This window comes from Serratia sp. Ae19-1, from assembly GCF_059801225.1.
On record NZ_JBCHWD010000002.1, the window covers coordinates 114,110 to 229,452 of the forward strand.

Here is a 115,343-nt window from a genome sequence, read left to right on the forward strand (position 1 = left end):
GCGACGAAATGCCCCACGTCAGCGCTGACGCCTCGTTGCGCGACGCGCTGCTGGAAATCACCCGCAAAAATCTGGGCCTGACGGTGATATGCGACGATCTGATGAAAATCGCCGGCATCTTTACCGACGGCGACCTGCGACGGGTGTTCGACATGGGCATCAACCTGCACGAGGCGAAGATCGCTGATGTCATGACGCCGGGCGGCGTGCGGGTGCGCCCCAATATCCTGGCGGTCGATGCGCTGAATCTGATGCAGCAACGCCACATCACCGCGCTGTTGGTTGCCGATGGCGACCAATTGCTGGGTGTGGTACATATGCATGACATGCTGCGCGCCGGCGTCGTTTAATTAAGGAATAGAACGGAATGGGTATGGTAGAAACCTGCTACGGGCCGGTAGAACAAGAGGTTATGGCGCGTGCCGGGAACATCCGCCTGTTGATTTGCGACGTTGACGGCGTGCTGTCGGACGGCCTGATCTTCATGGGCAACAACGGTGAAGAATTGAAGGCGTTCAACGTGCGCGACGGCTACGGCATCCGCTGCTTGAAAACCTCGGACATCGAGGTGGCGATCATCACCGGTCGTTCCGCCAAGCTGCTGGAAGACCGCGCGCAGACGCTCGGTATCACCCATCTGTATCAGGGGCAATCCGATAAGCTTTTGGCCTTCCGCGAACTGTTGGATACACTGTCGTTAACGGCGGATCAGGTCGCCTATATCGGCGATGACCTGATCGACTGGCCGGTGATGGCGCAGGTCGGGCTGGCGGTCGCGGTGGCGGACGCCCACCCGCTGCTGACGCCGCGCGCTCACTATGTCACCCGCATTGCCGGCGGCCGCGGCGCGGTGCGCGAACTGTGCGACATCATTCTTTTGGCTCAAAATAAGCTGGAGGACGCCAAAGGGCTGTCGATATGAGTAAAACCAAACTGTGGATCACCATCCTGTTGACGGTGATCGTTCTGGCGCTGATCGGCTGGAACATGACGGACTTCAGCGACGACACCGCGCCTGGCCCGGCCAACGATCAGGATCCGACCTACCAGAGCCAGCACACGGTCACCGTGGTGTACAACCCGGCCGGCAAGCTGAATTACAAGCTGGTGGCGGAAGACGTGAAGTATTACACCGCCGGCGAGCTGAGCTGGTTCACCCAGCCGGTGATGACGCTGTTCGATGAGAATGCGGTGGCCACCTGGTCAGTTCGCTCCGATCGCGCCAAACTGACAAAAGACCGGATGCTGTATCTGTATGGTCACGTCGAGGTAAACAGCCTGACTACCACCTCGCAGCTGGAAAAAATTAAGACGGACAACGCTCAGGTAAACCTGGTCACCCAAGACGTCACCTCCGATGACGAAGTCACGCTTTACGGGACCAATTTTACCTCTAACGGCATGAAAATGCGTGGGAACCTGCGGACCAAAACCGCTGAGCTGATTGATAAGGTTAAGACCAACTATGAAATCCAGAACCAAAAACCAACTCCGTAATCTGTTGATCGGCAGCTTAGTTTTGGCCGCCAGCGCCCCTGCTCTGGCGCTGAAATCCGACTCCAGCCAGCCGGTCAGCATCGACTCGCTCAAGCAGTCGTTGGACATGCAAAGCAACGTCAGCACCTTCACTGACAACGTGGTGATCAAACAGGGCACCATCGATATCCGCGCCGACAAGGTGGTGGTCACCCGTCCGGGCGGAGATCAGAATAAGACCTATATTGAAGCGTTCGGCAACCCGGTAACCTTCTACCAGATGCAGGACAGCGGCAAACCGGTCAAAGGCCACGCGCAGAAAGTGCGTTACGACGTGGCGACCCAGCTGGTGACCCTGACGGGCAACGCCTATCTGGAGCAGCTCGACAGCAACGTGAAAGGCGATCGCATCACCTATCTGGTGCAACAGCAGCAAATGCAGGCGTTTAGCGACAAAGGCAAACGCGTGACAACGGTTCTGGTACCGTCGCAGTTGCAAGACAAAAACGGGCAAAAAAAGAGTAACTAATCACTTATGGCAACACTCATCGCAGAAAACCTGGCGAAAGCCTACAAGGGCCGTAAAGTTGTCGAAGACGTCAGCCTGAAAGTGAAATCCGGCGAGATCGTCGGCCTGCTCGGGCCGAACGGCGCCGGTAAAACCACCACCTTCTACATGGTGGTCGGCATCGTGCCGCGCGACGCCGGGCGCATCGTGATCGACGAAGAAGACATCAGCCTGCTGCCGCTGCACGCCCGCGCGCGCCGCGGCATCGGTTACCTGCCGCAGGAAGCGTCGATCTTCCGCCGTCTGAGCGTGTACGACAACCTGATGGCGGTGCTGGAGATCCGTCCCGATCTCACCAGCGAGCAGCGCGAGGACCGCGCCAAGGAGCTGATGGAAGAGTTCCATATCTCCCATCTGCGCGACAGCCTCGGCCAGGCGCTGTCCGGCGGTGAACGCCGCCGCGTCGAAATCGCCCGCGCGCTGGCGGCCAACCCGAAATTCATTCTGCTGGACGAACCCTTCGCCGGGGTGGATCCGATTTCCGTTATCGATATCAAGAAAATCATCGAGCACCTGCGTGACAGCGGCCTGGGCGTGCTGATCACCGACCACAACGTGCGCGAAACGCTGGACGTGTGTGAACGCGCCTATATCGTCAGCCAGGGCAAACTGATTGCCCACGGCACGCCGGATGCTATTCTGGCCGACGAGCAGGTAAAACGCGTTTATCTGGGCGAAGAATTCCGCCTCTGAGCGCCGGCGCGCCCTGTGGGGCGACACCGTTAACGGAAGTAGACAGAAGACTATGAAGCAAGGTTTGCAACTCAGGCTCAGCCAACAGCTGGCCATGACTCCTCAGCTCCAGCAGGCGATCCGCCTGCTGCAGTTGTCCACGCTTGAGCTTCAGCAAGAGATCCAGCTGGCGCTAGAGAGCAATCCGTTGCTTGAACAGACCGATCTGCACGACGAAATCGACGCCAAAGAAACCCAGGATACCGAGGGGCTCGATACCCGCGAGGCGTTGGAACAGAAAGACATGCCGGAAGAGCTGCCGCTGGACGCCACCTGGGATGAAATCTACACCGCCGGCACCCCGTCCGGAACCGGCACCGACTACAGCGACGATGAGCTGCCGGTCTATCAGGGCGAGACCACCCAAACGCTGCAGGATTACCTGATGTGGCAGGTGGATCTGACGCCGTTTTCCGATACCGACGCCGCCATCGCCACCTCCATCGTCGACGCGGTGGACGACACCGGCTACCTCACCGTCCCGCTGGAAGACATTCTGGAAAGCCTGGGCGACGAGAACGTGACCCTCGAGGAAGTCGAGGCGGTGTTGAAGCGCGTGCAGCGTTTCGATCCGATCGGCGTCGCCGCGCGCGATCTGCGCGATTGCCTGCTGGTGCAGCTCTCCCAATACGCCAAAGACACCCCTTATCTGACCGAAGCCCGGCTGATCATCAGCGAGCATCTGGATCTGTTGGCCAACCACGACTTTCGCAGCCTGATGCGATCAACCCGGCTAAAAGAAGATACACTGAAAGAAGCGATGCTGCTGATTCAGTCGCTCGATCCGCGCCCGGGGCAGTCTATCAATACCGGCGAATCGGAATACGTGATTCCGGACGTGCTGGTGCGCAAGACGCAGAACAAGTGGACAGTGGAGCTCAACGGCGACAGCGTGCCGCGTTTGAAGATCAACCAGCAGTACGCCGCGCTGGGCAACAGCGCCCGCAGCGAAGCCGACGGCCAGTTTATCCGCAGCAACCTGCAGGAAGCCAAGTGGCTGATTAAAAGCCTGGAGAGCCGCAACGAAACCTTGCTGAAGGTCACCCGCTGCATCGTCAGCCAGCAGCAGGCGTTCTTCGAGCAGGGCGAAGAGTTTATGAAACCCATGGTGCTGGCGGATATCGCCCAGGCCGTGGAGATGCATGAATCGACGATCTCGCGCGTCACCACGCAGAAGTTTCTGCACAGCCCGCGCGGCATTTTCGAATTGAAATATTTCTTCTCCAGCCACGTGAATACCGACAGCGGCGGCGAAGCCTCCTCGACGGCGATCCGCGCGTTGGTGAAGAAATTGATTGCGGCGGAAAACCCCGCCAAACCACTCAGCGACAGCAAGCTGGCCACCCTGCTCTCCGATCAGGGGATTATCGTGGCGCGGCGCACCGTCGCCAAGTACCGAGAGTCTTTGTCCATCCCGCCGTCGAACCAACGCAAACAGTTGGTTTGACCTCTATTGAGAAGGAAGACACTATGCAGCTCAACATTACCGGACACCACATCGAAATCACCGATCCGTTGCGCGAGTTCGTGAACAACAAGTTCGCCAAACTCGAACAGTATTTTGATCGCATCAATCAGGTGTATGTTGTATTAAGTGTGGAAAAAGTGCAGCAAATTGCGGAAGCAACGGTGCACGTGAATGGAGGCGAGTTGCACGCCACCTCGGAAGACGAGAATATGTATGCCGCAATTGATACGCTGATCGACAAATTGGCACGTCAATTGAACAAACATAAAGACAAATTGAAGCAACACTGACACCCTAACCCATTCCATGAGGTTGCATACGTCGCAGCCTCGCCGTTCGGCGCGTGACCCGCATGGGTGACGCGCCGAACGGTAATCAGGGTTAAAACCGACGAAAAACCGCCTTGCCGGGTCCGCCCGGTGGCGCGGTTTTAAGTGAAGATGAGATGAACAACGAATATATGCAATTAAGCTCGGTGTTAAACATCGAGTGCACCAAAAGCTCGGTACACTGCACCAGCAAGAAGCGGGCTTTGGAAATTATCAGCGAACTGGCCGCCAAACAGCTCAATCTGCCTTCGCAGGTGGTGTTTGATGCGGTTCTCACCCGGGAGCGCATGGGCAGCACCGGTATCGGCAACGGTATCGCCATTCCCCACGGCAAACTGGAAGAGGACACACTGCGGGCCGTTGGCGTGTTTATCCGTCTCGACCAACCCATCGCTTTCGACGCCATCGACAATCAGCCGGTCGATCTGCTGTTCGCGCTGCTGGTGCCTGCCGATCAGTGCAAAACCCATTTGCATACCCTGTCGCTGGTCGCCAAACGCCTGGCCGACAAAACCGTATGCCGCCGCCTGCGCGCCGCGCAGAGCGACGAAGAACTTTACCAAATCATCACCGAGTGATGCCCGGCCGGCGTGACTTCCAGCCCGGATAACGATACTGTTTCACGATGATGGATCCGGCTGCGGCCGGAATAACAAAGTTTAACGGTGGCGATGAACGCCGCCGCGATGCCAGGGGAGTTGCCACATGGTGCTGATGATTGTCAGCGGCCGTTCCGGTTCCGGAAAATCCGTCGCCTTGCGGGCGCTGGAAGACATGGGTTTTTACTGCGTTGACAACCTGCCGGTGGTCCTGCTGCCGCAGCTCGCCAATACGCTGGCGGAACGCAATATTTCCGCGGCGGTCAGCATCGACGTGCGCAACATGCCGGAATCGCCGGAAGTGTTCGAATACGCGATGACTCAGCTCCCGGACAGCTTCTCGCCGCAGCTGCTGTTCCTCGACGCCGATCGCAACACGCTGATCCGCCGTTACAGCGACACCCGCCGCCTGCACCCGCTCTCCAGCAAAAACCTGTCGCTGGAAAGCGCGATCGACGAAGAGAGCGATCTGCTCGAACCGCTGCGCTCGCGGGCTGACCTGATTATCGACACCTCGGAAATGTCGGTGCACGAACTGGCCGAAATGCTGCGCACCCGCCTGCTCGGCAAGCGCGAGCGCGAACTGACCATGGTGTTCGAATCCTTCGGCTTCAAGCACGGCATTCCGATCGACGCCGACTACGTGTTTGACGTGCGCTTCCTGCCTAACCCGCACTGGGATCCGAAGCTGCGGCCGATGACCGGTCTGGACAAGCCGGTGGCGTCATTCCTCGATCGCCATACCGAAGTGCATAACTTCATCTACCAGACCCGCAGCTATCTGGAACAGTGGCTGCCGATGCTGGAAACCAACAACCGCAGCTACCTGACGGTCGCCATCGGCTGTACCGGCGGCAAACACCGTTCGGTGTACGTGGCGGAGCAGCTGGCCGATTACTTCCGCTCGCGCGGCAAGAACGTGCAATCGCGCCACCGCACGCTGGAAAAGCGCAAACAATGACGGTCAAACAGACGGTTGAAATCAAAAACAAGCTGGGCATGCACGCGCGCCCGGCGATGAAACTGTTCGAACTGGTGCAAAGCTTCGACGCCGAAGTGATGCTGCGCAACGAAAGCGGCACCGAGGCCGAAGCCAGCAGCGTCATCGCGCTGCTGATGCTGGATTCCGCCCAGGGCCGGCACATCGAAGTCGAGGCGACCGGCCCCGACGAAGTCAACGCGCTGGCGGCGGTGGTCGAGCTGTTCAACTCCGGGTTTGATGAAGATTAGCCGCTGAAGCCCTCCCGCGAATGCGCCGCACTGGCGCGTTCGTTCCCTTTGCTTTTTCTTCCTGACACCACCTCCCGTTTTTAACTTTGCGTATCCGCTTCCAAAATCAGCAGTAACGGCCTGTAAATGCCAGGCATTGATTTACCCGCACGGCGCTAACCGCAATAGTGTGCAACGACAAAAGCGGGCCGCAACCGGGCATTTCCCTCTCACTGCGAGCGGGGATGATAAGTTTACAATTTGTGAACATCTGAGGCAATCGCTATAATGTTCACCAGGCAGGAATCGAGGGAACGATGCATATCATTTCCAGGGAACCGTTCAATAACGCAACGAAGCAATACCCTAATGAAGCCGCTGCTCTCGAGGCCATTTATAAAACGTTGCGACGCGGCGAGTTCCGCACGCCGGACGAGTTAAAAACGCTTTTTCCTTCGCTCGATCGTATGAAATACAAAGAGAAATGGTGGGTCATTGACGTCGGCGGCAACCACCTGCGGATTTTGTTCTTTGCCAGCTTTGAGACACAGAAAGTATTCGTAAAACACATTGTTAGCCACGCCGAGTACGACAAGCTGATGCAGCATTACCGAAGGAGTTCATCATGATTACAGATGCCATTAAGGCCGCCGATGCGCTACTGCGCGCCGTGCCCTTATTGCAGGGCAGCAGCTCTCAGCAAGACTACCGGGAAGCGCTCGAACTGGTGGAATACCTGCTGGAAAACGACGAACACCATCCGCTGATTGACATGCTGGCAAACAAGATCGCCGACTATGAAGACAACAGCGCCGAATTTACCGCATTCAACCAGCGTATCGCCCAATTGCCACAGGGGGTAGCCGCGCTTCGCGTCCTCATGGAACAGCACCAGCTCAGCCAAAGTGATTTTGAACAGGAGATCGGTAAAAAGTCGTTGGTCAGCCAAATCCTGAGCGGCAAAAGATCGCTGACCATCCCGCACATTATGGCGCTGGCCAAGCGCTTCAATCTGCCCCCGGCCCTCTTTCTGCCGGAAGCGGATTAATTCCCTTCAGCTTCGGCTCAGGCAGTCCAGCGCCACCGCTTTGAAGCTGTCGAAGCTGTCGCTGCCCAGCAAGCGGCTCATTGAGCGCTCACGCACGAAGGTGACGAACAGCTCGTAGATCGCCATCGCCTCTTCATAGTCGCTCTTGCTGATCGCCAGCAGGAAAATCACGTGCGCGACCTCGCCTTCCCCCCAGGCGACGCCCTGCGGCGCCAGCAGCGTCACTACCACGGTCTTCTTCGCCAGCAGCCCCAGCGAATGCGGCAGCGCGATGCCCTCGCCCAGCAGCGTGGAGACGATCGCCTCGCGTTCGACCACCGACGGATAAAAGTCCGCGCCGACGTACCCTTCTCGCTCCAGCTGGCCGCACACCCGGCTGAACAGCTCCGCCTGCGTCAGCGGCTCGTTGAGCACCATGAAATGCTCGGCGTCGAAGAACTTCTCCAGCATGTACGGCCGGGTGCGATCCACCAGCACCAGCTTGCCCAGTTGCTCCAGCTGATAATCGGTCGGGAACGGCGACATCACCACCACCGGCTTGTTCTTCTCGCCGATGCGGGCGTTGGAAATCACGAAGTCTTCGTCGATATGCGCCAGCATCTCGTAATCGCGCAGCGAAACGATGCGCGTCATCACCAACTGCGGATACTTGCGCGCAATCTGCGCCTGGATCATGCGCACCGTCGAGTTGCCGGTATCGCACACCAGCATCACCTGCGGGTGGCGTTCATAACCGATGTTGTAATGTCGCTCCAGCCCCACGCCGATATGCAGCACCAGATAGCCGATCTCGTTCTCGCTCAGGGTATAGGGGGTGTATTTGCCCCAGCTGGAGACCGCCGCCAGCGTCACGTCGTAAGCCATCGGATAGTGCTGCTTGATGTTGGCCAGCAGCGGATTGGGGATATTGATCTGGTACTTCACCCGCGTAATCATGGTTTTGATATGGGTGAGCAGATCGGCCCGCAGCTGCTCGTCGCCCTGCAGGTTGTAGTTATAGTGCGCGTTGATGTAGGACAGGATGTAGTCCACCAGCGCTTCTTCATCGTCGGCGTTGATCTCGGTCGGCTGCACGTCCTGCACGCGCCGCGCGGCGATGTTGACCCGCAGATAGGCCTCTTCGGCCATCGAGATCTCTTTGCCGGAGGCCGAACGCAGCTCTGCCGCCAGGCGGGTCGACACCTGGCGCACCGCCTCGTCGCCGTCCTCCACTTCGAAGTCCGGCAGCGGATAGCCGTCGCTGATGCGCCGCAGCGCCACCGCGCAGTAGAAGATCAGATACTGCTCGCCCTCGTCGGTCAGGCGAATGGCATATTGCGACAGCAGCGGGTGCAACAATCCGGCGAACGCCGCCACCTGCGGCTGCAGCAGGATCTCGTTGTTGAGCAACGGGTTCTCGGCGTCGGCCAGCTGTAGCTGGAACAGCAGATCGGTCAGGCAGGCGCGGATCGCCATTTCCGCGCCGAACAGCTTCATGCCGTAGCGCGGCTTGGTTTCGATCGTCAATTGATAATGCGCCAGACGCTCTCTCACCTCAGCCATGTCGTTTTGCAGCGTGCCGCGGCTGACGAACCACTCGTCGGCCAGATCTTCCAGTTTGAGAGAGAAGGCTGAGGTCAAAAAACGCACCAACAGATAATGCACCCGTTCCTGCGCGCTGCGCGGGGTAGCCTGCTTGCGGCGCTCCTGCTGCTGCAGGGCGCTGAACAGCGCAGCGTTATCGACCTGCAGACGATAGCCGGCCCCGCGATTATGCACGAAGCGCGCGCCGTATTTGTCCAGGATCTCGTTCAGCGCGGTGATATCCGCCCGCACCGTGCGGGTGGACACGGCGAAACGCTTCGCCAGCTCATCCTGCGGCAAAGTCTCGGTTTGCAAAGCATCGAACAAGTAAGCCAAACGCGGGTAAGGAAATCGCACCATTCTGTGTCCGTCAATCAGACGGCCCGCCCGGCGAACCGGGCGGGCCACGGGTTACTTCGGCGGCGGCAGGAACGCCATTTGCGAAGGGCTGCCGATCGGCAGATAGCCGCCCGCAAAGCTGAGTTTGCCGTCCGTCGGGTTGACGCTGAAGCGGGTGACGTTATCGCTGCGCTGGTTAAGCGCATACAGATAGCGGCCATCCGGGCTCAGCGCCAGCGAACGCGGGTAATCACCGCGGGTCCAGGTTTCCGCCACCGGTTTCAACTCGCCGCCGGCGCCCACGCTGAACTGGACAATGCTGTTATGCAGCCGGTTGGCGACGTACAGCGTGCCGCCATTCTTGCTGAGCGCCAACCCCGAAGCGAAGCTGGTACCCTGATAGTCGGCGGGCAGCGCGGAAACCGCATGCAGTTGTTTCAGAGTACCTTTTTGGCGATCAAAACGGTAGCTGGTCAATGTCGAAGCCTCTTCGTTCACCAGCAGCACGGTGCCGCCGTCCGGATTGAACACAAAGTGGCGCGGACCGGCACCGGCGGACGAGGCGGCGATCCACGGCGGATCGTTCGGCGTCAGCCGGCCGCTCGCGGCGTCAAAGCGCCATTGGTAGATGCGATCCAAGCCCAGATCGGTGGAGAACACGAACTTGCCGCTCGGATCGCTGGCGATCATATGGGCATGCGGGCCGTTGTGATCGCTGATGGCGAAGCTGCCGTTCACTGCCGCCGCCGGTTTGGCCGCCCCCGCCGGGCCCTGCTGTTGCTGCACCGAGCTGGCGGCACCCAGGCTGCCGTCCGCTTCGATCGGGAAAGCCGCCACGCTGCCGCTGACGTAGTTGGCCACCAGCAGATGGCGCCCGTCTGGCGTCGATGAGAGATACACCGGCCCCGCTCCCTGCGAATCCACCTGGTTGAGCTGGGTCAGGCCGCCGTCGGCCGGATTGACCCGGTAAGCGGTGATACCGCCGTGTTTGCCGCCGTTGAAGTCGGCCACTTCACTGGCGACATACAGCGTCTTGCCGTCAACGCTCAGCGTCAGCTGCGCCGGATTCGGCACTTTGCTGACCAGCGTGGCGTGGCTCAGCGCGCCGCTGGCCGGATCGACCTGCACCCGGTAAACGCCTTCGCCGTTGGGATTGTAGGTGCCGATATAGGCGAAATGAGATGACGTGGAGTTCATTGCATCCTCAGCATGCAGCGCCGGGCCGGTCACGGCCAGCAGCGCCAGGAACAACGCGGTGCGTCGGGTTGGAACCTGCCAGTTTCGCATAGTAATCCTCAGTATAGGTAACGGCGCGGCATGCCGCGCCACGGGAAAACCTTCGCCTCCCAGCGTTATCCCCGTCATACTTGAAGTTGCTTCTGTGTTGGCTGCGCAGTTACTCGGCCCATCCATGGGCCTCACCCCTTCGGGGCCGCTGCAAGCAGCGTTTAAATCTGCTCCCGGCAGATTTTTCCCCCCAGTCACTTACCTAAGTAAGCTCCTGGGGACTGATGGGCCTCGTCCTGAGGCCCCCCCTGCGGGCCAGCGAAAACGCTGTTCAAATCGGTTCCCGACCGATTTGTCATGCTCTTGCCGTCGGGAAGCAACTCCAATTATTTAGGGCATACCTCATCCCATTACGCGTTCAACCCACCAGCTTTTTGGTCATCGCCAGCAGGGTTTTCACGTCCTGCGGACGCGTGTCGCCGCTGGCGGCGTCGATGATCGAGCTGTAGATATGCGGGATCACGCGTTTCACACCGGCCGCCAGCGCGATCTCGACGATCGGCTCGTAGTTTTCCAGATCGATGCCGCCGGTCGGCTCCAGCATAAAGTCATGCTCGGCACAGGCCTTGGCTACGTACTGGTATTCGTCCTTGCACTTCAGGCCGCCCATCGGGAAATACTTGATGGAGCTGCCGCCCATGTCCTTCAGCAAGGCGATGGCGGTTTCCACCGGCACGATGCCGTCCGGCGCTGTGGCGCTCAATGGGCCGGTAGAGATCTTCACCCAACCGACACGGCCGGTCGGCGACACCAGGCCGTTCACCACGCTGTCGTTCTGGCCCAGCAGCGCGCGGCTGGCGCCGACGCCGGTAAACACCTGGTTAACGTGCTGCGGCTGCACCTGCTGAGCGATCAGGCTGACCATCGCCGACTGCTTCGGATCGCCGGCGCCCAGGCCGACCGAGAGCGCGTTTTCAATCAGGCGCGCATAGCGCAGCATGTCGGTCACCGCGCTGTCGACGTCCGGGTAGTTCTTGGAGAGCACGCCCACCAGCACATGGCCTTCCGCCGCGGCATAGATGTCCTGCGCGTTGGCTTTGGAACCGGCCAGCACGTTCAGGCAGACGCGGTCGCGATAGTAGTTAGGCTGCAGCTTCATGCTTGTTTCTCCGTAAACAGGTTCTTGATACAGCTAAAGACGGTCATCAGCTGTTGCTCGTCGACGCTGCGCACGTCAACCTCAATCTTGCCCTCGTTGGCCTTGTAGCCGCGGAAGTAGATGGCAATATCGCCGGTTTTCAGCGCCTGGACGATGTCATAGGTCGACCGCCCCAGCACCGCTTCGTCGAAAGTGATCTCGGCGCGGGCGATATCGCGGCCGGCGCTGTCCCAGACGGTTTTGGCGCTGACGCCGGTCAGGGTGTTGAGGCTATCGAGGAACGGCGTCATCCGCTCCACCATCTGTTGCCCGGTGGTTTTCTCAAGCGTCAGATAGCTTTCAATTGCCTGCGTCAGGCCGAGGATGCCCTCTTTGCCGACCTTCATCGCCCGGCCGATACCGCCGGACTGCAGCTTCACCCACTCGACGTACTGTTTCTTGCCGATAACCAGGCCGCTGGTCGGCCCCTCGATGGCTTTGGCGCCGCTGTAGATCACCAGATCGGCCCCCATCTGGTAGTAACACATCAGATCTTCTTCCGCCGCGGCGTCGACGATCAGCGGCAGGTTATGTTTGCGCGCCACCACCGCCGCCTGTTCGACGGACAGAATGCTTTTCTGCACGCAGTGGTGCGATTTGACGTACAGGATCGCCGCCGTCTGCGGCGTGATGCAGGCTTCAATCTGCTCCGGCGAACATTCGTTGGCGTAGCCCGCCTCCACCACCTTGCCGCCGCCCAGCGCCACCATGGTGTCCACCGGCGCGCCGAAGTTGACGTTGTGGCCGCGCGGCAACACGATCTCGCGCGGCACGGTGATCGGCGCCGAGTGCAGGTTCACCAGCAGATTGGCGTTATCTTTAACGATCGCTGCCGCCACCGACTGAGCGATGCCCGCCGAGGCGCAGGAAACGATCACCGCGTCCTCCACGTTGAGCAGGTCAGCGATGTAGGCGCCGGTCTTGTTGACCAGATCCTTGATTTCGAAGTAGTGATTCAGGCCGTAATCAACGGCGTCGATCACGTCCTGGCGCGGCGTGGAAACGCCGAGAATGGTCATGCGGCCGGAGGTGTTGATCACCTGCTTCAAACCGTATTTTTCATAAATCGAAGACATGGCTTGCCTCCCCTTGTTCGGTTAATAGGATTTCCCCGGCCACCACCGCGGCCAGCGGCACCAGCAGCTGTTCGCCCTCGGCGGTTTGCCCTTCGGCGTCGGCGAAGACCTGCGGTTCCCGGCGCAGTTCAAACAGCGTGAAATCGGCGTCATAGCCCGGCTCCAGCCGGCCCTTGCCGCTCAGCTGCAGCGCCGATGCGGCGTTCTCCGTGACGCAGGCGATCACCTGCGGCAGCGTCAGGCCGACGCTGAAGAATTTGGACATCACCGTCGCCAGGCTATGCACCGGCCCGTTCATGCGGTTGCGGCAGTAAATATCGGAGCTGATGGTGTGCGGCAAAATGCCCAATTTGATCGCCTGGCGCGCCACCTCGAAGCTGAAGCTGGCGGTGCCGTGCCCCACGTCGAGCAACACGCCGCGCCGCAGCGCGCGCTGGATAGACTCGCGCAATGTGCCCGCCGGCGTCAGAATGCGGTTCGGTTTACCGTTGTAGCAGTGAGTGATGATGTCGCCGCGGGTCAGCAGATCGGCGATCTCGTCCAGATCCGGCGGGTTGTTGCCGATATGCACCATCAGCGGCAGCTGGCGGTTTTCCTGCTGGATCTCTTTGGCCAACACCAGCGGCCGGGTACCGTTTTTCCCCACCACGCTGCTGCTCATGCGCGCCTTGATGCCGATGATGAAACCGGGATGGTTGGCGATGGCCTTGCCGGCCTCGCGCTTGTCGATGTCCGCCATATCCGCCAGCTCGTTCTGCCGCAGCAGGCCGATGCGCGAGATGTTGAGGAAGGCGAAAACGTTGGTTTTGGCGCTGCGCGTCAGCTGATAAAAAGCGTCGATATCGTCGGCGCCGGTGCTGCCGGCGTCGACTACGCTGGTGACGCCGCTGGCGACGCCGACCCGATCCGGCTCATCATGGTAAATCGGCGATTCGGGATAGCAGTGCACGTGCGCATCGATCCAACCGGCGCTCAGGCGGCAGTTACCCGCCAGATCCAGTTGGCGAACGGCGCTGACGTCCGCCGCCAGCCGCCCCACCGAGGCTATTTTGCCGTCCTTTACCGCCAGATCGATCAGCGTATCGTCCGCCAGTCTGGCGCCTCTGATTACTAAGTCATACATACCGCATTGCTCCTGTTAGCCCGGGCGCCGCCGCAGCCTCGGACGGCGCCTGGCGCAGGCCTCTTAAGAAATGGCTACCGGGAAGATCGCTCCCAGGATCATCGCGCCGAGGATCGCTCCGCCGGTGATCGGTTTGCCCCAGATATAGAACAGCAGCGCGCCAAGCAGCGAACCGATGCCGATCGGGATCGAAGCGGTCATCGCCGACAGGATGATCAACGGCCCGAGGAAACGGCCCGACGAGTTGCCCGCGCCCATCATCACGTCCGCGCCGTAGGTGGAGTTGCTCTGATTGATGGTGAATTTGCGCGCCAGGATGATCACGTAACCGATCGCCAGGCCGATGATCAGACCGGTGGCCAGCGACGCGGCGAAGTTGGCGACCGGGAACACGATGCCGGCCCCCAGCAGCAGCGCCGGTACGCCCAGCCCGACGCCGGTCTGGATCGCGCCGCCGATGTCCAGGATGCCCACCAGCGAGCCTTCGATGATGCGCGCGAACAGGAAGCTGGCGCCGAACGCCGCCACCGCGCCGTACACGCCGGTATCCATCCCTGCCCGCAGCATGGAGACGAACGCCACTTCGTTAAAGGCACCGATGCCGTACAGGTAGTACATGTGCGTCCCGGCGAACACGCCGGAGGACAGCAGGCCAACAAAAATCGGGAATGACCAGTCGGCGTACCAGAAGCCTTTTTGGGTTTGCTCTTCCATCATCCCGCTCCTTATTTACCGCTCAGGGTGTTGTGAATGGCGTCCAGCCAGCCCGGCACGCCGAGGCTGAAGGACTCGAGAACTTTCATGTCGAAGCCGCGGAAGAAGCCGCTCAGCACGAACAGCAGCACGATCACCGCCATCATGATCTTGGTGATCTTGTTCCAGCCGCTCTCTTCCACGCCTTTGCCGATCAGAATGCCCAGCACCAGGCCCGGTACGGCGTTGCCCATGATCAGCTGCGCCAGGCCGCCGAAGATGGTGCCCCAGAAGCCGGAACGGCGCCCGGCGTCGATCGCCGCCAGCCAGAAGATCACCGGCATCACGGTATTCACCAGCAGGTTGGCCGCCGGCACCAGCACCTTGATCGCGGTGACCTGCAGCGCGGCGGGCACGGCGGAAGCGGTGGTGTTGAGGAAGGCCACCACCAGCATGCCGATGATGCCGCAGGCGATAGCCATTTTTTTCGGATCGTGCAGCGTTTGCGCCAGGTTGCGGTTCTTGACCATCAAGGCCGCCGCGCCCCAGTGCGGAATGATGCGGTGGTCGACGTCCTGCGTGAAGGAACCCGCCGCCACGGAAGACGCCCAGGCGTTGAAGAAGAAGCCCAGACCGAATGAGAAATGGGAAGCCGGATCGCCCTCGCAGGAGTTCAGCTCGCCCAGGGTGCGAAACGCCCCCATGCCCTGTGTGGTCGGTGCGTGGAACATGCGCGCGGCGCCGGCCCCTACGCCGACCCCCACCAGTCCACCGATAATAATCGATTTAAATAAGATGATTAAAAACATCAGTATACCCTTTCATTTATGCTAACGTTTTTATTTCGTGACGAAGACAACCTTCTCGGTGTTGATAATGGTTACGTTCACGGTTATTTCCAGAGAAACGGCATAGCTTTTTCTTTCGCGCGGCAAAAAGAAGAAAAGAAATTTCTCTTTAGTTATTTTCTCTTCCGCTTTCAAGACGCTGACGTCCTGCGGCTCGATGCGCAGCAGAATATTATTGGTGGACTTTAATACCGCGCCCTGCACATTAGCCAAGGCGGAAGCAAAAGCTTTCGCTTTGCTGTCGCCTTTACCCTCCACCTTTACCGATGTGGTATATTGCTCTTTCATTATGGATTGCCATGTTTTTTGACGTAGGCTTCCACCAGTTTCTGGCCCAGCTCTTCTTTATCCATAAAGCCGAAGCCCAGCACGTTGTAGCCTTCGTTAATTGCCGTCACGCCCTCTTCCACCGAGCGCATGCCGTATTTTGCCTTGTAGCCGTGTTTGGTTTGCGCGGTAATCGCGCCGGCGCCGCCGCTGCCGCAAAAAGAGATGCCCAGCTGCGCGTTTTCCGCTTTCATCACGTCGCCCAGCTTCATATCCGCCGCCACGCCGGGGATGACCACCGCTTTTCCGCCTGCGCTTTCAACGCCTTGTCCGACTTTTTGCCCTTTACCCAAACGATCGCCGATCACTACGGTAATTTGACCCATGGTATATTCTCCTGATTGAAATCGATGCGTTAACCGCTATGCGTTATTATCTTTCGCCACTTCGAAGTGCACGGACAGCAAATAGGCTTCTTCGATAGGCAATGTGCCAAACTGATTCACCACGCGCTCCGCCATTTGCATGGATTCGGCAGAGATTTCGTCGAATAACGATTTATCCACCTCCGGCAATGGCTCACCGGTTATTGAACGCAGCACCATGGCGCGAATATGCGACTCCAGCATCTGTTGCTGCACAGCATTGGTATAAATATTGTCAGCATTCAGCATCGCGGTAATATCCGCCAATACCCGAGCGGTGATCGCCCCGGCTTCGCTGACATCGGATTGTTCAATTTCTTTTATCGAAGCAGATCCATCATTCACTTTTCAGTACCCCTAGATCCCACATTAATCAGTAAGCCGTAAAGCGCATCACCTGAATAACCCGCTTTCTGTGATGTCTTTACCCTACCCCCGCCAGGATTTTCTGTGTAGACCGGTTTTTTCCAGTTCGAAGTGGAAATCGAATGACGCGCGGAGATCCATTTCGCAAAACGGCGCGGCGGCGAAAAAGTAAATGAGATAACAAATACATAACCCGGCTAACCGTTTCTTTTGCCACGATTGACGATAAAAGCCTTCGTGATCGGGATCTCTTTCTTTTCTCGCCTCAACCGCCTACTATCAATGGGACAAACCGACATTACCCACACCCCCGCTCCTCTGGCGCGGGGGTGTTGCTTTGTGTTGTTTTTCCGAATTTATGGGTGCACAGACTGGCACCCTTTGATTTGACTGGAGAGTGGAATGACCAAACCCATCATTACTATTAATGAGCTGGATGCGGAACGCCTGGATGCGCTATTGGAACAACCGGCCTTTGCCAACACCGACGTCGCCGCTGCGCTGAACGACGAATTGGATCGCGCGGAGATCCTGCCGCCTGAGAAGATGCCGGCCAACGTGGTGACCATGAACAGCCGCGTGCGTTTTCGCGATCTGCACACCGATGAAGAGCACGTGCGCACGCTGGTCTATCCGGCATCGCTGAAAGACAGCCACGATCAGCTGTCGGTGATGGCGCCACTGGGCGCAGCGCTGCTCGGCATGCACGTCGGCAAGCAGATCTCCTGGCAATTGCCGAACGGTGAAGAAGCGCGGATTGAAGTGCTGGAATTGCTGTACCAGCCGGAAGCGGCGGGCGAATACCACCGTTAAGCGGTTCTCAGGGCGGCATCCGGCCGCCCTTTCTGTCTCAGAGGCAGATGGCGATCAGCACGGCGATCAGCAGTAGTACGTAGATTTTGGCATGTAGCGCATCGCTCACCTTCGGCAAACAGCGCCTGGCAAACACGATCCCCGCAATCCCCGCCGCCACCAGCAGCCCCAGAATGTTCAGATTGACGTAGCCCAGATACTGCGGCCCGCTCATCTCGCGCCACCCCAACACGACATACATCAGCGCGCCGATCACCGCCACCGGGATCGACAACGGGTTGGCGGCGCTGACGCAATACTTCATGTCATAACCATGGCGGCGCAGCAGCGGCACGGTCATCACGCTGCCGCCCACCCCCAGCAGAGTGGCGATGCCACCGATCAGCGGCCCGCCGCCCCACAGCGTGGCGGTGGACAGTTCGGCGCGCGCCGGTTTGATCAGGAAGCCCCGGCGGAACAGACAGTCGGCGATGGTCACCGCCATATAGACCACGAACAGCCCGCGTATCACGCCGTCCGCCAACAGCGAGGAGGCGAACGCGCCCAGCGCCGCCCCGATGCCGATGAAAAAGATCAGCGGCACGATGGTTTCGCGCAGCAGGTTGCCGCTGCGCCAGTTGGTCAGGGTGGCGTAACTGGCGTTGAGGATCATCACCGCCGTCGAGGTCGCCACCGCAATATGCATCGCCTGACCGGGCTGCTCGCCCGACGCGGAGATCAAGTGATAGACAAAGGGCACCACCACAAAACCGCCGCCGAAGCCGAACAGAATGGTGGTGATGCCGGTCAGAAAACCGGCACCCAGCACGATGAGCGTTTCAATCATGGCCGTGCGCCCGAACGAAGTCGTCGAACCCGGCGCAGAACTGCCCCGCCAGCGGGTGGAAACGATCGCCGACGAACAGCCCCAGGTACTGTTCGCGCACGGCGTCATGGTCCACCAGCTCAATGCCCGCCTGTTCCGCCAGCGCCAGCGTCTGCGCGTCCGGGAAGCCCCAATAGCGCGAATCGCCCTGCTTCTCCGCCGCTATCGCTTCGCTGTGCTCCGCCCGCATCAGCTGGCGCGCCAGGAAGCCGCCGCTCTGCACGCCCAGCAGCATCATATTTTCCAGGAACGACAGGTCGTGACGCAGCTCGGCAGGCAAGCGGGCGAGCACCGGCCCCGCGTCCCAGTGCTCATCCATTTCATGCAGCGTCACCGCACAATCCTTGTCACCGTTCATCATCGCTCGGAACAGCGTCATCACCCCGCGATAGCGCGGCAAATCCCCCGGATGCAGGTTCCACAGCAGCTTGCCGCGTCGGCTGAAGGCGCGCACATAGTCAGCGGAAAATTTCTGATAACAACGCAGGGAGATCACCCCGTCCATATGCCCGAGGCTGCTGATAAACGTGGCGTCGTTGATGTCGAGAACGCGATGCGCTTTTACCCCGGCGGCGGCCAGGAACAGGGCCGGCGGCTGATAGGCGCCCTCGCAGGCGCCGGCGTTGCGGCCAACGAACGGGAACACGAAATCGTTCAGCACTTCGCGCTCATACAACCCCAGTCGGCGAACCGCCGGCTCCTGTGTGCGTCCGGCGCTTTTCGCCAGGGGGAAATACACCGTAAAAGCACAGTCGTCCTTCAGGGCGGCGATCAGATCCTGGCACACCAGCCAGGAGAAAATGTCGTTGCCGACAAAGAGCGCTACGTTTTTCATACTTCAGCCTTCTTTGCATTGAAAATAGGGTTATTGAACACGATCTTGCTGATATCCCGCGTGATGGATTCCATCGCCGAGGTGTAGAAAAGGTCGCCCTTGGCGGGCGCGCCGAGCGAGTAAAGATGCTGCTCGCGACCGCGGCGGTCGGCGATTTTCAGCGTATGCGGGTCGCACTTCACGCCGCCGAACAGGTTCTCCTGCACCAGCCCATCCTCCAGCAGCTGATGGCTCAGGCGATTGGGCGGCAGTTGATAAGAGGGCGTGGTGCAGTTGAACAGGTATTGCGTATGCACCCGAGCATCATGGCAACGCAGGATAAACCCGTCCGCTCCCTTGCTGATATCCGCCAGGCCGCCACAGACGCGCAGACGCTGGCTCTCCAGGGCCGCCGCGATCTTGTTGGCGTTTTTGATCGGCATGGCGTGCCGATTGCGCATCCAGGAGGAGTTGTAAAAACGCATGAAGACCTGCCGGTTATGAGCATCCATCTTGACCCAGGCGGCGCAGACTGTCGGATGGATCGCCGCCAGATAGCTGCAGATATGTTCCCGGGCAAAGCGCGCCCGATCGAGGCTGTCCGTCAGATCGCGATAACAGTCGCGCCTTTCCCCCAGCGCCGAAAGCACCACCAACCGCTCCGGCCCCGGATAGTGACGCGCCAGCGCGGCGTTGATCGCATGCACCAGCTGATGCGCATCAATAAAATCATTGCCGGCGACAAAGCGCCGCAGCTCCGTCACAAACGCTTCCGGCGGCGGACGCATCAGCGCCGGCTGCACGCTGGGGAACAGACCGGAACGCGACAGGGCACAGATATCGGTCGCCCCCAAACGCTCCATAAGTTCAACGATGGCGTCGATCGCCGTCAGGCTGCAGCCGATGACACCGATGGCCGAGTAAGGGTTGATCGGCGGCAGCTCCTGATGCGCCTGATAAGCGATCACCCCGTCCACCGGATAGAGACATTCCGGCGGATTGTGCCCCGAACACAGCACCAGCGCGTTCATCTGTTCGACGGCGCCGCAGGCGGTGGTCAGCCGATAGCCCGCCTCGTGCGGCGCGATGGCGTTCACTTCGGCGGTCACGAAATTCAATGTCACGTTACTGCCCGCCGCCATATACATTGTCATGTCGCGAATAAAATCGAGATATTCCCGATATAGCCAGCGCGGCGGATAACGATCCTGACAAAATTGCGGAAAATGCATGGCGATCCAATCGACGAAATGCGCTTCGTCGAAAATATCTGCCGACATATTTTCCGGCGTCATATTTAATATATGGCTGTCAAAATCGCTGCTGTATGCCATCCCGCCCTTGAAGCCCTGCTTGTCGAAAACCGTCAGGGAAAGCGGTCTTTTGCAATGATTAACCGACTTATTTTTTATAAAGTTATAGGCAAAAGAGATCCCGGCGGCTCCGCCGCCAATCACACCGAACTTATACATGAAATATCACCTTATAGTCATTGAACTGCGCTAAGAACTATTGCTTCAGGTGTTGGAATAAAAAGACGCTTTATTCCTTATTAACTTCTTGTATTGCGAGAACGAGAACGCTCGTCCCACCCCGGTGTGAAAACTTGCACGGGCTTCCTGGCCGATAAAATAACGGCGCCCCGGACAAGCATTATTTTTCTGCCCCGATAGTAGAACCCGGGGAGCTGGCTTGCTTTATATGAAGGGCCAACTATCATTGCGTTTCGGCCAATCTGCTCGCCAAAGGGGATACATGCGCAATGTTCGCATTGATGACTTCGACCATGTAGCGCGCGCGGTGATCGCCATCGGTACCGACTATCCGCCGGGGCATCTGCTGCCGATGCACAGCCACCGGCGCGCGCAGTTGCTGTACGGCGCCACCGGCGTGATGCACGTTTTCACGCAGCAAGGCAATTGGGTGGTCCCGCCACAGCACGCGGTGTGGCTGCCGCCGCAGATGCCGCACGCGGTGAGGATGGTCGGCGTCACCACTCGCAGCCTGTACCTCGAACCCGGCGCCTTGTCCGCCGCACAGCCTCAGGTATGCCAGGTGGTCAGCGTCACCCCGCTGATGCGCCAGCTGTTGATGGCGGCGGTGGATATGCCGCTGGAGTATGAGCAAGCGGGACGCGACGGGGCGCTGGCGACCCTGCTGCTGCACGAGCTGGCCCGGCTGCAGCCCTTGCCGCTGCATATCCCGCTGCCCGCCGATCCGCGGCTCGGCGAGCTGTGCCACGCCTTTTTGCAGCATCCCGACGCCCACGACTCCGCGCAGCAGTGGGCCCCGCGTCTGTACATGAGCATTCGCACCTTCAGCCGCTTCTTTCGCGCGCAGACCGGTATGCCGTTTTCGCAATGGCGCCAGCGCGCCTGCGTGGTGCTGGCGCTGGCACTGCTGGCGGAAGGGTGTAGCGTGACGCAGGTGGCGATGGAAATGGGGTATGACAGCAGCGCGGCGTTTTCAACCATGTTTCGCCGCGTGCTGGGGCAGGCGCCCTCCTCCTATCTGACGGAGGATGGGCGCGAGGGTTGACGGATTAGCGGAATTTCTTGTGGTTGGCGTCGCGGGTCTGCTTGAAGCCCTGCGCCAATTGCTTCGCTTCGGCGACTTTGCCTTGACTGGCCAGCGCCAATGCCTGATCGATCTGGCCGATCAGGGTATCCAATCCGCGATGAAAATCTTGCATTTCCGGGCTGTCGGCGGCTTTGTCCTCCAGCTTCGGCGGGGTGCCTAGTTTGGCGTCCTGCGCCGCCGCGCGCATGTTCTGCAGGCTTTGTTTGAGGGTGGCGGCGGAGTCGGTATTCAGCACCGTTTTGTAGTTTTCCGCCAGGGTGTCCATATCGTCGCCGAGATCGGCGGCGACCGCCAGCGAACTGGCCGCCAGCAGCGCCAACGCCGCCAGCGCTTTCAGGGTATTCTGCATGTTTGCTCACCTTCCAGTTATTGTTTTAATTAACCCACCGTTACCATAGGCAAGGCCGGGCGAAATCGAAACCGGAGATTTGTAAGCAAGGTTGAGACAGGATAATGCGCAGCCGGCGGGCGCCGGCTGCGCTGGGGATCACTGGCCGGCGATCTTCATTTCCGGCAACAGCACCGAACCGCACTGGATATTGCTGCGGGTTTCGATATCGCTGCCGACGCTGACGATGTTGCGCAGCATGTCTTTCAGGTTGCCGGCGATGGTGATCTCGCTGACCGGATATTGGATTTCGCCGTTTTCCACCCAGAAACCGGCGGCGCCGCGCGAGTAATCGCCGGTGACGCCGCTGACGCCCTGCCCCATCAACTCGGTGACTACCAGGCCGGTGCCAAGCTGTTTCAGCATGCCGGCAAAGTCGGCGCCCTGCCCGGCAATGCGCCAGTTATGGATGCCGCCGGCATGGCCGGTGCTGTGCAGGCCCAGCTTGCGCGCCGAATAGCTGGTCATCAGCCAGGTCTGCAGCACGCCGTCCTTGACGATATCACGCCGTTGGGTGCGCACGCCTTCGCTGTCGAACGGCGTCGACGCCAGCCCTTTCAACAGATGCGGATGCTCCTCGACGGTCAGCCACGCCGGCAGGATCTGCTTGCCGAGCGAGTCCAGCAGGAAGGTGGATTTGCGATAAACGCTGCTGCCGCTGATGGCGCCCACCAGATGGCCGAACAGCCCAGTGGCCACCTCGGAAGCAAACAGCACCGGCGCCTTCATGGTCGACAGTTTGCGCGGCGCGAGACGCGCCAGCGTGCGGCGGGCGCACTCCTGACCCACCCACTCAGGGCTTTGCAGATCGCCCATCGCCCGGCCGATGGTGTAAGCGTAATCCCGCTCCATGTCGCCGTCCTGCTCCGCGATGACGCAGCTGGACAGCGAGTGGCGGCTGGAACAGTAGCTTTGCAGCATGCCGTGGCTGTTGCCGAACACCTTGATGCCGTAGTGGCTGTTGAAGCTGCCGCCTTCGGTGTTGGTGATGCGCTTGTCCGCCGCCAGCGAAGCCTGCTCGGCGCGCGCCGCCAGCTCGATGCCGCGCTCGGCGTCCAGTTCGATCGGGTGGAACAGATCGAGATCCGGCGCCTCAAACGCCAGTAACTCTTTCTCCGCCGGGCCGGCGCAAGGATCTTCCGAGGTGTAGCGCGCGATGTCCAACGCCGCCTGCACGGTGCGGGCGATGGCGTCCGGGCTGAGATCGGTGGATGAGGCGCTGCCTTTGCGTTGGCGGTGATACACGGTAATGCCCAGCGCGCCATCGCTGTTGAACTCGACGTTTTCCACTTCGCCGAAGCGGGTGCTGACGCTGATGCCGGTCGATTTGGTGACCGCGACTTCCGCCGCGTCGGAACCGGCGCGGGCCAGCTCCAGCGCCTGAGAAACGGCCTGTTCCAGCGCCTTGCGCTGTTCTGCAACTTGAGTGACTACTTTCATCAATCTGCCATAATTAATCAGAAAATCGTTGAGAAAAGTGCCGGAGCGGCGTAGTTGTGCACGCGAGGCGGCGCGCAAAAATCCTGAGATCTCTGCCGTTGAGTCTAACAGGAACCGCGTTGAATTTCGCATAAAGCCGAAAGGCAAAACCGGGATAACATGCAAAACTCCCCCGTCACTCGACGATCAGTTTTATCGACTTGCCGATATTCGCCATCATGTTGACCAACGCATCCAGCGTGAACTTCTCGGTTTTCTGATTCACTACGTCGGACACACGCGGCCGGGAAGTGTGCAGATAACGTGCCGCCTCCTCCTGACGATAACCTTCTTCCTCAATCCACGCGCTGATCTCTCCCATCAGCTGCTTTTTCAGTGCGATAAGCTGCGCAATTTCCGCATTGGACTGCGCTTGTAATTGCCGAGCCTCGTCGGCGGAAAACCCCAAGTCCGCAAACACATTGCCGCCTGTTGGCGTAACGTGGCGCGAACCGGTATCAATCGGCTTGGTCATGACCTTTACTCCGCTCATTAATGACCGCGTCATAACGCGCTTTGATTATCTGAATATCGTGGCGGCTGGTTTTCTCCGCCTTCTTTTGAAAGCTGTGCAGAACGTAGATCGCTTCGCTGAACTTTGCCACATAGACCACCCTGAACGCACCGCCGATGGCATATAAACGGATTTCGATAACGCCGCTTCCGCAGCTGACCATCGGTTTCCAATTACCGGGTTCCAGACCTCTTTGCACTTTACTCAGTTCAAATCCTGCCGCTTTTCGCGCATCGATTGGAAAGGCCAGCAAATCCGCTAACGATGAACCGCGCCAATCAATGGCTTTCTCGATGCCGTCATCCATGAATACCACCTCCTTTTGTATAAAATTTTATACAGACATGATGATAAAAACAACAGCATGAATTCAGAGGACAGGCGGCAAGGCATGATAATGCCCCAGTGTGGCAGCTATACTCAGTTTGCTCAGGGCACGCAATTGGCGGGTTGCCGGACAACCTGTTAGGATTAGCCTCTTTTTAACGGAGCCTACCATGAACAAACAGCCTGAAGACTGGCTCGACGATGTCCCGGAGAATGAAAACGAGGACGATGACGAGATTATCTGGGTCAGTAAAAGTGAAATTAAACGTGATGCCGAAGCGCTGAAAGACCTGGGGGCCGAAATGGTCGATCTGGGCAAAAACGCGCTGGACCGCATTCCGTTGGACGAAGATTTGCGTGCCGCCATCGAGCTGGCGCAAAAGATCAAGAAAGAAGGCCGTCGCCGTCAGCTGCAGCTGATCGGCAAGATGCTGCGCGCCCGCGATATCGAGCCGATCCAGACCGCACTCGACAAGCTGAAAAACCGCCACAACCAGCAGGTTTCGCTGTTCCATAAGCTGGAAGCGCTGCGCGACCGCCTGGTGGAAGAAGGCGATGACGCTATCCCGTCGATCCTGGATCTGTACCCGGCCGCCGATCGCCAACAGCTGCGTTCACTGGTGCGCAACGCGCAGAAAGAGAAGGCCGCCAACAAGCCGCCTAAGGCTTACCGCCAGATCTTCCAATACCTGCGCGAACTGGCCGAAGCGACCGACTAAGCGCTGCCGCCATCCCGGGATGAACCCGTTTCATCCCCGGTGATGCGCCGGTTCGCCGCTGCTTTCGCGGATATTGAAACGCAGGCTGCCTTCCAGCTCTTCTTCCGCCTCTTCAAACAGCAGAATGATCGCGCCGAAACGACGCTTGCTGCGGGCATTCAGGTGGGTGAACTCGATTTCCACCGGCAAACCGATATCGCCGGTCACCACGTCCCACAGCGCGTCGAGGTTGGCGCCAAACTCCTCGTTCAGCGCAAACTTGTGCGCAAAATCGCGGTAGAAGGCCGGCACATCCTGGATCTGCTCAAAATCAAACTCTACTTTTGCCATCAAACTCACTCCACACGAATGAAGTTTTTGTAATGGTCGCGCGTGACGAAGATCAGACCGTCGCTCGAATACAGCAGGCGATCGGCGCCGCGCCGGCCACACTGGTAATTGATGTCCGCTTCGCGCCAAACCCGGCCGCCGGCGGTCGGCAACTGCCCCTCACGGTTAGAGAATCGATCGCCGCCAATCGCCTTGCCCGGCAATACCGAACAGAGGTTGCCTGAACGCGGATCCCAACCCTGCTCGCGCGCCTGCTTCTTGGTGACGTAATAGTCCGGCAGGCGCTGATGCTGCTGCAGGTAGCTCACCACCGTTTGCTGCTGCGTGAGCCGATCGATGCTCTGCGGCTGCCCCGCCGATGCCGGTGCCTGCGTTACCGCCGGGTTGCCGCCGATCGCTCGGTGCTCGTTGCCGCGCAAGGCGCTGAAAACGGCGATGACGACAGCGATGACGATCGCCAACAGAATCCGCTTGTTCATGACATTCCCTGAAATTATGCCGCAGGAGGCGCCGCAGCTCCCCCAGGCTAGTTAGGTATATAGCCGTTCTGGATGAAACTAAGATGACCGCCGCGTAACTTTTTCGCGGCGGCGAAGGTTTCATCCATTCATGACAATGATGCCACTTTCCAGCCGTTCTGGCACTCGGAGTCTCTCTGAAAACGGGCCGTCTCACATGAGACGACCCGCCGTGCCAGGCATTGCTTTCAGTATAGTCAGGGAAGGCGCCGCATCGCGCGGCGCAACAGGTGGGAACGCATCAATCGATCAATGCGTGACGATAGCGATGCAGCATGTCGGCCAGGCGTTTCACCGGCCCGGTGACGCTGAGCGGCGCCTGATTGTCTACCAGCTTTTGCTGGTACTCGTTCATTTCACCCAGCAAGCGATCGTAGTAATAGGCGCGCTTGACGTCGTTCTTGGCGGAGACCACCCGATCGGCGGTGCTGCGGATCTGGCGGTGGAAGGCCGACAGCTCTTCGCTGATCGGGATTTCCGCCCGCTGCATGCGCTGATGGGCGATGATCAGGTTCAGCGCCAGACGATACTTGGCGATATCGTTCGGGAACATCATCAGCAGCTGGTTAAGCTGCTGATACAGCGCCGGCAGGTGGTTCTGCCGGCGGCGCGCTGCCTTGGTGGTCAGCGCCGACACCGCGCTGCTGACGAATTGGTTGAGCAACGTGCGGCCGGTGCGTTCGCGCGAATTGTCGCGGATCAGCAGCAGCACCATCAGCCCGACGCAGCTGCCGAGGAACTGGCCGAGCGCCCCGTCGAGAAACTGGGTCACGTTAAACTCCATCGGGTTGCTCAGCACCAGAATGTTGATGGTCCCCGCTAACAGCCCCAGCGAACCGAGCCGCCGCTTTTGCACCTCGATACCGATGAAAAACGCCAGCAGACCGAGGCTGAGACACAACAGCAGAATGCTCTGCTGCGTCGCCGGCAGGATCACCATGAAGAACAGGGAACCGACCGGGATCGCCGCCAGCATCCCCAGCACGAAATCCATCGCCACCATGCGTGGCGCCGGGGTGCGCATCGCCAGCGAAGTGATCACCGCGATGATCACCATAAAACCGCTGCCGGATGTCCAACCGGTCCACAGCCACAGCAGGCTGCCGAAGGCCGTCGCCACGAAGGTGCGCAGGCCGTTGATCATCGCGTGGTGCCCTTCCGCCGAGGTCGGTTTGACCACGGTTTCTTTGCTCAACACGTCCTCTTCCACCGCGCTGATGCTGCCGTTGGTATGCACGCCCTTCGACAGCAGCAGGTAGCGCGTCGCCGCGCCGACCCAGCCGGTGATGGTCGGCAGCGTTTCATCGGAGCGATGGGTGGTCAGCACCTGGCGCAGCAGCTTCATGCGTTTGTGGATCTCCGGCGGGTTTTCCGCCGGCACCATCAGCTGCTCCCGCAGGCTCGCTTGCAACGCGTCCGGGTGATTCAGCAGGATCAGATAGGTTTCGCAGGCCTGAGTGATCAGCGTCAGCGACAGGGTATGCAACGCTTTTACCCGGCGATTGACCTTCTGCCAGCGCGAGGACTCCATCATCAGGTTGTTGCGCATGCCGTCCAGCGCCGTGGTGCTCTTCACCAGGTTGCTCCAGGCGCGGTCGATGTCCTCTTTATCGGCGTTGCTGATGCACATCTGCAGCAGGCGGTATTGATCCACCAGCAGTTGATCGACCGCCCGATCGATGTCCTGCTTGATCGAGCGCGGCGAAAACAGCAGATCCGCCAGCACGGCACTGACGATCCCCAGCACGATCTCGCTGCAACGCTCAATAGCGAACTGCGGCGCTTCCAACAGATGGGCTTCGCTGGTCGCGACGGTGACGATGATGATCAGCGCGGTATAACCGGCCAACCCCCAGGCGTAAGAATTTTCCACCTTGATCAGCGAAGAAATCCAGGTGCAGAACCCGGCCCAGATGCAGCACAGCAGCAGCATTACCACCGGCGCGCGGGCGGTGGTGATGATAATGATCAGGCCGACGAAGCAGCCGATAAAGGTGCCGATGATGCGCAGCCAGCCACGATGGCGGATGGCGCCGGAGAAGGGTTCACCGCCGGCGGCAAAGGCCGGGCCGGCGGCGACGATGGCGGCGGTCATCGCCGACCACCGCGGGGTTTCCAGATTGAGGTGGAAGCCGACGAACAGCGCAAACACAATCGCGAAGCTGAGTTTGAAGGCAAATCTCAGCCGGATGAAGGTTGGGCTGTTCATCAGCCGAACTCACGCAGCCGGTGCATCAGGCGCACAAAAGGCGAGCCGCTGTCGGCATTGCGGTCGTTCTTGCCGACGATCACCACGGTCGCGGTAGTGCCGGCCGGGTACGGATGTTGCTGATCCTTGGCGTCCAGCAGGATCTTCACCGGCACGCGCTGCGCCAGGCGCACCCACTCCAGGTTGCTGTCGATCGACGCCAACCCTTTGCTGTTGACCGTGCTGCTGCTGTTGTTTACCGCCGCCGCCACACTGTCGACGGTGCCGTGCATGATGCGGTTGCTGCCCAGCGGGGTGATCTCCGCGCGGTCGCCCTTATTCAGGCCGCTCAGCTTGGTTTCTTCCAGGTAAGCCAGGATGTAGAAGGAGTCTTTCTTCACTAACGCCACCGCCACCGAGCCGCGAGTGATGTATTCACCGGCGTGTACGTTGAGGTTGGTGATCCAGCCATCGGCCGGGGCGCGCACCGTGGTGCGTTCCAGATCCAGCTGCGCCAGCTCGCGCGCCGCTACGGCCTTCGCCAGCTGGTGCTGCACGGTCTGCAGCGAGTTGTTCGACTGGTCGATCTCTTCCTGCGACATCGCCTGCACGCCCAGCTTCACGCGGCGGCCGGCCTCACGCCGTTTTTCCGCCGCCAGCGTCTGATAGTAGGCGACGTCGGCGCCGGCTTCTGCCAGGGCCTGCTCATAGCGCGGCCGATCGACCACGAACAGCACCTGCCCTTTTTTCACCAGTTGGTTGTCCACCACCGGCACGTCGGTCAGCAGGCCGCTGACGTCCGGGGCGATCGCCACCACGTCGGCGGTGAACTTGGCGTCGCGCGTCCACGGCGACTCGGTGTAAAACACCCAGGCCTTGAACACCGCAACGATCCCCAGCAGCACAAGAATCAAAGTGATCGCGATCCGGGTTATTTTTATCGAAAAATTTTTCACAGCGACCTCAAACAAAAAGACATGAAATCAAATAAAACAGGCAGCAATACAGCGCGGTGTTAAACAGCGCCGGATGCCAGACAAAATCGTAAATCCCCGTCGGCTGCAGCAGGCGGCGCAGGAGAAAAAACAGCGCCAGCGACACCAACAGCTCGAAAAACACCGGCGGAAACGACAGTCCGAAGATGACCATAACCGGAAGCAAACTCATCACTTTTTCCTTATTGTTCACTGCGCCGGGGGACGACGGGCCTTGCCATTCACATTCTCTTTACATTTTAGCGTGCGCGCGCCACAAATCTTGACCGGACAGCTTGTCCAGGTCACGAACCCGAAAAAAGGTTAAACTTTGGGGCAGACATCCACGACAGGGATTGCGAGGGTGCCGGAGGAGCGGCAGGATTGCAGGGCCGCTCGCTCTCGCACGTTGGTAAGGTCTATTCACCCGACCACGTTATATTAGCCTGCTTACTATCAAGGCATCAACAATCTGTGATCTAAATCACTTTTAAGCCAGAGTGAATAATGGAAAGATTAAAACGGATGTCGGTATTCGCCAAAGTGGTTGAGTTCGGGTCGTTTACCGCGGCCGCGCGCCAACTCGACATGAGCGTTTCATCGATCAGCCAAACCGTCTCGAAACTGGAAAATGAGCTGCAGGTCAAGCTGCTGAACCGCAGCACGCGCAGCATCGGCCTGACCGAAGCCGGCAAAATCTACTATCAGGGCTGCCGGCGCATGCTGCAGGAAGTCAGTGAAGTGCATGAGCAGCTGTATGCGTTTAACAATACGCCCGCCGGCACGCTGCGCATCGGCAGCTCCTCCACCATGGCGCAAAACGTGCTGGCGAACATGACCGCCGAAATGATGAAAGAGTACCCGGGCCTGACGGTCAACCTGGTGACCGGCATACCGGCGCCGGATCTGATCGCCGACGGGCTGGATCTGGTGATCCGCACCGGGGCGCTGCAGGATTCCAGCCTGTTCTCTCGCCGCCTGGGGCAGATGCCGATGGTGGTGTGCGCCGCCAAAAGCTACCTGAGCCAGCACGGCACGCCGCAGAAACCGAGCGACATGGTTAACTTCTCCTGGCTGGAATACAGCGTGCGGCCTGACAGCGAATTTGAACTGATGTCGCCGGAAGGCATCACCACGCGCATTTCGCCGCAGGGGCGTTTCGTGACCAACGACTCCTCCACCATGATTCGCTGGTTGAAAAACGGCGCCGGCATCGCCTACGCCCCGCTGATGTGGGTGATCGAAGAGATCAAACGCGGCGAGATCGAGATCCTGTTCAAAAGCTACCATTCGGATCCGCGGCCGATCTACGCGCTCTATACCGAAAAGGACAAACTGCCGCTGAAGGTGCAGGTGTGCATCAACTATTTAACCGACTATTTCGAGCGCGTAGCGGCGGTCTATCAGGGCTATCGCTGAGCGGCGCTCAAATAGCGGCGCGCCAGCGCGCCCAGCAGCATCAGCGCCAACATGCCGAGGCCCCACAGCAGCCAAACGGCGTAACCCGCCCAGGTCAGCAACAGAGGAAAATAGCTCGCCAGCCCGCTGCCCAGCTGTTTCAGCCACGGCAGCCAGGCGTCCAGCATCGTCTGCGGCACCAGGCTCAGCGCGCCGTTTACCGGCAGGGATGCGTCGCCGGCCGCCTCCGCCAACGCCGGGAGCCAGGCCAGCATACCGGCAACGCCCCAGGCCAGCAGCGTCCACAGCACCATCGCGCCGAGCAACAGCGCGAGCGTCCAGCCGCCCCGGTTCACGGTACGCCGCCGCCGCACTGCGGGCAAAAGCGGCTGCCCGGCGGCAGCGGCGCGGCGCACTGCCCGCAGGTGGCGCTCACCGCGGCAAACGGCTGGCCGCAACGGTGACAGTAACGCGCGCCCGATTTATTCACCGCCTGGCATTCCGGACACTGTGGCCCCTGATCGCCATACTGGCTATAGCGGTTGCCATGATGCCCGCCGCGGTGACCCGCGCGCTGATGACCGCCGTTAACACCGCCTTGCCCCAACAACCTTTTCAGTAAGCTCATCACGCCTCTCCTCTGTGCATTAACGCTGAACCTCACTGTAAACCCTGGAGTAAACTCCAGGGTAAAGCCCGGCGAGCAGGATTTACGTTTCATTACATCGAATTATCGGCAAGGCTTTGATGTGGTTAACAAAATCCGCATCGGCATTCCCCCACCTCGCCGCACTGCGTTATGCTGCGGGAACCTCTCCCTGTATCAGGAATAACCATGAAAAAAATCATACTGGACTGTGACCCGGGGCATGACGACGCTATCGCCCTGCTGCTGGCCTGGGGCAATCCGCAGATCGACCTGCTGGCGGTCACCACCGTGGTGGGCAACCAAACGCTGGATAAAGTAACGCGCAACGCCCTGGCGGTGGCGCGCATCGCCAATATCACCGGCGTGCCTTTCGCCGCCGGCTGCCCGCGCCCGCTGGTGCGCAATATCGAAGTGGCGCCTGACATTCACGGCGATTCCGGCCTCGATGGCCCGGTATTGCCGGAGCCCCACCTGCAGTTGGATGCGCGCCATGCGGTAGATCTGATCATCGATACGGTGATGGCTCATCCGCCCGGTAGCGTGACGCTGGTGCCGACCGGCGGCCTGACCAATATCGCCATGGCGGTGCGCAAAGAGCCGCGCATCGCCGAACGGGTCAAGGAAGTGGTGTTGATGGGAGGCGGCTATCATGTGGGCAACTGGAGCGCGGTGGCGGAATTCAATATCAAAATCGACCCCGAAGCGGCGCACATCGTGTTTAACGAAAAATGGCCGCTGACCATGGTCGGGCTGGATCTCACCCACCAGGCGCTGGCCACGCCGGCAGTCTGCGAACGCATCGCCGCCCTCGGCACCCGGCCGGCCACGTTCGTCGGCGAATTGCTGGCATTCTTTGGCCGTATGTACCAACAGGCGCAGGGCTTTAGCGCCCCGCCGGTACACGACCCCTGTGCAGTCGCCTACGTGATCGATCCCAGCGTGATGACGGTGCGCAAGGCACCGGTGGATATCGAACTGACCGGCACCCTGACGCTAGGCATGACGGTGGCGGACTTCCGCGCGCCGCCGCCGCCGGATTGCCACACCCAGGTGGCGGTCAAACTGGATCAGGATAAATTCTGGGATCTGGTGGTGGATGCGCTGGAGCGGATCGGTGAGGTGGAGTAAGCGAATGAGAGACGAGATTAACGCGCTTTTACGGGCGCGTTAATCTGCATCATATCGCGTCAAGCGTGAGGCTCAGGCCATGGTCTCTTTTATTTTCAAGACAGCAGAATATTCCTAACAATAGAGCATTAAATAAAAACCATGAAAAACACCCAAAGACGGGAAAAATCTTAATAAAAATAAAATCACAACGCTCAAATCAAATATGAAAAAAAAGCGACAGGTGAAGATAAAATAAATTGCGCCCGCCACGCCAGCATTGGCAACATAAAATTAACAAAGGATTGACGTCTTTATTCTCCGCCTTATCTGTCGATGCAGCTCATCGTCGTTCTCACCACTGCGCCAACTCACACCAAAGATGGTATCAATTGGTTGATTTTAATTGAAAATTTAAATCACTTAATGAAGAATTGACTGAATCTCAATAGATTTGAGAAAATGACACCTCTATTTTTTACACACCGAAAATGCCTTTTACAGGTGAACCAATGCGGCTTAACCTTTCTTTATGCAAGCAGCACCCCGCATTCTCAGCGTGAAAATAAATTATCATTTAGACATGAATGATTTTAAATTTTCATAATATTTTTAGGAATTGAAGCATCAGCAAATTTAAACACCGTAATAAAAGACAGGGAATAATAAAAACATGCATTCAATAGACGATATCGAGACATGGCGGGTTTACCATGACCGATAAATCCCCCGTTAACATACCGACTGCCGCCGTGCTGCCCCTGCTGCTGATCTGGATGGCGGTGATTTTGCCGGTTTATCACCCCAACATGGGCGGCGGTGGCCTGGCGCTGCCGCAAAATATTCTGGCCTGGAGCGCCATGGAGCTCACTACGCTGATAGTGGCCTTCACCGTTTGCCTTGGCCGTACCCGTCTTTCGCTTACCCCTACCGCCCGGCTGTTGCTGCTCGGCATCGCCGTGCTGGCGCTGCCGCTGCTGTATACCCGCCCCGAGTGGCGCGAAGATGCCCTGTGGCGCTGCGCCGGTTTGCTCGGCGGTTGGCTGTTCTATGTCGCCTGCCTGCAGCTGCGCCCAACTCCCCGGCAGCGCAGCCTGCTGCTGTACGGCCTGCTGTTCGCCGTCGGCGTTCAGGCATTGCTGGCGGCTCTGCAGCTGTTCGCCCCTGCGCTGGCCTGGGTAGCCCCTAACGGCAGCCGGGTCTACGGCGTCTTTCAGCAGCCGAACGTGCTGGGCAGCTTTATCGCCACCGGGCTGGCTTTGGCACTCTGGCTGCTGCTTGTCCCTCTCTCTGCGCCGGCACGGCGGCGACAACTTCCGCTGCTCGCGCTGCTGATCGTTTTCTCCGCCCTGCTGGTGCTGATTCAATCGCGCGCCGCCTGGCTGGGCGGGGCATTGGCGGCGGCGTTGCTGCTGTGGCGTTTTGCCCGCCAGCATCCGGCCACAAGCCGCTGGGCCGGCGGCGCGCTGCTGTTGGGCGTGGCGATCGGTACCACGGTGTTGTTTACCGGTTTCGGTCTGGAGACAAGTACCGTTTTGCATGACTACAAATTCTCCAACAGTGCGCGCCTGACCATGCTGCATGACGTCGGCGCCATGATCCTGGCCAAACCATTGCTGGGCTGGGGCTACGGCGGCTTTGAATACAGCTTCGCGCATTTCCGTCTGCAGGAAATGCCCTGGCGAGAAGTGTTGGAAGTCGCCGGGCATCCACACAATGAAATCCTGCTGTGGTGGGTTGAGGGCGGCCTGCCGGCGCTGGCGGGTATCGTTATCCTCCTCGCCGCCGGCGCGCTGCTGCTGAAACGCGCCTGGCAACGGGATCGCGAGCAGCCGGCCGGCGCGCGCGTCGGGCTGTTTCTGGTGCTGCTGCCAATGCTGGTGCACACTCAGCTGGAATACCCTTTCTATCTGTCTGCGCCGCACTGGCTGGCGTTTCTATTGCTGCTGGCGTTGCTGGACGGCCAAACCGGCGAACCCCGCCCGCTGCCGTTCGCCAAAGCCCTGAGCCTGCCGGTGGCGATGGCGGCGATCGGCGTGCTGGTGATGGCGGTCTTCGCCTGGCAAGGGCGCATGGCGCTCACCCAGTCGGAACGCACCATGCTGACCACCATCGACAGCATCGAGCAGATGCCGCCGCCGGCCGCCTGGATCTACCGGGAGCGCAAAACCTTCGACGAGCAATCTCATTCGCTGCTGGTCTATAACCAGACGCGTGATGACGCCCTGTTGACCGGCTATCGACAGTGGGCCGATGCCTATCTGCTGCGCCGTATCGACGCCAACGTCTACGCCACGCTGATCATGATCTTGCGTTACCAGGGCGCTCAGGCGGAAGCCGATGCTCGCCAGCGGGAAGCCGCCTTCCTGTTTTCGTGGGATGCGCGGTTCAGATAGGGAAGAACGCCGCGATCAACGTGGCAAAACCGCGCACTCTTTATCCAGCAACGATTCTACCGACGCGCGATTGCCAACGTCCCAGCCACGTTTCGAGGCCAGTAAGATAAACCCTTGCCGGCCGGCAAACGTGGTCGGGACGACGGCCACGCCATATTCCGCCAGCTGCGACGGCGACAAATGGAAATATTGCGCGACGTCCTTAATCGGGTAAATGCCCATCGCGGTCGGCTGCATCACGCGACGGGCATAGTAGGTGTGGCGCAACAGCTTATCCGGCAAAGGCCGCCATTGTGCCTGTATGTAGGGGCGCTCCGCCTGCAATTGACGCCGCACATCTTCGCGCAGGCAGGTCAGGTGAATATGCAATTGGTTCTGACTGCGGCCGTATGCGGAATTGATCGCCATGCCCAACATATCATCCGGCACCGGCCCGCCATACTCGGCGGCCAACCGGTAACGCATCAGCCACGCATAGCCAAAATAATCCGTCCGTTCCCCAGCCAGCAGCTGCGGGCTTTCAATGCCGGAGAGCGGCGCCGTCGGCACCAGGATAAAGTGATAAGGGTAACGCGGGTTTTGCAGCACGCTAAAGCCCTGCGCTTTACCCTGCGGCATATAAATCTGCTCGCACGGGGCCGGATTGCGTTTTTGCTGATAGTTGGCCATGCAGAGCTTATCGACCACGCCCCACAGCGCATCTGAACGGGCGCAGCCCGTCAGGGACAGAACGCCCAGCACCAGCAGCCAACGCCGGGCGGATAATGCCAAACGCCTCATCCTCGAAGTGTTCTGTTTTTTCGCCACGTCAATTTCATTCCATCAATGGGCGCAGGCACGCCTGCTGGGATGCGGCGTCCTGCCGCGCTTAACGTTATGAATGCGGGCAAGCCGCAACAGGGGGAATGACTAAGGGGCCACTGCATGGCCCCTTGAGGAAAGATTACGCCGTGCCGCCGACGGTGAGCGTATCCAGTTTCAGCGTCGGCTGGCCGACGCCCACCGGCACGCTCTGGCCTTCCTTGCCACACACGCCCACGCCTTTATCGAGCGCCAGATCGTTGCCGACCATCGAAATCTGCTGCATCGCCTCAATGCCGGAGCCGATCAGCGTCGCCCCCTTCACCGGCTTAGTGATGCGGCCTTTCTCGATCAGATAGGCTTCGGTGGTGGAAAACACGAACTTGCCGGAGGTGATATCCACCTGGCCACCGCCGAAGTTCGGCGCGTACAGGCCGTATTCGACGCTGGCGATGATCTCTTCCGGCGTCGATTGGCCCGCCAGCATGTAGGTGTTGGTCATGCGCGGCATCGGCAGATGCGCGTAGGACTCGCGGCGGCCGTTGCCGGTTGGGGCGACGCCCATCAGCCGCGCGTTGAGCTTGTCCTGCATGTAGCCTTTCAGCACGCCGTTTTCGATCAGCACGTTGTATTGGCCCGGCACGCCTTCGTCGTCGATCGCCAGCGAACCGCGGCGCCCTTGCAGGGTGCCGTCATCCACCACGGTGCACAATTCGGAAGCCACCAGCTCGCCCATATGGCCGCTGAACACCGAAGTACCGCGCCGGTTGAAGTCGCCTTCCAGGCCGTGGCCTACCGCCTCGTGCAGCAGCACGCCCGGCCAGCCGGCCCCCAACACCACCGGCATATTGCCGGCCGGTGCCGCCACCGCGCCGAGATTGACCAATGCCATGCGCACCGCTTCTTTGGCATAGGCATCGACGCGCACGTCGCCGTCGGCGATTTCCAGGAAGTAGTCGTAACCGAAACGTCCGCCGCCGCCGCTGGAGCCGCGCTCACGCTTGCCGTCCTGCTCCACCAGCACGCTGACGGAGAGACGCACCAGCGGGCGAACGTCCGCCGCCAGCGTGCCGTCGGTGGCGGCCACCAACACCTGCTCATAAACGCCGGTAATGCTGGCGTTCACTTCCTGCACCCGCGCATCGGCGGCGCGCGCCACTTTGTCGACACGGTGCAGCAGGGCGATTTTCTCTTCACGCGGCAGGCTTTGCAGCGGGTCGAGCAGCGGATACAGTGCCCGATAGCCGATCTCACCCAGGGTATGCGCCCGTCCGTCGCCCTGCTCGCGCACGATGCTGCGCGCCGCCTGGGCGCTCTGCTGCAGCGCATGCAGGGTGATCTGATCGGCATAAGCGAAGCCGGTCTTCTCGCCGCTGACGGCGCGCACGCCGACGCCCTGGTCGATGTTGTAAGAGCCATCCTTGATGATGCCGTCCTCAATCACCCAGGCTTCGTGATAGCTGGACTGGAAATAGAGATCGGCGTAGTCGATACGGCGTTCTGCCAGTTGACCCAGTACCTTGTACAGGTCTTGATGACTCAGCTTGTTGGTAGCGAGTAACTGCTCACTGACAAACGTCAGGCTCATAATGGTTTCACTCTTGATTGGAGGATAGCTTGTCAGACGGCGCCGTCAGCGACGTCTGGAATCGATTGTGCTGCAATACCGGCATCTGTTGCCGCAGCGTTTGCAGGCTTGCGGTGTCCACGCGCACCTTCAGCGCCGCCACGGCGTCCGCGTTCTCGGCCAGCACCTTACCCCAGCCGTCGACAGCCAGCGAGTGGCCCCAGGTGCGGCGGGTCGGCCCATGGCGCCCCACCTGCGCCGGCGCCAGGATCATGCACTGGTTCTCGATTGCCCGGGCGCGCAGCAGGATCTCCCAATGCGCCTCGCCGGTCACCCGGGTAAAGGCCGCCGGCACCGATATCAGTTCGGCGCCCTGCGCCCGCAGCGCCTGGAACAGCGCGGGGAAACGCAGATCGTAGCATATGGTCATGCCCAAACGCCCGACCGGCGTATCCACCACCGTCAGATGCTGCCCGTGCTGGTAGGTATCCGACTCGCGGTAGTGGCCGTGCGCATCGTTAATATCCACATCGAACATGTGCAGCTTGTCGTAGCGGGCGCGGATCTCGCCCTGATCGTCGAACAACAGGCTGCTGGTAGTGATAAGCTGCGGATCCTCACGGCTGATCAAAGGCATCGAGCCTACCAATAACCATACGCCATAGCGGCGCGCCAGTTCGCGTACCGCGTTCTGCAGCGGTCCGTCGCCCTGTTTTTCCGCCTGTTGGCGATAGGCCGCGGAGTTGGCGAACAGCAGCGCGTTCTCCGGCGTCATGACCAGTTTTACCCCGGCATTGAGCTGCTTGATCTGCTGTTCAATCTGGGCCAGGTTATCGCGCACCTGATCGCCACTGCACAACTGCAACAACGCAACGTTAGCATTCCTCATGACGCCTTATCCTCCTTTGCCTTACGAAGTACCTCATTGATCTTCGGCTGGTCGAGATCGCCGCCGATATGGTAGCGAATCAGCGAAATCTTGCTCCACAGCGGCCCCAACACCTGCGAGGCGGCAAATACCGCCGCGCCGACGATCGGGTTGACGACAAACGCGGTGGCCACGCCGACGGTCGCCGAAATCGCCGGTGCCACCACCGCCTCCATATCGATGCGGCGGCGCGCCAGATCGATCTGACCGCTCATGGCGATATCCGCCGCCAGGCCGTCGATCAATAGATTATCCGTATGCATTATGCCATCTTTCAGCCAGGCGGTGCTGCGGATGGAATCAAAGTAGAAGCCTTTGCCAAAGGTATCGCTGAAATCGAACTGCAGCTTGCGCAGCAGGGCGTCAAAGCTGACCAATCGCAACAGCTGACCGGCGCGGCCGCCGCCCATGCTGTCGATCTCGCCCTTGCCCATCTTGACCTGCAGCGCGCCGCTCAGCGTATCGACCCGTGGCTGCCACGGCGTGCCATGCCAGTACAGATCGAAATCCACGTCGTAAGGCGCCCCCTTGAGCGGAATGGTGATGCCGAAGAAGGCGGCGGTTTCGTCGATCTTGCCGCCGAGCAGCTTGCCTTTCAGCGAGCTGCGCTCTTCCTGCGCATTTTGTTTCCACAGGCCAGTGGCGGTCATGCGCCCTTTGCCGGTATCGATCAGGCCGTGATCCAGCGTCAGGGTATCGCCCCGATTGGTCAGATCCGCCTCGACCCTACCGAGGTTCTGTCCCAGCACCCAGCACGACTTGCAGCGCAGCATCAGCGAAGGCCAATCGCGGAAGGAAACTTTCTCGGTCGACGGCGGCGGCGTGCCCGCCGCGTTTTTCGTTTCGGCGAACTGCGGGTTGTAATACAGGTAATTGATATCGGCGCGCCACGGCCCGCGATCGGCCACCCGCAGGCTACCGTCCACTTCGTCGCTCTTGGCGCTCACGAGGGTAGCGCCAAGCTGTTTCTCGGCCGACAGCGTCAGCTTATGCCAGGCCTGGCCACCCAACAGCAGCTGCGGCGTGGTCAGCGCTACGGTGGTCGGGAAACTGAAACCGCCTACCTGACCGCTGCCGCCACCCTGTTTCAGCGCCGGCGCCAGCAGCGCCAGCCACTGCTCGCCGTCCAACGCCGGCAGGTTCAGCGTCATCGATTTGCCGGCCGGCAGCGGCGGCGTGCCGCCACCGTTGGTTTGCCAGGCGGCGCGCGCCAGATTCACCTGTTTCTTGTCGAAGCTCCATTCGCTGTTGAAGCGGTTCTGTTTGCCTGCGCTGCCCGTCAGCATGAAGCCGTTCAGACCGCCTTTAACCTTGACGTTCACCGGCAGCGCCTCACCCGGCGCCTTGTCCAGCGGCGAAGGTAAGTGACTGCTCACTTTCTTCAAATCCGCGTCAATGCCGATATCATAGCTGGCCGAGCCCTGATGCGGCAGCGTGATGGCCACCTGGCTCTGCCAGGGCGCGCTGCCGCTGAGCGCATCAGCGGCCTCTTTTGGCAGGCCGGGGAACTTGCCCGGCTGCCAGTCGCCCTTCAGGCCGACGTTGACCTTGTAGTCGCGATCGCCTTCCTGCGTGGTGAAGTTCACCGCCACCGGCTGCCCGAACCAGTTGGCCGACAGGGTGTCGCTCTGCAGATTGCCGTTATCGAAGCGGAATTTGCCGCTAAGCTTCTGCAGCTCGCTTTCCAGCGGCTTGATCAGCAACGAATTGTTGTTCAACGCCACTTCGCCGGTGGCTTTGACCTGCTCGCCGTCCAAGGGGATATCGAGATGTAAGCGCCCACTGACATCACCGCCGATCTGCAGCTGATCCAGCGCCGCCCCCAGCGAATCGTGCAACGGCGTCTGCATGAAGTAGTCATGCACGTCGCTGCCCGCCCCCGCCACTTCGGCGTCGATCAGCAGCCGCTCTTTCAGATAATCCGGGATCACCGCGCTAATATTTTTGCCCGCCACCTTACCCAGCCGGGTTTGCGGCGCACGCATCCACAACCCCTCGTTGGCAAAATCGAGATCGATCGCCAAATCGGTCAGCGCCGGCCAGCCCGGTTGGAACTGGAAGGTGGCGTGGCGCAGCGGCACGAAGACCTCGAATTGCCCTTCGTTTTTACGGTACGGGAAGTGCTGCGGATCGCCGGAATAAATCAGCGTGGCGTTATCCACCTGGCCCCCCTGAATGGCGCCGCTCAGGTAATCCACCAGATGCTTGCCCATCAGCGGTTCCGGGAAATAGCGCCAGGCGTCGGCGCCGTCATACAGGCGGATACCCGCCAGGATGTTCAGCCACGGATCGCCCTTGGCCGGCTGCTGGTAGCGAAAATCGCCGTTGACCCACAGCGACTTCGCCTTGACGTCCAGCCCCTGGCTCGCCAGCTCCCAACCCTGCTGGTTATAGCGCCAGGTCAGCGCGCCACGCGCACTGCTGACTTCAAGCGGCGCACGGAACATGTCGCCGTAAGGCAGGGTGCTGTCGGTGAGCCCCAGCGTCAGACGGCCGTTCTCCACCCCACCGCTCAACGCGCCGGAGAAGTGGTTGACGCCCGGCAGCAGTTCCCAACGTTGCCAGCTGACATCGCGCCACAGCGCCTGGAACCGGCTCTTTTCCGGCTGCTTGAGCGGGATGTCCAGCGCCAAGGCTTCCAGCTTCCCCTGCGGCTGCAGGTCGTTCCAGCGGTCGAGCACATCCGGGCTGAGGAACGAGAAGGTCGGCAGCAGCGCCGACAGGCGCTCCAGCTGAATATTGGTCGCGCGCACCCGCAGCTCTTCATTCTGCGCCGGCCCCATGAACTCGGTATTTTCCGGCAGCCACAGCGCGGAAAGCCTGCCCTGCGGCCAGGCCTGGCCGTCGGTGCTCAAACGCAGCTGCGGCACGTCGAGCTGCCAACCGGTGCCCTGGCGGCGCAGCGACAGCGCCAGATTGTCCACGTCCAGCCGGTGCTGAGCAGCGCCGGTATCCCAGTTGGCCGCCCCCTGCTTGAGCAACGCATGGCCGCCGGCGATCTCGCCGTTCTGCACCTGCAGCCAGGCCGCCAGACTGAAATCGGCGCTTTCCAGCCCGGTGTTGGCACGCAGCCAGCGGGTAAACCAGGGTTTCATGTCGATGTTGTCGGCCTGCAGGTAGACCGTACCGGTATCCAGCAGGCCTTGATTGTCACGCAGGTCCATGCGCAGCTGCACCACGCCATGTTGGCCATTCAACGTCGACAGGCTGATCTGCCCCTCGGCGCGGTGGCGATCGCGGCCGTTGAGCCAGGTCAACTGAGGAATGTCGAATTCGGCGCGCGCGCCGGCGGGCGTCAGGAATGAAATACGGCTGTCGCGCAGATCGAAATGGTCGAGCTGGCGCAGCATCAGATCGCTGATTTTGCCCGGCTCAAGGCCTTCGCCCTGCTGGTCGCCGCCCAGCGTGGCGTTCAGATCGAGCCGGAATTGGTAGAAGGTCAGATCGCGGAACTGCCAACGCCAGTGCAGCAGCGACTGCCACACGTCCAACGCCAGCGTTACGCGTTCGATATGCACATCGCTTTTGGGCAGCGTGGCGCTCAGGTTGCGCATTTCAAGCTGCGGGCCGAAGGTTTCCCAACTGCCCTGCACGAAATCCATTCGTACAGGCACGCCGGACAGCTTCTCCACCTGCGCCAACAGTTGGGGACGATAGTCGTTCAGCTTCGGCAGCATCAGGCGCAGCCCGCTGATCAGCAGCGCCACAATCACAATTAGGGTGGCGCCTGTTGCTAACAGAATCCCAGGCAGTCGCCTCACGCAGTTCTCCTTGCTCCGCTGCCTGGCAACGGGAATATCTATGCACTGACAGGCCCGGCGTGCCGGGCCCTTTCCGATGTCGGGCGGGCTACATCATGACGACGTCGAACTGCTCCTGGCTGTACAACGGTTCGATCTGCACCTTCACCTGTTTGCCGACGAAGATCTCCACTTCGGCCAGCGCATGCGACTCTTCGCTCTTCAGCGCTTCGCCGACCGCCGCGGAGGCGTACACCAGGAAGCGATCGGAATCGTAAGCGTGATGCACACGCACAATCTCGCGCAGGATCTCGTAGCACACGGTTTCCACCGTTTTCACGGTGCCGCGCCCATTACAAGTAGGACAATCGTGACAGAGCACATGTTCAATGCTTTCACGCGTTCGTTTACGCGTCATTTCAACTAAGCCTAGCTGAGAGAAGCCGTTGATCGTGGTTTTTACCCGATCTTTACTCAACGCCTGCTCCAGCGAGTGCAGCACCCGGCGGCGATGCTCTTCGTTGTTCATATCGATAAAGTCGATGATGATGATGCCGCCCAGATTGCGCAGCCGCAGCTGGCGGGCGATGGCCTGCGTCGCCTCGATGTTGGTATTGAAGATGGTTTCATCGAGGTTGCGATGGCCGACGAAGGCGCCGGTGTTGATGTCGACCGTGGTCATCGCCTCGGTCTGATCGATGATCAAATAGCCGCCGGACTTCAGCTCCACCTTGCGCTCCAGCGCGCGCTGGATCTCGTTTTCCACATCGTACAGATCGAAAATCGGCTGGCTGCCGGTGTACAGCTCCAGCTTGCGGGTGATGTCCGGGATGTACTCGCCGGTAAATTCCACCAGCAGATCGTGCGTCAACCGCGAATCGACGCGGATGCGATCCAGCGCCGCGCCGGCGAAGTCGCGCAAAATGCGCTGCGCCAGCGCCAGCTCGCCGTACAGTTTGTACTTGGTCTGGTTGCGCTTCTTGCGCTCCATCACCTTGGTCCACAGGCGCTTGAGGAACGCGGCGTCCTGCGCCAGCTCTTCCTCGCCGATGCCTTCCGCCGCGGTGCGGATGATAAAACCGCCCAGCTCGTCGCAGTGCGGCGCAACGATGGATTTCAAGCGTTCGCGCTCGGCTTCGCTTTCAATGCGCTGCGAAACGCCGACGTGCGCCGCGCCCGGCATGAAGACCAGATAGCGCGAAGGCAGCGTGATGTCGGTGGTCAGGCGCGCACCCTTGGTGCCGAGCGGATCTTTCACCACCTGCACCATCAGGTCTTGCCCCTGGCGCACCAGCTCGGCGATATCGCGCACGTGGAAGTTTTTCCGCTCGTCACCGGCGACGCATTCGGTATGCGGCATGATGTCGGAGGCGTGCAGGAAGGCGGCCTTATCGAGGCCGATGTCGACGAACGCCGCCTGCATCCCCGGCAAGACGCGGCTGACGCGCCCTTTATAGATATTGCCGACGATGCCGCGTTTGGATTCGCGTTCGATATGGATCTCTTGCAGAATGCCGCCGTCGATATAGGCGACCCGCGTTTCAGACGGTGTGATATTAACCAGTAGCTCAGCTGTCATGCCTTCTCCTCAGAGCCGGTCGATAATGGCAGCGCCCATCAACCGGTTCTTACATCACGTAATGCGACAAAATTACTGAGCAGCTCATGTGTTTCGACCAGCGGCAGACCGACCACCGCATGATAACTCCCGGTTATCGTTCTGACGAAACAACCACCCTTTCCTTGAATTCCGTAGGCGCCCGCTTTATCCATCGGTTCGCCCGTAGCAATATAGTCGCGGATATCCTGTTGCGACAGGCTGCGGAACGTCACGTCGGTCACCACCAATTGGCAACGCACGTCGTGGCGATCGGCGATCGCCACCGCCGTCATCACCTGATGCTGTTTGCCGGACAGGGCCGCCAGCATTTCCGCCGCATGGGCTTCGTCGCGCGGCTTCTCCAGCACCCGGCCGTTGAGCACCACGATAGTATCTGCACCCAGCACCGGCCGATCTTCCTGCGCCAGCGCCACGCCCGCTTTGGCCTTGTCCTGCGCCAGGCGGCGCACATAGGCTTCCGCGGCTTCGCCTTCCCGGCGCTGTTCTTCGGTATGCGTCAGCAGAATGTCGAACGGCACGCCCAGCAGGGTCAGCAGTTCACGTCGACGTGGGGAGCCGGAGGCCAGATAAAGCGAAGTCATTGATATACCCTTACTGTACGGCGAACTGACGGCGGATTTTGCGCATCAACAGGAATAACCACGGCCACAAAATGCCGTTTACCACACTACTCCAGAACACCTCTGGGCGGAAAGAGACGTTGATCACTAAAAACTCAGCCCAGAACACCACTACGTCCATCGACAGCGACAACAGCACGACGATCAGCGCCTGTTGCCACAGCGCCATATTGCGGAACAGTTGGAATTTGAACGCCACCAGGTAAGCGATGATACCCAGCGCCAGCGCGCGCACGCCCAGCGTGGAGCCGAGGATCAGATCCATGATCAGCCCCAGCACGAAGCCGGTGCCGACGTTGACCCGATGCGGCAAGGCCATCACCCAGTAGATCAGGATCAGCACCAGCCAGGACGGCCGGAACATGTAGATCTGCTCCGGCCACGGCATGATTTGCAGCACCAGCGCCACCAGGAACGACAGCCAGATTATCCAGCGCCCGTGGCTGCGGTAGCTGTTCATTGCACGACTCCCGCCGCTGCGGGCTGAACCTGAGGCTGAGCAGACGCCGGAGCGCCGGATTGCGGCGCCGCGCCGCCGGCCGGGGCTGGCAGCTGCGGCCCAACCGAACCGGCCGGCGGCAGCACCTGCGGCATCATCTGCATCAGGCGTTCATTGGCCACGCGGTGTACTTCGTCCGGCGGCAGCGGCATGTCGCCGTTGCGATCGGCGCCCCACAGCAGCAGCAGGTAGCGCAAACGCTGCAGACCGGCGGTTGGCCGCGCCTGAATCACGGTGTAAGCGCGCTGGTTGTCGACCTTGACCGAGGAGACCACCGCCACCGGATAACCTTCCGGGAAGCGGCCGCCGAGACCTGAGGTCACCAGCACGTCGCCAACGCGGATATCGGTGTTGTTCGGCAGGTGTTCCAGTTGCAGATCGTCGGCGCAGCCGCTGCCTGCGGCGATCACCCGAATATCGTTGCGCAGCACCTGAATCGGCAGCGCGTGGGAGGCATCGCAGATCAGCAGCACGCGGCTGGTGACCTTCGCCACCGCCACTACCTGGCCGACCACGCCCTTGTCGCTGATCACCGGCTGGCCTTCATAGACGCCGTTGTCCGACCCTTTGTCGATAACGACCTGGTCGCTGTAGGGATCGGAACCGGTGGAGATCACCTGGGTAACCATCTTGTGCTCGTCCTGGCGCAGCGGGGAACCCAGCAGTTCGCGCAAACGGGCGTTTTCCTGCTTGAATTGGCCAAGAAGAAGAATATCGCTGTTTTTCAGCAGCAGTTCCTGCCGCAGAGCTCGGTTTTCCAGCTCCAGCTGTTGGCGGGTAGCCAGCGTTTCTGACACGCTGTCCAGAACTTTACGCGGCCCGTTGGCCAGAAAATAGAAAGGGCTGACTGCGGTGTCCATGTAGTTGCGTATCTTCACGAACGTGCCGAGCCGGCTGTCGGCAACGATCAGGCCAATGGCCGCAATCACCGCCAAAAAAAGTCGCAGTTGCAGGGAAGGCCCCCTGCTAAAAATCGGCTTCATAAATTATGCGAGTTCCTCGACAACAGAAAGAGGAACCGTACCCGATTTTCGCTGTGCGCATTCATCCGATACGATTCCTCCTTCCAGGGGCTGACTATTCTTCGCTGAACAAATCGCCGCCGTGCATGTCGATCATTTCCAACGCCTTGCCGCCGCCGCGCGCCACGCAGGTCAACGGATCTTCCGCCACCACGACCGGGATGCCGGTTTCTTCCATCAGCAGGCGATCGAGGTTGCGCAGCAGCGCGCCGCCGCCGGTCAACACCATGCCGCGTTCGGAAATATCGGAGGCCAATTCTGGCGGGCACTGTTCCAGCGCCACCATCACCGCGCTGACGATGCCGGTCAGCGGCTCTTGCAGGGCTTCGAGGATTTCATTGGAGTTCAGGGTAAAGCCGCGCGGTACGCCTTCGGCCAGGTTACGGCCGCGGACTTCGATTTCGCGCACTTCGTCGCCCGGGTAGGCAGAACCGATTTCGTGCTTGATGCGCTCCGCGGTGGCTTCGCCGATCAGCGAGCCATAGTTGCGGCGCACATAATTGATGATGGCTTCATCGAAGCGGTCACCGCCGATGCGCACGGAAGAGGAGTACACCACGCCGTTCAGCGAGATCACCGCCACTTCTGTGGTACCGCCGCCGATATCCACCACCATGGAGCCGGTCGCTTCGGAGACCGGCAGACCCGCGCCGATCGCCGCCGCCATCGGCTCTTCAATCAGGAACACTTCACGCGCGCCGGCCCCTTGGGCGGACTCGCGGATGGCGCGGCGTTCAACCTGGGTCGCGCCGACCGGCACACAGACCAGCACACGCGGGCTTGGGCGCATAAAGCTGTTGCTGTGAACCTGTTTGATGAAGTGCTGCAGCATTTTTTCGGTCACGAAGAAGTCGGCGATCACGCCGTCTTTCATCGGGCGAATAGCCGCGATGTTGCCGGGGGTGCGGCCCAGCATCTGTTTGGCGTCATGACCGACGGCCGCTACGCTCTTTGGGGAGCCGGCACGATCCTGGCGAATGGCAACCACCGAAGGTTCATTCAGTACGATGCCTTGCCCTTTAACATAAATCAGGGTATTGGCGGTACCCAAGTCGATGGACAAGTCGTTGGAAAACATGCCACGAAATTTCTTAAACATAACGAAAGGATAATCCTGCAAGCTGGGGGCGGAAAATAAAATCCGCCTACTTTACCAACCACACGAAGCAGCGACAAGGCGCAAAAACGTTCTACTTCGGTGAAAAATAGTCTGTATTGTTTCTGCTCGAATGCACGGAAATTGGATGAGGCCTGAATTCCCTGAACAAAGGCTCAGTTTACCACCCTGTCAACGCACGAAACGGCGTAACACAGCTCATAAAATCTAACATATTCCCTGATTGCCGCCGGTGGTAAGCACCTACCAACGTCAGCCAGATAAAAGCTGACAAGAGCCTATCTCAAATAGGCGTCTTTGTCGCAGGCAGATTGGAGAAAACTCCAAAATGACAGGTGACATGGCCCAGATGGATCCGGCGCTCATTCTACGTCAATTTTTGTTCGGCAATCAGCTTAAACACGATAACGACGTGAATATTTTTTACGCCCCGGGTCGATCGGCTCCGGCGACGCGAAAAAGTCGCCCTGCCCGCCGCGGATCCCACGCTCTTTCAGCGTCTGCCACTCGTTGCGCGTACGCACGCTGGCGGCGAACACTTGAGCGTGCGTCCCCGCGCAGGCCCCGGTCAGGCTCTGCACGAACAGCTGATTTTCGTCCCGCTTATCGATACTCCGCACCAGCCCCGGATGGAGCTTGACGATCTCCACCTGCAGCGACTTGATATAGGACGTACTGACCACGGTTAAACCCGCTTTGGACACCGCGAGGCGGCAGCCCAGCCCTGACAACAGCCTCAGCACCGGACGAAGACGGTCGATATGTTGACACACATCTGCCTCCGCAAGTTCAATCAGAATTCGCCGACGCTGACTTTTTTCGCACTGCAGCAGCGTATCGCGCAGCCAGCGCTGGAAAGAGCGCTGCAAAATCGAATCCACGCACAGCGGGAACGCCAGCGTTTCCTCAGGCCATTGCGTCAACAAGGGGATGATACGACTCACCTGCTGGCGATCGTAGCTCTCCGCCAACCCCAACTGCTGAACCAGCGGCATATATTCCGCCGGCAGCAACTCCTGGGAGCCGTCATAGATCCGGCTCATGATCTCGCGATGGTGCACTTCGCCTTCCACGGTGACCGCCGGTTTCTGATACAGCCGCGGGCCGCCGCGCGCCAGCACCTGTTCCAGCAGCGTGCGCCACTTGACGCTGCCGCGCCCCATTTCCGGCACCTGGCTGTCGTACACATACCAACCGTTTTCGCCCTGCAGCGTGGCATGGCGCGTCGCCTGCTCCGCATAGTCGATCACCTGCTCCGTGGTTTGGCCGCTGCGGTACGCCACGATGCCGATGTGAAGGAAGGCCTCACGGTCGATCAGCGCCGTGGAAGGCAAGGCATCGATGGCGTTGACCAGCTGTGACGCGATGCCGTCGGCCTCCTTCAGGGTGCGATGCGGCAACAGCACGGTAAAATCGCTGTGGAAATAGCGCGCCAGCAACGCCGACGGGTAGCGCATCACGAAAGTCGACAGCAGATTGACCAGCGAATACATCAGCTCCTGCACCGCTACGCTGCCGTGCGTGTCGCGCAGGGTCTCGAAATCGGGCAGCCGCACCATCATCACAATGCCGTGCGAACCTTCGTCTTCCAACTGAGTGGTCAATTGATTATCGAAGAACAGGCGATTGTTAAGCCCGGTTTTGGCGTCCTGTGCGGCGAAGGCGCGGATCAGCGTATCGACCCGGCTGCGCTCTTCCCGCGCTTCCGCCAGATCGGCCAGCAGGCGGTCGAGCGCGCCGCTGACGTTGGCCGGCCACTCACGCACGTCGCCCTGCATGACGTTTTCGCGCTCGCCGTTCAGAATGCGCCGCGCGCGGCGTTCCAGGCGATCTTCACCGTCGGCCTGTTCACGCAGCCAGCGCAGGCTGAACAGCAAAACCACCACCATGACGACGATCGACAGCGTGACAGCGGCGGTGGACTGCAGCGTGCGCACATCGCTGGCGAAGGGATCGAGGTAAGTGATGTACAGCGTGCTGCCCGGGTGCTGCAACAGGGGGCGCGAGATCTGACGATAGCCGTTCAGCGCATCCCAGGGCTCTTTTTTCACCGTCGGCAATTTATAGTTGAGAAACTGGCTGGTACCGGCCTCTACGCGGATCGACACGATGCCGAGCGGGCGCATGACGATCGGCAACCATTTCTCCTGATCGCGCGGCGACTCGTGCAACATGGCCTGATCGAGAGAGGTGACCAGCGAATCAAAGCGACGCTCCTGGCGATCCTGGGTAACGTAAAAGAAGCTGTATGAGCATCCCATCAGCATCAAAAACATCGCCAGCGCGACCAACAGAGTGATCAATGCAGAGAGTTTGGTGGTAAATCGCATCCCTGTGCCTTGTCCGCTATGGTTAAGTGAGTGTTCACCCTTTAGTTAAAAGGGTTGTCCAACCCTAACAAGCCTTGCCGAGGAATAAAACCTGCAAGCGCCATTTTTGTCCTTTATCAGGGCCTGAGCCGCTTATTATGCATATAGTCAAAGAAATGTGATTCAGCCATTGATAGAAAAGTGTAAACAAGAGGAAGAGTGACATGCGTGCACTGCTATTGGAACAACAAGACGACCAAACTCTGGCTCATATCAAAGATATCGACAGCGGCCAATTGCCGGAGGGTGATGTTACCGTCGACATCAACTGGTCCAGCCTGAATTACAAGGATGCGCTGGCGATCACCGGCAAAGGCAAGATCGTGCGCAACTTCCCGATGGTGCCGGGCATCGACTTCGCCGGCACCGTGCGCCACAGCCGCGACGATCGTTTCAAAGAGGGCCAAAGCGTGGTGCTCACCGGCTGGGGCGTGGGCGAACACCACTGGGGCGGATTGGCCGAGCAGGCGCGCGTTTCCGGCGAGTGGCTGGTGCCGCTGCCGAACGGCCTCGATGAGCGCAAGGCGATGATCATCGGCACCGCCGGCTTTACCGCCATGCTGTGCGTAATGGCGCTGGAGGAAGGCGGCGTGCACCCGGACGACGGCGACATCCTGGTCACCGGCGCCAGCGGCGGCGTGGGCAGCACCGCCATCGCTCTGCTGGCGGCGCTGGGTTACCGGGTGACCGCCATCAGCGGCCGCGACAGCAATACCGACTACCTGAAGGCGCTCGGCGCCAAAGAGGTGATGTCCCGCGATGGCTATATCGACACGCCGCGTCCGTTGGAAAAACAGCTGTGGGCCGGCGCGGTGGACACCGTCGGCGACAAACTGCTGGCGCGGGTGCTGGCGCAGATGAACTATAACGGCACCGTCGCCGCCTGCGGCCTGGCGGGCGGCTATCAACTGCCGACCACCGTGATGCCGTTCATTCTGCGCAACGTGCGCCTGCAGGGCGTGGACTCGGTGCATACGCCGCTGCATCGCCGCCAAACCGCCTGGGAACGGCTGGCCGGCATTCTGCCGGACAGTTTCTATCAGCAGGCCACGCACGAAATCACCCTCGAACAGGCGCCGGCCACCGCCGCCGCGCTGCTGAACAACCAAATCACCGGCCGCACTCTGGTGAAAATCCGCTGACGGACTCCCCCCGGCGACGGGGGGCTCACCGGCGTCTGCGAAATTTCATATTTTCCCGTCTCCCCTCGCTTCCGGCCGGCTTTAGCGCCATGCTTATTTCATGGAGCCCCGTAAACCGCTCATGGGCGGCGGGCATCAGTCGCGGAGAACATCAGCATGAACAAACACCCCAAATTGACCGAGGCCGACGTCACGCCGGAGAGCGTGTTCCACCAGCGGCGCAAAGTGCTGCAGGCACTCGGCATCACCGCCGCTTCGCTGGCGCTGCCTACCGGCGCGCAGGCGGACCTGCTGTCGTGGTTTAAAGGCAACGATCGCCCCAAGGCGCCGCCGGGCAAAGCGCTGACATTCAGCAAGCCGGCCGCCTGGCAGGCCCAGTTGGCGATGACGCCGGAAGACAAGGTCACCGGCTACAACAACTTCTATGAATTCGGTCTCGACAAGGCCGATCCGGCCGCCAACGCCGGCGGGCTGAAGACCGAAGGCTGGAAAGTGCGCATCGACGGCGAAGTGGCGAAGCCGATAACGCTGGATATCGACGATCTGATGAAGCGTTTCCCGCTGGAGCAGCGCATTTACCGTATGCGCTGCGTCGAGGCCTGGTCGATGGTGGTGCCGTGGATCGGATTCGAACTGGGTAAGCTTATCAAGCTGGCCGAACCGAACAGCAACGCGCGCTACGTGGCCTTCCAGACGCTGTACGATCCGGAACAGATGCCCGGCCAGAAAGATCGCTTTATCGGCGGCGGCCTGAAATACCCCTACGTCGAAGGGCTGCGGCTGGACGAGGCGATGCATCCGCTGGCGCTGCTGACCGTTGGCGTGTACGGCAAAACCCTGCCGCCGCAAAACGGCGCGCCGCTGCGGCTGATTACGCCGTGGAAATACGGCTTCAAAGGCATTAAATCGATCGTACACATCCGTTTGGTGCGCGATCAGCCGCCGACCACCTGGAACCAATCCGCGCCGAACGAGTACGGTTTTTACGCCAACGTGAATCCGCACGTCGATCATCCGCGCTGGTCACAGGCTACCGAGCGCTTCATCGGCTCCGGCGGCATTCTCGATGTCAAACGTCAACCGACGCTGCTGTTTAACGGCTATGCCGATCAGGTGGCATCGCTGTATCGCGGCATGGATCTGCGGGAGAATTTCTAAGTGCGCCTGACGCCTGTTCATATCAAATGGCTGAAAGCCGCCCTGCATCTGGCGGCGTTTCTGCCCTTTCTCTGGCTGGTGGTGGCGGTGGACCAGGGCTGGTTCAGCGCCGATCCGTCCAAGGACATCCAGCATTTTACCGGCAGGATGACGCTGAAACTGCTGCTGGCCACGCTGATGATCGCCCCGCTGGCGCGCTACGCCCGTCAGCCGCTGCTGATCCGCTGCCGGCGTCTGGTGGGGCTGTGGTGCTTTGCCTGGGGCACGCTGCACCTGATAAGCTATTCCACGCTGGAGCTGGGGCTGAGCAATCTCGGCCTGCTGGGCAGCGAACTGGTGAACCGGCCCTATTTGACGCTCGGCATCCTCACCTGGCTGATCCTGCTGGCGCTGGCGGCCACGTCGACGCTGTGGGCGATGCGCAAACTGGGCGCCAAATGGCAAACGTTGCACAACTTCGTCTATCTGGCGGCGATCCTCGCTCCCATCCACTACCTGTGGTCGGTCAAAACCTTTTCACCCCAGCCGTTCATTTACGCGTTGCTGGCGGTGGCGCTGCTGGGATTGCGTTATAAGAAGTTCCGCGCCTGGTGGCGCTGAATCGCACGGCGGCGCGCGTTATCGCCGTAGAAAAACGCGCGCCGTCGGCGGGAACTTTTTCTGTGTTCCAGCGCTCATATTGCTGTCACGGATCCCCGAGTTCGTCGATTTGGGGTTGAATATCTTCGCTGATAAGACCAGTATTTAGCTGCGAATTGCTACGATATCGTTATAATGCCCGACCTTGTTTCTGTTCTCAGGGTGAATTTACCCCTTAACAGGTGACAAATCGGTAACATCGGGTTATTTTCTACGATGATGGTTTTATTGCCGGAGATACCAGCACAATGGCGGATAAGTTTCACATTTTGCTTCTGAACGGCCCCAATCTCAATCTGCTGGGGACGCGTGAGCCGGAGAAGTACGGCAGCACGACGCTGACAGAGATTGTTAACGGATTGGAAAACCAGGCATCCGCATTGGATATTACCCTGAGCCATCTGCAATCCAACGCCGAGCATCAGCTGATCGATCGCATCCATCAGGCGCGCGGCAACACCGATTTCATTCTGATAAACCCGGCGGCGTTCACGCACACCAGCGTAGCGCTGCGCGATGCGTTGTTGGCGGTGCAGATCCCGTTCATCGAGATCCACCTGTCCAACGTGCACGCCCGCGAACCTTTCCGCCATCACTCTTATCTCTCAGACGTAGCGGTAGGCGTGATTTGCGGCCTCGGCGCGGATGGCTACGCTTTCGCTTTACAGGCAGCGGTTAACCGTCTGTCGAAAACCCACTAATTGCTCCACAAAAAGAGTACGGAATCACACTCATGGATATTCGTAAAATCAAGAAACTGATCGAACTGGTTGAAGAATCAGGCATTTCTGAACTGGAAATCTCTGAAGGCGAAGAATCGGTTCGCATCAGCCGTGCCGCACCGGCGCAGGCTTATCCCGTCATGCAGCAGGCCTACGCGATGCCGGCACAGCAGCAGCCAGCTCTGGCTACCGCCGTCGCCACCGCACCTGCGGCAGAAACCCCTGCAGCACCGGCGGCCATGAGTGGCCACGTCGTTCGTTCTCCGATGGTAGGTACCTTCTACCGCACCCCAAGCCCGGACGCGAAAGCCTTCGTGGAAGTGGGCCAGAAAGTGAACGCCGGCGATACCCTGTGCATCGTTGAAGCCATGAAAATGATGAACCAGATCGAAGCGGACAAGTCCGGCGTCGTGAAAGCCATCCTGGTGGAAAACGGCCAGCCGGTCGAATATGACGAGCCGCTGGTCGTCATCGAATAACGAGGCGCCCCCATGCTTGATAAAATTGTTATCGCCAACCGCGGCGAGATCGCGCTTCGCATCCTGCGTGCCTGTAAAGAACTGGGCATCAAGACCGTTGCGGTTCACTCCGCAGCCGACCGCGATCTGAAACACGTACTGCTGGCCGACGAGACCGTCTGCATCGGTCCCGCGCCATCGGTAAAAAGCTATCTGAACATCCCGGCCATCATCTCGGCGGCGGAAATCACCGGCGCCGTGGCGATCCACCCGGGCTACGGCTTCCTGTCCGAGAACGCCGATTTCGCCGAGCAGGTTGAACGCTCCGGCTTCATCTTCATCGGCCCGAGAGCCGAAACCATCCGCCTGATGGGCGACAAGGTTTCCGCGATCAACGCCATGAAAAAAGCCGGCGTGCCTTGCGTGCCTGGCTCCGACGGCCCGCTGACCGACGACATGGATAAAAACCGTGCCTTCGCCAAGCGCATCGGCTATCCGGTGATCATCAAGGCCTCAGGCGGCGGCGGCGGTCGCGGCATGCGCGTCGTGCGCAGCGATAAAGACCTTGAGCAGTCCATCAACATGACGAAAGCGGAAGCCAAAGCGGCTTTCAACAACGACATGGTGTACATGGAAAAATACCTGGAGAATCCGCGTCACATCGAGATTCAGGTATTGGCCGACGGCCAGGGCAACGCCATCTATCTGGCCGAGCGCGACTGCTCCATGCAGCGCCGCCACCAGAAAGTGGTCGAAGAAGCGCCAGCGCCGGGCATCACCAGCGAAATGCGCCGCTACATCGGCGAGCGTTGCTCGAAAGCCTGTGTGGAAATCGGCTACCGCGGTGCGGGCACCTTCGAGTTCCTGTATGAAAACGGCGAGTTCTATTTCATCGAAATGAACACCCGTATTCAGGTAGAGCACCCGGTTACCGAAATGATCACCGGCGTGGATCTGATCAAAGAGCAGCTGCGCATCGCTGCCGGTCAGCCACTGTCGATCAAACAGGAAGAAGTGAAGATCCACGGCCATGCGGTAGAATGCCGTATCAACGCCGAAGATCCGAACACCTTCCTGCCGAGCCCGGGCAAGATCACCCGCTTCCACGCGCCAGGCGGTTTCGGCGTGCGTTGGGAATCTCATATCTACGCCGGTTATACCGTACCGCCGTACTATGACTCCATGATCGGCAAACTGATCACCTTCGGCGAAAACCGTGACGTGGCGATTGCCCGCATGAAAAACGCCCTGGCTGAACTGATCATCGACGGCATCAAAACCAACGTTGAGCTGCAGCAGAAGATCATGAACGACGAAAACTTCCAGCACGGTGGCACCAACATCCACTATCTGGAGAAGAAGCTGGGTCTGCAGGAAACCTAAGGCAGCCACGCAGCATCGTCTGACGAAAGGCCGGTTAATCACCGGCCTTTTTCTTTGGCACTACCGCCAGTAACGGCTTGGCAAAACGCCGTCATGCCGTAAAATTCCCTACCTTTGATGAATCCATCACCGTAAACCTATGGGAGACACGGATGGACAAACGCTTTATCCAGGCGCACCGCGAAGCGCGCTGGGCGCTGGGGCTGACGCTGCTCTACCTGCTGGCCTGGGGCCTGGCGGCCTATTTGCCGGACAGCGCCATCGGCGTCACCGGCCTGCCGCACTGGTTCGAAATGGCCTGTCTGCTGGTGCCGCTGCTGTTCATCGGCCTGTGCTGGCTGATGGTGCGCACGGTGTTCCGCGACATTTCGCTGGAGGACCGCGATGCAAACTGAAGTGATTCTGCCGCTGATCGCCTACCTGTTGCTGGTGTTCGGCCTGTCGGTGTACGCCTATCGCCGCCGCCAGAGCGGGAATTTCCTCAGCGAATACTTCCTCGGCAACCGCTCGATGGGCGGCTTTGTGCTGGCGATGACCCTGACCGCCACCTACATCAGCGCCAGTTCGTTTATCGGCGGCCCCGGCGCCGCTTACAAATACGGCCTGGGCTGGGTGCTGCTGGCGATGATCCAACTGCCAGCGGTGTGGCTGTCGCTCGGCGTGCTGGGCAAGAAATTCGCCATCCTGGCGCGCCGCTACAACGCCATCACCCTCAATGACATGCTGTATGGCCGCTACCAAAGCCGCCTGCTGGTGTGGCTGGCCAGCCTCAGCCTGCTGGTGGCGTTCCTCGGCGCCATGACGGTGCAGTTTATCGGCGGCGCCCGGCTGCTGGAGACCGCCGCCGGCATTCCTTACGACACCGGTCTGCTGATCTTCGGCATCAGCATCGCGCTCTACACCGCCTTTGGCGGCTTCCGCGCCAGCGTGCTGAACGACGCCATGCAGGGGCTGGTGATGCTACTCGGCACCGTGTTGCTGCTGGTGGCGGTGATCCATGCCGCCGGCGGACTGGACAGCGCGGTGCACAAGCTGCAGCAGATCGATCCGGCGCTGGTCTCGCCGCAGGGCGGCGATCAGATCCTCAGCCTGCCGTTTATGGCGTCGTTCTGGATCCTGGTGTGCTTCGGGGTGATCGGCCTGCCCCACACCGCCGTGCGCTGCATCTCCTATAAGGACAGCAAAGCGGTCCATCGCGGCATTCTGCTCGGTACCGTGGTGGTGGCAGTGCTGATGTTCGGCATGCATCTGGCCGGCGCGCTCGGCCGCGCGGTGCTGCCGGATCTCAAGATCCCCGATCAGGTGATCCCGACGCTGATGATCACCGTGCTGCCGCCGTACGCCGCCGGGATCTTTTTGGCGGCGCCGATGGCGGCGATCATGTCGACCATCAACGCCCAACTGCTGCAATCCTCCGCCACCATCATCAAGGATCTCTATCTTGGCGTGAGGCCGCAGCAGATCCACAACGAGCGGTTGATCAAGCGCTTTTCCAGCCTGACCACGCTGATCCTCGGCCTGCTGGTGCTGCTGGCGGCCTGGCGGCCGCCGGAGATGATCATCTGGCTCAACCTGCTGGCTTTCGGCGGGCTGGAGGCGGTATTCCTGTGGCCGCTGGTGCTGGGCCTGTACTGGGAGCGCGCCAATGCTCAGGGAGCGCTTAGCTCAATGGTGTCGGGTGCGGTATGCTATACGCTATTGGCCAGCTTCAACCTGCAACCGGCGGGGCTGCATCCTATCGTGCCTTCGCTGTTGCTCAGCCTGTTGGCGTTTTATCTCGGTAACGTCGTCGGCGAAAAGCGCCGGGCGACGTCATCATTACCCTCTTGAAGAGAATTGCTATGCCTTGGATCCAACTCAAACTCAACACCACCGGCAGCCAGGCGGAAGACCTGAGCGACGCGCTGGTGGAAAGCGGCGCCGTGTCGGTGACCTTCCAGGACACCCACGACAACCCGGTGTTCGAACCCTTGCCGGGTGAAACCCTGCTGTGGGGCGATACCGACGTGATCGGCCTGTACGACGCCGAGACCGATATGGCCGAGGTGGTGGCGATGCTGGAACAGCACCCGCTGCTGGGCGCCGGTTTCCGCCACAAGATAGAACAGCTGGAGGATAAGGACTGGGAGCGCGAGTGGATGGACAACTTCCACCCGATGCGCTTCGGCGAGCGCTTGTGGATCTGCCCGAGCTGGCGTGACGTGCCGGATCCCGACGCGGTCAACGTCATGCTCGATCCGGGCCTGGCGTTCGGCACCGGCACTCACCCGACCACCGCGCTGTGCCTGCAGTGGCTGGACGGCCTCGATCTGGCCGGCAAAACCGTTATCGACTTCGGCTGTGGTTCCGGCATCCTGGCGATCGCCGCCCTGAAGCTCGGTGCGGCGCGCGCTATCGGCATCGACATCGATCCCCAGGCCATTCAGGCCAGCCGCGACAACGCGCAGCGTAACGGCGTTTCAGAGCGTCTGGAGCTGTATCTGCCGAAAGACCAGCCGGCGGACCTGCTGGCGGACGTAGTGGTCGCCAACATCCTTGCCGGCCCGCTGCGCGAGCTGGCGCCGCTGATCGGCTGCCTGCCGAAGGCCGGCGGCCATCTGGGGCTGTCCGGCGTGCTGGCCAGCCAGGCGAGCAGCGTAGCAGAAGCCTACGAAGAGAAGTTCGCGCTCGACCCGGTCGCCGAGCGCGAAGAGTGGTGCCGCATCACCGGCCGCCGCAAATAAGCGACACGGCGCGTCGTTCTGTCATCCACCGGCCCTGCGCCGGTGGATTTTTTTTGTCCGGCGATCGGCCCGCGAACGACACAAAATTTTATCCACTTTTTCGCCGTTCAACGACGGATCGCCCTGACAATGCGCCTTCCAGGCAGGCTATCCCGGCCAAAACAGCGGGTGAATGCAGATAATATCCTGCACAAAGGCGAATATTTTGTCGCACACAAAATAAGCACTTTTCGTCAACTTATTGTAAAATATATATAATATTTTTATGAATCACCGCGTAGCGCATTTTTCGCCCTAATATCGGGCCAATTGGTTAAAGTTTGGCCTTTCATCTCGGCGCAAAAATGCGTAATATACGCGCCCTTGCGGACACAGTATGGTCACTCTTTGTCTATGCGCATTGGACACCACCAGCTTACTAATTGCCTGATTGCGGCCCCGATGGCCGGTATTACAGATCGCCCGTTCAGAACCCTCTGTCATGCAATGGGTGCTGGGATGGCTGTATCCGAAATGCTCTCCTCCAACCCGGAGGTGTGGCGGACGGATAAGTCGCGTCTGCGTATGGTGCATAGCGATGAACCAGGGATCCGCTCCGTGCAGATTGCCGGATGCGATCCTGATGATATGGCCGCCGCCGCGCGTATTAACGTGGCCAGCGGCGCGCAGATCATCGACATCAATATGGGATGCCCTGCCAAAAAAGTGAACCGGAAGCTTGCCGGGTCCGCCTTGTTGCAGTACCCGGATCTGGTAAAACGGATCCTCCACGCGGTGGTTGACGCGGTGGATGTGCCGGTAACGCTGAAGATTCGCACCGGCTGGGCGCCAGAGCATCGTAACTGTGTAGAGATTGCCCAACTGGCCGAAGACTGTGGTATTCAGGCCCTGACGATTCACGGCCGAACCCGCGCCTGTCTGTTTAACGGCGACGCGGAATACGACAGCATTCGGGCAGTTAAGCAGAGTGTTTCCATTCCGATTATCGCGAATGGGGATATTACTGACCCGCATAAAGCCAGAGCAGTGCTCGACTACACCGGGGCCGACGCCCTGATGATAGGCCGCGCTGCTCAGGGGAGACCCTGGATCTTCCGGGAAATCCAGCATTATCTGGACACTGGGGAGTTGCTGCCGCCGCTGCCGCTTGGCGAGGTGAAGCGCTTGTTGATTGGGCACATTCGGGAATTGCACGGCTTCTATGGCCAAGGCAAGGGATTCCGGATTGCTCGTAAGCACGTGTCCTGGTATCTCCAGGAACACGCTCCGAATGACCAGTTTCGGCGCACATTCAACGCCATAGAGGATGCCAGCGAACAGCTGGAGGCGTTGGAGGCATATTTCGAAAATCTTAGCGTAAAAAAAGAGCTGACAGAACTATGTTCGAACAACGCGTAAATTCTGACGTACTGACCGTTTCTACCGTTAACTCACAAGATCAGGTGACTCAAAAGCCTCTGCGTGACTCGGTTAAACAAGCACTGAAGAACTATTTTGCTCAACTGAACGGTCAAGACGTAAATGACCTGTATGAGCTGGTACTGGCTGAAGTTGAACAGCCACTGTTGGACATGGTGATGCAATACACCCGTGGCAACCAGACCCGCGCAGCCCTGATGATGGGCATCAACCGCGGCACGCTGCGTAAGAAGCTGAAAAAATACGGCATGAACTGATACTAGTCAGTTAACGTGTTGAAAAGGCGCAACCTTGCAAGAGGCGGCGCCTTTTTCTTTGGGGCATTCCCGGTTTGCGGGCAATAAAAAAGGCCGCAGCGCGGCCCTTGTGGTAAAGCTGAGACCTTACTCGGTCACTTTGTTCTTGAGGCTTTCCGCCCCTTGCTTGGTCTTATCCCAAGCCTTCTCCGACCCCTGTTTGGTGGAGTGCCAGGCCTTTTGCGAGCCTTCGCTCACTTTACTGCCGACGCTATCGCTCTTGCCTTCGGCGGCGTGCTTGGCTTTCAGCTTCAGCTCTTCACCCTTGTCCTGAGACTGGTGCAGCTTTTCTTTGGCGGTATCCGCCCCTTTATGCGCTTCGGCAACGACCTCGTTGCTGGCGTGAGCGGCGGTGTCGGTCGCGGTATCGGCGGCGAACACCGGGGAAGCGAGCAGCAGTGCAGACAAGGCAATGATTGATTTCTTCATAAGTCCCTCTTTTCTCAGATACGTGCCATTCGTCATGAAACAAGATGGCATAAAATGCCCCTCGAACGATTTAAGAATAGGACTAAAACCAAAAAAATCGATATAAAATTTTATTTTTAATATATTTATTATTCTTTTATGCCACTTACGCGGATCACGGTCAAAGAGCACGAAAACGTTAAATTTTTCCTGTCACAAAACTATAATTTGTACGAATTATTAACAAACACTAACAGGGATGGATTCTATGGTTGCCGCGATCATTATCGGCATTTTCATCGTCAGCTTCCTCTACGCACACTCCCGCGGCAAAGAGAAACAAAAGGTTACCCGCCAACTGTTCGATCACTCCACGTTTATGGGGCCGATCAACATGTTTATGACCGGTTTCTCCCGCTTGCCCGCCAAACAGCCCTATTTCGACGAAAAAGGCTTCCCGGAACTGCAAACGCTGACCGACAACTGGCAGGTGATCCGCGAGGAAGCGGTGCGTCTGCAGGATCACATCAAAAAGGCGCAGTCGCACAACGACGCCGGTTTCAACACCTTCTTCAAACGCGGCTGGAAACGTTTTTATCTGAAGTGGTACAGCGACAGCCACCCTTCGGCGCAGACGCTGTGCCCGAAAACCGTCGAGCTGCTCAACCGCATCCCGTCGGTCAAAGCTGCGATGTTCGCCGAGCTGCCGCCCGGCAGCCATTTGGGTAAACACCGCGACCCTTACGCCGGTTCGGTGCGCTATCACCTGGGGCTGATGACGCCTAACGACGATCGCTGCTTTATCGAAGTGGACGGCGAGTCACACAGCTGGCGCGACGGCCAGGCGGTGATCTTCGACGAAACCTACGTGCACTGGGCGCAAAACGCCACCGACCAGACGCGCATCATTCTGTTTTGCGACGTCGAGCGGCCGATGAAGTGGCGCTGGGCGCAGGCGGTCAACCACTGGGTCGGCTCCACGCTGATGTCGGCGGCCAGTTCGCCGAACGACGACCAGGACCGCACCGGCGGCATCAACCGCATCTTCAAATACGTCAATGCGGTGCGCGACGCCGGCCAGCGCCTGAAAGCGCGCAATCGCCGTGGCTACTACCTGCTGAAATGGCTGGTGATCGCCGCAATTTTCGCCGCCATTATCATTCCCAGCCTATAAAACGCGCCAATCTTCAATCCAGGGGCAACGCGAATGAGAATATTCGCATGCCCCTCTTCCGCCACACCCCGTAACCTGTGCTAGCATAAGCATTCCTAGAGCCGCCTCCGCTGGCCAACAGCTATCCCCCCGAAGCCTGATAGCAGCGCAAACCGCCCTTCGAATGTAAATGTTTAGTCAATTATGGAATTCTGACTAAACCCTGGTCATGCCCGGGTGTCTGAGTGGTCGTATCGCTATCGAGTGGAACCTTTATGCGTTACAGCTTGCTGCCCCCTTTAACGTATAAAACGAGTTTCTATGAAACCTGCAAAAGCATTTCAACCGGCCTTGTTGCACCCGCGCTACTGGCTGACCTGGTTCGGCCTCGCTCTGCTGTTCCTGCTGGTCCAGCTCCCCTACCCGCTGCTCAACCGGCTGGGGGTGTGGATGGGCCGCACCTCGATGCGTTTTCTTAAGCGCCGCGTCGCCATCACCCGCCGCAACCTCGAGCTGTGCTTCCCCGAGATGGACGAAGCGCAGCGCGAACGCAAAGTGGTAGGCAACTTCGAATCTCTCGGCATGGGACTGTTGGAAACCGGCATGGCCTGGTTCTGGCCGGATAAACGCGTCAAGCGCTGGTTCAACGTCTCCGGCATCAATCACCTCAAAGTGGCGCAGCGGGACGATCGCGGCGTGCTGGTGATCGGCGTGCATTTCATGTCGCTGGAGCTGGGTGGCCGGGCGATGGGCCTGTGCCAGCCGATGATGGCGATGTACCGCCCGCACAACAACAAGGCGATGGAGTGGGCGCAGACCAAGGGCCGCATGCGTTCCAACAAGGCGATGATCGATCGCAAGGATCTGCGCGGCATGGTGCACGCACTCAAGCGCGGCGAGGCGGTGTGGTTCGCGCCGGACCAGGACTACGGCCCGCGCGGCAGCGTATTCGCCCCGCTGTTCGCCGTCGATCAGGCCGCCACCACCAGCGGCACCTTTATGCTGGCGCGCATGGCCAATCCGGCGCTGGTGCCGGTGGTGCTGATCCGCCGCGAAGGCGGGCGCGGCTACGACCTGCTGATTCAGCCGGCCCTGGAGGACTATCCGCTCAGCGACGAACAGGCGGCGGCGGCCTACATGAACAAAGTGATCGAGAAAGAGATCATGCGCGCGCCGGAGCAATATCTCTGGCTGCACCGCCGCTTCAAAACCCGGCCGGCCGGCGCGCCGTCGCTGTACTGAGCTTCTCTTGCCAGCCCGGCCAACGCCGGGCTTTTTTGTGCGCCGCGTATAAAAAACGGCGGCTCAATATCCCGCTTTGCTGTAATCTCCTTTTTTACCCGCACAGGAAAGGAAATGATGAAAGCTCAAGTCCGCATTGCTCTGGTCGGTGATTACAATCCGCAAGCCGTCGCCCATCAGGCCATCCCCGTGGCGCTCCAGCTTACCGCCGCTCACCTCGACATCGACGTTCAGCCTCAATGGCTGCCGACCGAAACCCTGACCTCCCCCGAAGTCCTGCAAGATTTCGACGCCGTTTGGGTAGTGCCGGGCAGCCCGTATCGTCACGACGACGGCGCCTTTATGGCGATCAGGCATGCGCGGGAAAACGACGTGCCATTCCTCGGCTCCTGCGGCGGTTTTCAATACGCTATCGTCGAGTACGCCCGCAACGTGATGGGCTGGCACGACGCCGGTCATGCCGAAACCGACAGCGGCGGCCGGCTGGTGATCGCCCCGCTGAGCTGCTCGCTGGTGGAAAAAACCGGCGACATCGTTTTTCAGTCGGGCAGCCGCGTCGCGCGGGCCTACGGTAGCCTGAACACCCATGAAGGCTACCACTGCAACTTCGGCGTCAATCCGGAATTCGTCGCCGATCTTGAGCGCTTCCCGCTGATCATCAGCGGCCACGACACCGAAGGCGACGTGCGCGCTATCGAGCTACCGGGCCGGCGCTTTTACGTCGCCACGCTGTTCCAGTCGGAACGCGCCGCGCTGCGCGGCGAGCTTTCACCGCTGGTGGTGGAGCTCGTCAAAACCGCCGCTAACGGATAAAAAAAAAGCCCTCTTGCGAGGGCTTCACCTACAAGCAACGCGGTCAGCGTCGGGCGAGCGCATTCAGCACGGCGCTGATGCGCTCCCCTAACCCGCGCCGGTTCGCGGCTTCCGACATCATGGTGACATGATCGCCATCGACCAGGTTGACCGTCACCGCCGACGCCGGCAAATGCCCCTCCCAGCCAAGCGCCGAGCCGTCACGGCGGTTGTAACCCGCCGGCTTGATGCGCTGCCAGTAGGCCTCCAGATCGTCGTTCAGCAAGCCGGGCATCTCCTCCACCGCTTTAAACAGGTGCAGATTAAGGCCGAGCGGCCGGATAACGCTGGCGCCGACCAGGGTCGCATAGTGATAACGCTTGCGCCACAAAGCGGCTTCCTTCTGCGGATCGTCGAGGAAAGTGCTGATGCCCTGGCCGTGCAGCACGGCCAGCGCCTCCTCCACCGACAGCGGCTGGAGGCGGGCGAACAGCGCCGCCTCCAGCGTCGGATGTTCCACCTCCAGCCAGCTGAGGAACAGCTGCGTCGCATCGCGCATCGCCTGCTGCGGCCGCATGGTGTCGAGCAGGCCCACCAGCGCCACCTCTTCCCCTTCCGCCTGCAGCCGCTCCGCCACCATGTAGGTCAAGATCCCGCCCGAAGAGTAACCGAACAGTTGATACGGCCCGCTGGCTTGCGCCTGTCGGATGACCCCGGCGACGATCTCCGCCATCGCCTCCATCGTTGCCGGCGGCGCGTCGGTCATCTCTGGCCATGGCACGGCATAAATCGGGAAGTCCGCATCGATCTCTTTGGCTATCTCATAAACATAGGAGTGATCGCCATAGCCGGTCGGCATGAAGAATACCGGCGGGCGCTGGCCGCTGCGGCGCGCCGGCAATGCCCTGAGCGGCTGTTCGCCCGTGCGCTGCTCGACATGCGCCGCCAGATCCGCCAACACCGGGTGGTCAAAGATCGCCTGTACCTGCAGTGCGATCCCCCACTGCTGCACCAGACTCGCCTGGCGCACCGCCAGCAGCGAGTGGCCGCCCAGTTCGAAGAAGTTGTCGTGTCTGCCGATCTGCGGCAGCCCCAGCAACTCCGCCCACGCCTGCGCCAACAGCGTTTCAGTATCGCCGCGCGGCGCTTCGTAGGCTTCGCCAGCGGCGGCGGCCATCTCCGGCGCCGGCAGAGCCCGCCGGTCAATCTTGCCGTTTGGCGTCAGCGGCATCGCCGCCAGCCAGACAAAGGCCGCGGGCAGCATATAGTCCGGCAGCTGCGCCGCCAAGTGCTGGCGCAGCTCGCTGGCCAACCCGTCGCTCGCCACGTCCTCACGCACGCTGATCCAGGCGATCAACCGCGTATCCGCACCGACGCAGTGGGCATCGACCACCGCTTCGTTCACCGCCGGGTGCGCCGCCAGGCGCGCCTCGATCTCTCCCATCTCGATGCGGAAGCCGCGAATTTTCACCTGACGATCGTTGCGTCGCTGATACTCGAGGTTGCCGTCCGCCCGATAGCGCACCAGGTCGCCGGTGCGATACATGCGTCCACCCGGATTGAATGGATCGTTCAGGAAGCGCTCTGCGGTCAGTTCCGGCCGGTTGAGGTACCCCAGCGCCACGCCCACGCCGCCGATATACAGCTCGCCGGTAACGCCCAGCGGCGCCGGTCGGCCGCGCGCATCCAGCACATAGGCTCGGGTGTTGCCGATCGGTTTGCCGATCGGCAAGCGCGTTGCGCCTTGCACCTCGGCGATCGTCGCCGTCGTCGCGAAGGTCGTCGCCTCTGTCGGCCCATAGGCATGGATCACCTGTACCGGCCCCGCTTCCTGCAGCAGACGTTCGAAGGCACCCGGCTCCTCTTTTTCCCCGCCGCAGATCAGGTAGCGCAGCTGGGCCAGCGTCGCGCCCATGCTGTACACATACTGATTGAACAGCGCGGTCGTCAGGAACAACGTCGTCACGCGATGCTGCGTCAATGCGGCGCTCAAGCGCGCCGCATCCATCACGGTTTCCGCCGGGATCACCACCAGTTCGCCGCCGTTCAACAGCGCCGCCCACACCTCCATCGTCGCGGCGTCGAAGGCCGGGTTAGCGGCGTAAGCCACTCGCTCCGTCGCATCGAACGCCGCATACCGGTTATTGATCACCAACCGGGTGATGCCCTGGTGCGGCGTCATCACGCCTTTCGGCAGCCCTGTGGAGCCGGACGTGTACATGATGTACGCCGCTTCGCCGCTCGACAGCGCCAGCGCCGGGTCGCTCTCGTCACCGCCGGCGACCTCCGGCCGCAGCAGCGGCAAGGTATCCCCGTCGGTCGCTTCACCGACGATAAGACGCGCGCCGCTGTCCTCCAGGATCCACTGCTGACGCGCCGCCGGCAGTTGCGGGTCGATCGGCACATACACCGCGCCGGCTTTGAAGATCGCCAACTGCGTCGCCACCAGATCGATGCTGCGCGTCAGGCGTGCCGCCACGCGCTCGCCCGGTTGGATGCCGCGTGCGATCAGGGCATGCGCCAGCCGGTTAGCCTGGGCGTTCAACGCCGCATAGCCGATCCGACGATCGCCTTGCACGATCGCCACAGCCTGCGGCGCACGCTGCGCCTGACGCTCAAACAGCTGATGCACGCAAAGCTCTGCAGGATAAGGCTCCGCCGTCTGATTCCATTCCTCCAGCAGCAGCCGGCGCTCTGACGGCGGCAGGATCTCCAGTTCGCTCGCCGGCAGGGTCGGCTGGCTTTCCAGTGCCTGCGCCAATGAGGCCAGCGCCTGTTGCATATAGCCGCAGATCCTCGCCGCCGGCACCGGCTCGCTGACCTGCGCCGTCAGCCCCAGAGAATCACCGCCGTCTTCCACCGACAGGACGAACGGATAGTTGGTGCGCTCCTGCGCGCTCAACAGCGCCATGCCTTCCGGCAGCACCAGCTCGCTGCCGTTGTTGTGGCGATAGTTGAGCAACGCGCTGAACAGCGGCATCCCCGCCGCCACGCCGCTGCAACGCTGCGCCAGCGCCAGCGGCGCATGTTCATGATGCAGCAACCCGCTCAGCCGGGCATGGGCCTGGCGCGCCGCCGTCACCACATCGTCATCGCCGATGTCGAGGCGCAGCGGCAAGGTATTGATAAACAGCCCCATCGCGCGCTCGGCGCCTTCCCCCGCCTGCATCCGCCCCAGCAGCACGGTGCCGAACACCACGCGGTCGTGGCCGCTGGTGCGGGCCAGCACCTGCGCCCAGGCCAGATGGCACAGGCTGGCCAGGCTCACGCCCAGCCGCTTGGCCTGATGCCGCAGACGTTCGTTCAGCGCCTTGTCGATAGGCTGGTGCGCCGTGGTGACGCCTTTGCCGTCGCCGCGCACGTTGCCGAGCCCGAACGGCAGCACCGGCTCTTCGATGTCCGCCAGCAGGGTGCGGAAGAAGGTTTCATGCTCTTGCGCGCTGACGCTCAAGCGCGCCTGCGCCACCGCATTGCGGAACGGCGGTGCGGCCCCCAGCTCGGCGCCTTTGCCGGCGAGGATCGTGGCGATCTCTTCCTCGATCAATGCCGCCGTGGAATGATCCCCCACCAGATGGTGCCATTGCTGCAGCATCCACCAACCGCCATCGCTATCTTGCGCCACCACCACGTTCAGCAGCGGCGCACGGCTGAGATCCAGGCGCGCATGCTGAGGATCGAAGCGCGCCAGCAGTTGATCGCCAATCGCCCCCTGCGCCGGATCGAGCGCCAGCTCAGTCCACGGCAGCGCAGCGGCGCGCCAAACGACCTGTACCGGCTCGCGGATCGCCTCGCTGATGAACGCCGTGCGCAGAATATCGTGACGATCGATCACCTGTTGCATCGCGGCCCGCCAACGATCCAGACGCTCGCGGTTCTCGAAGCGCAGCAGCGTTGACAACAGGTACGGATCGCCCCGCTCCGCCAACAGGTGGTGGAACAGAATCCCCTCCTGCAACGGCGACAGCGCATAGATATCCTGCACGTTGGCCACGCCGCCCGGCACGCGCGCCACGATGCTGTCGATCTCAGCCTGGTTCAGCGAGGCCAGCGGCAACAGCTCAGGCGTGATGCGCTCGCTATCCGGCCGCAGCAGGTTCTCAGGGATCTCGATTTCGCAGCGCGCCTCCAGCGCCTCCGCCAGCGAGGCCAGCGTCGGGGCGGTAAACAGCGTCTGCACGTTCGCCGTCAGGCCGCAGCGACGCAGCTCCGCGATCAGTTTCACCGCCAGCAGCGAATGCCCGCCCAGTTCGAAGAAATTGTCGTGTCGGCCGACATTCGGCAGACCGAGCAATTCGCCCCAGATCGCCGCCAACAGGGTTTCCGTCTCTCCCTGAGGCGCCTCATGGCCCACGCGCGCAAAGTCGTCGGCCTGCGGCGCCGGCAGCGCGCGGCGATCCACTTTGCCATTCGGGGTCAACGGCAAGTCGGCGAGCATCAGACAGGCCGACGGCACCATGTAGTCCGGCAGCTGCGCCGCCAAATGCCGCCGCAGCTCGTCTGTCAGATCGCGGCCTTCGGCCTCGGCTTGCGGAACGATCCAGGCGATCAACGCAGAATGCGCGCCGCGCACGTCAACCACCGCTTCGCGCACCGCCGGGTGCGTTTCCAGCAGGACTTCAATCTCGCTGCACTCGATGCGGAAGCCGCGGATCTTCACCTGCTGATCGTTGCGCCCGCAGTAATCGAGGTTGCCGTCCGACAGATAGCGCGCCAAATCGCCGGTGCGATACATGCGGCCCCCCTCGTTAAACGGATCCGCCAGGAAACGCTCGGCCGTGAGATCTTCGCGATTCAGGTAACCCAGCGCCACGCCCACGCCGCCGATATACAGCTCGCCAATCGCGCCCAGCGGCACCGGCTGACGGTGTTCGTCCAGCAGATACACCCGCGTATTGCCGATCGGCCGGCCAATCGGCAGACGGTGCCGCCCCGCCGCCACGGTGATGTGCGCCGAGGTGGCGGCGGTGGTGGCTTCCGTCGGGCCGTAACCATTGATCAGCTGCACCCGGCCGCCCTCCTTCAGCACCCGGGTATAGGCATGAGGATCCGCCGCTTCGCCGCCGCTGATCAGGTATTTCAGCCCCGCCAACGTCGCGGGGATGCTGTGCGCATGCTGATTGAACAGCGAGGTCGGCAGCACCAGCACCGTAATCGCCTGGCGCGTCAGCAGATCGGCGAACGCCGAGGCGTCCAGCAAGACCGCCGGCGGCACCACCACCAGCGCGGCGCCGTTCAGCAATGCGCCCCACACTTCCAGCGTCGCCGGATCGAACGCCGGGTTGATGGCGAAAGCGATGCGATCCGTGTCGCTGAACTCCGCATAGCCGTTATTGATCACCAATCGGTTGATCCCCTGATGCGGCACCATCACGCCTTTCGGCTTACCGGTTGAACCGGAGGTGTACATGATGTAGGCCAGATCCAGACTGTTGCTCGCCAATATCGGCGCGCCGGCCGGCAGGTCCGCGTCGTCGCTTTGAGGCAGACGGGCGACGCCGACGCCAATCTGCGCGTCGTCCTCACCGCCGTTCAGCAGCAGCACCGCGCCGCTGTCGGCGATGATCCAGTTTTGCCGGCCGGCCGGCAGCTGCGGATCAACCGGCACATAGGCCGCGCCGACTTTCAGGATCGCCAATTGGGCGATCACCAGGGCGGCGCAGCGCTCAAACCGGACCGCCACCCGCTGGCCGGGCTCCACGCCCGCCTCAATCAGACGCCAGGCCAGTCGATTGGCGCGTTCCGCCAACTGCTCGTAGCGGATAAGCTGCTCGCCATCGATCAACGCCGTCGCCTGCGGCGTGCGCCGCGCCTGCTCGTCGAACAGCTGATGCACGCACGCCTGCGCCGGATACGCCCGCTCGGTGCGGTTCCAATCGTGCAGCAGACGTTGGCGTTCGGCCGCAGGCAGCAGATCGACGCGCGTGGCCGGCTGAGCAAGATCCGCCACCATCGCTCGCAGCGCCTGCTGCAGATACGCGCCGTAGCGCACCGCCGTGTCGCGATCGAACAAGGCGCTGGCGTAATTCAACGAGCCGACAATACCGCTGCCGCTTTCCGCCAACTCAAGCGTCATGTCGAATTTCGCGACGTCATAGCTCAACCCCGCATCCGTCGTTTGCAGGCCCGGCAATGCGATATCGCGCACCGAGCCGTCCTGCCAGGCCAGCATCACCTGGAACAGCGGCGTCGCGTCCAGCTGGCGCGGCGGATTGACCACCTCCACCACCTGTTCGAACGGCAGATCGCCGTTTTCCCGCGCCGCCAACACCGTCTCGCGCACTCGCTCGAGCAAGACTTGCAGCGTCGGCTCACCGCGCAGATCGACATGCATCGCCAGCGTACTGACGAAGAAGCCGGCCAGCGGTTCGATTTCCAGCCTGCCGCGGTTGGCTTCCGGCGTGCCGATCACCACCTGCTGTTGGCCGGCCATGCGGGACAGCACCAGACTCCAGGCGGCCAACACCGTCATGAACAGCGTGCCGCCGTATTGACGGCTCAACCGCCGCAGCGCGTCGGTGAGCGCCGCGTCGATGACCAGCGGCACCTCGCCGCCGACGAACGACTGCATCGCCGGGCGCGGCCGATCGGTCGGCAGCGTCAGCAGCGCCGGCGCATCGCCCAGCGTCCGGCGCCAGAACGTCGCCTGCTCGGCCAACCGCTCCTGCGTCAGCCACTGGCGCTGCCAAACGGCATAATCGACGTATTGCACCGCCAGCGGCGGCAGCGGCGACGGTTCGCCGCGTTGGAAAGCGCCATACAACGCGCTCAACTCCCGCATCAGGATCCCGGTAGACCAGCCGTCGGAAACGATATGGTGGCAGGTCAGCAGGAACAGATGCCGCTGCTCGCTCACTTGCAGCAAGCAGGCCCGCACCAGCGGCCCCCCTTCCAGATCGAACGGCGCTTTCATCGCCGATTCGGCCAGCGCTTGCAAACGTGGCTCCGCCTGACGCTCGCCGCGCAAGTCGTGATGCGTCAGCGGCATGGCCGCCTCCGGCAAGATACGCACCTGAGGTTGCCCATCCTGGCAGACAAACACGCTGCGCAAGGCCTCGTGGCGGGCATACAGCGCGTCGAGGCTGCGCTGGAACGCCGCTGCATCCAGTTCGCCGTCCAGGCGCAACGCCAGCGGGATATGGTAAGTCTCGCCGATCCCGCCCATTTGGCTCAGGAACCACAGCCGCTGCTGGGCAAACGACAACGGCAAGGCGCCGTGACGCGGCGTCGGCACGATGGCCGTCGGCTGCGCCGCTCCCTCCCGTTCAAGCAACTGCGCCAGCGCCTGCAACACCGGCGCGGCGAACAGCGCCGACAGCGGCAGCCGCCAGCCGGCCTGCTGCACCCGATTGGCCAGCTGTACCGCCAGCAGCGAATGCCCGCCCAGGGCAAAGAAGTCATCATGACGCCCGACGCGTTCCACGTTCAACAACTGACGCCAGACGGACGCCAGCAGGCGCTCTCGCTCATCGGCCGGCGCTTCATAAACGGCGCGCGCGGCGGCGCCCAGCTCCGGCGCCGGCAGCGCGCGTTTGTCCAGTTTGCCGTTGGTGGTCAGCGGCAACGCCTCCAGCCACACGAAGGCCGTCGGCACCATATAATCCGGCAGACGACCGGCCAGATGCTGACGCAACCGCAGCGCCAGCGTTTCCCGATCCGCCCCTTCGCCCGGCACCGCCCAGGCCACCAAACGTTTGTCGCCGCCGTTGTCCTGCCAGGCGTCAACCGCCACACTGCGCACCTCAGGATGGCCCAGCAGCGCCGCCTCCACCTCACCGCACTCAATGCGGAAACCGCGAATTTTCACCTGCTGATCGTTGCGCCCCAGGTACTCCAGCTCACCGTTCGGCAAATAGCGCGCCAAATCGCCGGCGCGATACATCCGTTCTCCCGCCACGAAAGGATCGTCGAGGAAACGTTGCGCATTCAGCTCCGGCCGATTCAGGTAGCCGCGCGCCACCCCCAGCCCACCGACGTACAGCTCGCCCACTGCGCCCTGCGCTACCGGCTGAGCATGTTCGTCAAGCAGATACAAACGCAGATCCGGGATACGGCGGCCGATCGGGCTGCCGCTGCCGGTGATGTCCGCCGGAGACATTTCCCGGTAGGTGACGTGCACCGTCGTTTCCGTTATGCCGTACATATTGATTAGCCGCGGCGCGTCCGGCCGATTACGCGCATACCACGGCGCCAGATCGGCCGGATTCAGCATTTCGCCGCCGAAGACGATGTAGCGCAGCCGATGCGGCGTGTCGTCCTGAGCCTGAATGAACGCCTTAAAGGCGCTTGGCGTCTGGTTCAGCACCGTCACGCCCTGACGGCACACCAGCTGATAGAACGCGGGAGCGGAGCGCGCCGTTTCCTGCGGCACGATCACCAGCCGGCCGCCGTGGCGCCACGCGCCCCAGATTTCCCATACCGAGAAATCGAAGGCGAACGAGTGGAACAGGCACCAGACATCCTCGGCGTCAAAGCCGAAGCCGTCATCGGTCGCGGTAAACAGGCGCTCAACCTGGCGGTGTTCCACCATCACGCCTTTCGGTTTGCCGGTCGAGCCGGAGGTATAGATCACATAGGCCAGATTGGCCGCCGTCAGCCCCGCCACCTGCGGATTGGCGGCCTCGGCGCCCCAATCCTCCTCCAGCGCCATCATCGGCACGTCGGCCCCGCTCAGCGCCGAGCGCCCTGCGGCGTCGGCCAGCAGCAACACCGGCCGGGCATCTTGCAAAATGTACTCCAGACGTTCGCCGGTATAAGCCGGATCGAGCGGCACATAGGCGCCGCCCGCTTTCAGGATCGCCAGCAATCCGACCAGCATCGGCGTGCCGCGCTCCGCACACAGGGCCACCAGGCGATCGGGCCCGACGCCGCGGGCGATCAACACCTGCGCCAACGCGTTGGCTTGCTCATTGAGCGCCCGATAGCTGAGGCGTTCTTCTCCGCACACCACAGCGACCGCCTCCGGCGTGCGCTGCGCCAGCCGCTCCAGATGATGGTGCGGGCAGAGGTCCGTCTGCGGTTCGGCCGGCGTCCGGTTCCAGCCATGCAGCAACCGCTGCCGCTCGTCCTGCGGCAACAGCGCAAGCTGCGAAACCGGCTGCGCCGCCGCCAAGGCGATGCCCTGCAGCACCTGGCGCAGATAGATCCCGTAGCGCTCGGCGGTTTCACGATCGAACAACGCCGTGGCGTAATACAGCGATCCGGCGATCTCTTCACCGATCTCGGTCAGATCCAAGGTCATGTCATATTTCGCCGCGGCATAGCCGGCATCGATCGCTTCCGCCTGCAGCCCCGGCAGACCGATGTCGTGCACCGAACCGTCCTGCCAGCTCAACATCACCTGGAACAGCGGAGTATGGCCGCGATGACGCGGCGGGTTCACCTGTTCAACCACCTGCTCGAAAGGCAGATCGCCATGATCGCGCGCCGCCAGCAGCGTATCGCGCACGCGCAGCGCCAACGTCGGCAAATCCGGATCGTCGGACAGATCGATGCGCAGCGCCAGGGTGCTGACGAAGAAGCCAATCATCGGTTCCGTTTCCAGCCGGCGACGGTTGGCCTCCGGCGTGCCGATCACCAGATCGCGCTGCCCCGACAAGCGGGACAGCACGACGCTCCACGCCGTCAGCAGCGTGATGAACAGCGTACACCCCTGACGCAGGCTGAATTGCCTCAGCGCCGCGGTCAGCTCGGCATCGAGCGAGATCGCCACCCGATCCCCGGCGAATGACTGCACCGCCGGGCGCGGGCGGTCGGTCGGCAGCGTCAACAGCGCCGGCGCGTCGCCCAGCGTCTGGCGCCAATAATCGGCCTGCTTCGATAACCGCGCCGGCTGCAGCCATTGCCGCTGCCAGTGGGCGTAATCCGCGTACTGCAACGCCAGCGGCGGCAGCGGCGACGGTTCGTCGCGACACAAAGCGCCGTACAGCGCGCCCAGCTCCCGCAGCAGGATGCCGTTCGACCAGCCATCGGAAATGATGTGGTGGCAGGTCAGTGCGAACAGCTGTTCATCGTCGCTCAGCCGGATGAGGCAGGCGCGCAGCAGCGGGCCGCCGGCCAGATCGAAGGGCGCCGTGACCTCTTCCCGCATCAACGCGGCGGCGCGCGCCTGCGCATCCGCGACGCCACGCAGATCGTGGATCGTCAGCGGCAAACCGGCGACCGGCAAAATGAGCGCCTGCGGCTGGCCGTCGCGGCTGATGAAAACGGTGCGCAACGCGTCATGGCGCGCATAAAGCGCGTCGAGGCTGCTCTGCCAGGCGGCCAGATTCAGCGACCCGCGCAGCCGCAGCGCCAGCGGCATGTGGTAAATTTCGCTCATGCCGTCCAGCTGGGTCAGGAACCACAGGCGCTGCTGAGCGAACGACAGCGGCAAGGCCGCATCGCGCGGCGCGGGCAGAACCGGCGGCAGGCTTTCTGCCTGCGTGATCTGGCGCGCCAGCGCCTGCAAGACCGGGTTGGCGAACAGCGCCTGCAGCGACAGCGGCAACCCGCTTTGCTGCAGGCGGTTGGCCAAACGCACCGCCAACAGCGAATGGCCGCCCAAGGCGAAGAAACTGTCGTTGCGGCCAACCTGTTCCACGCCCAGCAGCTCTTCCCACAGCGCCGCCAGGCGCTGTTCTACGTCCCCCTGTGGCGCCTCGTAGGCTTCACGACGATAGGCCTCGCCCGACGGGTCGGGCAATGCGCGGCGATCGAGCTTGCCATTTGGCGACAGCGGCAGCGTCTCGAGCAGCACGCAGGCGGCCGGCACCATGTAATCCGGCAGTTTGTCGGCCAGATGCCGGCGCAACGTCTCCGCCAGCGACGCCTCCTCGGCGCCCTGCTGCGGCACCACCCAGGCGATCAGGCGTTTTTCACCGCCGTCGCCGCCGCGCGCATCCACCACCGCTTCACGCACCTGCGGATGCGCGGCCAGCGCCGCCTCTATCTCTCCGCATTCGATACGGAAACCGCGGATCTTCACCTGCTGATCGTTGCGCCCCAGATACTCGATATTGCCGTCCGGCAGGTAGCGGGCCACGTCGCCGGTACGGTACATGCGGCCGCCGTGGCCGGCATCGAACGGATCGGCCAGGAAGCGCGCCGCCGTCAGTTCAGGCCGGTTGAAATAGCCGCGCGCCACCTGAATGCCGCCGATATACAGCTCGCCAACCGCTCCCAGCGGCACCGGTTGCCCTTGTTCATCAAGCAGATAGATCCGCGTGTTGGCCACCGGCCGCCCAATCGGCACCGACACCAGCCCGGGTTGGCGGGTGCAATGCCAGGCGGTCACGTCCACCGCCGCTTCGGTCGGTCCATAGAGGTTATGCAACTCGACATGCGGCATCTGGCGATAGAACTCCGCCACCAGCGAGGCGGGCAGCGCCTCGCCGCTGCACATGACGCGCACCACTTGCCCGCAGCGGCGGCTCGCGCCTTCATACAACAGGAAGCTTTGCAGCATCGACGGCACAAAGTGCAGCGTTGTCACGCCATACTGTTCGATGGCGCGGCTCAGGTACTCAGGATCCTTATGGCCTTCAGGGCGCGCCATCGCCAGGCGCGCGCCATACATCAACGGCCAGAAGAATTCCCACACCGAGACGTCGAAGCCGAACGGCGTTTTCTGCAGCACCGTATCCGCCGGCGTCAATCCATAAGCCTGCTGCATCCAGATCAGGCGGTTAACGATGCCGCGATGCTCATTCATCGCGCCTTTCGGTTTGCCGGTCGAGCCGGAGGTATAAATCACGTAGGCCAGATGATTGGGCTGCGCGCGCGACGCCGGGTTATCGGCATTCAGATCGTTCGGCAACGGTTCATCCAGCGCCAGCAGCGGCACCGCGTGTTCGCCCAGCGCCGCGCGACCGGCGGCATCCGCCAGCAGCAGCACCGGATCGGCGTCCTGCAGGATATACTGCAGACGCTCGCCCGGATAAGCCGGATCCAGCGGCACATAGGCGCCGCCGGCCTTGAGGATGCCGAACAATGCCGTCACCATCGCCAGACTGCGCTCGGCGCACACCGCCACGCGGCAATCCGGACCGACGCCGCGCTGCATCAGCGCGTGCGCCAGGCGATTGGCCTGCGCATTCAGCTGGGCGTAGCTCAGTTCGGCGTCGCCGCAGACCAGCGCCACGGCGTCCGGCGTGCGGCGCACCTGCGCTTCAAACAACGCATGCAGGCAGACATCCTGCGGGTAAGGCTGCGCCGTTGCGTTCCAGCCGTTGATCAGCAAGGCGTACTCGTCGTCCGGCAAAATCGACAGTTCACGCACCGGCATTTCCGGCGTGTGTTCCAGCGCATTCACCAGAGCAGTCAATGCCTGTTGCATATAGCGGCACACCCGCGCGGCTTCGATAGGCTCGATGACCTGCGCCGTCAACGCCAGCGAGTCCATGCCGTCGTCCACCGACAGCACAAACGGATAGTTGGTGCGTTCGTCCGCGCCGATCAGGCTGACCCCTTCCGGCAGCGCCAATTCTTCTCCGTCGTTGTGACGGTAGTTCAGCAGCGCACTGAACAGCGGCGCGCCGCTGTTCACGCCGCTGCAGCGCTGCGCCAACGCCAGCGAGGCGTGCTCATGCGCCAGCAAGCCGCTCAGGCGCGCATGCGCCTGCCGCACCGACGCCTCAACGCTGCGCCCGTCCATATCCAGCCGCAGCGGCAGCGTATTGATGAATAGCCCCAGCGCCCGCTCGGCGCCTTCGCCCGATTCCATGCGGCCCAGCAGCACCGTGCCGAACACCACGGCATCCCGCCCGCTGGTGCGCGCCAGCACCTGTGCCCAGGCCAGATGGCACAGGCTGGCCAGGCTGACGCCCAGCCGTTTCGCCTGTCGACGCAGGCCGGCATTCAGCGCCGGTGCCAGCGCCAGGCGGTCGGTATTGGCGCACTGACCGTCGCCGTGGACGTTGCCGAGCCCGAACGGCAGCACCGGTTCGTCGATGTCCGCCAACATGCCGCGGAAGAAACTCTCATGTTCCTGTTCGCTGAGCCCCAAACGCGCCTGCGCCACCGCATTGCGGAACGGCTGCGCACTGCCCAGCGTCTCGCCGCGTCCGGCCAGAATGGCGTTGACTTCTTCTCCCATCATCGCCAGCGTCGAGTGGTCGCCAATCAGGTGGTGCCACTGCTGCAAGACGTACCAGCTGCCGTCGCTCTCTTCGGCGATGACGTAATACAGCAGCGGCGCCCGCGTCAGATCCTGACGGATCCGCCGGGGATCGAAACGCGCTTCCAGCTGACGGCCGATCGGCCCCTCGGCCGGATCCAGCGCCAGCTCGATCACCGCTAAACGCGCCCGACGCCAGACGACCTGTACCGGTTCGGATAACCCCGCACCGACAAAAGCCGTGCGCAAAATGTCATGACGATCCACCACCTGCTGCATCGCCGCCAGCCAGCGATCGAAACGCGCCCGGCTGTCGAAACGCAGCAATGCCGATAACAGGTAGGGATCGCCCTCTTCCGCCAGCATATGGTGGAACAAGATGCCTTCCTGCAACGGGGAGAGGGCGTAGATATCCTGTACGTTGTCGATGCCGCCCTCCACGCCGTCGACGATCTGATCGATCTCCGCCTGAGTCAGATCGGCCAGCGGCAACATCTGCGGCGTGATTGCGCGGCAACCCGGCGCAATCCGATTTTCCGGCACCTTGATCCGCTGCTGCGACACCAGCGTTTGCGCCAGAGCCGACAGCGTTGGCGTGGAGAACAGCGCCTGAACGCTCGCCGACAGCCCGGCCTGGCGCAGCTGCGCCATCAGTTTCACCGCCAGCAGCGAATGGCCGCCCAACTCGAAGAAGTTGTCATGACGCCCCACGCGTTCAACGTTCAACAACCCCTGCCAGATCTGAGCCAGCAGCGTTTCGGTTTCCCCCTGCGGCTCGACATAGTTTTCGCGCATGGCGGCATCCGGTGCCGGCACCGGCAGCGCGCGCCGATCCAGTTTACCGTTCGGCGACAGCGGCAACGCCTCCAGCCACACAAAGGCCGTCGGCACCATATAATCCGGCAGCGCTGCAGCGAGCGCCCGGCGCAGCGTCTGCGCCAACGCCTCACGCTCCGCTTCCGGCTGCGGCACGACCCAGGCCACCAGACGTTTGTCGCCTTCGCCATCAGTGAGTGCATCCACCACCGCGTCGCGCACGGCGGCATGCATAGCCAGCTGCGACTCGATTTCACCGCATTCGATGCGGAAGCCGCGAATTTTTACCTGCAGATCGTTGCGGCCCAGATACTCCAGGCTGCCGTCCGGCATATAGCGCGCCAGATCGCCGGTGCGGTACATGCGGCCACCCGGCGCGAAAGGATCGGCCAGGAAACGCTCCGCCGTCAGCTCCGGCAGGTTCAGGTAGCCGCGCGCCACCTGCGCGCCGCCGATATACAGCTCACCCACGGCGCCCAGCGGCACCGGCTGGCCATATTCATCCAGCAAGTACGCCCGGCCGTTGGCGATAGGCCGGCCGATTGACGGCATCGCCGCACCGACCGCCGGCTCGCCCGACGTCGCTACCACGGTCGTCTCCGTCGGCCCATAGTTATTCACAATGGTTACGCCAGGCGGCGCCTGCAGCGGCCAGCGGCGAATGCTGTCGCCGCCGATCAGCAGCATCCGCAGATCGGCTGGCATTTCGCCCATCAGTGCGATCTCGGCCAGCGGCGTCACCATAAACCCGACCTGCACACCGCTGCCGCGCCACCATTGCAGCAGCGCTTCGCCATTGCCCGCCGCCTCTGCCGGCGGCAGCAGCAGCATCGCCCCTTGCGTCAACGTCGGCCAGATTTCCCAAACGCTGGCGTCAAAACCCAGCCCCGCCATGCTGGTCGTTCGTTCACCAGCCTGCAAACTGGTCGCTGCGCAGTGCCACATGATCAGGTTGATCAGGTGCGCCTGCTCCACCATCACCCCTTTCGGTTTACCGGTCGAGCCCGAGGTGTAAACCACATACGCCAGATTGTCGGGCTGCGCGCGCGGCGGCAGGTCGTGATCCTGCTCTGGCAGCACGTCTTCCAGAGCCAACAGCGGCGCCGCCACCTCTCCCAGCGCGGCACGGCCGACGCTGTCTGCCAACAGCAGCGCCGGCGCACAGTCCTGCACGATATAGTGCAGCCGCTCAGCGGGATAAGCCGGATCCAGCGGCACATAGCCGCCGCCGGCTTTCAGGATCGCCAGCAGCGCGACGATCATGTCCGGGCTGCGCGCAGCGCAGACCGCTACGCGGCTTTCCGGCCCCACGCCGCGTGCCGCCAGATGGTGCGCCAGCCGGTTGGCGCGCACGTTCAGTTCCGCATAGCTCAGCGATACCTCGCCCTGAGACAACGCCGGCGCCGTTGGCGTACGCCGCGCCTGCGCTTCAAACAGGGCCGACACGCTCGACGCCGGCGGGAAAGCCCGGTGGGTGCGGTTGCGCTGGTTGAGCAATAGCTCTCGCTCCGCCTGGCTCAGTAAACGTTCGCCGCGCACCGGCGCATTCGGCGCCGCAGCGGCCTGCTGGAGCAGCAACAGCAGATGCTGCGCAGCGCGCAGCATCTGCTCGTCCCCCACCGCGGCGCTGTCGTACACCCAACGGAAAGCGCCGTTGCTTTCACTGATTTGCAGCACCGCCCGGGCGCCGGAGCGTTTAACCGCCGCTGCGCCCTCCTGGGTTTCGTCGAACCCCGGCGCGGTATCGCGGCCCAATAGCGCCACAACGGTTGACCAGGCACGCGAACGCGTGTCCAGGCCGAGCAACGCCGGATGGTAGGCCCGGCGCGCACACGCCTGCTGCCATTCGCGTCGCATCTGCGCCTGCGCCTCGGCGAAGCCCAGCGTCGGATTCAGCGAGATCTGCAGCGGCAGCGTCCAGACCTGATCCGGCTCGCCGATGCCGTCATCCGTCGCGTTCAGCCAGCCAAGTTGGAAATCACTTTCGCCGCCCATCAATCCCAGATACAACGCCAGCCCGGTCAACACCGATTCAACGTCGATCTTGCCCGCGTGTTGCCAGGCCGTCGCCTGCCATGCCGGCCGGGTTTCGCGCTGCCAGGCTACCGGGAACGCCGCCGGGGCAAACTGCGCCAATCGCGGTTGCCAGAAGGCCGCATGGTGCCCACCGGCCGCCTGCATCTCCTCCAGCCGTTTCGCCTGTGAAGGGTCAAGCAACGGCAACCGCTCGCCCACCGTCAGGCCGCGCAGCTGCGCCAGCGCTTCCCCCGGTGCCAGCTCGCCCTCGGCGGTGAACCAGCCCCCGATCCGCACCGTCCCTTCCGCCGTGGCGATATTCCAGCCCGCATCGTCGACGCTGAGCAGCGTACCGGGTGCCGCATCGCCGGCGTCATGCAGCATTTCCAGACGCCCAACGCCCAGCGCCCGGTCGGCCAACAGAATTTTCAGCGCGCAATCGCCCGACGGATGGCCGAGTGACGTCGCGAGGCGCACCAGTTCAGCGGCAGGACGATCCCAGCGGATGAAGCCGGCAGCCGGCGGCAGTCGGCGAAGATCGTAGAAACTGCCGCTGACGTCCGTTTCAGGCTGCGCATGAAGCTGTTGCATCACCTGAGCGATGCTGCCCTCAGGCTGCTCGCAAAGGCTCCGCAGAATAAACTGGAAACGCCGCTGCAAACTCTCAAGCTGGCTTAATGAATGGGCATGCGGCGCATCGGCAAACATGACGTCCAACTCCTGCGCCTGCTGATCTTCGTAAAACAGAATTTGCATATCGCTGACGGCAATGTTGCCGCCGTAATACCAGCGCGTCTTACATCCCCAAAACGGATCGCCATGATCGAAGGAAACGATATTGATGGCGGGGCCAAACCAGGATGAACTCATGGTGCTGCGATCGCGACGAATGTCTTCACCGCGATATAATTGCCGACGAACCACTTTGGCTATTTCCGCCGCGACCTGTTGTGCGAAATCAGCCAGATGACTTTCAGGGTTAATGGCTAAAATCAGTGGTACCACATTCGCGGTCATGCCAATACTGTTTCGCTCTCGCGTACCGGTCACCGGCAGGCTGAAATTCAACAAGGTCTGACCAGTAATACTATGGAAACATAATGCGACGGCCGTCGCCAATATATGAGCGCGATGCACGCCGGCTTTTTCCGCCCCCCGATCAATCGCCGCTATCTCATTTATTGCTAGTGTGTGATTACTGATTTGCATGGACGAATAAGGGACGAGTTTCTCCTGACGCGTCAGGCTATGGGGCGCGGCGAGCGTGTAGTCTTGCCAGAACTGTTTATCGGTAGCGAAGCGGGAAGAGTCGCGGTACTGCAGATCGTGTTCATACAGCCGGGTAAAACTGCAATTGCTGAATTCAGGAATGGTTTTTTTCTCAGCCAATGCGTTGTAATACAGCGCGATACGGCGCATGAACTCTTCGGCGCTGCGGCCATCCACCAGCATGTGGTGAAAACGCCGGTAGAGGATATAGCTGCCCGGCGCCAACGTCAGTAAGGCAAAACCGAACAGGTCCTGATCCAGCGCGGAGATCACGCGATCGGCATCTTGCCGCATCCAGCGCTGCGCCGCTAATTCAGGATATTCGTGGCTGCTGAAATCCTGCACGGCAAGCGGATCATGACTGCGCGCCGCACGGTATTGATAAAGCTCGCCGTCTTGTTCGGTGAAACGGGCCTGCATCGCCGGCGTTTCTTCAACGATCGCGTCTATCGCCTGGCGCAGCAGGGCTATCTGCAACGGCCCTTCTATCGTGCCGTATCCCCACATATTGAACGGCAAGCCTTCAGACATGCTGGCGCTCAGCCAAAGCTCGCGCTGAGCGGTGGTAATTTCATGCAGTTCGACTTTCTCCACCGCAACATGAGCACCCGCACGGAATTCCCCACTCTTCACATCAGTTTGTTTGTTCATAATATTCTCTAGCACGTTTTCATTACGTTAATGAAAGGGACCGTCCGGATTTAGGCAAAGCCTGGCCGCCCGACAGTTCAAGTCAGAATAAAAAAACCGTAGAAAAGTTGGGTCTCCCCCCAACTAAGAAAGGATGTAATGCTTAATCCAGAGGTTCCCCCTGTGCCTCAATTTGCTGAGGTGTGAAGTATAGGAGAGGATATTTTTTTTGGCGAAATGTGCGAAAGGGAATAAATGACCATTTTATTTCCCCGATATTACTCAGGGATGACGAGCGTATTCCGCTTGTATTAATTCGAGATAATTAGGAAGGAACTCATATTGATTATTATTATTCACCATAGTTAATGTGCAACAATGCTTACGATAAGAGCCTCTCCATATCAATAAGTTATACTTTATTGTTTTAATGAAAATAATTTACTTTTTAATTAATTCATTGCCATTTAAAATGAGCGGCGATTTTGCCTGCAGCGCATCTATCGTTTTTTGTTATAACGATGGGAAAAATTATGCTGAAAAATTTCTTCGTTTTTTCGGGCGTCAATCAACGGCACCGTTCCCAACGACAGACGACGTAAAAGGGGCGGCATAGCCCGCCCCGAGAGGTCTTACCACATCAGCCGGCCGATCAACGGCGCGGCCACTACCGTGATAATTCCCGCCAGCATCATCACCAGGCTCGACACTACGCCCTCCTGCGGCCCCAGCTCATAGGCGCGGGCGGTGCCGGCGCCGTGCGACGAGGCGCCAAATCCGGCTCCCTTCGCCAGGCGGCTACGCACCGCCAGGCGCAGGAACAGAATATCGCCCACCGCCATGCCAAATACCCCAGTGATCACCACGAACAACGCCACCAGGTCCGGCTGGCCGCCCATCTGCTTAGCAGCCTCCAGCGCGAATGGCGTGGTGATCGAACGTACCGCCAGGCTGCGCTGCACCTCTTCCGGCAACGTCAGCAGTCGCGCCAGCCACACCGAGCTGTACACCGCCACCAGCACCGCCGTCGTTACGCCGGCGGTCAGCGACAGCCAGTGGCGGCGGATGATATGCAGGTTCTCGTACACCGGCACCGCGAAGGCGATGGTCGCCGGCCCCAACAGCCACAGCAGCCAGTGGGTTTCACCGATGTAGTCCTGATAGGAAATGTGGGTGACCACCAGCAGCAACACCAGAATCATCGGCGTCAGCACCAACGGCATCAGCAGCAGCGTGCGGCGGCGGCGATAGAGTTTCTTGTTGGCGAAGTACAGCGCCAGCGTCGCCAGAAAACAGGCCAAGCTAAGGATGAAATCATTCATGGCGCTGCTTCCGTCGCTGCAGCCAAATCTCCAGCCGATACACCCTGTCCACCACCAGCCCGGTGGCGCCCAGCGTCAGCATAGTGCTAACCGCGATCACCAGAAAGATCTTCCAGCCCTCGACCATCAGCAGCTGGGCATAGTTGACCACCGCCACCACCGCCGGCACGAAAAACAGCAGCATTTCCGCCAGCAGCCAGCGGGAACCGGCCTTGACCCAGCTCAGCGGCAGAATGCGCAGCAGGATCAGCGCCAACAGCATCAGCATGCCGACGATATTGGCGGGAAGCGGCAGGTGGAATTGTTGCACCAGACGATCGGCGATCAGGAACAGCGCCGCATACAACGCCACCTGAATCGGCACCTGCAAACGGGTCAGCAGGGAGGGGGCTACGCGGCGTAACGCCAGAGACATGAAAGATGACCTCAAACAATAAATTGACGGCCTACAGTATACGCAGCCGGGAAACCACGCCTGAAATGAATTAAAATTATCGACATCATGCCGTCTGGGAATAGTTTCCCACCGGTAGCGTCCCCAAGGAGAACCCTAACGTGGATGTCCGCACCCTGCGCTACTTCGTTGAAGTGGTGCGCCAGCAAAGCTTCACCCGCGCGGCGGAAAAACTGTTCGTCACCCAGCCCACCATCAGCAAGATGCTGCGGCATCTGGAGGAGGAGCTGGAGTGCACGCTGCTGATCCGCGAAGGCCGCAAGCTGCGTCTGACCGACAGCGGCCAAGCGGTGTATCAGCGCGGCCTGACGATCCTCGACGAATTCCGCCAGTTGGAGGCGGAGCTGGAAGACATCGGTTCAGTGAAAAAAGGGGTGCTGCGGCTCGGCATTCCGCCGATGGTCGGCAGGCAGATCGCCGATCTGATCCGCCGTTTTCGCCAGACCTACCCCGGCATCGAATTAAAAATTTCCGAACTGGGCGGGCTGTCGGTCGAGCAGGCGGTGATGTCCGGCGAGCTGGATCTGGCGATGACGGTGCTGCCCTTCGATTCGGAACAGCCGCTGACCTTTCTGCCGCTGCTGGGCCATCCGATGTGCGTGGTGGCGCCGCGCACGCCGCAGTGGCTCAATCGCACCCGCATCAATATCGCCGAATTGGCCGACAGCCCAATCCTGATTTATAACGAGGACTTCGCGCTGTACAAGATGCTGATGAAGGCGTTTAGCCAGGCCGGTTTTGAGCCGCAAATCGCGGTGCGCAGCGGCCAGTGGGACTTCCTCGCCTCGATGGTGCAGGCCGGCGTGGGCATCGCCATGCTGCCGGAACCGGTCTGCCGCTGGCTGGACAAGGAAAACCTGGTTTGGCTGCCGCTGGAGCCGCGCATGGAGTGGCGGGTCGGGCTGATCTGGCGGCAGGGCAGCTATCTGTCACACAGCGCGCAGGCCTGGATCGCCTGCTGCCGCGACTACTGGCCGCCGGTCAAGTAGCCAAAAAAACAAGGGCCGCACAGGCGGCCCTTCAGGACAGAAATAAGAGGAAAAACGTTTATTCCTCGTCTGAAGTTTACCCTTCGCGCTCGATCAGCAGCGCTTCGAGCAAGTCGAGATCGTGCAGCAGTTTTTGCAGCGTCTCGTTGCTGATTTTCTGCGTGGCGCGCAGGTGGTACAGCTCGCCGCGCTCGGCGCGCAGCGCCGTCAGGCGGAAACGCCGCTCGAGGTTTTCCATCGCCAGCGCATTCTCGATGTCGTCTTTCGAGGCGATGCGCCGCCGCAGCATGCCCGTCACCCGCGAGCTGACCTCTTTCAATACCTGCGGATCGAGGTTCTCTTCGGTATCGGCAACCAGGCGCTCTTCCATTTTATTCACGCTCTCGATCGCCACTTCGGCCGCCATGGCGATCGCCATGCGCTCTTCCTGCTTGCTGGCGCTCTTGTCGGTGACCTGCACGCCGCGCAGCAGCAGCGGCAACGCCAGCACGCCGACGATCAACGACAGCAGGATCACCCCGGCGGCGATAAACACCAGTTGATAGCGCGCCGGGAAGGCGGTGCCGTCACTCAACAACAGCGGTATCGACAGCACACCGGCCAGGGTAATCGCCCCGCGCACCCCGGCGAACGACGCCACCCACAGCTCACGCGTGCTGTAATCGCCGAACTGCAGCGGGCGCTTTTTCATAAAGCGGTTGCTGGTTTTCTTCATTACCCACAGCCAGGTGAAGCGCAGCACCAGCAGCGCGGCGTAGATGGTGGCCACGTCGGCGAACAGGTACCAGGTCTGAATCGTCGGATCCAGCTCCGCCTGCAGGATAGAGGTCTCGAGAATGCCCGGCAGCTGCAGGCCCAACATGATGAACACCATGCCGTTGAACACGAACTCCAGCATCGCCCATACGCTGTTGGCGCGCAGGCGCATCGCCAGCGGCGCGTTGCGGATCACGCCGGACTGGCTGATGGTCATCCCCGCCGCTACCGCCGCCAGGATGCCGGAGACGCCGATATGTTCGGCGATCAGATAAGAGGCGAACGGCAGCAGCAGCAGGAACACGATCTGGGTCGCCGGATCGTCGCCGCTCCAGCGGCTCATCACCCGCAGCGATTTACTGTAGGTCCAGGTGACCGCCACACCGGCCAGCAGGCCGCCGATCGCCACTTTGAGGAACTCCAGGGTTGCGCCGCCCACGGTGAACACCATGGTGCCCATCGCCACCGCGATGGCGAACTTGAGCGACACCAGGCCGGAGGCGTCGTTCATCAGCGCCTCGCCCTCGAGCACGCCCATGATCGGCTTGGGAATGCGCCCTTTACCGACGATGCCGGACAGCGCCACGGCGTCGGTCGGCGACAGCACCGCCGCCAGCGCGAAGGCCGCCACCAGCGGAATGCCCGGCACCATGGCGTAGATCAGATAGCCAACGCCGACCACGGTGATCAGCACCAGCACCAGCGCCAGGCCGAGGATTTCACGCCCGTGATGCAGGAACTCGCGCGTCGGCGTTTTCCAGCCGTCGGCGAACAGCAGCGGCGGGATGAACAGTACCAGGAACAGTTCGGGATCAAAGTCGACGTGCAGCCCGAAGTGCGGCCAGGCCAACAGCGCCCCGATGGCGATTTGCATCAGCGGCAGCGGCACCTGGAACGGCAACATGCGCGTCACCACCCCGGACAGGGAGACCACCAGGATCAAAATGAGGATTGTAAAAAAGATTTCCATGCTTTCCTTAGACTCTACGATTCAGACGACATCGGCTCAGGGCCTGCGTTGGTCCCGATAGTAGATCACTTTTTTTACAGCGGTTAAAGCTTGTTGTGCCTTTCAAAACGCGGTGCAGAGCAGAAGAAGACTTATCTTAAGAAGGGAGATGCCGTGCATGCTTCCCCCGCCCGCCGGGCGAGGGAAACGAGGCGTGATTAAATCGCCCAGCCGCCGGCGTAAAACGCCACCAGCGCTACGGCGATCAGCACGGTGCCGATGTTCAGCTTGCGCCATTCGCCGGAGAAGATGCGGCCGATGACCAGCGAGCTGAAACCCAGCATGATGCCGGTGACGATGTTGCAGGTCAGCACGATGAATACCGCGCACAGCAGGCCGGCCATCGCATCGACGAAGTCGTTGAAGTCCAGCTTGGTGACGTTGCTCAACATCAGCAGGCCGACGTACATCAACGCCGGTGCAGTGGCATAGACCGGCACCAGATAGGCCAGCGGCGACAGGAACAGGATCAGCAGGAACAGAATGCCGACCACGGTGGCGGTCAGGCCGGTCTTGCCGCCCGCGGCGGTGCCGGCGGCGGACTCGATGTAGACGGCGGCGGGTGCGGCGCCCACCAGGCCGGAGAAGATGCTGCTCAGGGAATCCGAGGTCAGCGCCTTGCCACCGCTGATGATCTGCCCGTCTTTATCCAGCAGGTTGGCCTGCCCGGCCACCGCGCGGATGGTACCGGTGGCGTCGAACACCGCGGTCATCACCAGCGCCAGCACGCTCGGCAACACCACCGGCTGCAGCGCGCCCATGATATCCAGGCTGAAGATCAACGATTTGCCGTCAGCGTCCGCCAGGCTCGGCATGGCGAACAGCCCCTGGTATTTCACCGCCGGATCGAAGATCAGACCGATGATGGAAATGGCGATGATCACCAGCAGAATGCCGCCGGGCACGCGCAGTTTCTCCAGCCCGAAGATCACCGCCAGACCGACCAACGTCATCACCACCGGGAAGGAGGTGAAGGCACCGAGCGCTACCGGCAGGCCATCCAGCGGGTTCTTCACCACCAGGCCGACGCCGTTGGCGGCGATCAGCAGCAGGAACAGGCCGATGCCGATGCCGGTGCCGTGCGCCACGCCCATCGGCAGGTTGCGCAGGATCCAGGCGCGAATGCCGGTCACCGAGATGACGGTAAACAGCACGCCCATCAGGAACACTGCGCCCAGCGCCACCGGGATGCTGATGTGTTGGCCCAGCACCAGGCTGAACGCGGTGAAAGCGGTCAACGAGATCGCACAGCCGATGGCCATCGGCAGATTAGCCCACAACCCCATCAACAGCGATCCCAGACCAGCCACCAGGCAGGTGGAGACGAACACCGCCGCCGGCGGGAAACCCGCCTTGCCCAGCATGCTCGGCACTACGATCACCGAGTACACCATCGCCAGGAAGGTGGTCAGCCCCGCCACCACTTCCTGGCGCACGCTGCTGCCGCGCGCGGAAATTTTAAAATAGCCATCAAGCCCGCCGGTTGGTTTTGCGGCGTGGTTCGCTTGAGAGTTCGACATAGGTTACTTCCCCTGTGTTTCATGAATCGGCCCGTCGCAGCAGGCCTGTAATCTCGCCCGCGCCTGATCGCCACGTAATCGTTTACGTCACGTTCCGCTTCCTTGCCCTTCCGTCGCACCGCCAACGGCGATGCGCACCAAGGCAAACGTTTAACTCGCAGCGCGCGGTACGGGTGATTTATGGTGGTTTATTCAAGGCAAACGATTATCCTGCCTTCCCTAGCGTCTAATCAACTAAAGATCGCGGCAAATTATGCAGAAAATGACGGGAATGGCTTCTGCACGAAAAGACGGGGCGACCGGACGCCCCGAGCGACATCTTCCACGACGACATTATTGCGTCTGCACCGCACTGGGATCCATGTACATCAGCTCCCAGATATGGCCGTCCAGATCCTGGAATCCGTGGCCGTACATCACGCCATAATCCCGCGGCTGGTGGTAGGTATTGCCGCCGCCGGCGATCGCCTTGCGCACCAGTTCGTCGACCGCCGCCCGGCTGGGTTGCGACAGACAAACCAACACCTCGGTGGCCTGCCTGGCGTCGCCGATCGGATTTGGGGTAAACATGCTGAATTTGTCGTGGGTCAGCAGCATCACGTAAATCGTATCGCTGACCACCATGCAGGCGGCGGTATCGTCGGTAAATTGCGGGTTGAAACTGAATCCCAACTGGGTGAAAAACGCCATCGAGGCGGGCAGATCGCGTACCGGCAGATTAACGAAGATTTGCGTAGCCATGGGCTACCTCCGATGAAGAATGACCTCATCGAGTATAGCCCATCGCTTTAACTCAGCAGATCGTAAGGGCCGCCCTGCTCCAGCGCCCGTTGATAGGCCGGCCGGGCATGAATGCGCTGCAGGAAGCCGCGCAGTTTCGGGCAATTGTCCAGCGCACCGCGCGCCGCCATCGCCTCCAGCGGGAAACTCATCTGGATGTCCGCCGCACTGAAGTCGTTGCCGACGAACCAGCTGCCCTTGTTCAGGTACTGCTCAAGGTACTCGCAGTGCGGCGCGATCTGCTTGTCGAGGTATTCGCGCTGCACGCCTTTGCCGATCGCGCCCGCCACCGGCCGCAGCAGCCACGGGATCGGCGGCTGGCCGAGACGGCTGAACACCAGTTTCATCACCAACAGCGGCATCAGCGATCCTTCCGCGTAGTGCAGCCAGTAGCGGTATTGCTGACGCGCGTGGAAATCGGTCGGCATGAACATGCCTTGCGCGTCATAGGCTTCCTGCAAATATTCGATAATGGCGCCGGATTCCGCCAGCGTCAGATCGCCGTCGACGATCACCGGCGATTTGCCCAGCGGGTGGATCTTTTTCAGCGCCGGCGGCGCCAGCATGGTGTTCGGATCGCGCTCGTAGCGTTGCACCTGATAGGGCACGCCCAACTCTTCCAGAAACCACAGAATGCGCTGCGAACGCGAGTGATTGAGATGATGAACAATGATCATGACGAGGCTCCTGTCCGTTGCCACACCAGCTCGCCAACCTGCAAGCCGTTGCCGAGCTGCAGCGGAACCGTGCGCAACGTCAGCCGATCGCCGCTGAAAGCGTAAAAGCGTACCTGACGGCTGCCGATCCAGTTGGGGAACGAACAGCCTTCGACCTGATGCACCACCTGCAGCTCGCTTTCCTCCACCTGATAGCGGCCGAAGTAGCAAATCATATTGATGAAAGCGGTATGGATCTCGCGTTCGGACCCCTGCGCCAAATCAGCGGCGGCGAAACGCGGCCGCACGGCGCTGTAGAGCTGCGCCGCCATCGTGCCATTGGCCTCATAGTGGATGCGCCCCAACACCTGCTCACCCAGCGGATAATTCAACTCGCCATCCTGATTTTTAAACGCCGACGACACCAGCGCCCAGCTGCCGATAAACGCGTTTACCGTCATCAGTCTTCTCCGGTTAAGGATCGTCTGTAAAGGGTAGTGATGATTTTTACCGCGCGCCAGCGGGTGAAAAACAATCAATTTATTTGAATGAAATACTCAAAACTCTCCGATTTTTTATTCCGACCTGCCGCACTACTATTTAACACATCGAGAGAAAACGAGCTCTCACCCAATCAATACGCTGAGGAATACATCATGAAAAACGTCAAAATTTTTGCTACCGCTGCACTGCTGGCTACCGCTTCTTTCGCTACCTTCGCCGCTGACCTGCCAACCAGCCAGCCTGCCGCAGACGCTCAGAAAATCGGCGTAGTCTCCGTGAGCGGCGCCGCCAACCTGAGCGCGCTGGAAAGCGAACTGGCCAGCAAAGCCGCCGCATCGGGCGCCAGCTCATACCGCATCGTCGCCGCCGGCGGTCAGAACAAACTGTACGGCACCGCAGAAATCTTCAACTGATCGTCTGATCGTCGAACAGCTAACCGACGGAAGAAAGAAGCCCCGCAAGGGGCTTTTCTCGTTTTAGCGGGCATCAAAGCGTGCCGCCAGCTTCTGCAGGCGAAACTGCTCGGTGATGTAATCGACGAATACCCGGGTTTTGGTCGGCAAAAATTTGGTGGTGGGAAAATAGAGGTAGACGCTGCCGCGATCGACATACCAGCCCGGCAGAACCCGCACCAGACGGCCTCTTTCCAGATAAGGCGCCGCATTCGGCATGCCGATCAGCGCGATGCCCACCCCCATCTCCGCCGCCCGCGCGGCCGCTTCCGGTTCGTTGACCGTCATCGTGACCGACATCGCCGGCGCCCGCTGCTCATTGACCGCGTTGCGCAGCGGCTGATGGCGGATACGCCCGGTTTGCGGCGAGCGGATAAAGATGCCCGCATGTTCCGCCAACTGCTCCGGCTCCGTCAGCAGCGGCCGCTGCCGCAGATACTCCGGCGAGGCCACCAACACCCCATGAGCCGGCGCCAGCTCACGCGCGATGATGCCCTGCGCCAATTCGATGCCGCCGCCCAATGCCGCATCGAAGTGCTCACCGATCAGATCGACCTGACGGTTGTCGAAATGCCAGTCCGGCACGATCGCCGGATAACGCGCCAGAAAGTCCGGCAGCATCGGCAAGACGAAATGCAGACCAAAGGCGGTGCCCATGCTGACCTTCAGCCCGCCGGCCGCCGCGCCGCCGCCGCTGCTCAGCCCTTTCAATGCGCACTGGATCGATTGCAATCCGCCGCTCACCTCGCTGAGAAAACGCTCCCCCGCCTCGGTGAGGATCAGCTTGCGGGTATTGCGCTGAAACAGCCGCACGCCAACCACCGCTTCCAGCCGGGTGACATTCTTGCTCACCGCCGCCGGGCTGATGCCCAGCTTGCGGCCGGCGGCGGAAAAGCTGCCGTTTTCCGCGCTGCTGACGAAGCACTCCAGATGTCCCAGCATGTTTTTCCTCTATGGATTTTAAACTTATGGTTTGAACTGATTATAGCTCTTTGTGGCTAGTTACCGTGCGGGCGATCCCAGATACTGGCCGTAACGGTTTTCCCTTACCCACTCTGGAGACACAGCATGACCACAGCACAAACTCTGCAAGGTAAAGTCGCATTCGTTCAGGGCGGCTCGCGCGGCATCGGCGCCGCCATCGTTAAACGGCTGGCGAGCGAAGGCGCCGCCGTCGCCTTTACCTACGCCGCCTCGGCCGATCGCGCCGACGCGGTGGTGAACGCCATCACAGCCGCCGGCGGCAAAGCCCTCGCCATCAAGGCCGACAGTGCCGATGCGGCGGCGCTGCAGCAGGCGGTGCGCCAGGCGGTGAACCTCTTCGGCAACCTGGATATTCTGGTGAATAACGCCGGGGTATTTACGCTGGGCGGCACCGAAGAGCTGGCGCTGGACGACCTGGACCGCATGCTGGCGGTCAACGTGCGCAGCGTGTTCGTCGCCAGCCAGGAAGCGGCGCGCCACATGAACGACGGCGGCCGCATCATCCACATCGGCAGCACCAACGCCGAGCGCGTGCCGTTCGGCGGCGCCGCGGTCTATGCGATGAGCAAATCGGCCCTGGTCGGTTTGACCAAAGGCATGGCGCGCGATCTCGGCCCGCGCGGCATCACCGTCAATAACGTGCAGCCCGGCCCGGTGGACACCGAGATGAACCCGGACGCCGGCGAGTTCGCCGATCAACTCAAGCAGTTGATGGCGATCGGCCGCTACGGCAAAGATGAAGAGATCGCCGGCTTCGTCGCCTACCTGGCCGGCCCGCAGGCGGGTTATATCACCGGCGCCAGCCTGAGCATCGACGGTGGTTTCTCGGCGTAACCGTCCCTAAAATGCAAAAAGCCCCTTGCGGGGCTTTTTTGTTGGCTGTAAACGGCCGGATATCAGAACGGAATATCGTCGTCGAAATCCATTGGCGGTTCGTTGCTGGTCGCCGGTGCGCTGTTCTGCGCCGGACGAGACTGCTGCTGGCCGCCGCTGAACTGGTTGCCGCCCTGTGGCTGCTGAGGCTGGCCCCAACCGCCCTGGCCGCCGGCAGACTGACCGGCCGGTGCGCCGCCGCCCTGGCGGCCGCCCAACATCTGCATGGTGCCGCCGACGTTAACCACGATCTCGGTGGTGTAACGATCCTGGCCGCTCTGATCCTGCCATTTGCGCGTCTGCAGGGAGCCTTCGATGTAAACCTGAGAGCCTTTGCGCAGGTATTCGCCCGCCACTTCGGCCAGTTTGCCGAACAGCACGACGCGGTGCCACTCGGTCTTCTCTTTCTGTTCGCCGGTCGCTTTGTCACGCCAGCTTTCGGAGGTCGCCAGGGTAATGTTGGCCACTGCGCCGCCGTTCGGCATGTAACGGACTTCTGGATCCTGACCCAGATTCCCGACCAGAATTACTTTGTTTACGCCTCTGCTGGCCATGAGCACTTCTCCCGATGATTGATTTCTACACAGTATAAACGCGTCAGTTTACCACGCTGAGTACGAAACCACACCCGTGTTGATAAGTGCGAATTGCATTCCAGAATTGTCTTTTCGATCGACCTTGTTGCATTCGCATACTGGATATTCATTCAGGTTTTTTTGTGTCATAATTATGCGTTTCGACCAGGCTGTGCCGGTTTTTTGCGAGATCCATCACAAAATCCCCCGCAAAAATCGCGACAGGCGCGGTGTATCATCAAGACGGGAAGTGTAAATGGACAATATCGAAGTTCGTGGTGCTCGAACCCATAATCTGAAAAACATCAACCTGATTATCCCGCGTGACAAACTGATCGTCGTCACCGGCCTGTCCGGTTCCGGCAAGTCATCGCTGGCTTTCGATACGCTGTATGCCGAAGGGCAGCGGCGCTATGTCGAATCGCTCTCCGCCTATGCGCGCCAATTCCTGTCGTTGATGGAAAAGCCGGACGTCGATCATATCGAAGGCCTGTCGCCGGCGATCTCCATCGAACAGAAATCCACCTCGCACAACCCGCGCTCCACGGTCGGCACCATCACCGAGATCCACGACTACCTGCGCCTGCTGTTCGCCCGCGTCGGTGAGCCGCGCTGCCCGGATCACCATGTACCGCTGGCGGCGCAGACCGTCAGCCAGATGGTCGACAATGTGCTGAGCCAGCCGGAAGGCAAACGCCTGATGCTGCTGGCGCCGGTGGTGAAAGACCGTAAGGGCGAGCACACCAAAACGCTGGAAAACCTGGCCGCCCAGGGCTATATCCGCGCTCGCATCGACGGTGAAGTGTGCGATCTGTCCGATCCACCGAAGCTGGAGCTGCAGAAGAAACACACTATCGAAGTGGTGGTCGACCGTTTCAAGGTGCGCGACGACATGGCGCAGCGCCTGGCCGAATCGTTCGAAACCGCGCTGGAGCTGTCCGGCGGCACCGCGGTAGTGGCGGATATGGACGACGAAAAAGCGGACGAGCTGCTGTTCTCCGCCAACTTCGCCTGCCCGATCTGCGGCTACAGCATGCGCGAGCTGGAACCGCGCCTGTTCTCCTTCAACAACCCGGCCGGCGCCTGCCCGACCTGCGACGGCCTGGGCGTGCAGCAGTTCTTCGATCCGGATCGCGTGGTGCAGAACCCCGAGCTGTCGCTGGCCGGCGGCGCGATCCGCGGCTGGGATCGCCGCAACTTCTATTACTTCCAGATGCTGCGCTCGCTGGCGGAGCACTATGAGTTCGACGTGGAAGCGCCGTTCAACACCCTGAGCGCCAACGTGCAGAAGGCGGTGCTGAGCGGTTCCGGCAAAGAGTCGATCGAATTCAAATACATCAACGATCGCGGTGACACCACCGTGCGCCGCCATCCGTTCGAAGGCGTGCTGCACAACATGGAGCGCCGCTATAAAGAGACCGAGTCCAGTGCGGTGCGCGAAGAGCTGGCGAAGTTCATCAGCAACCGACCGTGCGCCTCATGCCACGGCACCCGCCTGCGCGAAGAAGCCCGCAACGTGTTCGTCGAAGACACTACGCTGCCGGAGATCTCCGATCTGAGCATCGGCCACGCGATGACCTTCTTCCAGAACATGAAGCTCAGCGGCCAGCGCGCCAAGATCGCCGAAAAAGTGCTGAAAGAGATCGGCGATCGCCTGAAATTCCTGGTGAACGTCGGCCTGAACTACCTGTCGCTGTCCCGTTCGGCGGAAACGCTCTCCGGCGGCGAAGCGCAGCGTATCCGCCTCGCTAGCCAGATCGGCGCCGGCCTGGTGGGCGTGATGTACGTGCTGGATGAGCCGTCGATCGGCCTGCACCAACGCGACAACGAGCGCCTGCTGGAAACGCTGATCCACCTGCGCAACCTCGGCAACACGGTGATCGTGGTGGAGCATGACGAAGACGCCATCCGCGCCGCCGACCATGTGATCGACATCGGCCCCGGCGCCGGCGTGCACGGCGGCCAGGTGGTGGCGGAAGGCACCGTCGACGACATCATGGCGCAGCCGGAGTCGCTGACCGGCCAGTTCCTCAGCGGTAAACGCGAGATCGCCATTCCGGCGCAGCGCGTGCAGGCCGATCCGACCAAGGTGCTGAAGCTGAGCGGCGCGCGCGGCAACAACCTGAAAGACGTGACGCTGACGCTGCCGGTCGGTCTGTTTACCTGCATCACCGGCGTGTCCGGCTCCGGCAAATCGACGCTGATCAACGATACGCTGTTCCCGATCGCCCAGCGCCAGCTCAACGGCGCCACCATCGCCGAACCGGCGCCGTTCCGCGAAGTGACCGGCCTGGAGCATTTCGACAAGGTGATCGACATCGATCAGAGCCCGATCGGCCGCACGCCGCGCTCCAACCCGGCCACCTACACCGGTATCTTCACTCCGGTGCGCGAGCTGTTCGCCGGCGTGCCGGAATCACGCAGCCGCGGTTACACGCCGGGCCGTTTCAGCTTCAACGTCAAGGGCGGGCGCTGTGAAGCCTGCCAGGGCGACGGGGTGATCAAGGTCGAGATGCACTTCCTGCCGGACATCTACGTGCCGTGCGACCAGTGCAAGGGCAAACGCTATAACCGCGAAACGCTGGAAGTGAAGTACAAAGGCAAGAGCATCCACGAAGTGCTGGAGATGACCATCGAAGAAGCGCGTGATTTCTTCGACGCGGTGCCGGCGCTGGCGCGCAAGCTGCAGACCCTGATGGATGTCGGCCTGTCCTACATCCGCCTCGGCCAGTCGGCCACCACGCTCTCCGGCGGTGAGGCGCAGCGCGTGAAGCTGGCGCGCGAGCTGTCGAAACGCGGCACCGGCCAGACGCTGTATATCCTCGACGAACCGACCACCGGTCTGCACTTCGCCGATATCCAACAGCTGTTGGCGGTGCTGCATCAGCTGCGCGATCAGGGCAACACCATCGTGGTCATCGAGCATAACCTGGACGTGATCAAAACCGCCGACTGGATCGTCGATCTGGGGCCGGAAGGCGGCAGCGGCGGCGGCGAGATCCTGGTCGCCGGCACGCCGGAAACGGTCGCCGATTGTGAAAAATCGCACACCGCGCGCTTCCTGAAACCGCTGCTGGCAAAATAACGGCGGGTTATTCTCTCAACGAGGCGGAATCGTCCGCCTCATTTTTTTAATGTTCCGCACTTTTCGCCGAGAAACACCTATCGCTTTAGTGATTGGCATAATATGCCGATTTTTTGCTTCTTCTGAATCATGCCTTTAAAAACAGGCAGTTTCTTCACCTCGAAAAATAAAATCCCTCCTGAATGCCGCCTGTTTGCCTTTTGTTTATTCCCCATGCGCTTCACTATTCCGATGAAATAACGCCGCGCCTGTGCACCGCGCGCATATTAATCAATATAAACATAGCGTTTATAAATAGCCTTCAATAAATGAATGGGCCTATTGGCTCGTACTTTCAATGGGATGATATAAAAGGTGTTTAACGTGGATAATAAATTGGGAACCTCTGCCGCCGCGCTGTTATTGTTTTTCCCCCTCGCCGGTCAGGCGCAAGACGGCGAAGCGTCTTTGACGCTCGCCGGCGGTCTCGCCGTCGCCCCCGCCTATGAAGGCTCTTCTTTTTACAGTATTGAACCTCTGTATCAGGTGAATGCCGGCTATCAAAACGCCAACTGGGGAGAGTTCAGCGCGGGCAGCGAAGGGGCGCGCTGGCAATTTCCGCTGGCCGGGCCCATCGGCATCGCGCTGTTGCTTAACTATGACGCCGGTCGTGACGAAGAAATCAGAACCTTGCGCGGCCGCAACACCCGGCTCAAAGGCATGGGAAAACTGGGTGGCGCACTGGAGGCCGGCGCCGAGCTAAGCTACCAATTCGATCCCTTCCGCGCCTATGTCAAAGGGATGCAGGCGACACGCAAACGCAGCTACGGCGGGGAAGAACTGGGCCACACCACCTATGTGGAAACCGGGCTCACCGGGCAATATCCGCTCAGCGAACAGCTGACGTTGATCGGCAACCTCTCCACCACCTGGGCCAACAGCGGCTATCAACGCGGCTATTTCGGCGTAACGTCGCAGCAGGCTCAACGCAGCGCCTTTAGCGCTTATCGGCCGGGCAGCGGATTTAAGGACGCCACGCTCACCGCCGCCCTCAATTATCAGTGGCGGCCGAACGTCGCTTTCCAGGCCGGGGTCGGCGTGACCCGTCTGCTGGGCGATGCGGCCGACAGCCCTATCGTCGAGAAAACCACCTCGGGCATGGCCTTCACCAGCGCCAGTTACAGCTTCTGAGGTTGTTGCCCAGGGTCTGTGCAGGCAGGGAAAACGTCGCGGTTAAAAAATGAACTATAGTTTAGCTGATTGTTAGGTAAACGGATGGATAATTAAGCATTGATTATTTACCTGACAATGTCAGGCGTGACTCCCTCTTATTAAGGATATTTTATGTGTCAACATCATGCGACAGAGAGCCGCAATTTCACCGCATTTCGGCATCGATGGGAAATGCCCATGATCTGGCTGTCGGCGATAATTACGTTGCTCGGTTTTTTATTTGGTATCGCCGCCGTCGTGGTAAATACGGATGGCACTGCACTTGGATTGGGAGACGACGCCAAGGAAACATTGGATACCCTCAGCCTGCTTGCGTTATTACCGCTGATCCCGATCGCTTTCTATATTTATCGTTTCTATCTCGCCGCACAGGCGAAATCCAACGCCTTGCGCATCGGGCCGGCGCAATTTCCGGAATTATTTGCGCTGTATCAGGATATCGGCCGGCGGCTGGAACTCAAGACGCTGCCCAAGCTTTATCTGACCAACGGCAACGGCGTGGTCAACGCCTTCGCGCTGGAGTGCAATCGCCGCCAGCGCTACGTGGTGATCCATTCTGAAATCGCCATGCTGATGCCTACCGCGCCGGAGATCGTGGAGTTCGTGCTGGCGCATGAGCTGGCCCACCACAAACTGCGCCATGTGTCGCTGTGGCGTCTGGCGATCGGCGTCGTGCCGCAGTCGCTGCTGCTGCCCGGCCTGGCGACGACTCGCGCACAGGAGTATTCCGCCGATCGCGTGGCGCTCGCGGTGTGCCCGAACTACGCCAACACGGTGCGGCTGCTGGCCGTCGGCCCCTGGATGCAACATGGCGTGAACCCGCAGGCCTGGCTGGAACAGTGTGAAGACGAGAATAAAGAGCTGTTTGTCCGCATCAGCAATCTGCTGTCAGACCATGCGGTGATGGTTAAACGCTTCAAGGCGCTCAAAGACATTGAGATGCACGGCTTCGAGCGCCACGGCAGCATGTTTTAACCCGCTCCGGCGCGCCTACAGCGTTTTCAGCACGCGCGCCGGATTCCCGCCCACCACGCAGTTGGCCGGCACGTCTTTAGTGACCACGGCGCCGGAGGCCACAACCGCATTATCGCCGATGGTTACGCCCGGATTGATCACCGCACGCCCGCCGATCCACACGTTGTCGCCAATCCTGACCGGCTTACCAAACTCCGCCCCGCCGACGCGAGTCTCGGCATCCAGTGGATGAGTGGCGGTGTAGATATGCACGCCCGGCGCCAGCAGGCAGTTGTCGCCGATATGCACCTCGCATACGTCGAGGACCACGCAGTCGAAGTTGGCGTAGAAATTCTTGCCGAGATAGATGTTATAGCCGTAGTCGCAACGGAACGTCGGCTCGATGGTGCCGCCCTGATAGCGGCCCAGCAGCTCATCCAGCCACTGCTTACGCAGCTCGCCCTCTTCCGGCGAGGAGTGGTTGTAGCGATGCGTCAGTTGGCGTGCGCGCCGGCGTTCGCTGCGCAGCAGTTCATCGCCGGCATCGTACAGCTCTCCGGCGATCATCTTGCGCTTTTCTTCGCTGATGGCCATATCGGCCTCCTTAATCCGCGTTGCTTGAAGGCTCAAGCGTAGTCGCTTTAGCCTGACGATAAAAAGGGAACGTTCCCAAATCAGGACCACGATCACGGTTTAAGACGAAAGAGCGGGAAAACGGGCGCCGCCGCCGCCCGGCAATCAGGCGCGCAGTTCCTGGCGCACGTGTTCGGGCAGGCCTTCCACCACCAGCTGATAAGAGCTGTCGATCAGCGTGTAAAACTGCGAGTTCGGCAGGTTGCCGTCGAGGAACACCGTATTCCAGTGCGCCTTGTTCAGACCGTCGCAGGCAACGATCTCCGGATGGTGTTCGCGCAGGCTTTCCGCCAGCTCTGGGCTGGACTTGACCGCCAGCGCCGGCCGACCTTCCACCTCGCACACCATGGCGAACATCACGTCGCCCACCTTGATCTGGCTGGCCTGCCACTGGTTTTGGTCGCTTTGTTCCGCGCCCGGCTTCGCCATACAGTACTCCAGCAATGCGCTGTTATTCATTGGGTTACTCCCCCTGTAATGTGGCCACAATACGGCGTGCTCCGCCGTGGATGCGGTGCTCCCCCAGCCAGATGCCCTGCCATGTGCCCAGCATCAGCCGCCCGTGCCTGACGGGCAGTGTCAAGGAAGCGCCCAGCAGCGAGGATTTGATGTGCGCCGGCATGTCGTCCGGCCCTTCGTAGTCATGCTGATAGGGTGCGTTTTCCGGCACCTGACGCAGGAAATGCTGCTCCATATCGGCTCGCACCGTGGGATCGCAGTTCTCGTTGAGCGTCAGCGAGGCCGAGGTATGCTGCAGCAACAGATGCAGCAGGCCGGTTTGCAGGCGGTGTAAGTGGGTTAACTGGTTGGCGATCTCGTCGGTAACCAGATGAAAGCCACGCGCTTTTGCGCTGAGGATTAGCGTTTGCTGATGCCACATGAGTGAGCGCCCCTCAATCAGTATATTCTCTCTCCGGTTTGCGGCAACTTCGGCGGCGCGCCGGCAATAAAAAAGGAGCGATATCGCTATCGCTCCTCGATCAACGTCCGTTCAGACTAACAGGCGTTACTGCACCGCGGCAAACGCCTCGGCCACCTGACGCACGTTGTTGTGGTTCAAACCGGCCACGCACATGCGCCCGCTGTGGATCAGGTAGACGCCAAACTCTTCACGCAGACGATCGACCTGCGCCGCGCTGAAGCCGGTGTAGCTGAACATGCCGCGCTGCGCCAGCAGGTAATCGAAGTTGCGCTGCGGCAGCGCGCTCTTCAGGGTGTCCACCAGCGCATGACGCATCTCGAGAATGCGGGTGCGCATGCTCTCCACTTCATCCAGCCATTGGGTTTTCAGCTGGGCGTCGTTCAGCACTTTGGCCACCAGCTGCGCGCCGAAGTTCGGCGGGCTCGAGTAGTTGCGGCGCACGGTGGCCTTCAGCTGGCCCAGCACGCGCCCGGCCGCTTCTTCGCTTTCGCACACCACCGACAGGCCGCCGACGCGCTCGCCGTACAGCGAGAAGATCTTCGAGAACGAGTTGCTCACCAGGCACGGTAAACCGGCCGCCGCGATGGCGCGAATAGCGTAAGCATCCTGCTCCATGCCGCCGCCGAAGCCCTGATAGGCGATGTCGAGGAACGGAATGATTTCACGTTCGGCGATCACCTTGACCACTTCATCCCACTGGGCGGGGGTCAGGTCGGAACCGGTCGGGTTGTGGCAGCATGGGTGCAGCAGCGCGATGCTGTGCTTCGGCAGCTGTTTCAGCGCGGCAAGCATGGCGTCGAACTTCACGCCCAGGCTTTCGCTGTCGAAATACGGATAGGTATTCACTTTGAAACCGGCGCCGCTGAAGATGGCGACGTGGTTTTCCCAGGTAGGATCGCTGACCCACACCTGCGAATCCGGGAAGTAGCTTTTCAGGAAATCGGCACCCACTTTCAGTGCGCCGGAACCGCCGACGGTCTGAATGGTGGCGATGCGCCCCTGCTGCAGCATCGGGTGCTGCGCGCCGAACAGCAGTTGCTGAATGGCGGAACGGTAAGACTGCAGCCCTTCCATCGGCAGATATACCGAGGCGCCATGCTCGACGCTGTTCAACTGCGCTTGCGCCGCGGCGACCGCCCGCATCTGCGGGATGATGCCCTGCGCATCGTAGTACAGGCCGATGCTCAGGTTCACCTTGTGCGCGCGCGGGTCTTGTTTGAATTTTTCCATCAGCGACAGAATGGGATCGCCGGCATAGGCGTCAACGTTCTGGAACACGGGGTTTTTCTCCTGGTTTATTGTGGTTTTGGGCACAGCGTTACGTTCCTAATATAGACGGAAAACCGCGTTCGGTTTTAGCTTTATCTCGCCACCGGCAATAAACCGTTTTCCTTGATGCGATTGAGCACCACCGCCGTTTTGATATGCGCCACGCTTTTGTGCGGCGATAGCGTCTGGCTGATGAACTCGCTCAGCGCCGGCAGGTCCGCCACCGCCACTTTGAGCAGGTAATCAGCGTCGCCGGTGGTCTTGTAAGCGTCAAGGATCGCGTCCACTTCCTCCAGCATCTGATGAAAGCTGTCGATCTGCTCCTGCGCGTGCGTGATCAGACTGACTTCGATCAGCCCCACCAGCCCCAGGCCGACCGCCTCCGGCGCCAGCCGCGCGTGGTAGCCGCGGATCAGCTGCGCCTGCTCCAGGCTGATGCGCCGCCGCGAACATTGGGAGGCGGAGAGCCCCACCAGCTCGCTCAGCTCCTGATTGGTCAGACGGCCGTTGGCCTGTAACAGCGTCAGGATTTTCATATCAAAATCGTCAATGTTGTACATAGCCACCTGTAAACTGTGTTAATAAATGTTGACGTTACAGCCTACCAGTTTTTTTACCGTTGCCGACGTCACACCCTGGCGCTTAAATCGCGTACAGCAGCAACGCCCGGCGTTTTCGCCGGTAAGCGGCATAAAAAACGGCTAACTCATGCAGGCAAACGACAATTAACGGCGAAGTAACGCATAAAACCACGAATGTATAAAAAGGACGCCAGATGAAAAAGCTACTCCCCCTCGCGCTGCTGCTCGCCGCCGGCAGCGCCGGCGCGCAATCCCACCTGGACAAAGTGCTGCAGCAAAAGACCCTGGAGGTCTGCACCACCGGCGACTACAAGCCCTATACCTTCCTCAAGGAAGACGGCGGCTATGAAGGCATCGATATCGACATGGCGGAATCGCTGGCCAAGAGCCTGGGCGCTAAAGTGAAGTGGGTGAAAACCAGCTGGAAAACCCTGACGCCGGACTTCGCCTCCGGCAAGTGCGATATCGCCATGGGCGGCATCTCCGTCACGCTGGAGCGGCAAAAACAGGTGTTCTTCGCCGACAAGCTGGATACCGACGGCAAAATCCCGCTGGTGCGCTGCACCGACGTAAAGAAATACCGCACTCTCGAACAGATCAACAAACCGTCGGTGCGCCTGCTGGAGCCGGCGGGCGGCACCAACGAAGCCTTCGTGCACGCCTATCTGCCAAAAGCCAAGCTGACGCTGACGCACGACAACATGAGCATTTTCCAGCAGCTGGTGGATCGCAAGGCGGACGTAATGATCACCGACGCCTCCGAGGCGCTGTATCAGCAGAAGCGTTATCCGAAGCTGTGCGCGGTGAATCCGACCAAGCCGATGCAGTACGGCGAGAAGGCTTACATGCTGCCGCGCGACGATTTGAGCTGGAAACTGTATGTGGATCAGTGGCTGCACCTGGCCAAGGCGACCGGAGAGTATCAGAAGATTATCGACAAATGGTTGGCGGTAAAGAAGTAACGCGTTGAGGAACGGGGCCGACGCACGTCGGCCCCTGCGGCGCATCAGTCGCCGATGTATTCCATCGCCACGCGCTGCGTGAGCTTGGTGATCAGTTCATAAGCGCTGATGCCGGTACAGACGGCGATACGCTCGACCGGCAACGCCGGCCCCCACAGCACCGCTTCATCTCCCACCTTATCGGCGGCGTCCGGCCCGAGATCGACCGAAATCATGTCCATCGACACCCGGCCGACGATCGGCACTTCGCGGCCGTTGATCAGGATTGGCGTACCGGTCGGCGCGCTGCGCGGATAGCCGTCGCCGTACCCCATCGCCACCACCCCCAGCCGGGTATCGCGCGGACTTACCCAGGTGCCGCCGTAGCCGACCGCTTCACCGGCCTTGTGTTCGCGCACCGCGATCAGGCTGGATTTCAGGGTCATCGCCGGCTGCAGCCCATGCTCGGCGCCGCTGCCGTTATCCAGCGGCGATACGCCGTACAGAATGATGCCGGGGCGTACCCACTCGTTGTGGGCGGCCGGCCACAGCAACGTGCCGCCGGAAGCGGCGACCGAGCGCTGGCCCGGTTTGCCGCGCGCGAACTGCTCAAAGCAGGCGATCTGTTTCAACGTGGTGTCGGATTCCGGCTCGTCGGCGCGACTGAAGTGACTCATGATATTGACCGGCTGCGCCACGTTGCGGCAGGCGCACAGGCGCTGATAAAACGCCTCCGCCTGCTCGGGGCGCACCCCCAGCCGATGCATGCCGGTATCGAGCTTCATCCACACCGGCACCGGACGCGCCAGCTCGGCCTGCTCCAGCGCTTCGAGCTGTTCGATGCTGTGCACCGCGGTTTCGATGTTGTTCGCCACCAGCACCGGCAGGTCTTCGGCGCTGAAGAAGCCTTCCAGCAGCAGGATCGGTTTGACGATGCCGCCGGAGCGCAGCATCAGCGCTTCGCCGATGCGCGCCACGCCGTAGCAGTCGGCGTCTTGCAGGGTGTGTGCTGTTTCCAGCAGGCCATGTCCATAAGCGTTTGCTTTCACAACGGCAATCAGGCGGCTTTGCGGCGCCTGGCGGCGCACCTGTTGCAGATTATGTCGCAGAGCGCGGCGGTCGATTACAGCGGTTGCCGCTTTCATTTCAGTTCCTTAGCTGATTATTCGTCATCGTATTGTGGCCCCGCGTAGTTGTCGAAACGCGACCACTGGCCGTTAAAGGTAAGGCGCACGGTACCGATCGGGCCGTTACGCTGCTTACCGATAATAATTTCCGCGATCCCTTTCAGATCGCTGTTCTCGTGATACACCTCATCACGATAGATGAACATAATCAGGTCGGCGTCCTGCTCGATAGAGCCGGATTCACGCAGGTCGGAGTTGACCGGGCGTTTGTCGGCGCGCTGCTCCAGGCTACGGTTCAGCTGCGACAGCGCCACCACCGGCACCTGCAGCTCTTTCGCCAGCGCTTTCAGCGAGCGCGAAATCTCGGCGATTTCCAGCGTACGGTTGTCGGACAAGGCCGGCACGCGCATCAGCTGCAGGTAGTCGATCATGATCAGGCTAAGCCCGTCGTGCTCGCGGAAAATGCGCCGCGCGCGCGAGCGCACTTCGGTCGGCGTCAGGCCTGAGGAGTCGTCGATGTACATGTTGCGCTTCTCCAGCAGGATGCCCATGGTGCTGGAAATGCGCGCCCAGTCCTCGTCGTCGAGCTGGCCGGTACGGATGCGCGTCTGATCCACGCGCGACAGCGACGCCAGCATACGCATCATGATCTGCTCGCCGGGCATCTCCAGGCTGAAGATCAGCACCGGTTTTTCCTGGGTCATCGCGGCGTTTTCGCACAGGTTCATGGCGAAGGTGGTTTTCCCCATCGATGGACGGGCGGCGACGATGATCAGATCGGACTTTTGCATGCCCGCGGTTTTCTTGTTGAGGTCCTGATAGCCGGTATCGACCCCGGTCACGCCGTCGTGCGGCTGCTGATACAGCTGCTCGATACGCGACACGGTATCTTCCAGGATGCGTTCGATGCCCTTCGGGCCCTCGTCTTTGCTGGCGCGGTTCTCGGCGATTTGGAAGACGCGGGACTCCGCCAGATCGAGCAGATCTTCACTGCTGCGCCCTTGCGGATCGTAGCCGGCGTCGGCGATCTCGTTAGCGACCGAGATCATCTCGCGCACCACCGCGCGCTCGCGCACGATGTCGGCGTAAGCGCCGATGTTGGCGGCGCTCGGGGTGTTCTTCGACAGCTCGGCCAGGTAGGCGAAGCCGCCGACCGAGTCCAGCTCGCCCTTCTGCTCGAGCGATTCGGACAGGGTGATGAGGTCGATAGGCTTGCTCATCTCCAGCAGACGCTGCATCTCGGTAAAGATCAGGCGGTGCGGACGGCTGAAGAAATCGTTGGCGACCACGCGCTCCGCCACGTTGTCCCAGCGCTCGTTATCCAGCATCAAACCGCCCAACACCGACTGCTCGGCCTCCAGCGAGTGCGGCGGCATCTTCAGCCCTTCCATCTGACGATCTCTGGAACGCTCTCTGGTTTCGTCCGCGTTTGTTTTGTTGGTTGGTTTTTTTCCTGCCATGAAACGTAGTCTTTATCCGGTTGCGAATGAAGGATCCTGACGCGAGAGTATACGTGATTTTTGCGTCATAACCGATGCAAAAAAGGTATTGGCCCCCGCACGGGCGAACTGGATCTCCGCGACTAAAAAGAATAGGGTGAAATCAGACACTCCAACGAGGTAACGACATGGCCAAGCGCATTCAATTCTCCGCCACCGGCGGGCCGGAAGTCTTGCAATACGTTGATTTTACACCGCTCGATCCGGCCGCCGGCGAAGTGCAGATCGAGAACAAGGCGATCGGCATCAACTACATCGACACCTATGTGCGCAGCGGGCTATACGCGCCGGCCAGTCTGCCGAGCGGCCTCGGCACCGAGGCGGCCGGCGTGGTGGTCAAGGTCGGCGCCGGGGTCAGCGCGATCAAACCGGGCGACCGGGTGGTGTATGCGCAGTCGTCGCTCGGCGCTTACAGCGAAATCCACAACGTGCCGGAAGAAAAAGTGGCGCTGCTGCCGCACAACCTGAGCTTTGAACAGGGTGCCGCCTCTTTCTTGAAAGGGTTGACGGTGCACTATCTGCTGCGCCAGACCCACGAAGTGCAGCCGGGTGAAGTGTTCCTGTTCCATGCCGCCGCAGGCGGGGTTGGGCTTATCGCCTGCCAATGGGCCAAAGCGCTGGGCGCGCGCCTGATCGGCAGCGTCGGGTCCGACGAAAAAGCCGCGCTGGCCAAGCAGGCCGGCGCCTGGGCCACCATCAACTACCACAAAGAGGATATCGCCCAGCGAGTAGCCGAGCTGACGCACGGCGAGAAGGTTGGCGTGGTGTACGATTCGGTGGGGCAAAGCACCTGGCAGGCCTCGCTCAACAGCCTGAAGCGGCGCGGTCTGATGGTCAGCTTCGGCAACGCCTCCGGCCCGGTGACCGGGGTCGATCTGGCGCTGCTCAATCAGAAAGGTTCGCTGTATGTCACCCGCCCTTCCCTTAACGGCTACGTGACCAACCGCGCCGAGCTGCAGTACGCCAGCAACGAGCTGTTCTCGCTGATCGGCAGCGGCGCTATTCGGGTGGAAGTGAAAGACGAGCAGAAATTCGCGCTGGCCGACGCCCAACGCGCGCACCAGGTGCTGGAAAGCCGCAGCACCAGCGGTTCCAGCCTATTGATCCCCTGATAACGGCCAAAGAAAAGGGCTCCTTGCGGAGCCCTTTCTGTTACTGCGTTTTGTAGGGGTAGAGCAGAGTCCGCCAGAGACAGGGGTTGCTTCAGCAACACGAATTTTAGTTGTCTCTCACGGTGATGAAATTGGTCGCATCACTGCATCGATAAATATCCTAACAGCCCCGTCCGGCAAAAAACACGCTTTATGTGCCACATCGCGCGGGAAAACTGCCAAGCTGTGATCGCTGCCGCATTAGCGGTGCGGGCGATTGCGCAAGTTTCAGCGCGACTGACTGATTATTCAGCAAAAAATCAGTAGCGTCTGATCTGAGGTTTCTGCATCGAGCGGTAAATCCACACCCCGACCACCGCCAAAATCAGCCACGGCAGCAGCTTAAACACTACCGCGAACAATCCGCCCAACAACATGAACGCCGCCGCCGCCAACAGCGCGGCGAAGATCCCCAGCAGCGAGATGCCGGTCACCATCAGCATCACCACAAAGCCAATGAGAAAGAAGATTTCCAACATGATTGCTCCTTTGCAATACAACGTATCTGCAGAGTGAATTACAAGAAGCGTGCCAGAACGGCGAAAGCGCTAACGCATTGAAATGATTAGACAGGCATCCAGTGATACGCTAAATGCCTGGCGAAAAAGACTAACTATTGGTGAAGTTTTTTGTTAATTACGCCATTTCGACCCGCGGCTGGCGCACCAGCGCCAGCGCCTGCTCCACCACCCGCGCATCGGCGCCCGGTTTATGGGCGTTCTCGCTCAGATGGCGGCGCCACTGACGCGCACCCGGCACGCCCTGGAACAAACCGAGGATGTGGCGAGTGATGTGGCCGAGGTAGGTGCCGTTGGACAGCTCGCGCTCGATATACGGATACAGCGCTTCGACGATCGCCACGCTGTCCGGCACCGCGGTTTGCGCGCCAAACAGTTCGCTGTCGACCCGCGCCAGAATCCCCGGATTCTGGTACGCCTCGCGCCCCATCATCACGCCGTCCAGATGCTGCAGGTGCTGCTGCGCCTCTTCCAGCGTTTTCACCCCGCCGTTGATAGCGATGGTCAGCGCCGGGAAATCCCGCTTCAGCTGATAGACGCGCGGGTAGTCCAGCGGCGGCACTTCGCGGTTTTCTTTTGGGCTGAGGCCGGAGAGCCAGGCTTTGCGGGCGTGAATGGTGAACATGTCGCACTCGCCGCGCCCGGCGACGGTCTGAATAAAGTCGCACAGGAAGGCATAGCTGTCCTGATCGTCGATGCCGATGCGGGTCTTCACCGTCACCGGGATCGACACCACGTCGCGCATCGCCTTGATGCAGTCGGCGACCAGCGTCGCCTGGCCCATTAAACAGGCGCCGAACATGCCGTTTTGCACGCGATCGGACGGACAGCCGACGTTGAGGTTAATTTCATCGTAACCGCGCTGCTCCGCCAGTTTGGCGCAGTGCGCCAGCGCGGCCGGATCGCTGCCGCCCAGCTGCAGCGCCACCGGATGTTCTTCTTCGCTGTAGGCCAGATAGTCGCCCTTGCCGTGGATGATCGCGCCGGTGGTCACCATCTCGGTGTACAGCAGCGTTTCCTTGGTCAGCAGGCGGTGGAAGTAACGGCAATGACGATCGGTCCAGTCGAGCATTGGCGCGATGGAGAAACGATTGGCGGCGTAGGTTGGGGCGTGGTTGTCTTTCGTCATGCTGAGTTACTGGCTACCTGATGTCTGTCTGAATTCAACGAACGGCGCGCGGCCGCAAACGGCTATTATAACGACAATCGGCGCCGTTGGGAAAACCGCCTTGTCGCCGACAAAAATTAAGTGGGGGATAAAGCGAATAAACCCACTCGCTCAGGTGTTATCTCATTACGGGCGCGCACGGCGCCTCTGCCTTGAGGACACAACCATGAACAGCTTCATTAAACGCCTGCTGGCATCGGCCATTGCCGGCTGCCTGCTGTTTTCCGGCGGGGCGCTGGCGATGGGCGGCGACGGTAGCGGCCAAACCCCGCCAACCTGTCCGAAAGGCCAGGTCTACGACAGTAAAACCCAGACCTGCACGGTGGATAAAAGCAGCAAAGTCGACGACGCCGACCGCACTAACTATGCCTATGCACTGGCGAAAAGCGGCCGCTATCAGGAAGCGATCGATATGCTCAACACGCTGAAAAATCCCAACACCGCCATAGCGCTGAATTATCGCGGCTACGCCACGCGCAAACTTGGCCGCACCGATGAGGGTATCGGCTATTATTTAAAATCAGTGGCCCTCGATCCGAAATACCCCAAAGTGCGCGAGTACCTGGGTGAAGCCTATATGCTGAAAGGGCGGCCCGACCTGGCGCGCCAACAGCTGCAGGTGATCCAGTCGCTGTGCGGCACCGGGTGCGAGGAGTACCGAGATTTGGCGGCAGCCATCGACCGCCATCCGGAATCTTGATCCGACGCGCCTGCGGAGGTGACTATCAGCGGCGATGCGATACGCGATGAACTCGGCCACTATCTCTCCCGCCTGTGGCGCTATGCGCTGGTGCTTTCGCACCGGCGGGATGTCGCCGACGACCTGGTGCAGGCGACCTGCGTGCGTGCGCTGGAGCGCGCCGCGCAATTCACCCCCGGTTCACATCTGGATCGCTGGCTGTTTGCCATCTTGCACTCTATTTGGCTCAATGAAGTTCGCGCCCAGCTCCTTCGCCAGGGGCAAGGCTGCATGGTGGCGGAAGAGCTGGGCGATGCGGACACCGGTGAACAACCGGTCTTGCTCAATGAAGTGATGCGGCGCGTAAACCGGTTGCCGGCGGCCCAGCGCAACGCGCTGTTTCTGGTGTATGTCGAAGGGCTGTCCTACCGGGAAGCGGCGAAAGTGCTGACGGTGCCGATCGGCACCGTCATGAGCCGCCTGGCGGCCGCACGCCAGGCATTGGCCGATGACCGACAACGGCAACACCGTAAGGAAAGCCATTCGCCCCCCTTACCCCACTCCCGCCGATAAACCGTCGGCCAGCGACCGTACTTATTCCAACGCGCGGATAACCCGGCACGGCTGCCCCAGCGCCAGCACGTTGGCCGGGATGTCGCCGGTCACTACGCTGCCCGCGCCGATGGTGGTGCCGTCACCGATGGTCACCCCCGGCAGGATCACCACGTTGCCGCCGATCCATACGTTGTTGCCGATGGACACCGGCTGCGCCGAGGTGCGGAAAGGAAAATCCGGATCGCCGGTGAAGCGTTCATCGGCCTTCAGCGGATGACTCGGCGTGTAGATTTGCACGTTAGGGCCGATCAGCGTGTTATCGCCGATGGTGATGGTATTGCAGTCGAGGAACACCGCATTGACGTTGATAAAACAGTTCTTACCGATGCGGACATGTTGCCCATAGTCGCACCAGAATGGCGTTTCAATCCAGCTTGCTTCTCCCCAGGCGCCGAACAGCTCGCCGAGCAGGCGGTTTTTTTCGTCCGCCTGATGCGAATCCAGCGCACCCAGGCATTTAGTCAACGCCCTCGCCCGGTGGTACATGGCGATCAGTTCTTCATCGCGGCTGTTGTACACCTGGCCGCTTAACAATTTCTCTCTTTCCGTCATCACGCGGGGCTCCAGCTTTTAACGCGGGTGAGGCGCGTTATACCGCTCTCACCGCCCGCTCTCCAGCGCTAAAATCGGCAATGTTGATTTGCCGCCCGCCTGCGGGAAAAAGTTGTGATGCACCTCTCGTTTAACGCGGCCAACGCGCCTTTCTCTGCACTATCCTCAGGGGAAAAGGGGCAACTCTCGGCGATTCGCCGTAATCATGGTAAAATCGGCTTTTTTACGTACCGGGATATTTGCGATGAACTCAACCACCCAGGAAAAGCTGTTGGCGCAGGCGGAACGCCTCTGCCAGCAACGCAATGTGCGATTGACGCCGCAACGGCTGGAAGTGCTGCGTCTGATGACTCAGCAACCCGGTGCAATCAGCGCTTACGACCTGCTCGATCTGCTGCGCGTCGCCGAACCGCAGGCCAAGCCGCCGACGGTTTACCGCGCGCTGGATTTTCTGCTGGAGCAAGGTTTTATCCATAGGGTGGAGTCCGCCAACAGCTACGTGCTATGCCATCACTTCGAACAACCGATGCATACGTCCGCGCTGTTTATCTGCGATCGCTGCGGCCAGGTGACCGAACGCACTACCGAGGGCGTAGAAGAAACGCTGCAGAAGCTGGCGCAGGAGGCCGGATTTGCGCTGCGGCACAGCGTGGTGGAGGCGCACGGTCTGTGTGCCGCCTGCGTGGAGGTTGAGGCTTGCGACAGCAAGCATGACTGCGCCGAACACGATCACAGCATCGCCATCAAGAAGAAGTAAGCAATACGAAGTCAGGTACTTCCTTGTACCTGCGGCCGGGACGCCAGAGGATGGGGCGACGCCGGCCTGCGCTGTGCGTGCCGCCTTCAATGGCGGCCCTGCAAATTACCAGCGGTGTTTGGTGTGATCTTCCCAGGCTTTCACCTCTTTCTCGGCCGCCTCTTTCTGATAACCGTAGCGTTCCTGAATTTTACCGACCAGCTGTTCGCGTTTCCCTTCGATGACCGTCAGATCGTCATCAGTCAGCTTGCCCCATTTTTCCTTCACTTTGCCTTTAAGCTGCTTCCAGTTACCGTCGGCTTGATCTTTATTCATAGTCTCTCCGTTAACCTGTGGTGAATCAGCGATCCCTGTAACCGGCCGGGGTTAACCAGAAATATTTCTGGCTGATTACGCCCTCACCTTAAGGGTAATCACGCCCATTCATTCGCCAGCCACAAGACTAATTCTAGTCAAACAAAGAAATTAAAACAAAAAAACCAGTATAAAAAACCATTAATAAATAAAATAAAAACAAAAAACGCCAACAAACAAGAAGCTAACGTGAACAGGCCCGGACCGAAAACATGTAAGTAAACATGAATAAAAGCATAAAAAAATCTAATTTATTACCTGACAAAGTTTCTGGACTAGCGTGCAGTAAACCAACTGCCACGCAGCTGGTGACGGTGCCAGATCCAGCCCAACGCCAGGCCGCGCAGCGCCAAAAACACCGCCAACGCCAGCCAGAGCCCATGGTTACCGAGCAGCGGCACGCTGAACAGCGCAATACCATATCCCGCCGCGGCCACCGCCATGCTGTTGCGCATCTCGGCGCCGCGCGTGGCGCCGATAAACATGCCGTCCAGCAAATAGCACCACACGCCGACCAGCGGCAGGATGACCTGCCAAGGTAAATAGTGGGCGGCTAACGCACGCAGCTCCGGCAAAGAGGTCAACGCCGCCACGATCTGCTGGCCGATGACGGCATAGGTCAGGCCAAAGGCCAACGCGACCAGCCCCGCCTGCCGACAGGCCGCGTGCCACACCTTGCGCAGCTGGCTGTCGTCCCGAGCGCCGTAGGCGTGGCCCGAATGGGCCTCCACCGCATAAGCGAAGCCGTCGAGCGCATAAGCGGTGAACGTCAGCAGATTCATCAATACCGCGTTGACCGCCACGACATCGCTCCCCAAGCGAGCGCCGAAGATGGTCAGCGACGCAAAACACAGTTGCAGCAACAATGAGCGCAACATGATGTCGCGGTTGAGCGCCAGCAGGCGGCGCAGATCGCCCCGCCAAGCCTCACACAGCATCGGCAAGGTGATGCCGCGCAGGCGCATCACCCGCCACGCCAGCCACAGGCCGAGCAGCAACGTGGCGTATTCGGCGATGGCGGTCGCCGCCGCCGCTCCCCGCACGTTCCAGCCCAGGCCCATCACCAGCCAGATATCCAGCACAATGTTCAGCAGGTTGCCGACGATCAGCAGGATCACCGGCGCACGCACATACTGCACGCCGAGCAACCAGCCCAGCAGCACCAGATTGGCCAGCGCCGCCGGAGCGCTCAGCCAGCGGATCTCAAGAAAACGCCGCGCCTGTTCCAGCACGTCGGCATTGCCGCCGACGATCTGCAGCGCCAGTTCGATCAGCGGGTAGCGCAGCAGGACGATCGCCACCCCGGCCAACAGCGCCAGCAGCAGCGGTTGCATAAACGCGCGCGCCAGCGCCTGGGGGTTCTGCGCCCCCAGCGCCTGTGCCGCCAGGCCGGTCGTGCTCATGCGCAGGAACAGCAGCAGCATGAACAGGAAGCTGGTCGCCACCGCACCGATCGCCACGCCCCCCAGATAAATGGGGCTGTCGAGGTGGCCGATCACCGCAGTGTCCACCAGTCCGAGCAGCGGCACGGTGATATTGGAGAAAATCATCGGCAATGCCAGGCGCCACAGGGCTTTATCGGTGTCGCTGGTGAAGGCGGAAATCAAACGCATGATGAGATGTTCCCGTAACAGTGGCGAAGGGCAAAGTCAGAAACAAAAACGCCCCAGAACAGGGGCGATTGATACAGGGAGCGGTACGGATGGCGCGGCGTTTAAATCCAGTCGCCGTTGCGGATCACGCCAACCGCCAGCCCTTCGATAGTGAAATTCTGCTGACGCAGATCGACCACGATCGGTTGGAATTCGTTGTTCTCCGGCAGCAGCTCAACCACGTTGCCGTGTTTTTTCAAGCGTTTGACCGTCACTTCGTCTTCGATGCGCGCCACCACAACCTGGCCGTTGCGCACGTCTTGCGTTTTGTGCACCGCCAGCAGATCGCCATCCAGGATGCCGATGTCGCGCATCGACATGCCGTTCACCCGCAGCAGGAAGTCTGCGCTCGGTTTAAACAGGGAAGGATCCACCTGGTAGTGCCCTTCGATGTGCTGCTGCGCCAGCAGCGGCTCGCCGGCGGCGACGCGGCCGATCAGCGGCAGGCCTTCCTCTTCTTCCATCAGCAGGCGGATGCCGCGCGACGCGCCGGAGACGATTTCAATCACCCCTTTGCGCGCCAGCGCCTTCAGATGTTCTTCGGCGGCGTTAGGCGAGCGGAACCCCAGACGCATCGCGATCTCGGCACGCGTTGGCGGCATGCCCGTTTGCGAAATATGATCGCGAATCAGATCGTAGACCTCTTGCTGTCTGGTAGTTAGTGCTTTCATTCCGCCCCCTGTTTGTTTATACAGTCTTGCTGTGAGTATATACAGGTAAGCGCGGATTGGGAACCGAAGAATAAATAAAAATCAGTCAGTAGGCGCCTTTCGTCAGCCGAAATGCTGCCATAAGACCGTGCCCCAAACGAACAGCGCCAGCACGATCGCCAGCGACACCGCCGCCGATCCCATGTCCTTGGCCCGGCCGGACAGCTCGTGATGTTCGCTGCCGATGCGATCCACCACCGCCTCGATCGCGCTGTTCAGGATCTCGACGATCATCACCAGCGCGACCGATCCGATCAATAAAATGCGCGCTATCGCACCCACATCCAGCCACACAGCCAGTATGATAGCCAGGACGGCCGCCACCAGCTCCTGGCGGAACGCCGCCTCGTGTTGCCAGGCGGCGGAAAGCCCTTTATAGGAATAGCCGGCGGCCTTGATGATGCGGGTCAATCCGGTTGCTTGGTTTGCCATGTTTTCGTGCCTTTCTCAGAGGTCGGTCATAATAAAAAGAGTCTAGAACAGTCCGCGCTGACGGCTCTCGGTTTTCGAACACCACAGATCTGCTACCCGGTTTCTGGTATGCTTGCGGCGCATTGCTAACAAGAGGCTTCACGTTGTTATGTCAGGTTGGCGTAAAATTTATTATAAACTATTGAATTTACCACTTAAATTGTTGGTGAGAAGTAAGGTCATCCCATCAGATCCGGTTACCGAGCTAGGGTTGGATCCCTCACGGCCGATTTTGTATGTTTTGCCTTACAATTCCAAGGCGGATTTGCTGACGCTGCGCACCCAGTGCCTGGCGCAGGATCTGCCCGATCCGCTCGACTCGCTGGAGATCGACGGCACCGTGCTGCCGAGCTACGTGTTCATTCACGACGGCCCGCGCGTGTTCCGCTATTACACCCCGAAAGAAGAGTCGGTAAAACTGTTCCACGACTATCTGGATCTGCATCGCAGCAATCCGGATCTCGACATCCAGATGCTGCCGGTTTCGGTGATGTTCGGCCGCTCGCCGGGCCGCGAAGGCCACGGCACGCCGCACCTGCGTCTGTTGAATGGCGTGCAGAAATTCTTCGCCGTGCTGTGGCTCGGCCGCGATAGCTTCGTGCGTTTCTCCAACACCGTTTCGCTGCGCCGCATGGCCACCGAGCACGGCACGGATAAAACCATCGCGCAGAAACTGGCGCGCGTGGCGCGCATGCACTTCTCGCGTCAGCGCCTGGCCGCAGTAGGCCCAAGCCTGCCGGCCCGTCAGGATCTGTTCAACAAGCTGCTGGCGTCAAAGGCGATCGAAAAAGCGGTCGAGGACGAAGCGCGCAGCAAGAAGATCTCGCACGAGAAAGCCCAGCAGAACGCCATCGCGCTGATGGAAGAGATCGCCGCCGACTTCTCTTACGAAACCGTGCGTCTGTCCGATCGCGTGTTGAGCTGGACCTGGAACCGGCTGTATCAGGGTATCAACGTCACCAACGCCGAGCGCGTGCGCCAGCTGGCGCAGGACGGGCACGAGATCGTCTATGTGCCCTGCCACCGCAGCCACATGGACTACCTGCTGTTGTCGTACGTGCTGTATCACCAGGGCCTGGTGCCGCCGCACATCGCCGCGGGCATCAACCTCAACTTCTGGCCGGCCGGCCCGATCTTCCGCCGTCTGGGCGCGTTCTTCATCCGCCGCACCTTCAAGGGCAACAAGCTCTACTCGACGGTGTTCCGCGAATACCTCGGCGAGCTGTTCACCCGCGGCTACTCGGTGGAATACTTCGTGGAAGGCGGCCGTTCCCGCACCGGGCGTCTGCTGGAGCCGAAGACCGGCACCCTGTCGATGACCATCCAGGCGATGCTGCGCGGCGGCGCCCGTCCGATCACGCTGGTGCCGATCTACATCGGTTACGAGCACGTGATGGAAGTGGGCACCTACGCCAAAGAGCTGCGCGGCGCCACCAAGGAAAAAGAGAGCCTGCCGCAGATGGTGCGCGGCCTGCGCAAGCTGCGCAATCTGGGCCAGGGTTACGTCAACTTCGGCGAGCCATTGCCGCTGACGGCTTACCTCAACCAGCACGTGCCGCAGTGGCGCGAGTCGATCGATCCGATCGAAGCCCAGCGCCCAAGCTGGCTGACGCCGACGGTCAACGATCTGGCCGGCCAGATCATGGTGCGCATCAACAACGCCGCCGCGGCCAACGCCATGAACCTGTGTTCCACCGCGCTGCTGGCCTCGCGCCAGCGTTCGCTGACCCGCGAACAGCTGATTGAACAGCTCGAGTGCTACCTGCAGCTGATGCGCAACGCGCCTTACGCGCGTGACGTCACCGTGCCGACGCAAACGCCGGACGAGCTGCTGGATCACGCGCTGAACATGAACAAGTTCGAGGTGGAGAAGGACAGCATCGGCGACATCATCATTCTGCCGCGCGAGCAGGCGGTGCTGATGACCTATTACCGCAACAACATCCACCACTTGTTGGTGTTGCCGTCGTTGATCGCCAGCATCGTGATGCATCACCGCCGGGTATCGCGCGCCGAGCTGCTGCGCCAGATCGGCATGATCTACCCGATGCTGAAGGCCGAGCTGTTCCTGCACAACGACAAGGAACAGCTGCCGGAGGTGCTCCGGCCGATGATCGACGAGCTGATCCGCCAACAGCTGATCTGCGACAAAGGCGACGAGCTGGTGCTGAACCCGGCGCGCATTCGCCCGCTGCAGTTGCTGGCCGCCGGGGTGCGCGAAACCCTGCAGCGCTACGCCATCACCATGTCGATCCTCAGCGCCAACCCGAGCATCAACCGCGGCGCGCTGGAGAAAGAGAGCCGCATCATGGCGCAGCGCCTGTCGGTACTGCATGGCATCAATGCGCCAGAGTTCTTCGACAAGGCGGTGTTCTCTACCCTGGTGGCAACGCTGCGTGAAGAAGGCTATATCAACGACAGCGGCGACGCGATCCGCGAGCACACCCTCGAGGTGTACAATATGCTGAGCGATCTGATCACGCCGGAAATCAAGCTGACCATCGAAAGCGTCAATATGCCGGCGGAGACCAACGACCTGCCGCAAGCCGACGCGGAAGAAGAGCAAGACGAGTGATTTCGCCCGGCGCGGAAAAACAAAAGGCACCCCATGGGGTGCCTTTTTTCTTGCTTTGGGGAACCGTTACCCCGGCAGATAACTCAACGCGATGCCGATAAACACCACCAGCCCGACATAGTTGTTCTGCAGGAAGGCTTTGAAGCAGGCGTCGCGCTCACGCCCGGCGATCTGCTTCTGCTGGTGAATAAACAACGCGCCCGCCAGCAGCAGCGACCAGTAAAACGCCCCGCCGAGCTGCGCCAGATACCCGACCCACGCCAGCAGCAACAGCGTCGCGAACTGCAGCAGCCCGACGATCAGTTTGTCATAACGGCCGAACAGGATAGCGGTGGACTTGATGCCGATCTTGAGGTCGTCATCGCGATCGACCATCGCATACAGCGTGTCGTAGGCCACCGTCCAGCAGATGTTGGCCAGCAGCAGCAGCCAGCAGCTGAGCGGCAGCGATTCGCTGACCGCCGCATAGCCCATCGGAATGCCCCAGCCGAACGCGGCGCCCAGCACAAACTGCGGCAGGTTGGTCACCCGCTTCATGAACGGATACACCCAAGCCAACGCCAGCGCCGCCAGCGACAGCCAGATGGTCATCGCGTTCAGCGTCAGCACCAGGCAGAACGAGATCAGCACCAGCACCACGAACAGCACCTTGGCCTCTTTCGCGCTCACCCGGCCGCTCGGCATCGGCCGCCCGGCAGTGCGCTTCACGTAGCCGTCCACCGCGCGATCGGCGTAGTCATTCACCACGCAGCCGGCGGCGCGCATCAGGAACACGCCGAGCACGAACA

Annotated in this window: 104 protein-coding genes (2 of these 104 running past the window's edge); 44 read left to right on the plus strand and 60 right to left on the minus strand. The window is 60.8% G+C overall.

What is annotated here, in order from left to right; all coding sequences use genetic code 11:
• The 12 genes from kdsD to AAIE04_RS06040 all read left to right on the plus strand — a co-directional run.
• A protein-coding gene (gene kdsD / locus AAIE04_RS05985; protein WP_019453137.1) for an arabinose-5-phosphate isomerase KdsD crosses the window boundary here: on the plus strand, window positions 1–350 show its final stretch. 637 nt of this gene lie to the left of the window's left edge; the window shows 350 of its 987 coding nt (coding positions 638–987); the start codon falls outside the window, past its left edge; it ends in the stop codon at window positions 348–350.
• Window positions 351–367: 17 nt separating this feature from the next.
• Complete coding sequence (kdsC, locus tag AAIE04_RS05990) at window positions 368–922, plus strand: 3-deoxy-manno-octulosonate-8-phosphatase KdsC (protein ID WP_019453138.1); 555 nt, start codon at window positions 368–370, stop codon at window positions 920–922.
• Window positions 919–1,497 carry an LPS export ABC transporter periplasmic protein LptC gene (lptC, locus tag AAIE04_RS05995; RefSeq protein WP_498576668.1) on the plus strand — a complete coding sequence of 193 codons (579 nt, stop codon included), beginning with the start codon at window positions 919–921 and terminating at the stop codon, window positions 1,495–1,497. The genes kdsC and lptC overlap by 4 nt, the downstream gene beginning before the upstream one ends.
• Window positions 1,466–2,005, plus strand: coding sequence for a lipopolysaccharide ABC transporter substrate-binding protein LptA (gene lptA, locus AAIE04_RS06000; protein ID WP_025160121.1), 540 nt, complete (start codon window positions 1,466–1,468; stop codon window positions 2,003–2,005). Before lptC ends, lptA begins: the two co-directional genes overlap by 32 nt.
• Window positions 2,006–2,011: 6 nt before the next feature.
• Window positions 2,012–2,737 carry an LPS export ABC transporter ATP-binding protein gene (lptB, locus tag AAIE04_RS06005; protein WP_004937040.1) on the plus strand — a complete coding sequence of 242 codons (726 nt, stop codon included), beginning with the start codon at window positions 2,012–2,014 and terminating at the stop codon, window positions 2,735–2,737.
• Between the two features lie 52 nt (window positions 2,738–2,789).
• Window positions 2,790–4,223 (plus strand): RNA polymerase factor sigma-54, encoded by a 1,434-nt coding sequence (gene rpoN / locus AAIE04_RS06010; RefSeq protein ID WP_498576669.1) that lies wholly within the window; start codon window positions 2,790–2,792, stop codon window positions 4,221–4,223.
• A 23-nt stretch (window positions 4,224–4,246) separates the two neighbouring features.
• Complete coding sequence (gene hpf, locus AAIE04_RS06015) at window positions 4,247–4,534, plus strand: ribosome hibernation promoting factor (protein WP_004937038.1); 288 nt, start codon at window positions 4,247–4,249, stop codon at window positions 4,532–4,534.
• Window positions 4,535–4,689: 155 nt separating this feature from the next.
• Window positions 4,690–5,151 (plus strand): PTS IIA-like nitrogen regulatory protein PtsN, encoded by a 462-nt coding sequence (gene ptsN, locus AAIE04_RS06020; RefSeq protein ID WP_016930212.1) that lies wholly within the window; start codon window positions 4,690–4,692, stop codon window positions 5,149–5,151.
• Window positions 5,152–5,278: 127 nt separating this feature from the next.
• Window positions 5,279–6,133 carry an RNase adapter RapZ gene (gene rapZ / locus AAIE04_RS06025; protein ID WP_015379177.1) on the plus strand — a complete coding sequence of 285 codons (855 nt, stop codon included), beginning with the start codon at window positions 5,279–5,281 and terminating at the stop codon, window positions 6,131–6,133.
• Entirely contained in the window at window positions 6,130–6,402 is a 273-nt protein-coding gene (npr, locus tag AAIE04_RS06030; RefSeq protein WP_004937034.1) for a PTS phosphocarrier protein NPr, read from the plus strand. Before rapZ ends, npr begins: the two co-directional genes overlap by 4 nt.
• A 296-nt stretch (window positions 6,403–6,698) precedes the next feature.
• Window positions 6,699–7,010 carry a type II toxin-antitoxin system HigB family toxin gene (locus tag AAIE04_RS06035; protein ID WP_498576670.1) on the plus strand — a complete coding sequence of 104 codons (312 nt, stop codon included), beginning with the start codon at window positions 6,699–6,701 and terminating at the stop codon, window positions 7,008–7,010.
• Window positions 7,007–7,429 (plus strand): helix-turn-helix domain-containing protein, encoded by a 423-nt coding sequence (locus AAIE04_RS06040; RefSeq protein ID WP_498057272.1) that lies wholly within the window; start codon window positions 7,007–7,009, stop codon window positions 7,427–7,429. Before AAIE04_RS06035 ends, AAIE04_RS06040 begins: the two co-directional genes overlap by 4 nt.
• Before the next feature lie 6 nt (window positions 7,430–7,435).
• Here AAIE04_RS06040 and AAIE04_RS06045 read toward each other — a convergent pair whose 3' ends face one another.
• The 10 genes from AAIE04_RS06045 to AAIE04_RS06090 form a co-directional block, all read right to left on the minus strand.
• The gene (locus tag AAIE04_RS06045; RefSeq protein WP_432525663.1) at window positions 7,436–9,352 is read right to left on the minus strand and encodes a BglG family transcription antiterminator; all 1,917 of its coding nucleotides are present in this window, start codon (window positions 9,350–9,352) and stop codon (window positions 7,436–7,438) included.
• Window positions 9,353–9,403: 51 nt separating this feature from the next.
• Window positions 9,404–10,618, minus strand: a complete 1,215-nt coding sequence (locus tag AAIE04_RS06050) for a lactonase family protein (protein ID WP_498576671.1) — start codon at window positions 10,616–10,618, stop codon at window positions 9,404–9,406.
• A 358-nt stretch (window positions 10,619–10,976) separates the two neighbouring features.
• Window positions 10,977–11,717: a 2-dehydro-3-deoxy-phosphogluconate aldolase gene (dagF, locus tag AAIE04_RS06055; RefSeq protein WP_498576672.1), complete on the minus strand. Its 741-nt coding sequence runs from the start codon at window positions 11,715–11,717 to the stop codon at window positions 10,977–10,979.
• On the minus strand, window positions 11,714–12,832 hold the full coding sequence (locus AAIE04_RS06060) for a DgaE family pyridoxal phosphate-dependent ammonia lyase (protein WP_019453145.1): 1,119 nt from the start codon (window positions 12,830–12,832) through the stop codon (window positions 11,714–11,716). The genes dagF and AAIE04_RS06060 overlap by 4 nt, the downstream gene beginning before the upstream one ends.
• The gene (locus tag AAIE04_RS06065; protein ID WP_019453146.1) at window positions 12,816–13,955 is read right to left on the minus strand and encodes an amidohydrolase/deacetylase family metallohydrolase; all 1,140 of its coding nucleotides are present in this window, start codon (window positions 13,953–13,955) and stop codon (window positions 12,816–12,818) included. The genes AAIE04_RS06060 and AAIE04_RS06065 overlap by 17 nt, the downstream gene beginning before the upstream one ends.
• 63 nt (window positions 13,956–14,018) lie before the next feature.
• Window positions 14,019–14,669: a DUF4310 family protein gene (locus AAIE04_RS06070; RefSeq protein WP_004937013.1), complete on the minus strand. Its 651-nt coding sequence runs from the start codon at window positions 14,667–14,669 to the stop codon at window positions 14,019–14,021.
• A gap of 11 nt (window positions 14,670–14,680) precedes the next feature.
• On the minus strand, window positions 14,681–15,457 hold the full coding sequence (locus tag AAIE04_RS06075; RefSeq protein WP_004937006.1) for a DUF4311 domain-containing protein: 777 nt from the start codon (window positions 15,455–15,457) through the stop codon (window positions 14,681–14,683).
• A gap of 30 nt (window positions 15,458–15,487) precedes the next feature.
• The gene (locus tag AAIE04_RS06080; RefSeq protein WP_019453147.1) at window positions 15,488–15,784 is read right to left on the minus strand and encodes a DUF4312 family protein; all 297 of its coding nucleotides are present in this window, start codon (window positions 15,782–15,784) and stop codon (window positions 15,488–15,490) included.
• The gene (locus AAIE04_RS06085; protein ID WP_019453148.1) at window positions 15,784–16,149 is read right to left on the minus strand and encodes a glycine-rich SFCGS family protein; all 366 of its coding nucleotides are present in this window, start codon (window positions 16,147–16,149) and stop codon (window positions 15,784–15,786) included. Before AAIE04_RS06085 ends, AAIE04_RS06080 begins: the two co-directional genes overlap by 1 nt.
• Window positions 16,150–16,185: 36 nt before the next feature.
• A complete protein-coding gene (locus AAIE04_RS06090) occupies window positions 16,186–16,512 on the minus strand; it encodes a glycine dehydrogenase (RefSeq protein WP_086012753.1) in 327 nt (108 codons plus the stop codon).
• 444 nt (window positions 16,513–16,956) lie between these two features.
• Between AAIE04_RS06090 and rnk the strand changes: the two genes are divergently transcribed.
• Window positions 16,957–17,367, plus strand: coding sequence for a nucleoside diphosphate kinase regulator (gene rnk, locus AAIE04_RS06095; RefSeq protein ID WP_004936993.1), 411 nt, complete (start codon window positions 16,957–16,959; stop codon window positions 17,365–17,367).
• A gap of 37 nt (window positions 17,368–17,404) precedes the next feature.
• On the opposite strand, the gene AAIE04_RS06100 is transcribed toward rnk, so the two are convergent.
• The 3 genes from AAIE04_RS06100 to AAIE04_RS06110 are packed head-to-tail and all read right to left on the minus strand — an operon-like array spanning window position 17,405 to window position 20,518.
• The gene (locus AAIE04_RS06100) at window positions 17,405–18,193 is read right to left on the minus strand and encodes a sulfite exporter TauE/SafE family protein (protein WP_019453150.1); all 789 of its coding nucleotides are present in this window, start codon (window positions 18,191–18,193) and stop codon (window positions 17,405–17,407) included.
• Window positions 18,186–19,067 (minus strand): formyltransferase family protein, encoded by an 882-nt coding sequence (locus tag AAIE04_RS06105; protein ID WP_019453151.1) that lies wholly within the window; start codon window positions 19,065–19,067, stop codon window positions 18,186–18,188. The genes AAIE04_RS06100 and AAIE04_RS06105 overlap by 8 nt, the downstream gene beginning before the upstream one ends.
• Window positions 19,064–20,518 (minus strand): FAD/NAD(P)-binding protein, encoded by a 1,455-nt coding sequence (locus AAIE04_RS06110; RefSeq protein ID WP_498576673.1) that lies wholly within the window; start codon window positions 20,516–20,518, stop codon window positions 19,064–19,066. The genes AAIE04_RS06105 and AAIE04_RS06110 overlap by 4 nt, the downstream gene beginning before the upstream one ends.
• Before the next feature lie 283 nt (window positions 20,519–20,801).
• Here AAIE04_RS06110 and AAIE04_RS06115 point away from each other — a divergent pair, with 283 nt between their 5' ends.
• Complete coding sequence (locus AAIE04_RS06115) at window positions 20,802–21,584, plus strand: AraC family transcriptional regulator (protein WP_498576674.1); 783 nt, start codon at window positions 20,802–20,804, stop codon at window positions 21,582–21,584.
• Between the two features lie 4 nt (window positions 21,585–21,588).
• Here the strand turns inward: AAIE04_RS06115 and cybC are convergent, their stop codons facing one another.
• From cybC to AAIE04_RS06135, 4 genes are all read right to left on the minus strand, one after another.
• Window positions 21,589–21,975 (minus strand): cytochrome b562, encoded by a 387-nt coding sequence (cybC, locus tag AAIE04_RS06120; RefSeq protein WP_498576675.1) that lies wholly within the window; start codon window positions 21,973–21,975, stop codon window positions 21,589–21,591.
• Between the two features lie 138 nt (window positions 21,976–22,113).
• Window positions 22,114–23,454: a metalloprotease PmbA gene (gene pmbA, locus AAIE04_RS06125; RefSeq protein ID WP_154747280.1), complete on the minus strand. Its 1,341-nt coding sequence runs from the start codon at window positions 23,452–23,454 to the stop codon at window positions 22,114–22,116.
• A 175-nt stretch (window positions 23,455–23,629) separates the two neighbouring features.
• Complete coding sequence (locus tag AAIE04_RS06130; protein ID WP_498057278.1) at window positions 23,630–23,968, minus strand: helix-turn-helix domain-containing protein; 339 nt, start codon at window positions 23,966–23,968, stop codon at window positions 23,630–23,632.
• Window positions 23,952–24,314, minus strand: a complete 363-nt coding sequence (locus AAIE04_RS06135) for a type II toxin-antitoxin system RelE/ParE family toxin (protein WP_498057279.1) — start codon at window positions 24,312–24,314, stop codon at window positions 23,952–23,954. The genes AAIE04_RS06130 and AAIE04_RS06135 overlap by 17 nt, the downstream gene beginning before the upstream one ends.
• A gap of 190 nt (window positions 24,315–24,504) precedes the next feature.
• Here AAIE04_RS06135 and yjgA point away from each other — a divergent pair, with 190 nt between their 5' ends.
• The gene (yjgA, locus tag AAIE04_RS06140) at window positions 24,505–25,053 is read left to right on the plus strand and encodes a ribosome biogenesis factor YjgA (RefSeq protein WP_197667931.1); all 549 of its coding nucleotides are present in this window, start codon (window positions 24,505–24,507) and stop codon (window positions 25,051–25,053) included.
• 30 nt (window positions 25,054–25,083) lie between these two features.
• Here yjgA and AAIE04_RS06145 read toward each other — a convergent pair whose 3' ends face one another.
• The 5 genes from AAIE04_RS06145 to aaeX all read right to left on the minus strand — a co-directional run bounded on the left by AAIE04_RS06145 (window position 25,084) and on the right by aaeX (window position 29,256).
• Complete coding sequence (locus tag AAIE04_RS06145) at window positions 25,084–25,383, minus strand: barstar family protein (RefSeq protein ID WP_019453157.1); 300 nt, start codon at window positions 25,381–25,383, stop codon at window positions 25,084–25,086.
• Between the two features lie 5 nt (window positions 25,384–25,388).
• Window positions 25,389–25,862: a ribonuclease gene (locus AAIE04_RS06150; protein ID WP_019453158.1), complete on the minus strand. Its 474-nt coding sequence runs from the start codon at window positions 25,860–25,862 to the stop codon at window positions 25,389–25,391.
• Between the two features lie 280 nt (window positions 25,863–26,142).
• Complete coding sequence (gene aaeB, locus AAIE04_RS06155) at window positions 26,143–28,110, minus strand: p-hydroxybenzoic acid efflux pump subunit AaeB (RefSeq protein WP_019453159.1); 1,968 nt, start codon at window positions 28,108–28,110, stop codon at window positions 26,143–26,145.
• Complete coding sequence (aaeA, locus tag AAIE04_RS06160) at window positions 28,110–29,045, minus strand: p-hydroxybenzoic acid efflux pump subunit AaeA (protein WP_025160123.1); 936 nt, start codon at window positions 29,043–29,045, stop codon at window positions 28,110–28,112. Before aaeA ends, aaeB begins: the two co-directional genes overlap by 1 nt.
• A 7-nt stretch (window positions 29,046–29,052) precedes the next feature.
• Entirely contained in the window at window positions 29,053–29,256 is a 204-nt protein-coding gene (gene aaeX / locus AAIE04_RS06165; protein WP_004936952.1) for a p-hydroxybenzoic acid efflux pump operon protein AaeX, read from the minus strand.
• A gap of 314 nt (window positions 29,257–29,570) precedes the next feature.
• On the opposite strand from aaeX, the gene aaeR reads away from it, so the two are divergent.
• Window positions 29,571–30,482, plus strand: coding sequence for an HTH-type transcriptional activator AaeR (gene aaeR / locus AAIE04_RS06170; RefSeq protein WP_025160124.1), 912 nt, complete (start codon window positions 29,571–29,573; stop codon window positions 30,480–30,482).
• Here the strand turns inward: aaeR and AAIE04_RS06175 are convergent.
• Together AAIE04_RS06175 and AAIE04_RS06180 are read right to left on the minus strand one after the other, a co-directional pair.
• Complete coding sequence (locus tag AAIE04_RS06175; protein ID WP_063918689.1) at window positions 30,473–30,817, minus strand: hypothetical protein; 345 nt, start codon at window positions 30,815–30,817, stop codon at window positions 30,473–30,475. The genes aaeR and AAIE04_RS06175 overlap by 10 nt on opposite strands.
• Window positions 30,814–31,089, minus strand: coding sequence for a zinc ribbon domain-containing protein (locus AAIE04_RS06180; protein WP_498576676.1), 276 nt, complete (start codon window positions 31,087–31,089; stop codon window positions 30,814–30,816). The genes AAIE04_RS06175 and AAIE04_RS06180 overlap by 4 nt, the downstream gene beginning before the upstream one ends.
• Before the next feature lie 207 nt (window positions 31,090–31,296).
• Between AAIE04_RS06180 and uriH the strand changes: the two genes are divergently transcribed.
• Together uriH and AAIE04_RS06190 are read left to right on the plus strand one after the other, a co-directional pair.
• Complete coding sequence (gene uriH / locus AAIE04_RS06185; protein ID WP_498576677.1) at window positions 31,297–32,238, plus strand: uridine-preferring nucleoside hydrolase UriH; 942 nt, start codon at window positions 31,297–31,299, stop codon at window positions 32,236–32,238.
• Window positions 32,239–32,930: 692 nt separating this feature from the next.
• On the plus strand, window positions 32,931–34,613 hold the full coding sequence (locus AAIE04_RS06190; RefSeq protein WP_498576678.1) for a PglL family O-oligosaccharyltransferase: 1,683 nt from the start codon (window positions 32,931–32,933) through the stop codon (window positions 34,611–34,613).
• A 15-nt stretch (window positions 34,614–34,628) separates the two neighbouring features.
• On the opposite strand, the gene AAIE04_RS06195 is transcribed toward AAIE04_RS06190, so the two are convergent.
• The 10 genes from AAIE04_RS06195 to csrD all read right to left on the minus strand — a co-directional run bounded on the left by AAIE04_RS06195 (window position 34,629) and on the right by csrD (window position 48,858).
• The gene (locus AAIE04_RS06195) at window positions 34,629–35,393 is read right to left on the minus strand and encodes a CDP-diacylglycerol diphosphatase (protein ID WP_498576679.1); all 765 of its coding nucleotides are present in this window, start codon (window positions 35,391–35,393) and stop codon (window positions 34,629–34,631) included.
• Between the two features lie 163 nt (window positions 35,394–35,556).
• The gene (gene tldD / locus AAIE04_RS06200) at window positions 35,557–37,002 is read right to left on the minus strand and encodes a metalloprotease TldD (RefSeq protein WP_498576680.1); all 1,446 of its coding nucleotides are present in this window, start codon (window positions 37,000–37,002) and stop codon (window positions 35,557–35,559) included.
• 7 nt (window positions 37,003–37,009) lie between these two features.
• Window positions 37,010–37,870, minus strand: a complete 861-nt coding sequence (nit1, locus tag AAIE04_RS06205) for a deaminated glutathione amidase (protein WP_074054984.1) — start codon at window positions 37,868–37,870, stop codon at window positions 37,010–37,012.
• On the minus strand, window positions 37,867–41,670 hold the full coding sequence (yhdP, locus tag AAIE04_RS06210) for an AsmA2 domain-containing protein YhdP (RefSeq protein WP_498576681.1): 3,804 nt from the start codon (window positions 41,668–41,670) through the stop codon (window positions 37,867–37,869). The genes nit1 and yhdP overlap by 4 nt, the downstream gene beginning before the upstream one ends.
• A gap of 88 nt (window positions 41,671–41,758) precedes the next feature.
• Window positions 41,759–43,228: a ribonuclease G gene (gene rng, locus AAIE04_RS06215; protein ID WP_019453170.1), complete on the minus strand. Its 1,470-nt coding sequence runs from the start codon at window positions 43,226–43,228 to the stop codon at window positions 41,759–41,761.
• A 38-nt stretch (window positions 43,229–43,266) separates the two neighbouring features.
• Window positions 43,267–43,851 carry a Maf family protein gene (locus tag AAIE04_RS06220; protein WP_019453171.1) on the minus strand — a complete coding sequence of 195 codons (585 nt, stop codon included), beginning with the start codon at window positions 43,849–43,851 and terminating at the stop codon, window positions 43,267–43,269.
• 10 nt (window positions 43,852–43,861) lie between these two features.
• Window positions 43,862–44,350, minus strand: a complete 489-nt coding sequence (gene mreD, locus AAIE04_RS06225) for a rod shape-determining protein MreD (protein ID WP_004936918.1) — start codon at window positions 44,348–44,350, stop codon at window positions 43,862–43,864.
• Complete coding sequence (gene mreC / locus AAIE04_RS06230; RefSeq protein ID WP_025160128.1) at window positions 44,347–45,372, minus strand: rod shape-determining protein MreC; 1,026 nt, start codon at window positions 45,370–45,372, stop codon at window positions 44,347–44,349. Before mreC ends, mreD begins: the two co-directional genes overlap by 4 nt.
• 94 nt (window positions 45,373–45,466) lie before the next feature.
• Complete coding sequence (gene mreB / locus AAIE04_RS06235) at window positions 45,467–46,510, minus strand: rod shape-determining protein MreB (protein ID WP_003855260.1); 1,044 nt, start codon at window positions 46,508–46,510, stop codon at window positions 45,467–45,469.
• A 413-nt stretch (window positions 46,511–46,923) separates the two neighbouring features.
• Window positions 46,924–48,858, minus strand: coding sequence for an RNase E specificity factor CsrD (gene csrD, locus AAIE04_RS06240; protein WP_498057287.1), 1,935 nt, complete (start codon window positions 48,856–48,858; stop codon window positions 46,924–46,926).
• Between the two features lie 203 nt (window positions 48,859–49,061).
• On the opposite strand from csrD, the gene acuI reads away from it, so the two are divergent.
• The 11 genes from acuI (at window position 49,062) to fis (ending at window position 58,798) form a co-directional block, all read left to right on the plus strand.
• Window positions 49,062–50,039, plus strand: coding sequence for an acrylyl-CoA reductase (NADPH) (gene acuI, locus AAIE04_RS06245; protein WP_498576682.1), 978 nt, complete (start codon window positions 49,062–49,064; stop codon window positions 50,037–50,039).
• Between the two features lie 156 nt (window positions 50,040–50,195).
• The gene (msrP, locus tag AAIE04_RS06250; RefSeq protein WP_498576683.1) at window positions 50,196–51,197 is read left to right on the plus strand and encodes a protein-methionine-sulfoxide reductase catalytic subunit MsrP; all 1,002 of its coding nucleotides are present in this window, start codon (window positions 50,196–50,198) and stop codon (window positions 51,195–51,197) included.
• Complete coding sequence (gene msrQ / locus AAIE04_RS06255) at window positions 51,198–51,797, plus strand: protein-methionine-sulfoxide reductase heme-binding subunit MsrQ (protein WP_498576684.1); 600 nt, start codon at window positions 51,198–51,200, stop codon at window positions 51,795–51,797.
• Window positions 51,798–52,084: 287 nt separating this feature from the next.
• Entirely contained in the window at window positions 52,085–52,537 is a 453-nt protein-coding gene (gene aroQ / locus AAIE04_RS06260) for a type II 3-dehydroquinate dehydratase (protein WP_004936891.1), read from the plus strand.
• 32 nt (window positions 52,538–52,569) lie between these two features.
• Window positions 52,570–53,037 carry an acetyl-CoA carboxylase biotin carboxyl carrier protein gene (gene accB / locus AAIE04_RS06265; RefSeq protein ID WP_019453176.1) on the plus strand — a complete coding sequence of 156 codons (468 nt, stop codon included), beginning with the start codon at window positions 52,570–52,572 and terminating at the stop codon, window positions 53,035–53,037.
• Window positions 53,038–53,049: 12 nt separating this feature from the next.
• On the plus strand, window positions 53,050–54,399 hold the full coding sequence (gene accC / locus AAIE04_RS06270) for an acetyl-CoA carboxylase biotin carboxylase subunit (RefSeq protein WP_019453177.1): 1,350 nt from the start codon (window positions 53,050–53,052) through the stop codon (window positions 54,397–54,399).
• A gap of 152 nt (window positions 54,400–54,551) precedes the next feature.
• Entirely contained in the window at window positions 54,552–54,794 is a 243-nt protein-coding gene (locus AAIE04_RS06275) for a YhdT family protein (protein WP_004936865.1), read from the plus strand.
• Complete coding sequence (gene panF / locus AAIE04_RS06280; RefSeq protein ID WP_435981426.1) at window positions 54,784–56,229, plus strand: sodium/pantothenate symporter; 1,446 nt, start codon at window positions 54,784–54,786, stop codon at window positions 56,227–56,229. The genes AAIE04_RS06275 and panF overlap by 11 nt, the downstream gene beginning before the upstream one ends.
• A gap of 11 nt (window positions 56,230–56,240) precedes the next feature.
• Window positions 56,241–57,122, plus strand: a complete 882-nt coding sequence (gene prmA, locus AAIE04_RS06285; RefSeq protein WP_019453179.1) for a 50S ribosomal protein L11 methyltransferase — start codon at window positions 56,241–56,243, stop codon at window positions 57,120–57,122.
• 393 nt (window positions 57,123–57,515) lie between these two features.
• Window positions 57,516–58,520 carry a tRNA dihydrouridine synthase DusB gene (dusB, locus tag AAIE04_RS06290; protein ID WP_004936856.1) on the plus strand — a complete coding sequence of 335 codons (1,005 nt, stop codon included), beginning with the start codon at window positions 57,516–57,518 and terminating at the stop codon, window positions 58,518–58,520.
• Entirely contained in the window at window positions 58,502–58,798 is a 297-nt protein-coding gene (gene fis, locus AAIE04_RS06295; RefSeq protein WP_000462905.1) for a DNA-binding transcriptional regulator Fis, read from the plus strand. Before dusB ends, fis begins: the two co-directional genes overlap by 19 nt.
• A 126-nt stretch (window positions 58,799–58,924) precedes the next feature.
• On the opposite strand, the gene AAIE04_RS06300 is transcribed toward fis, so the two are convergent.
• A complete protein-coding gene (locus AAIE04_RS06300) occupies window positions 58,925–59,266 on the minus strand; it encodes a KPN_00521 family repetitive protein (RefSeq protein WP_019453181.1) in 342 nt (113 codons plus the stop codon).
• Between the two features lie 247 nt (window positions 59,267–59,513).
• On the opposite strand from AAIE04_RS06300, the gene lpxO reads away from it, so the two are divergent.
• From lpxO to AAIE04_RS06315, 3 genes are all read left to right on the plus strand, one after another.
• Complete coding sequence (gene lpxO / locus AAIE04_RS06305; protein ID WP_019453182.1) at window positions 59,514–60,419, plus strand: lipid A hydroxylase LpxO; 906 nt, start codon at window positions 59,514–59,516, stop codon at window positions 60,417–60,419.
• Window positions 60,420–60,719: 300 nt separating this feature from the next.
• Window positions 60,720–61,640: a kdo(2)-lipid IV(A) palmitoleoyltransferase gene (gene lpxP, locus AAIE04_RS06310; protein WP_063918681.1), complete on the plus strand. Its 921-nt coding sequence runs from the start codon at window positions 60,720–60,722 to the stop codon at window positions 61,638–61,640.
• A 114-nt stretch (window positions 61,641–61,754) separates the two neighbouring features.
• A complete protein-coding gene (locus AAIE04_RS06315; RefSeq protein WP_498057291.1) occupies window positions 61,755–62,453 on the plus strand; it encodes a CTP synthase C-terminal region-related (seleno)protein in 699 nt (232 codons plus the stop codon).
• A 43-nt stretch (window positions 62,454–62,496) separates the two neighbouring features.
• On the opposite strand, the gene AAIE04_RS06320 is transcribed toward AAIE04_RS06315, so the two are convergent.
• The 3 genes from AAIE04_RS06320 to AAIE04_RS06330 all read right to left on the minus strand — a co-directional run bounded on the left by AAIE04_RS06320 (window position 62,497) and on the right by AAIE04_RS06330 (window position 81,993).
• Entirely contained in the window at window positions 62,497–80,277 is a 17,781-nt protein-coding gene (locus tag AAIE04_RS06320) for an amino acid adenylation domain-containing protein (protein ID WP_498576685.1), read from the minus strand.
• A 611-nt stretch (window positions 80,278–80,888) separates the two neighbouring features.
• Window positions 80,889–81,578, minus strand: a complete 690-nt coding sequence (locus AAIE04_RS06325) for an LrgB family protein (protein ID WP_004936833.1) — start codon at window positions 81,576–81,578, stop codon at window positions 80,889–80,891.
• Window positions 81,571–81,993: a CidA/LrgA family protein gene (locus tag AAIE04_RS06330; RefSeq protein ID WP_004936830.1), complete on the minus strand. Its 423-nt coding sequence runs from the start codon at window positions 81,991–81,993 to the stop codon at window positions 81,571–81,573. Before AAIE04_RS06330 ends, AAIE04_RS06325 begins: the two co-directional genes overlap by 8 nt.
• 140 nt (window positions 81,994–82,133) lie before the next feature.
• Here AAIE04_RS06330 and AAIE04_RS06335 point away from each other — a divergent pair, with 140 nt between their 5' ends.
• Window positions 82,134–83,021 carry a LysR family transcriptional regulator gene (locus AAIE04_RS06335; protein ID WP_019453187.1) on the plus strand — a complete coding sequence of 296 codons (888 nt, stop codon included), beginning with the start codon at window positions 82,134–82,136 and terminating at the stop codon, window positions 83,019–83,021.
• A 76-nt stretch (window positions 83,022–83,097) separates the two neighbouring features.
• Here AAIE04_RS06335 and AAIE04_RS06340 read toward each other — a convergent pair whose 3' ends face one another.
• The 5 genes from AAIE04_RS06340 to AAIE04_RS06360 form a co-directional block, all read right to left on the minus strand.
• Window positions 83,098–84,747, minus strand: coding sequence for a Na+/H+ antiporter (locus AAIE04_RS06340; RefSeq protein WP_019453188.1), 1,650 nt, complete (start codon window positions 84,745–84,747; stop codon window positions 83,098–83,100).
• A 197-nt stretch (window positions 84,748–84,944) separates the two neighbouring features.
• Window positions 84,945–86,306: an NCS2 family permease gene (locus AAIE04_RS06345; protein ID WP_063918680.1), complete on the minus strand. Its 1,362-nt coding sequence runs from the start codon at window positions 86,304–86,306 to the stop codon at window positions 84,945–84,947.
• 333 nt (window positions 86,307–86,639) lie between these two features.
• Complete coding sequence (locus AAIE04_RS06350) at window positions 86,640–87,047, minus strand: VOC family protein (protein ID WP_019453190.1); 408 nt, start codon at window positions 87,045–87,047, stop codon at window positions 86,640–86,642.
• Window positions 87,048–87,094: 47 nt separating this feature from the next.
• The gene (locus AAIE04_RS06355) at window positions 87,095–87,763 is read right to left on the minus strand and encodes a glutathione S-transferase family protein (protein WP_498576686.1); all 669 of its coding nucleotides are present in this window, start codon (window positions 87,761–87,763) and stop codon (window positions 87,095–87,097) included.
• Complete coding sequence (locus tag AAIE04_RS06360; protein ID WP_063918678.1) at window positions 87,760–88,203, minus strand: lipocalin-like domain-containing protein; 444 nt, start codon at window positions 88,201–88,203, stop codon at window positions 87,760–87,762. Before AAIE04_RS06360 ends, AAIE04_RS06355 begins: the two co-directional genes overlap by 4 nt.
• 195 nt (window positions 88,204–88,398) lie before the next feature.
• On the opposite strand from AAIE04_RS06360, the gene bhsA reads away from it, so the two are divergent.
• Window positions 88,399–88,659 (plus strand): multiple stress resistance protein BhsA, encoded by a 261-nt coding sequence (bhsA, locus tag AAIE04_RS06365; protein WP_063918677.1) that lies wholly within the window; start codon window positions 88,399–88,401, stop codon window positions 88,657–88,659.
• A gap of 63 nt (window positions 88,660–88,722) precedes the next feature.
• Here bhsA and AAIE04_RS06370 read toward each other — a convergent pair whose 3' ends face one another.
• Complete coding sequence (locus AAIE04_RS06370) at window positions 88,723–89,640, minus strand: LysR family transcriptional regulator (RefSeq protein ID WP_498576687.1); 918 nt, start codon at window positions 89,638–89,640, stop codon at window positions 88,723–88,725.
• A 126-nt stretch (window positions 89,641–89,766) separates the two neighbouring features.
• On the opposite strand from AAIE04_RS06370, the gene AAIE04_RS06375 reads away from it, so the two are divergent.
• Window positions 89,767–90,516, plus strand: coding sequence for a 3-oxoacyl-ACP reductase family protein (locus AAIE04_RS06375; RefSeq protein ID WP_063918675.1), 750 nt, complete (start codon window positions 89,767–89,769; stop codon window positions 90,514–90,516).
• A 62-nt stretch (window positions 90,517–90,578) separates the two neighbouring features.
• On the opposite strand, the gene ssb1 is transcribed toward AAIE04_RS06375, so the two are convergent.
• The gene (gene ssb1, locus AAIE04_RS06380; protein WP_004936793.1) at window positions 90,579–91,109 is read right to left on the minus strand and encodes a single-stranded DNA-binding protein SSB1; all 531 of its coding nucleotides are present in this window, start codon (window positions 91,107–91,109) and stop codon (window positions 90,579–90,581) included.
• A 277-nt stretch (window positions 91,110–91,386) separates the two neighbouring features.
• On the opposite strand from ssb1, the gene uvrA reads away from it, so the two are divergent.
• The 3 genes from uvrA to AAIE04_RS06395 all read left to right on the plus strand — a co-directional run bounded on the left by uvrA (window position 91,387) and on the right by AAIE04_RS06395 (window position 96,402).
• Entirely contained in the window at window positions 91,387–94,215 is a 2,829-nt protein-coding gene (gene uvrA / locus AAIE04_RS06385; protein ID WP_019453206.1) for an excinuclease ABC subunit UvrA, read from the plus strand.
• A gap of 363 nt (window positions 94,216–94,578) precedes the next feature.
• On the plus strand, window positions 94,579–95,385 hold the full coding sequence (locus AAIE04_RS06390; RefSeq protein WP_498576688.1) for a MipA/OmpV family protein: 807 nt from the start codon (window positions 94,579–94,581) through the stop codon (window positions 95,383–95,385).
• Window positions 95,386–95,604: 219 nt separating this feature from the next.
• Entirely contained in the window at window positions 95,605–96,402 is a 798-nt protein-coding gene (locus tag AAIE04_RS06395; protein ID WP_157783364.1) for a M48 family metallopeptidase, read from the plus strand.
• 15 nt (window positions 96,403–96,417) lie between these two features.
• Here AAIE04_RS06395 and maa read toward each other — a convergent pair whose 3' ends face one another.
• The 5 genes from maa to AAIE04_RS06420 form a co-directional block, all read right to left on the minus strand.
• Window positions 96,418–96,975, minus strand: a complete 558-nt coding sequence (gene maa, locus AAIE04_RS06400; protein ID WP_198637175.1) for a maltose O-acetyltransferase — start codon at window positions 96,973–96,975, stop codon at window positions 96,418–96,420.
• Between the two features lie 144 nt (window positions 96,976–97,119).
• On the minus strand, window positions 97,120–97,473 hold the full coding sequence (locus AAIE04_RS06405) for an MmcQ/YjbR family DNA-binding protein (protein ID WP_019453210.1): 354 nt from the start codon (window positions 97,471–97,473) through the stop codon (window positions 97,120–97,122).
• A 4-nt stretch (window positions 97,474–97,477) separates the two neighbouring features.
• The gene (locus AAIE04_RS06410) at window positions 97,478–97,894 is read right to left on the minus strand and encodes a secondary thiamine-phosphate synthase enzyme YjbQ (RefSeq protein ID WP_063918672.1); all 417 of its coding nucleotides are present in this window, start codon (window positions 97,892–97,894) and stop codon (window positions 97,478–97,480) included.
• Between the two features lie 126 nt (window positions 97,895–98,020).
• Window positions 98,021–99,214: an amino acid aminotransferase gene (locus AAIE04_RS06415; RefSeq protein WP_041922290.1), complete on the minus strand. Its 1,194-nt coding sequence runs from the start codon at window positions 99,212–99,214 to the stop codon at window positions 98,021–98,023.
• Between the two features lie 83 nt (window positions 99,215–99,297).
• On the minus strand, window positions 99,298–99,765 hold the full coding sequence (locus AAIE04_RS06420; RefSeq protein ID WP_004936775.1) for an Lrp/AsnC family transcriptional regulator: 468 nt from the start codon (window positions 99,763–99,765) through the stop codon (window positions 99,298–99,300).
• Window positions 99,766–99,980: 215 nt separating this feature from the next.
• Between AAIE04_RS06420 and AAIE04_RS06425 the strand changes: the two genes are divergently transcribed.
• Complete coding sequence (locus tag AAIE04_RS06425) at window positions 99,981–100,748, plus strand: transporter substrate-binding domain-containing protein (protein ID WP_154747264.1); 768 nt, start codon at window positions 99,981–99,983, stop codon at window positions 100,746–100,748.
• Between the two features lie 44 nt (window positions 100,749–100,792).
• Here AAIE04_RS06425 and alr read toward each other — a convergent pair whose 3' ends face one another.
• Together alr and dnaB are read right to left on the minus strand one after the other, a co-directional pair.
• Window positions 100,793–101,872, minus strand: coding sequence for an alanine racemase (gene alr, locus AAIE04_RS06430; RefSeq protein ID WP_498576689.1), 1,080 nt, complete (start codon window positions 101,870–101,872; stop codon window positions 100,793–100,795).
• Window positions 101,873–101,889: 17 nt separating this feature from the next.
• Complete coding sequence (gene dnaB / locus AAIE04_RS06435) at window positions 101,890–103,314, minus strand: replicative DNA helicase (RefSeq protein ID WP_025160134.1); 1,425 nt, start codon at window positions 103,312–103,314, stop codon at window positions 101,890–101,892.
• A gap of 167 nt (window positions 103,315–103,481) precedes the next feature.
• Between dnaB and AAIE04_RS06440 the strand changes: the two genes are divergently transcribed.
• A complete protein-coding gene (locus AAIE04_RS06440) occupies window positions 103,482–104,465 on the plus strand; it encodes a quinone oxidoreductase (protein ID WP_019453215.1) in 984 nt (327 codons plus the stop codon).
• Between the two features lie 299 nt (window positions 104,466–104,764).
• Here AAIE04_RS06440 and pspG read toward each other — a convergent pair whose 3' ends face one another.
• Both pspG and dusA read right to left on the minus strand, forming a co-directional pair.
• On the minus strand, window positions 104,765–104,983 hold the full coding sequence (gene pspG / locus AAIE04_RS06445) for an envelope stress response protein PspG (RefSeq protein WP_498576690.1): 219 nt from the start codon (window positions 104,981–104,983) through the stop codon (window positions 104,765–104,767).
• A gap of 157 nt (window positions 104,984–105,140) precedes the next feature.
• Window positions 105,141–106,151: a tRNA dihydrouridine(20/20a) synthase DusA gene (dusA, locus tag AAIE04_RS06450; protein ID WP_019453217.1), complete on the minus strand. Its 1,011-nt coding sequence runs from the start codon at window positions 106,149–106,151 to the stop codon at window positions 105,141–105,143.
• A gap of 205 nt (window positions 106,152–106,356) precedes the next feature.
• On the opposite strand from dusA, the gene AAIE04_RS06455 reads away from it, so the two are divergent.
• Both AAIE04_RS06455 and AAIE04_RS06460 read left to right on the plus strand, forming a co-directional pair.
• Complete coding sequence (locus AAIE04_RS06455) at window positions 106,357–106,890, plus strand: tetratricopeptide repeat protein (protein WP_063918670.1); 534 nt, start codon at window positions 106,357–106,359, stop codon at window positions 106,888–106,890.
• A gap of 18 nt (window positions 106,891–106,908) precedes the next feature.
• Window positions 106,909–107,442 carry an RNA polymerase sigma factor gene (locus AAIE04_RS06460; RefSeq protein WP_084799185.1) on the plus strand — a complete coding sequence of 178 codons (534 nt, stop codon included), beginning with the start codon at window positions 106,909–106,911 and terminating at the stop codon, window positions 107,440–107,442.
• Window positions 107,443–107,463: 21 nt separating this feature from the next.
• Here AAIE04_RS06460 and AAIE04_RS06465 read toward each other — a convergent pair whose 3' ends face one another.
• A complete protein-coding gene (locus tag AAIE04_RS06465) occupies window positions 107,464–108,036 on the minus strand; it encodes a sugar O-acetyltransferase (RefSeq protein ID WP_198637194.1) in 573 nt (190 codons plus the stop codon).
• A gap of 244 nt (window positions 108,037–108,280) precedes the next feature.
• Between AAIE04_RS06465 and zur the strand changes: the two genes are divergently transcribed.
• Complete coding sequence (gene zur, locus AAIE04_RS06470) at window positions 108,281–108,793, plus strand: zinc uptake transcriptional repressor Zur (protein WP_197667943.1); 513 nt, start codon at window positions 108,281–108,283, stop codon at window positions 108,791–108,793.
• 105 nt (window positions 108,794–108,898) lie between these two features.
• Here zur and AAIE04_RS06475 read toward each other — a convergent pair whose 3' ends face one another.
• The 4 genes from AAIE04_RS06475 to AAIE04_RS06490 form a co-directional block, all read right to left on the minus strand.
• On the minus strand, window positions 108,899–109,108 hold the full coding sequence (locus tag AAIE04_RS06475) for a CsbD family protein (protein ID WP_004936743.1): 210 nt from the start codon (window positions 109,106–109,108) through the stop codon (window positions 108,899–108,901).
• Window positions 109,109–109,422: 314 nt separating this feature from the next.
• Window positions 109,423–110,760 (minus strand): MATE family efflux transporter DinF, encoded by a 1,338-nt coding sequence (gene dinF / locus AAIE04_RS06480; protein WP_019453221.1) that lies wholly within the window; start codon window positions 110,758–110,760, stop codon window positions 109,423–109,425.
• A 101-nt stretch (window positions 110,761–110,861) separates the two neighbouring features.
• Entirely contained in the window at window positions 110,862–111,470 is a 609-nt protein-coding gene (lexA, locus tag AAIE04_RS06485) for a transcriptional repressor LexA (RefSeq protein WP_025160136.1), read from the minus strand.
• 102 nt (window positions 111,471–111,572) lie between these two features.
• The gene (locus AAIE04_RS06490) at window positions 111,573–111,941 is read right to left on the minus strand and encodes a diacylglycerol kinase (protein WP_498576691.1); all 369 of its coding nucleotides are present in this window, start codon (window positions 111,939–111,941) and stop codon (window positions 111,573–111,575) included.
• Between the two features lie 148 nt (window positions 111,942–112,089).
• Between AAIE04_RS06490 and plsB the strand changes: the two genes are divergently transcribed.
• The gene (plsB, locus tag AAIE04_RS06495; RefSeq protein ID WP_025160137.1) at window positions 112,090–114,555 is read left to right on the plus strand and encodes a glycerol-3-phosphate 1-O-acyltransferase PlsB; all 2,466 of its coding nucleotides are present in this window, start codon (window positions 112,090–112,092) and stop codon (window positions 114,553–114,555) included.
• A gap of 66 nt (window positions 114,556–114,621) precedes the next feature.
• Here the strand turns inward: plsB and ubiA are convergent, their stop codons facing one another.
• Window positions 114,622–115,343, minus strand: the 3' portion of a protein-coding gene (gene ubiA / locus AAIE04_RS06500; protein ID WP_074054963.1) for a 4-hydroxybenzoate octaprenyltransferase. Its footprint extends 172 nt past the window's final position; only the last 722 of its 894 coding nucleotides appear in the window; its start codon lies off the right edge, out of view — the gene reads right to left on this strand; it ends in the stop codon at window positions 114,622–114,624.

Coding starts and splice junctions, on each gene's coding strand:
- kdsC (WP_019453138.1), top strand. CDS start 368: ATGGGTATGGTAGAAACCTGCTACGGGCCGGTAGAACAAGAGGTTATG.
- lptC (WP_498576668.1), top strand. CDS start 919: ATGAGTAAAACCAAACTGTGGATCACCATCCTGTTGACGGTGATCGTT.
- lptA (WP_025160121.1), top strand. CDS start 1,466: ATGAAATCCAGAACCAAAAACCAACTCCGTAATCTGTTGATCGGCAGC.
- lptB (WP_004937040.1), top strand. CDS start 2,012: ATGGCAACACTCATCGCAGAAAACCTGGCGAAAGCCTACAAGGGCCGT.
- rpoN (WP_498576669.1), top strand. CDS start 2,790: ATGAAGCAAGGTTTGCAACTCAGGCTCAGCCAACAGCTGGCCATGACT.
- hpf (WP_004937038.1), top strand. CDS start 4,247: ATGCAGCTCAACATTACCGGACACCACATCGAAATCACCGATCCGTTG.
- ptsN (WP_016930212.1), top strand. CDS start 4,690: ATGAACAACGAATATATGCAATTAAGCTCGGTGTTAAACATCGAGTGC.
- rapZ (WP_015379177.1), top strand. CDS start 5,279: ATGGTGCTGATGATTGTCAGCGGCCGTTCCGGTTCCGGAAAATCCGTC.
- npr (WP_004937034.1), top strand. CDS start 6,130: ATGACGGTCAAACAGACGGTTGAAATCAAAAACAAGCTGGGCATGCAC.
- AAIE04_RS06035 (WP_498576670.1), top strand. CDS start 6,699: ATGCATATCATTTCCAGGGAACCGTTCAATAACGCAACGAAGCAATAC.
- AAIE04_RS06040 (WP_498057272.1), top strand. CDS start 7,007: ATGATTACAGATGCCATTAAGGCCGCCGATGCGCTACTGCGCGCCGTG.
- AAIE04_RS06045 (WP_432525663.1), bottom strand. CDS start 9,352: ATGGTGCGATTTCCTTACCCGCGTTTGGCTTACTTGTTCGATGCTTTG.
- AAIE04_RS06050 (WP_498576671.1), bottom strand. CDS start 10,618: ATGCGAAACTGGCAGGTTCCAACCCGACGCACCGCGTTGTTCCTGGCG.
- dagF (WP_498576672.1), bottom strand. CDS start 11,717: ATGAAGCTGCAGCCTAACTACTATCGCGACCGCGTCTGCCTGAACGTG.
- AAIE04_RS06060 (WP_019453145.1), bottom strand. CDS start 12,832: ATGTCTTCGATTTATGAAAAATACGGTTTGAAGCAGGTGATCAACACC.
- AAIE04_RS06065 (WP_019453146.1), bottom strand. CDS start 13,955: ATGTATGACTTAGTAATCAGAGGCGCCAGACTGGCGGACGATACGCTG.
- AAIE04_RS06070 (WP_004937013.1), bottom strand. CDS start 14,669: ATGGAAGAGCAAACCCAAAAAGGCTTCTGGTACGCCGACTGGTCATTC.
- AAIE04_RS06075 (WP_004937006.1), bottom strand. CDS start 15,457: ATGTTTTTAATCATCTTATTTAAATCGATTATTATCGGTGGACTGGTG.
- AAIE04_RS06080 (WP_019453147.1), bottom strand. CDS start 15,784: ATGAAAGAGCAATATACCACATCGGTAAAGGTGGAGGGTAAAGGCGAC.
- AAIE04_RS06085 (WP_019453148.1), bottom strand. CDS start 16,149: ATGGGTCAAATTACCGTAGTGATCGGCGATCGTTTGGGTAAAGGGCAA.
- rnk (WP_004936993.1), top strand. CDS start 16,957: ATGACCAAACCCATCATTACTATTAATGAGCTGGATGCGGAACGCCTG.
- AAIE04_RS06100 (WP_019453150.1), bottom strand. CDS start 18,193: ATGATTGAAACGCTCATCGTGCTGGGTGCCGGTTTTCTGACCGGCATC.
- AAIE04_RS06105 (WP_019453151.1), bottom strand. CDS start 19,067: ATGAAAAACGTAGCGCTCTTTGTCGGCAACGACATTTTCTCCTGGCTG.
- AAIE04_RS06110 (WP_498576673.1), bottom strand. CDS start 20,518: ATGTATAAGTTCGGTGTGATTGGCGGCGGAGCCGCCGGGATCTCTTTT.
- AAIE04_RS06115 (WP_498576674.1), top strand. CDS start 20,802: ATGCGCAATGTTCGCATTGATGACTTCGACCATGTAGCGCGCGCGGTG.
- cybC (WP_498576675.1), bottom strand. CDS start 21,975: ATGCAGAATACCCTGAAAGCGCTGGCGGCGTTGGCGCTGCTGGCGGCC.
- pmbA (WP_154747280.1), bottom strand. CDS start 23,454: ATGAAAGTAGTCACTCAAGTTGCAGAACAGCGCAAGGCGCTGGAACAG.
- AAIE04_RS06130 (WP_498057278.1), bottom strand. CDS start 23,968: ATGACCAAGCCGATTGATACCGGTTCGCGCCACGTTACGCCAACAGGC.
- AAIE04_RS06135 (WP_498057279.1), bottom strand. CDS start 24,314: ATGGATGACGGCATCGAGAAAGCCATTGATTGGCGCGGTTCATCGTTA.
- yjgA (WP_197667931.1), top strand. CDS start 24,505: ATGAACAAACAGCCTGAAGACTGGCTCGACGATGTCCCGGAGAATGAA.
- AAIE04_RS06145 (WP_019453157.1), bottom strand. CDS start 25,383: ATGGCAAAAGTAGAGTTTGATTTTGAGCAGATCCAGGATGTGCCGGCC.
- AAIE04_RS06150 (WP_019453158.1), bottom strand. CDS start 25,862: ATGAACAAGCGGATTCTGTTGGCGATCGTCATCGCTGTCGTCATCGCC.
- aaeB (WP_019453159.1), bottom strand. CDS start 28,110: ATGAACAGCCCAACCTTCATCCGGCTGAGATTTGCCTTCAAACTCAGC.
- aaeX (WP_004936952.1), bottom strand. CDS start 29,256: ATGAGTTTGCTTCCGGTTATGGTCATCTTCGGACTGTCGTTTCCGCCG.
- aaeR (WP_025160124.1), top strand. CDS start 29,571: ATGGAAAGATTAAAACGGATGTCGGTATTCGCCAAAGTGGTTGAGTTC.
- AAIE04_RS06180 (WP_498576676.1), bottom strand. CDS start 31,089: ATGAGCTTACTGAAAAGGTTGTTGGGGCAAGGCGGTGTTAACGGCGGT.
- uriH (WP_498576677.1), top strand. CDS start 31,297: ATGAAAAAAATCATACTGGACTGTGACCCGGGGCATGACGACGCTATC.
- AAIE04_RS06190 (WP_498576678.1), top strand. CDS start 32,931: ATGACCGATAAATCCCCCGTTAACATACCGACTGCCGCCGTGCTGCCC.
- AAIE04_RS06195 (WP_498576679.1), bottom strand. CDS start 35,393: ATGAGGCGTTTGGCATTATCCGCCCGGCGTTGGCTGCTGGTGCTGGGC.
- tldD (WP_498576680.1), bottom strand. CDS start 37,002: ATGAGCCTGACGTTTGTCAGTGAGCAGTTACTCGCTACCAACAAGCTG.
- nit1 (WP_074054984.1), bottom strand. CDS start 37,870: ATGAGGAATGCTAACGTTGCGTTGTTGCAGTTGTGCAGTGGCGATCAG.
- rng (WP_019453170.1), bottom strand. CDS start 43,228: ATGACAGCTGAGCTACTGGTTAATATCACACCGTCTGAAACGCGGGTC.
- AAIE04_RS06220 (WP_019453171.1), bottom strand. CDS start 43,851: ATGACTTCGCTTTATCTGGCCTCCGGCTCCCCACGTCGACGTGAACTG.
- mreD (WP_004936918.1), bottom strand. CDS start 44,350: ATGAACAGCTACCGCAGCCACGGGCGCTGGATAATCTGGCTGTCGTTC.
- mreC (WP_025160128.1), bottom strand. CDS start 45,372: ATGAAGCCGATTTTTAGCAGGGGGCCTTCCCTGCAACTGCGACTTTTT.
- mreB (WP_003855260.1), bottom strand. CDS start 46,510: ATGTTTAAGAAATTTCGTGGCATGTTTTCCAACGACTTGTCCATCGAC.
- csrD (WP_498057287.1), bottom strand. CDS start 48,858: ATGCGATTTACCACCAAACTCTCTGCATTGATCACTCTGTTGGTCGCG.
- acuI (WP_498576682.1), top strand. CDS start 49,062: ATGCGTGCACTGCTATTGGAACAACAAGACGACCAAACTCTGGCTCAT.
- msrP (WP_498576683.1), top strand. CDS start 50,196: ATGAACAAACACCCCAAATTGACCGAGGCCGACGTCACGCCGGAGAGC.
- aroQ (WP_004936891.1), top strand. CDS start 52,085: ATGGCGGATAAGTTTCACATTTTGCTTCTGAACGGCCCCAATCTCAAT.
- accB (WP_019453176.1), top strand. CDS start 52,570: ATGGATATTCGTAAAATCAAGAAACTGATCGAACTGGTTGAAGAATCA.
- accC (WP_019453177.1), top strand. CDS start 53,050: ATGCTTGATAAAATTGTTATCGCCAACCGCGGCGAGATCGCGCTTCGC.
- AAIE04_RS06275 (WP_004936865.1), top strand. CDS start 54,552: ATGGACAAACGCTTTATCCAGGCGCACCGCGAAGCGCGCTGGGCGCTG.
- panF (WP_435981426.1), top strand. CDS start 54,784: ATGCAAACTGAAGTGATTCTGCCGCTGATCGCCTACCTGTTGCTGGTG.
- prmA (WP_019453179.1), top strand. CDS start 56,241: ATGCCTTGGATCCAACTCAAACTCAACACCACCGGCAGCCAGGCGGAA.
- dusB (WP_004936856.1), top strand. CDS start 57,516: ATGCGCATTGGACACCACCAGCTTACTAATTGCCTGATTGCGGCCCCG.
- fis (WP_000462905.1), top strand. CDS start 58,502: ATGTTCGAACAACGCGTAAATTCTGACGTACTGACCGTTTCTACCGTT.
- AAIE04_RS06300 (WP_019453181.1), bottom strand. CDS start 59,266: ATGAAGAAATCAATCATTGCCTTGTCTGCACTGCTGCTCGCTTCCCCG.
- lpxO (WP_019453182.1), top strand. CDS start 59,514: ATGGTTGCCGCGATCATTATCGGCATTTTCATCGTCAGCTTCCTCTAC.
- lpxP (WP_063918681.1), top strand. CDS start 60,720: ATGAAACCTGCAAAAGCATTTCAACCGGCCTTGTTGCACCCGCGCTAC.
- AAIE04_RS06315 (WP_498057291.1), top strand. CDS start 61,755: ATGATGAAAGCTCAAGTCCGCATTGCTCTGGTCGGTGATTACAATCCG.
- AAIE04_RS06320 (WP_498576685.1), bottom strand. CDS start 80,277: ATGAACAAACAAACTGATGTGAAGAGTGGGGAATTCCGTGCGGGTGCT.
- AAIE04_RS06325 (WP_004936833.1), bottom strand. CDS start 81,578: ATGAATGATTTCATCCTTAGCTTGGCCTGTTTTCTGGCGACGCTGGCG.
- AAIE04_RS06330 (WP_004936830.1), bottom strand. CDS start 81,993: ATGTCTCTGGCGTTACGCCGCGTAGCCCCCTCCCTGCTGACCCGTTTG.
- AAIE04_RS06340 (WP_019453188.1), bottom strand. CDS start 84,747: ATGGAAATCTTTTTTACAATCCTCATTTTGATCCTGGTGGTCTCCCTG.
- AAIE04_RS06345 (WP_063918680.1), bottom strand. CDS start 86,306: ATGTCGAACTCTCAAGCGAACCACGCCGCAAAACCAACCGGCGGGCTT.
- AAIE04_RS06350 (WP_019453190.1), bottom strand. CDS start 87,047: ATGGCTACGCAAATCTTCGTTAATCTGCCGGTACGCGATCTGCCCGCC.
- AAIE04_RS06355 (WP_498576686.1), bottom strand. CDS start 87,763: ATGATCATTGTTCATCATCTCAATCACTCGCGTTCGCAGCGCATTCTG.
- AAIE04_RS06360 (WP_063918678.1), bottom strand. CDS start 88,203: ATGACGGTAAACGCGTTTATCGGCAGCTGGGCGCTGGTGTCGTCGGCG.
- bhsA (WP_063918677.1), top strand. CDS start 88,399: ATGAAAAACGTCAAAATTTTTGCTACCGCTGCACTGCTGGCTACCGCT.
- AAIE04_RS06370 (WP_498576687.1), bottom strand. CDS start 89,640: ATGCTGGGACATCTGGAGTGCTTCGTCAGCAGCGCGGAAAACGGCAGC.
- AAIE04_RS06375 (WP_063918675.1), top strand. CDS start 89,767: ATGACCACAGCACAAACTCTGCAAGGTAAAGTCGCATTCGTTCAGGGC.
- ssb1 (WP_004936793.1), bottom strand. CDS start 91,109: ATGGCCAGCAGAGGCGTAAACAAAGTAATTCTGGTCGGGAATCTGGGT.
- uvrA (WP_019453206.1), top strand. CDS start 91,387: ATGGACAATATCGAAGTTCGTGGTGCTCGAACCCATAATCTGAAAAAC.
- AAIE04_RS06395 (WP_157783364.1), top strand. CDS start 95,605: ATGATCTGGCTGTCGGCGATAATTACGTTGCTCGGTTTTTTATTTGGT.
- maa (WP_198637175.1), bottom strand. CDS start 96,975: ATGGCCATCAGCGAAGAAAAGCGCAAGATGATCGCCGGAGAGCTGTAC.
- AAIE04_RS06405 (WP_019453210.1), bottom strand. CDS start 97,473: ATGAATAACAGCGCATTGCTGGAGTACTGTATGGCGAAGCCGGGCGCG.
- AAIE04_RS06410 (WP_063918672.1), bottom strand. CDS start 97,894: ATGTGGCATCAGCAAACGCTAATCCTCAGCGCAAAAGCGCGTGGCTTT.
- AAIE04_RS06420 (WP_004936775.1), bottom strand. CDS start 99,765: ATGTACAACATTGACGATTTTGATATGAAAATCCTGACGCTGTTACAG.
- AAIE04_RS06425 (WP_154747264.1), top strand. CDS start 99,981: ATGAAAAAGCTACTCCCCCTCGCGCTGCTGCTCGCCGCCGGCAGCGCC.
- alr (WP_498576689.1), bottom strand. CDS start 101,872: ATGAAAGCGGCAACCGCTGTAATCGACCGCCGCGCTCTGCGACATAAT.
- dnaB (WP_025160134.1), bottom strand. CDS start 103,314: ATGGCAGGAAAAAAACCAACCAACAAAACAAACGCGGACGAAACCAGA.
- AAIE04_RS06440 (WP_019453215.1), top strand. CDS start 103,482: ATGGCCAAGCGCATTCAATTCTCCGCCACCGGCGGGCCGGAAGTCTTG.
- pspG (WP_498576690.1), bottom strand. CDS start 104,983: ATGTTGGAAATCTTCTTTCTCATTGGCTTTGTGGTGATGCTGATGGTG.
- dusA (WP_019453217.1), bottom strand. CDS start 106,151: ATGACGAAAGACAACCACGCCCCAACCTACGCCGCCAATCGTTTCTCC.
- AAIE04_RS06455 (WP_063918670.1), top strand. CDS start 106,357: ATGAACAGCTTCATTAAACGCCTGCTGGCATCGGCCATTGCCGGCTGC.
- AAIE04_RS06465 (WP_198637194.1), bottom strand. CDS start 108,036: ATGACGGAAAGAGAGAAATTGTTAAGCGGCCAGGTGTACAACAGCCGC.
- zur (WP_197667943.1), top strand. CDS start 108,281: ATGAACTCAACCACCCAGGAAAAGCTGTTGGCGCAGGCGGAACGCCTC.
- AAIE04_RS06475 (WP_004936743.1), bottom strand. CDS start 109,108: ATGAATAAAGATCAAGCCGACGGTAACTGGAAGCAGCTTAAAGGCAAA.
- dinF (WP_019453221.1), bottom strand. CDS start 110,760: ATGCGTTTGATTTCCGCCTTCACCAGCGACACCGATAAAGCCCTGTGG.
- lexA (WP_025160136.1), bottom strand. CDS start 111,470: ATGAAAGCACTAACTACCAGACAGCAAGAGGTCTACGATCTGATTCGC.
- AAIE04_RS06490 (WP_498576691.1), bottom strand. CDS start 111,941: ATGGCAAACCAAGCAACCGGATTGACCCGCATCATCAAGGCCGCCGGC.
- plsB (WP_025160137.1), top strand. CDS start 112,090: ATGTCAGGTTGGCGTAAAATTTATTATAAACTATTGAATTTACCACTT.